General features: G+C 36.5%; 134 protein-coding genes and 6 tRNA genes (2 of these 140 running past the window's edge). 109 read left to right on the top strand and 31 right to left on the bottom strand.

What is annotated here, in order from left to right; translation table 11 throughout:
* The 72 genes from FIT61_RS06025 to rplQ form a co-directional block, all read left to right on the top strand.
* Positions 1 to 138, top strand: partial view of an MlaC/ttg2D family ABC transporter substrate-binding protein gene (locus tag FIT61_RS06025; protein ID WP_139873873.1) — the end only. 477 nt of this gene lie to the left of the window's left edge; the window shows 138 of its 615 coding nt (coding positions 478-615); its start codon lies beyond the left edge, outside the window; its stop codon occupies positions 136 to 138.
* Positions 135 to 419 (top strand): STAS domain-containing protein, encoded by a 285-nt coding sequence (locus FIT61_RS06020; protein ID WP_139883775.1) that lies wholly within the window; start codon positions 135 to 137, stop codon positions 417 to 419. Before FIT61_RS06025 ends, FIT61_RS06020 begins: the two co-directional genes overlap by 4 nt.
* Before the next feature lie 48 nt (positions 420 to 467).
* Positions 468 to 1,379, top strand: a complete 912-nt coding sequence (locus FIT61_RS06015) for an ABC transporter ATP-binding protein (protein WP_139873871.1) — start codon at positions 468 to 470, stop codon at positions 1,377 to 1,379.
* On the top strand, positions 1,376 to 2,152 hold the full coding sequence (locus FIT61_RS06010) for an ABC transporter permease (RefSeq protein ID WP_139873870.1): 777 nt from the start codon (positions 1,376 to 1,378) through the stop codon (positions 2,150 to 2,152). The genes FIT61_RS06015 and FIT61_RS06010 overlap by 4 nt, the downstream gene beginning before the upstream one ends.
* A 3-nt stretch (positions 2,153 to 2,155) precedes the next feature.
* Positions 2,156 to 2,398, top strand: a complete 243-nt coding sequence (locus FIT61_RS06005; protein ID WP_139873869.1) for a BolA family protein — start codon at positions 2,156 to 2,158, stop codon at positions 2,396 to 2,398.
* Between the two features lie 16 nt (positions 2,399 to 2,414).
* Complete coding sequence (grxD, locus tag FIT61_RS06000; RefSeq protein ID WP_139873868.1) at positions 2,415 to 2,726, top strand: Grx4 family monothiol glutaredoxin; 312 nt, start codon at positions 2,415 to 2,417, stop codon at positions 2,724 to 2,726.
* Between the two features lies 1 nt (position 2,727).
* Positions 2,728 to 3,993 (top strand): UDP-N-acetylglucosamine 1-carboxyvinyltransferase, encoded by a 1,266-nt coding sequence (murA, locus tag FIT61_RS05995; RefSeq protein ID WP_139883773.1) that lies wholly within the window; start codon positions 2,728 to 2,730, stop codon positions 3,991 to 3,993.
* A 1-nt stretch (position 3,994) separates the two neighbouring features.
* Positions 3,995 to 4,636, top strand: coding sequence for an ATP phosphoribosyltransferase (gene hisG, locus FIT61_RS05990; RefSeq protein ID WP_139883771.1), 642 nt, complete (start codon positions 3,995 to 3,997; stop codon positions 4,634 to 4,636).
* Positions 4,637 to 4,647: 11 nt separating this feature from the next.
* Positions 4,648 to 5,949 carry a histidinol dehydrogenase gene (gene hisD / locus FIT61_RS05985; protein WP_139883953.1) on the top strand — a complete coding sequence of 434 codons (1,302 nt, stop codon included), beginning with the start codon at positions 4,648 to 4,650 and terminating at the stop codon, positions 5,947 to 5,949.
* A complete protein-coding gene (gene hisC / locus FIT61_RS05980) occupies positions 5,942 to 7,006 on the top strand; it encodes a histidinol-phosphate transaminase (protein WP_139883769.1) in 1,065 nt (354 codons plus the stop codon). The genes hisD and hisC overlap by 8 nt, the downstream gene beginning before the upstream one ends.
* A 64-nt stretch (positions 7,007 to 7,070) precedes the next feature.
* A complete protein-coding gene (gene hisB / locus FIT61_RS05975) occupies positions 7,071 to 7,661 on the top strand; it encodes an imidazoleglycerol-phosphate dehydratase HisB (protein WP_139883767.1) in 591 nt (196 codons plus the stop codon).
* 21 nt (positions 7,662 to 7,682) lie between these two features.
* A complete protein-coding gene (hisH, locus tag FIT61_RS05970; protein WP_187351791.1) occupies positions 7,683 to 8,315 on the top strand; it encodes an imidazole glycerol phosphate synthase subunit HisH in 633 nt (210 codons plus the stop codon).
* 10 nt (positions 8,316 to 8,325) lie between these two features.
* Entirely contained in the window at positions 8,326 to 9,066 is a 741-nt protein-coding gene (gene hisA, locus FIT61_RS05965; RefSeq protein WP_139873862.1) for a 1-(5-phosphoribosyl)-5-[(5-phosphoribosylamino)methylideneamino]imidazole-4-carboxamide isomerase, read from the top strand.
* Positions 9,067 to 9,837 (top strand): imidazole glycerol phosphate synthase subunit HisF, encoded by a 771-nt coding sequence (hisF, locus tag FIT61_RS05960; RefSeq protein WP_139873861.1) that lies wholly within the window; start codon positions 9,067 to 9,069, stop codon positions 9,835 to 9,837.
* Positions 9,834 to 10,220 carry a phosphoribosyl-AMP cyclohydrolase gene (gene hisI / locus FIT61_RS05955; RefSeq protein WP_139873860.1) on the top strand — a complete coding sequence of 129 codons (387 nt, stop codon included), beginning with the start codon at positions 9,834 to 9,836 and terminating at the stop codon, positions 10,218 to 10,220. Before hisF ends, hisI begins: the two co-directional genes overlap by 4 nt.
* Positions 10,221 to 10,225: 5 nt before the next feature.
* Entirely contained in the window at positions 10,226 to 10,552 is a 327-nt protein-coding gene (locus FIT61_RS05950) for a phosphoribosyl-ATP diphosphatase (protein ID WP_139873859.1), read from the top strand.
* Between the two features lies 1 nt (position 10,553).
* The gene (locus FIT61_RS05945) at positions 10,554 to 10,886 is read left to right on the top strand and encodes a histidine triad nucleotide-binding protein (protein ID WP_187351790.1); all 333 of its coding nucleotides are present in this window, start codon (positions 10,554 to 10,556) and stop codon (positions 10,884 to 10,886) included.
* A gap of 12 nt (positions 10,887 to 10,898) precedes the next feature.
* Complete coding sequence (tatA, locus tag FIT61_RS05940; protein WP_139873857.1) at positions 10,899 to 11,096, top strand: Sec-independent protein translocase subunit TatA; 198 nt, start codon at positions 10,899 to 10,901, stop codon at positions 11,094 to 11,096.
* Positions 11,097 to 11,101: 5 nt separating this feature from the next.
* Positions 11,102 to 11,323, top strand: a complete 222-nt coding sequence (gene tatB / locus FIT61_RS05935; protein WP_139873856.1) for a Sec-independent protein translocase protein TatB — start codon at positions 11,102 to 11,104, stop codon at positions 11,321 to 11,323.
* On the top strand, positions 11,323 to 12,039 hold the full coding sequence (tatC, locus tag FIT61_RS05930; protein WP_139883765.1) for a twin-arginine translocase subunit TatC: 717 nt from the start codon (positions 11,323 to 11,325) through the stop codon (positions 12,037 to 12,039). The genes tatB and tatC overlap by 1 nt, the downstream gene beginning before the upstream one ends.
* A 124-nt stretch (positions 12,040 to 12,163) precedes the next feature.
* Positions 12,164 to 12,763 carry a ubiquinol-cytochrome c reductase iron-sulfur subunit gene (gene petA / locus FIT61_RS05925; protein ID WP_139873854.1) on the top strand — a complete coding sequence of 200 codons (600 nt, stop codon included), beginning with the start codon at positions 12,164 to 12,166 and terminating at the stop codon, positions 12,761 to 12,763.
* A gap of 15 nt (positions 12,764 to 12,778) precedes the next feature.
* On the top strand, positions 12,779 to 14,083 hold the full coding sequence (locus tag FIT61_RS05920; RefSeq protein ID WP_139883763.1) for a cytochrome b: 1,305 nt from the start codon (positions 12,779 to 12,781) through the stop codon (positions 14,081 to 14,083).
* A complete protein-coding gene (locus tag FIT61_RS05915) occupies positions 14,080 to 14,784 on the top strand; it encodes a cytochrome c1 (RefSeq protein ID WP_139883761.1) in 705 nt (234 codons plus the stop codon). Before FIT61_RS05920 ends, FIT61_RS05915 begins: the two co-directional genes overlap by 4 nt.
* Positions 14,785 to 14,786: 2 nt before the next feature.
* Positions 14,787 to 15,386: a glutathione S-transferase N-terminal domain-containing protein gene (locus FIT61_RS05910; RefSeq protein ID WP_139873851.1), complete on the top strand. Its 600-nt coding sequence runs from the start codon at positions 14,787 to 14,789 to the stop codon at positions 15,384 to 15,386.
* Between the two features lie 10 nt (positions 15,387 to 15,396).
* On the top strand, positions 15,397 to 15,783 hold the full coding sequence (locus FIT61_RS05905; RefSeq protein WP_139873850.1) for a ClpXP protease specificity-enhancing factor: 387 nt from the start codon (positions 15,397 to 15,399) through the stop codon (positions 15,781 to 15,783).
* A 50-nt stretch (positions 15,784 to 15,833) separates the two neighbouring features.
* Positions 15,834 to 15,909: transfer RNA gene (locus FIT61_RS05900), tRNA-Thr, on the top strand.
* A gap of 86 nt (positions 15,910 to 15,995) precedes the next feature.
* Positions 15,996 to 16,080 (top strand) — tRNA-Tyr (locus tag FIT61_RS05895).
* A gap of 49 nt (positions 16,081 to 16,129) precedes the next feature.
* Positions 16,130 to 16,205 (top strand) — tRNA-Gly (locus FIT61_RS05890).
* Between the two features lie 22 nt (positions 16,206 to 16,227).
* Positions 16,228 to 16,302, top strand: a tRNA-Thr gene (locus tag FIT61_RS05885).
* 43 nt (positions 16,303 to 16,345) lie between these two features.
* Positions 16,346 to 17,536 (top strand): elongation factor Tu, encoded by a 1,191-nt coding sequence (gene tuf / locus FIT61_RS05880; RefSeq protein WP_139873840.1) that lies wholly within the window; start codon positions 16,346 to 16,348, stop codon positions 17,534 to 17,536.
* Positions 17,537 to 17,559: 23 nt separating this feature from the next.
* Positions 17,560 to 17,635, top strand: a tRNA-Trp gene (locus tag FIT61_RS05875).
* 19 nt (positions 17,636 to 17,654) lie between these two features.
* Positions 17,655 to 17,999: a preprotein translocase subunit SecE gene (secE, locus tag FIT61_RS05870; protein WP_139873849.1), complete on the top strand. Its 345-nt coding sequence runs from the start codon at positions 17,655 to 17,657 to the stop codon at positions 17,997 to 17,999.
* Between the two features lie 2 nt (positions 18,000 to 18,001).
* A complete protein-coding gene (nusG, locus tag FIT61_RS05865; RefSeq protein ID WP_139873848.1) occupies positions 18,002 to 18,538 on the top strand; it encodes a transcription termination/antitermination protein NusG in 537 nt (178 codons plus the stop codon).
* A 70-nt stretch (positions 18,539 to 18,608) separates the two neighbouring features.
* The gene (gene rplK / locus FIT61_RS05860; RefSeq protein WP_139873847.1) at positions 18,609 to 19,040 is read left to right on the top strand and encodes a 50S ribosomal protein L11; all 432 of its coding nucleotides are present in this window, start codon (positions 18,609 to 18,611) and stop codon (positions 19,038 to 19,040) included.
* 1 nt (position 19,041) lies between these two features.
* The gene (gene rplA / locus FIT61_RS05855) at positions 19,042 to 19,731 is read left to right on the top strand and encodes a 50S ribosomal protein L1 (protein ID WP_139873846.1); all 690 of its coding nucleotides are present in this window, start codon (positions 19,042 to 19,044) and stop codon (positions 19,729 to 19,731) included.
* A gap of 230 nt (positions 19,732 to 19,961) precedes the next feature.
* Complete coding sequence (gene rplJ, locus FIT61_RS05850; RefSeq protein WP_139873845.1) at positions 19,962 to 20,483, top strand: 50S ribosomal protein L10; 522 nt, start codon at positions 19,962 to 19,964, stop codon at positions 20,481 to 20,483.
* Between the two features lie 41 nt (positions 20,484 to 20,524).
* Positions 20,525 to 20,905, top strand: a complete 381-nt coding sequence (rplL, locus tag FIT61_RS05845) for a 50S ribosomal protein L7/L12 (RefSeq protein ID WP_139873844.1) — start codon at positions 20,525 to 20,527, stop codon at positions 20,903 to 20,905.
* A 149-nt stretch (positions 20,906 to 21,054) separates the two neighbouring features.
* Entirely contained in the window at positions 21,055 to 25,224 is a 4,170-nt protein-coding gene (gene rpoB / locus FIT61_RS05840) for a DNA-directed RNA polymerase subunit beta (protein WP_139883952.1), read from the top strand.
* Positions 25,225 to 25,235: 11 nt separating this feature from the next.
* On the top strand, positions 25,236 to 29,480 hold the full coding sequence (gene rpoC / locus FIT61_RS05835; protein ID WP_139873843.1) for a DNA-directed RNA polymerase subunit beta': 4,245 nt from the start codon (positions 25,236 to 25,238) through the stop codon (positions 29,478 to 29,480).
* Between the two features lie 119 nt (positions 29,481 to 29,599).
* The gene (gene rpsL, locus FIT61_RS05830; RefSeq protein WP_139873842.1) at positions 29,600 to 29,977 is read left to right on the top strand and encodes a 30S ribosomal protein S12; all 378 of its coding nucleotides are present in this window, start codon (positions 29,600 to 29,602) and stop codon (positions 29,975 to 29,977) included.
* A gap of 33 nt (positions 29,978 to 30,010) precedes the next feature.
* Positions 30,011 to 30,481: a 30S ribosomal protein S7 gene (rpsG, locus tag FIT61_RS05825; RefSeq protein ID WP_139866865.1), complete on the top strand. Its 471-nt coding sequence runs from the start codon at positions 30,011 to 30,013 to the stop codon at positions 30,479 to 30,481.
* A gap of 26 nt (positions 30,482 to 30,507) precedes the next feature.
* On the top strand, positions 30,508 to 32,598 hold the full coding sequence (gene fusA / locus FIT61_RS05820) for an elongation factor G (protein ID WP_139883759.1): 2,091 nt from the start codon (positions 30,508 to 30,510) through the stop codon (positions 32,596 to 32,598).
* Positions 32,599 to 32,621: 23 nt separating this feature from the next.
* The gene (tuf, locus tag FIT61_RS05815) at positions 32,622 to 33,812 is read left to right on the top strand and encodes an elongation factor Tu (RefSeq protein ID WP_139873840.1); all 1,191 of its coding nucleotides are present in this window, start codon (positions 32,622 to 32,624) and stop codon (positions 33,810 to 33,812) included.
* Positions 33,813 to 33,865: 53 nt separating this feature from the next.
* Positions 33,866 to 34,174, top strand: coding sequence for a 30S ribosomal protein S10 (rpsJ, locus tag FIT61_RS05810; RefSeq protein ID WP_139873839.1), 309 nt, complete (start codon positions 33,866 to 33,868; stop codon positions 34,172 to 34,174).
* 94 nt (positions 34,175 to 34,268) lie between these two features.
* On the top strand, positions 34,269 to 34,913 hold the full coding sequence (rplC, locus tag FIT61_RS05805; RefSeq protein ID WP_139873838.1) for a 50S ribosomal protein L3: 645 nt from the start codon (positions 34,269 to 34,271) through the stop codon (positions 34,911 to 34,913).
* Positions 34,913 to 35,539, top strand: a complete 627-nt coding sequence (rplD, locus tag FIT61_RS05800; RefSeq protein WP_139873837.1) for a 50S ribosomal protein L4 — start codon at positions 34,913 to 34,915, stop codon at positions 35,537 to 35,539. Before rplC ends, rplD begins: the two co-directional genes overlap by 1 nt.
* The gene (gene rplW / locus FIT61_RS05795) at positions 35,536 to 35,847 is read left to right on the top strand and encodes a 50S ribosomal protein L23 (protein ID WP_139883758.1); all 312 of its coding nucleotides are present in this window, start codon (positions 35,536 to 35,538) and stop codon (positions 35,845 to 35,847) included. The genes rplD and rplW overlap by 4 nt, the downstream gene beginning before the upstream one ends.
* 9 nt (positions 35,848 to 35,856) lie before the next feature.
* Positions 35,857 to 36,690: a 50S ribosomal protein L2 gene (rplB, locus tag FIT61_RS05790; RefSeq protein ID WP_139873835.1), complete on the top strand. Its 834-nt coding sequence runs from the start codon at positions 35,857 to 35,859 to the stop codon at positions 36,688 to 36,690.
* 5 nt (positions 36,691 to 36,695) lie between these two features.
* Positions 36,696 to 36,971 (top strand): 30S ribosomal protein S19, encoded by a 276-nt coding sequence (rpsS, locus tag FIT61_RS05785; protein WP_139873834.1) that lies wholly within the window; start codon positions 36,696 to 36,698, stop codon positions 36,969 to 36,971.
* A gap of 2 nt (positions 36,972 to 36,973) precedes the next feature.
* Complete coding sequence (gene rplV, locus FIT61_RS05780; protein WP_139866880.1) at positions 36,974 to 37,309, top strand: 50S ribosomal protein L22; 336 nt, start codon at positions 36,974 to 36,976, stop codon at positions 37,307 to 37,309.
* 12 nt (positions 37,310 to 37,321) lie between these two features.
* Entirely contained in the window at positions 37,322 to 38,119 is a 798-nt protein-coding gene (gene rpsC, locus FIT61_RS05775; RefSeq protein WP_139873833.1) for a 30S ribosomal protein S3, read from the top strand.
* Positions 38,103 to 38,519 carry a 50S ribosomal protein L16 gene (gene rplP / locus FIT61_RS05770; protein WP_046486979.1) on the top strand — a complete coding sequence of 139 codons (417 nt, stop codon included), beginning with the start codon at positions 38,103 to 38,105 and terminating at the stop codon, positions 38,517 to 38,519. Before rpsC ends, rplP begins: the two co-directional genes overlap by 17 nt.
* A 1-nt stretch (position 38,520) precedes the next feature.
* The gene (rpmC, locus tag FIT61_RS05765) at positions 38,521 to 38,715 is read left to right on the top strand and encodes a 50S ribosomal protein L29 (protein ID WP_139873832.1); all 195 of its coding nucleotides are present in this window, start codon (positions 38,521 to 38,523) and stop codon (positions 38,713 to 38,715) included.
* A 2-nt stretch (positions 38,716 to 38,717) separates the two neighbouring features.
* Complete coding sequence (gene rpsQ / locus FIT61_RS05760; protein ID WP_139873831.1) at positions 38,718 to 38,984, top strand: 30S ribosomal protein S17; 267 nt, start codon at positions 38,718 to 38,720, stop codon at positions 38,982 to 38,984.
* Positions 38,985 to 39,146: 162 nt separating this feature from the next.
* Positions 39,147 to 39,515 (top strand): 50S ribosomal protein L14, encoded by a 369-nt coding sequence (rplN, locus tag FIT61_RS05755; protein ID WP_139873830.1) that lies wholly within the window; start codon positions 39,147 to 39,149, stop codon positions 39,513 to 39,515.
* Positions 39,516 to 39,525: 10 nt separating this feature from the next.
* Complete coding sequence (rplX, locus tag FIT61_RS05750) at positions 39,526 to 39,843, top strand: 50S ribosomal protein L24 (protein WP_139873829.1); 318 nt, start codon at positions 39,526 to 39,528, stop codon at positions 39,841 to 39,843.
* 8 nt (positions 39,844 to 39,851) lie between these two features.
* The gene (gene rplE / locus FIT61_RS05745; RefSeq protein ID WP_139873828.1) at positions 39,852 to 40,391 is read left to right on the top strand and encodes a 50S ribosomal protein L5; all 540 of its coding nucleotides are present in this window, start codon (positions 39,852 to 39,854) and stop codon (positions 40,389 to 40,391) included.
* Positions 40,392 to 40,400: 9 nt separating this feature from the next.
* Positions 40,401 to 40,706, top strand: coding sequence for a 30S ribosomal protein S14 (gene rpsN / locus FIT61_RS05740; RefSeq protein ID WP_139873827.1), 306 nt, complete (start codon positions 40,401 to 40,403; stop codon positions 40,704 to 40,706).
* A 15-nt stretch (positions 40,707 to 40,721) separates the two neighbouring features.
* Positions 40,722 to 41,117, top strand: a complete 396-nt coding sequence (gene rpsH / locus FIT61_RS05735; RefSeq protein WP_139873826.1) for a 30S ribosomal protein S8 — start codon at positions 40,722 to 40,724, stop codon at positions 41,115 to 41,117.
* Positions 41,118 to 41,128: 11 nt separating this feature from the next.
* A complete protein-coding gene (rplF, locus tag FIT61_RS05730; protein WP_139883756.1) occupies positions 41,129 to 41,662 on the top strand; it encodes a 50S ribosomal protein L6 in 534 nt (177 codons plus the stop codon).
* A gap of 10 nt (positions 41,663 to 41,672) precedes the next feature.
* Positions 41,673 to 42,026 carry a 50S ribosomal protein L18 gene (gene rplR / locus FIT61_RS05725; RefSeq protein ID WP_139873824.1) on the top strand — a complete coding sequence of 118 codons (354 nt, stop codon included), beginning with the start codon at positions 41,673 to 41,675 and terminating at the stop codon, positions 42,024 to 42,026.
* A gap of 25 nt (positions 42,027 to 42,051) precedes the next feature.
* Positions 42,052 to 42,564, top strand: coding sequence for a 30S ribosomal protein S5 (rpsE, locus tag FIT61_RS05720; protein WP_139866900.1), 513 nt, complete (start codon positions 42,052 to 42,054; stop codon positions 42,562 to 42,564).
* A 4-nt stretch (positions 42,565 to 42,568) separates the two neighbouring features.
* Positions 42,569 to 42,772 (top strand): 50S ribosomal protein L30, encoded by a 204-nt coding sequence (rpmD, locus tag FIT61_RS05715; protein WP_139873823.1) that lies wholly within the window; start codon positions 42,569 to 42,571, stop codon positions 42,770 to 42,772.
* 9 nt (positions 42,773 to 42,781) lie between these two features.
* Positions 42,782 to 43,219 carry a 50S ribosomal protein L15 gene (gene rplO, locus FIT61_RS05710; RefSeq protein ID WP_139873822.1) on the top strand — a complete coding sequence of 146 codons (438 nt, stop codon included), beginning with the start codon at positions 42,782 to 42,784 and terminating at the stop codon, positions 43,217 to 43,219.
* Between the two features lie 10 nt (positions 43,220 to 43,229).
* The gene (gene secY, locus FIT61_RS05705) at positions 43,230 to 44,552 is read left to right on the top strand and encodes a preprotein translocase subunit SecY (protein WP_139873821.1); all 1,323 of its coding nucleotides are present in this window, start codon (positions 43,230 to 43,232) and stop codon (positions 44,550 to 44,552) included.
* A 10-nt stretch (positions 44,553 to 44,562) separates the two neighbouring features.
* Positions 44,563 to 44,781, top strand: a complete 219-nt coding sequence (gene infA / locus FIT61_RS05700; protein ID WP_139866908.1) for a translation initiation factor IF-1 — start codon at positions 44,563 to 44,565, stop codon at positions 44,779 to 44,781.
* A gap of 32 nt (positions 44,782 to 44,813) precedes the next feature.
* Positions 44,814 to 44,927, top strand: a complete 114-nt coding sequence (rpmJ, locus tag FIT61_RS05695; protein WP_082092808.1) for a 50S ribosomal protein L36 — start codon at positions 44,814 to 44,816, stop codon at positions 44,925 to 44,927.
* 86 nt (positions 44,928 to 45,013) lie between these two features.
* Positions 45,014 to 45,376 (top strand): 30S ribosomal protein S13, encoded by a 363-nt coding sequence (rpsM, locus tag FIT61_RS05690; protein ID WP_139873820.1) that lies wholly within the window; start codon positions 45,014 to 45,016, stop codon positions 45,374 to 45,376.
* Between the two features lie 20 nt (positions 45,377 to 45,396).
* Positions 45,397 to 45,789, top strand: a complete 393-nt coding sequence (gene rpsK, locus FIT61_RS05685; RefSeq protein WP_139873819.1) for a 30S ribosomal protein S11 — start codon at positions 45,397 to 45,399, stop codon at positions 45,787 to 45,789.
* A 42-nt stretch (positions 45,790 to 45,831) separates the two neighbouring features.
* Entirely contained in the window at positions 45,832 to 46,461 is a 630-nt protein-coding gene (gene rpsD / locus FIT61_RS05680; protein ID WP_139873818.1) for a 30S ribosomal protein S4, read from the top strand.
* A gap of 30 nt (positions 46,462 to 46,491) precedes the next feature.
* A complete protein-coding gene (locus FIT61_RS05675; protein ID WP_139873817.1) occupies positions 46,492 to 47,478 on the top strand; it encodes a DNA-directed RNA polymerase subunit alpha in 987 nt (328 codons plus the stop codon).
* 32 nt (positions 47,479 to 47,510) lie between these two features.
* The gene (rplQ, locus tag FIT61_RS05670; protein WP_139873816.1) at positions 47,511 to 47,918 is read left to right on the top strand and encodes a 50S ribosomal protein L17; all 408 of its coding nucleotides are present in this window, start codon (positions 47,511 to 47,513) and stop codon (positions 47,916 to 47,918) included.
* Between the two features lie 72 nt (positions 47,919 to 47,990).
* Here rplQ and rpmG read toward each other — a convergent pair whose 3' ends face one another.
* The 4 genes from rpmG to coaBC all read right to left on the bottom strand — a co-directional run bounded on the left by rpmG (position 47,991) and on the right by coaBC (position 50,112).
* Positions 47,991 to 48,146, bottom strand: a complete 156-nt coding sequence (rpmG, locus tag FIT61_RS05665; RefSeq protein WP_139866914.1) for a 50S ribosomal protein L33 — start codon at positions 48,144 to 48,146, stop codon at positions 47,991 to 47,993.
* A 9-nt stretch (positions 48,147 to 48,155) separates the two neighbouring features.
* Positions 48,156 to 48,392 (bottom strand): 50S ribosomal protein L28, encoded by a 237-nt coding sequence (gene rpmB, locus FIT61_RS05660; protein WP_139873815.1) that lies wholly within the window; start codon positions 48,390 to 48,392, stop codon positions 48,156 to 48,158.
* A gap of 84 nt (positions 48,393 to 48,476) precedes the next feature.
* Positions 48,477 to 48,929, bottom strand: a complete 453-nt coding sequence (gene dut, locus FIT61_RS05655) for a dUTP diphosphatase (protein ID WP_139883754.1) — start codon at positions 48,927 to 48,929, stop codon at positions 48,477 to 48,479.
* Between the two features lies 1 nt (position 48,930).
* Positions 48,931 to 50,112, bottom strand: coding sequence for a bifunctional phosphopantothenoylcysteine decarboxylase/phosphopantothenate--cysteine ligase CoaBC (gene coaBC / locus FIT61_RS05650; protein ID WP_223259456.1), 1,182 nt, complete (start codon positions 50,110 to 50,112; stop codon positions 48,931 to 48,933).
* Positions 50,113 to 50,251: 139 nt separating this feature from the next.
* Here coaBC and FIT61_RS05645 point away from each other — a divergent pair, with 139 nt between their 5' ends.
* Together FIT61_RS05645 and FIT61_RS06850 are read left to right on the top strand one after the other, a co-directional pair.
* Entirely contained in the window at positions 50,252 to 52,252 is a 2,001-nt protein-coding gene (locus FIT61_RS05645) for a carbon starvation CstA family protein (RefSeq protein ID WP_420886426.1), read from the top strand.
* A 6-nt stretch (positions 52,253 to 52,258) separates the two neighbouring features.
* Entirely contained in the window at positions 52,259 to 52,438 is a 180-nt protein-coding gene (locus tag FIT61_RS06850; RefSeq protein ID WP_139873812.1) for a CstA-like transporter-associated (seleno)protein, read from the top strand.
* Here the strand turns inward: FIT61_RS06850 and lgt are convergent.
* On the bottom strand, positions 52,435 to 53,202 hold the full coding sequence (lgt, locus tag FIT61_RS05635; RefSeq protein WP_139873811.1) for a prolipoprotein diacylglyceryl transferase: 768 nt from the start codon (positions 53,200 to 53,202) through the stop codon (positions 52,435 to 52,437). The genes FIT61_RS06850 and lgt overlap by 4 nt on opposite strands.
* 63 nt (positions 53,203 to 53,265) lie before the next feature.
* Here lgt and ilvD point away from each other — a divergent pair, with 63 nt between their 5' ends.
* From ilvD to FIT61_RS05620, 3 genes are all read left to right on the top strand, one after another.
* Positions 53,266 to 55,170 (top strand): dihydroxy-acid dehydratase, encoded by a 1,905-nt coding sequence (gene ilvD, locus FIT61_RS05630; protein WP_139873810.1) that lies wholly within the window; start codon positions 53,266 to 53,268, stop codon positions 55,168 to 55,170.
* Positions 55,171 to 55,178: 8 nt separating this feature from the next.
* Entirely contained in the window at positions 55,179 to 56,078 is a 900-nt protein-coding gene (locus FIT61_RS05625) for a D-hexose-6-phosphate mutarotase (protein WP_139883750.1), read from the top strand.
* 88 nt (positions 56,079 to 56,166) lie between these two features.
* Positions 56,167 to 56,487, top strand: a complete 321-nt coding sequence (locus FIT61_RS05620; protein ID WP_139873808.1) for a c-type cytochrome — start codon at positions 56,167 to 56,169, stop codon at positions 56,485 to 56,487.
* A 28-nt stretch (positions 56,488 to 56,515) separates the two neighbouring features.
* Here FIT61_RS05620 and FIT61_RS05615 read toward each other — a convergent pair whose 3' ends face one another.
* The 8 genes from FIT61_RS05615 to polA form a co-directional block, all read right to left on the bottom strand.
* Positions 56,516 to 57,931: an amino acid permease gene (locus tag FIT61_RS05615; protein ID WP_139873807.1), complete on the bottom strand. Its 1,416-nt coding sequence runs from the start codon at positions 57,929 to 57,931 to the stop codon at positions 56,516 to 56,518.
* Entirely contained in the window at positions 57,924 to 58,832 is a 909-nt protein-coding gene (gene hemF, locus FIT61_RS05610; protein ID WP_139873806.1) for an oxygen-dependent coproporphyrinogen oxidase, read from the bottom strand. The genes FIT61_RS05615 and hemF overlap by 8 nt, the downstream gene beginning before the upstream one ends.
* Positions 58,833 to 58,917: 85 nt before the next feature.
* Positions 58,918 to 60,189 carry a phosphoribosylamine--glycine ligase gene (gene purD, locus FIT61_RS05605; RefSeq protein ID WP_139873805.1) on the bottom strand — a complete coding sequence of 424 codons (1,272 nt, stop codon included), beginning with the start codon at positions 60,187 to 60,189 and terminating at the stop codon, positions 58,918 to 58,920.
* A gap of 3 nt (positions 60,190 to 60,192) precedes the next feature.
* Positions 60,193 to 61,752 carry a bifunctional phosphoribosylaminoimidazolecarboxamide formyltransferase/IMP cyclohydrolase gene (gene purH / locus FIT61_RS05600; protein WP_139883748.1) on the bottom strand — a complete coding sequence of 520 codons (1,560 nt, stop codon included), beginning with the start codon at positions 61,750 to 61,752 and terminating at the stop codon, positions 60,193 to 60,195.
* Between the two features lie 2 nt (positions 61,753 to 61,754).
* On the bottom strand, positions 61,755 to 61,994 hold the full coding sequence (locus FIT61_RS05595) for a helix-turn-helix domain-containing protein (RefSeq protein ID WP_139866940.1): 240 nt from the start codon (positions 61,992 to 61,994) through the stop codon (positions 61,755 to 61,757).
* On the bottom strand, positions 61,994 to 63,004 hold the full coding sequence (gene dusB / locus FIT61_RS05590; RefSeq protein WP_139873803.1) for a tRNA dihydrouridine synthase DusB: 1,011 nt from the start codon (positions 63,002 to 63,004) through the stop codon (positions 61,994 to 61,996). The genes FIT61_RS05595 and dusB overlap by 1 nt, the downstream gene beginning before the upstream one ends.
* Positions 63,005 to 63,078: 74 nt before the next feature.
* Positions 63,079 to 63,813 (bottom strand): competence/damage-inducible protein A, encoded by a 735-nt coding sequence (locus FIT61_RS05585; RefSeq protein WP_139883746.1) that lies wholly within the window; start codon positions 63,811 to 63,813, stop codon positions 63,079 to 63,081.
* A gap of 1 nt (position 63,814) precedes the next feature.
* On the bottom strand, positions 63,815 to 66,544 hold the full coding sequence (gene polA / locus FIT61_RS05580; protein WP_139883744.1) for a DNA polymerase I: 2,730 nt from the start codon (positions 66,542 to 66,544) through the stop codon (positions 63,815 to 63,817).
* Positions 66,545 to 66,565: 21 nt separating this feature from the next.
* Between polA and FIT61_RS05575 the strand changes: the two genes are divergently transcribed.
* From FIT61_RS05575 to FIT61_RS05560, 4 genes are read left to right on the top strand one after another with little or no spacing between them, the layout of a single operon-like run.
* Positions 66,566 to 67,294, top strand: a complete 729-nt coding sequence (locus tag FIT61_RS05575; protein WP_139883742.1) for an LOG family protein — start codon at positions 66,566 to 66,568, stop codon at positions 67,292 to 67,294.
* A 50-nt stretch (positions 67,295 to 67,344) separates the two neighbouring features.
* Entirely contained in the window at positions 67,345 to 67,689 is a 345-nt protein-coding gene (locus FIT61_RS05570; protein ID WP_139873799.1) for a DUF2782 domain-containing protein, read from the top strand.
* Between the two features lie 34 nt (positions 67,690 to 67,723).
* The gene (locus FIT61_RS05565) at positions 67,724 to 68,644 is read left to right on the top strand and encodes a homoserine kinase (protein ID WP_139883740.1); all 921 of its coding nucleotides are present in this window, start codon (positions 67,724 to 67,726) and stop codon (positions 68,642 to 68,644) included.
* A gap of 18 nt (positions 68,645 to 68,662) precedes the next feature.
* On the top strand, positions 68,663 to 69,433 hold the full coding sequence (locus FIT61_RS05560) for a BPSS1780 family membrane protein (protein ID WP_139883738.1): 771 nt from the start codon (positions 68,663 to 68,665) through the stop codon (positions 69,431 to 69,433).
* Here the strand turns inward: FIT61_RS05560 and FIT61_RS05555 are convergent.
* The 3 genes from FIT61_RS05555 to FIT61_RS05545 form a co-directional block, all read right to left on the bottom strand.
* On the bottom strand, positions 69,430 to 71,586 hold the full coding sequence (locus tag FIT61_RS05555) for a UvrD-helicase domain-containing protein (protein WP_139883736.1): 2,157 nt from the start codon (positions 71,584 to 71,586) through the stop codon (positions 69,430 to 69,432). The two genes, FIT61_RS05560 and FIT61_RS05555, sit on opposite strands and share 4 nt — an antisense overlap.
* A 91-nt stretch (positions 71,587 to 71,677) precedes the next feature.
* Positions 71,678 to 73,330: a chaperonin GroEL gene (groL, locus tag FIT61_RS05550; protein ID WP_139873795.1), complete on the bottom strand. Its 1,653-nt coding sequence runs from the start codon at positions 73,328 to 73,330 to the stop codon at positions 71,678 to 71,680.
* A 41-nt stretch (positions 73,331 to 73,371) separates the two neighbouring features.
* Positions 73,372 to 73,659, bottom strand: coding sequence for a co-chaperone GroES (locus FIT61_RS05545; RefSeq protein WP_139873794.1), 288 nt, complete (start codon positions 73,657 to 73,659; stop codon positions 73,372 to 73,374).
* Between the two features lie 156 nt (positions 73,660 to 73,815).
* Between FIT61_RS05545 and FIT61_RS05540 the strand changes: the two genes are divergently transcribed.
* From FIT61_RS05540 to FIT61_RS05520, 5 genes are all read left to right on the top strand, one after another.
* Positions 73,816 to 74,892, top strand: a complete 1,077-nt coding sequence (locus FIT61_RS05540) for an aldo/keto reductase (protein WP_139883734.1) — start codon at positions 73,816 to 73,818, stop codon at positions 74,890 to 74,892.
* A gap of 63 nt (positions 74,893 to 74,955) precedes the next feature.
* Positions 74,956 to 76,200 (top strand): adenosylmethionine--8-amino-7-oxononanoate transaminase, encoded by a 1,245-nt coding sequence (gene bioA / locus FIT61_RS05535; RefSeq protein ID WP_478210056.1) that lies wholly within the window; start codon positions 74,956 to 74,958, stop codon positions 76,198 to 76,200.
* A gap of 2 nt (positions 76,201 to 76,202) precedes the next feature.
* Positions 76,203 to 77,600 carry a D-alanyl-D-alanine carboxypeptidase/D-alanyl-D-alanine endopeptidase gene (gene dacB, locus FIT61_RS05530; protein ID WP_139883731.1) on the top strand — a complete coding sequence of 466 codons (1,398 nt, stop codon included), beginning with the start codon at positions 76,203 to 76,205 and terminating at the stop codon, positions 77,598 to 77,600.
* Between the two features lie 18 nt (positions 77,601 to 77,618).
* Entirely contained in the window at positions 77,619 to 78,083 is a 465-nt protein-coding gene (locus tag FIT61_RS05525; RefSeq protein ID WP_187351789.1) for an FKBP-type peptidyl-prolyl cis-trans isomerase, read from the top strand.
* Complete coding sequence (locus tag FIT61_RS05520; protein ID WP_139873790.1) at positions 78,083 to 78,502, top strand: OsmC family protein; 420 nt, start codon at positions 78,083 to 78,085, stop codon at positions 78,500 to 78,502. Before FIT61_RS05525 ends, FIT61_RS05520 begins: the two co-directional genes overlap by 1 nt.
* A gap of 8 nt (positions 78,503 to 78,510) precedes the next feature.
* Here the strand turns inward: FIT61_RS05520 and FIT61_RS05515 are convergent, their stop codons facing one another.
* Genes FIT61_RS05515 through FIT61_RS05505 form a run of 3 tightly spaced genes read right to left on the bottom strand, consistent with a single transcriptional unit; the run spans position 78,511 to position 80,855 of the window.
* Positions 78,511 to 78,825 (bottom strand): DUF2322 family protein, encoded by a 315-nt coding sequence (locus FIT61_RS05515; protein WP_139883730.1) that lies wholly within the window; start codon positions 78,823 to 78,825, stop codon positions 78,511 to 78,513.
* A gap of 3 nt (positions 78,826 to 78,828) precedes the next feature.
* A complete protein-coding gene (coq7, locus tag FIT61_RS05510; RefSeq protein WP_139883729.1) occupies positions 78,829 to 79,449 on the bottom strand; it encodes a 2-polyprenyl-3-methyl-6-methoxy-1,4-benzoquinone monooxygenase in 621 nt (206 codons plus the stop codon).
* Entirely contained in the window at positions 79,446 to 80,855 is a 1,410-nt protein-coding gene (locus FIT61_RS05505) for a S41 family peptidase (RefSeq protein WP_139883728.1), read from the bottom strand. Before FIT61_RS05505 ends, coq7 begins: the two co-directional genes overlap by 4 nt.
* 118 nt (positions 80,856 to 80,973) lie before the next feature.
* Here FIT61_RS05505 and FIT61_RS05500 point away from each other — a divergent pair, with 118 nt between their 5' ends.
* Positions 80,974 to 81,261 carry an Rdx family protein gene (locus FIT61_RS05500; RefSeq protein WP_139883727.1) on the top strand — a complete coding sequence of 96 codons (288 nt, stop codon included), beginning with the start codon at positions 80,974 to 80,976 and terminating at the stop codon, positions 81,259 to 81,261.
* On the opposite strand, the gene FIT61_RS05495 is transcribed toward FIT61_RS05500, so the two are convergent.
* A complete protein-coding gene (locus FIT61_RS05495) occupies positions 81,258 to 81,788 on the bottom strand; it encodes a C40 family peptidase (RefSeq protein ID WP_139883726.1) in 531 nt (176 codons plus the stop codon). The two genes, FIT61_RS05500 and FIT61_RS05495, sit on opposite strands and share 4 nt — an antisense overlap.
* A gap of 90 nt (positions 81,789 to 81,878) precedes the next feature.
* Here FIT61_RS05495 and FIT61_RS05490 point away from each other — a divergent pair, with 90 nt between their 5' ends.
* The 6 genes from FIT61_RS05490 to FIT61_RS05465 all read left to right on the top strand — a co-directional run bounded on the left by FIT61_RS05490 (position 81,879) and on the right by FIT61_RS05465 (position 87,903).
* Positions 81,879 to 83,810 carry a DNA repair helicase YoaA gene (locus tag FIT61_RS05490; RefSeq protein WP_187351788.1) on the top strand — a complete coding sequence of 644 codons (1,932 nt, stop codon included), beginning with the start codon at positions 81,879 to 81,881 and terminating at the stop codon, positions 83,808 to 83,810.
* 3 nt (positions 83,811 to 83,813) lie between these two features.
* Positions 83,814 to 84,503 carry a tRNA (adenosine(37)-N6)-threonylcarbamoyltransferase complex dimerization subunit type 1 TsaB gene (tsaB, locus tag FIT61_RS05485; RefSeq protein WP_139873783.1) on the top strand — a complete coding sequence of 230 codons (690 nt, stop codon included), beginning with the start codon at positions 83,814 to 83,816 and terminating at the stop codon, positions 84,501 to 84,503.
* Complete coding sequence (rimI, locus tag FIT61_RS05480) at positions 84,490 to 84,927, top strand: ribosomal protein S18-alanine N-acetyltransferase (RefSeq protein ID WP_139883722.1); 438 nt, start codon at positions 84,490 to 84,492, stop codon at positions 84,925 to 84,927. The genes tsaB and rimI overlap by 14 nt, the downstream gene beginning before the upstream one ends.
* On the top strand, positions 84,924 to 85,442 hold the full coding sequence (locus FIT61_RS05475; protein ID WP_139883720.1) for a hypothetical protein: 519 nt from the start codon (positions 84,924 to 84,926) through the stop codon (positions 85,440 to 85,442). Before rimI ends, FIT61_RS05475 begins: the two co-directional genes overlap by 4 nt.
* A gap of 17 nt (positions 85,443 to 85,459) precedes the next feature.
* On the top strand, positions 85,460 to 87,184 hold the full coding sequence (locus FIT61_RS05470) for a proline--tRNA ligase (protein WP_139883719.1): 1,725 nt from the start codon (positions 85,460 to 85,462) through the stop codon (positions 87,182 to 87,184).
* Positions 87,185 to 87,411: 227 nt separating this feature from the next.
* The gene (locus tag FIT61_RS05465; protein ID WP_139873779.1) at positions 87,412 to 87,903 is read left to right on the top strand and encodes a DUF1097 family protein; all 492 of its coding nucleotides are present in this window, start codon (positions 87,412 to 87,414) and stop codon (positions 87,901 to 87,903) included.
* A 59-nt stretch (positions 87,904 to 87,962) separates the two neighbouring features.
* On the opposite strand, the gene FIT61_RS05460 is transcribed toward FIT61_RS05465, so the two are convergent.
* From FIT61_RS05460 to FIT61_RS05450, 3 genes are read right to left on the bottom strand one after another with little or no spacing between them, the layout of a single operon-like run.
* Positions 87,963 to 88,916: a hypothetical protein gene (locus tag FIT61_RS05460; RefSeq protein ID WP_320410139.1), complete on the bottom strand. Its 954-nt coding sequence runs from the start codon at positions 88,914 to 88,916 to the stop codon at positions 87,963 to 87,965.
* Positions 88,864 to 89,889 carry a tRNA preQ1(34) S-adenosylmethionine ribosyltransferase-isomerase QueA gene (gene queA / locus FIT61_RS05455; protein ID WP_139873778.1) on the bottom strand — a complete coding sequence of 342 codons (1,026 nt, stop codon included), beginning with the start codon at positions 89,887 to 89,889 and terminating at the stop codon, positions 88,864 to 88,866. The genes FIT61_RS05460 and queA overlap by 53 nt, the downstream gene beginning before the upstream one ends.
* Positions 89,890 to 89,946: 57 nt before the next feature.
* A complete protein-coding gene (locus FIT61_RS05450) occupies positions 89,947 to 90,138 on the bottom strand; it encodes a DUF2970 domain-containing protein (protein WP_139873777.1) in 192 nt (63 codons plus the stop codon).
* 96 nt (positions 90,139 to 90,234) lie between these two features.
* On the opposite strand from FIT61_RS05450, the gene FIT61_RS05445 reads away from it, so the two are divergent.
* The 6 genes from FIT61_RS05445 to FIT61_RS05420 all read left to right on the top strand — a co-directional run bounded on the left by FIT61_RS05445 (position 90,235) and on the right by FIT61_RS05420 (position 95,338).
* Positions 90,235 to 90,321: transfer RNA gene (locus FIT61_RS05445), tRNA-Leu, on the top strand.
* 51 nt (positions 90,322 to 90,372) lie between these two features.
* The gene (locus FIT61_RS05440; protein ID WP_139873776.1) at positions 90,373 to 90,831 is read left to right on the top strand and encodes a DUF2244 domain-containing protein; all 459 of its coding nucleotides are present in this window, start codon (positions 90,373 to 90,375) and stop codon (positions 90,829 to 90,831) included.
* Between the two features lie 155 nt (positions 90,832 to 90,986).
* Positions 90,987 to 92,129: a cytochrome c oxidase subunit II gene (coxB, locus tag FIT61_RS05435; protein ID WP_139874072.1), complete on the top strand. Its 1,143-nt coding sequence runs from the start codon at positions 90,987 to 90,989 to the stop codon at positions 92,127 to 92,129.
* Positions 92,130 to 92,162: 33 nt separating this feature from the next.
* On the top strand, positions 92,163 to 93,758 hold the full coding sequence (ctaD, locus tag FIT61_RS05430; RefSeq protein WP_139873775.1) for a cytochrome c oxidase subunit I: 1,596 nt from the start codon (positions 92,163 to 92,165) through the stop codon (positions 93,756 to 93,758).
* Positions 93,759 to 93,879: 121 nt separating this feature from the next.
* Positions 93,880 to 94,425, top strand: coding sequence for a cytochrome c oxidase assembly protein (locus FIT61_RS05425; protein ID WP_139873774.1), 546 nt, complete (start codon positions 93,880 to 93,882; stop codon positions 94,423 to 94,425).
* 40 nt (positions 94,426 to 94,465) lie between these two features.
* Entirely contained in the window at positions 94,466 to 95,338 is an 873-nt protein-coding gene (locus FIT61_RS05420; protein ID WP_139873773.1) for a cytochrome c oxidase subunit 3, read from the top strand.
* Positions 95,339 to 95,382: 44 nt separating this feature from the next.
* Here FIT61_RS05420 and FIT61_RS05415 read toward each other — a convergent pair whose 3' ends face one another.
* Positions 95,383 to 95,601 carry a twin transmembrane helix small protein gene (locus FIT61_RS05415; protein WP_139873772.1) on the bottom strand — a complete coding sequence of 73 codons (219 nt, stop codon included), beginning with the start codon at positions 95,599 to 95,601 and terminating at the stop codon, positions 95,383 to 95,385.
* 133 nt (positions 95,602 to 95,734) lie between these two features.
* On the opposite strand from FIT61_RS05415, the gene FIT61_RS05410 reads away from it, so the two are divergent.
* Both FIT61_RS05410 and FIT61_RS05405 read left to right on the top strand, forming a co-directional pair.
* Complete coding sequence (locus FIT61_RS05410) at positions 95,735 to 96,379, top strand: SURF1 family protein (RefSeq protein ID WP_139873771.1); 645 nt, start codon at positions 95,735 to 95,737, stop codon at positions 96,377 to 96,379.
* Positions 96,366 to 96,950 carry an SCO family protein gene (locus FIT61_RS05405; RefSeq protein WP_139883717.1) on the top strand — a complete coding sequence of 195 codons (585 nt, stop codon included), beginning with the start codon at positions 96,366 to 96,368 and terminating at the stop codon, positions 96,948 to 96,950. The genes FIT61_RS05410 and FIT61_RS05405 overlap by 14 nt, the downstream gene beginning before the upstream one ends.
* On the opposite strand, the gene FIT61_RS05400 is transcribed toward FIT61_RS05405, so the two are convergent.
* Entirely contained in the window at positions 96,951 to 97,445 is a 495-nt protein-coding gene (locus FIT61_RS05400) for a peroxiredoxin family protein (RefSeq protein ID WP_139873769.1), read from the bottom strand.
* A 90-nt stretch (positions 97,446 to 97,535) separates the two neighbouring features.
* Here FIT61_RS05400 and FIT61_RS05395 point away from each other — a divergent pair, with 90 nt between their 5' ends.
* Genes FIT61_RS05395 through FIT61_RS05380 form a run of 4 tightly spaced genes read left to right on the top strand, consistent with a single transcriptional unit; the run spans position 97,536 to position 100,739 of the window.
* Positions 97,536 to 98,522 (top strand): COX15/CtaA family protein, encoded by a 987-nt coding sequence (locus FIT61_RS05395; protein WP_139883715.1) that lies wholly within the window; start codon positions 97,536 to 97,538, stop codon positions 98,520 to 98,522.
* Complete coding sequence (gene cyoE / locus FIT61_RS05390; protein WP_139873767.1) at positions 98,515 to 99,426, top strand: heme o synthase; 912 nt, start codon at positions 98,515 to 98,517, stop codon at positions 99,424 to 99,426. Before FIT61_RS05395 ends, cyoE begins: the two co-directional genes overlap by 8 nt.
* Positions 99,427 to 99,446: 20 nt before the next feature.
* Positions 99,447 to 99,920: a c-type cytochrome gene (locus FIT61_RS05385; protein ID WP_139883713.1), complete on the top strand. Its 474-nt coding sequence runs from the start codon at positions 99,447 to 99,449 to the stop codon at positions 99,918 to 99,920.
* A 6-nt stretch (positions 99,921 to 99,926) separates the two neighbouring features.
* Positions 99,927 to 100,739, top strand: coding sequence for a symmetrical bis(5'-nucleosyl)-tetraphosphatase (locus tag FIT61_RS05380; protein ID WP_139873765.1), 813 nt, complete (start codon positions 99,927 to 99,929; stop codon positions 100,737 to 100,739).
* Here FIT61_RS05380 and FIT61_RS05375 read toward each other — a convergent pair whose 3' ends face one another.
* Together FIT61_RS05375 and FIT61_RS05370 are read right to left on the bottom strand one after the other, a co-directional pair.
* Positions 100,740 to 101,675 (bottom strand): carbohydrate kinase family protein, encoded by a 936-nt coding sequence (locus FIT61_RS05375; protein ID WP_139883711.1) that lies wholly within the window; start codon positions 101,673 to 101,675, stop codon positions 100,740 to 100,742.
* Complete coding sequence (locus tag FIT61_RS05370) at positions 101,672 to 102,085, bottom strand: CopD family protein (protein ID WP_139883709.1); 414 nt, start codon at positions 102,083 to 102,085, stop codon at positions 101,672 to 101,674. Before FIT61_RS05370 ends, FIT61_RS05375 begins: the two co-directional genes overlap by 4 nt.
* A 203-nt stretch (positions 102,086 to 102,288) precedes the next feature.
* Here FIT61_RS05370 and FIT61_RS05365 point away from each other — a divergent pair, with 203 nt between their 5' ends.
* Positions 102,289 to 106,152, top strand: a complete 3,864-nt coding sequence (locus FIT61_RS05365) for a DUF3683 domain-containing protein (protein ID WP_139883707.1) — start codon at positions 102,289 to 102,291, stop codon at positions 106,150 to 106,152.
* A 3-nt stretch (positions 106,153 to 106,155) separates the two neighbouring features.
* On the opposite strand, the gene FIT61_RS05360 is transcribed toward FIT61_RS05365, so the two are convergent.
* The 3 genes from FIT61_RS05360 to phoB form a co-directional block, all read right to left on the bottom strand.
* A complete protein-coding gene (locus tag FIT61_RS05360; protein WP_244925189.1) occupies positions 106,156 to 106,782 on the bottom strand; it encodes a hypothetical protein in 627 nt (208 codons plus the stop codon).
* Between the two features lie 87 nt (positions 106,783 to 106,869).
* Entirely contained in the window at positions 106,870 to 108,171 is a 1,302-nt protein-coding gene (gene phoR / locus FIT61_RS05355; protein WP_139883705.1) for a phosphate regulon sensor histidine kinase PhoR, read from the bottom strand.
* 67 nt (positions 108,172 to 108,238) lie between these two features.
* On the bottom strand, positions 108,239 to 108,925 hold the full coding sequence (gene phoB, locus FIT61_RS05350; RefSeq protein WP_139873760.1) for a phosphate regulon transcriptional regulator PhoB: 687 nt from the start codon (positions 108,923 to 108,925) through the stop codon (positions 108,239 to 108,241).
* A gap of 141 nt (positions 108,926 to 109,066) precedes the next feature.
* Between phoB and FIT61_RS05345 the strand changes: the two genes are divergently transcribed.
* The 3 genes from FIT61_RS05345 (at position 109,067) to nusB (ending at position 111,730) form a co-directional block, all read left to right on the top strand.
* Positions 109,067 to 110,737, top strand: a complete 1,671-nt coding sequence (locus FIT61_RS05345) for an OFA family MFS transporter (protein ID WP_139883703.1) — start codon at positions 109,067 to 109,069, stop codon at positions 110,735 to 110,737.
* A gap of 82 nt (positions 110,738 to 110,819) precedes the next feature.
* On the top strand, positions 110,820 to 111,269 hold the full coding sequence (gene ribH / locus FIT61_RS05340; RefSeq protein ID WP_139873758.1) for a 6,7-dimethyl-8-ribityllumazine synthase: 450 nt from the start codon (positions 110,820 to 110,822) through the stop codon (positions 111,267 to 111,269).
* Entirely contained in the window at positions 111,269 to 111,730 is a 462-nt protein-coding gene (nusB, locus tag FIT61_RS05335; protein ID WP_139873757.1) for a transcription antitermination factor NusB, read from the top strand. The genes ribH and nusB overlap by 1 nt, the downstream gene beginning before the upstream one ends.
* Here the strand turns inward: nusB and FIT61_RS05330 are convergent.
* On the bottom strand, positions 111,727 to 112,101 hold the 3' portion of the coding sequence (locus FIT61_RS05330) for a UDP-2,3-diacylglucosamine diphosphatase (RefSeq protein WP_139873756.1). The gene runs 345 nt beyond the window's last position; 375 of the gene's 720 nt are visible here — the last part of the coding sequence; the start codon falls outside the window, past its right edge — the gene reads right to left on this strand; it ends in the stop codon at positions 111,727 to 111,729. The two genes, nusB and FIT61_RS05330, sit on opposite strands and share 4 nt — an antisense overlap.

The following is a 112,101-nucleotide window of genomic DNA, read 5'->3' as shown; positions in this document are numbered from 1 at the left end:
ATTATTGAAGGTGTCAGTCTAGTTACAAACTTTCGCGGGCAATTTGGTAATGAAATAAAGCAAAATGGTATAGCTTCTCTTATTTCAAAACTTGCAGAGAAGAATGCTGATTCTGATAAAGCAAAATCTAATAAATGATTATTTTTGATAAAAATCAATGGCAGTTAAGTGGCGATCTTACAATTGAAAAGATACCAGCCATTATTGATTTAATTAATAAACAAAAATTAGACAAAAAAACGACGATTGCTTTCTCAAAAGTAACTTCTGTAGATACGTCGACATTAAGTCTGATTTTTGAATTACAAAGACAAGCTAAAAAAACAAAATCACATTTTGTTTTTAAAAATTTACCAAAAAATTTAAATAGCCTCGCAAAATTATATGGAGTGGAAGATTTAGTATCTTCCCTTCATTAGGTTTTGTATTCTTAAGTTTCATTTAAGAAACTTGTTGCATTTATTCCAATGAAAAAAGCTATCGTATTTAAGAATGTTAAAAAGAACTTCGGTAAATTAGAAGCACTTAAAGGTATTGATCTCACAATAGAAGAGGGCGAATTTTTTGGGCTCTTAGGCCCTAATGGTGCTGGCAAATCAACTCTTATTAATATTCTGGCAGGACTTGCAAAACCTTCTTCAGGTTCAATTAAGGTGATGGGCTATGATGTCATTCAAGATTATCAATATGCAAGAAGATCGCTTGGTATTGTGCCTCAAGAATTAGTATTTGACCCTTTTTTTAATGTACGTGAAATGCTTCAATTCCAAGCAGGCTACTTTGGCAAAGGTCGCGAAAATGATGATTGGATTGATGAAGTCATAGAAGGACTTGATCTAAAAGATAAAGCCAATACAAATATGAGAATGCTTTCTGGTGGTATGAAAAGAAGAGCATTAATAGCGCAAGCTCTTGTGCATAAACCTCCAGTGATTGTTTTAGACGAGCCAACAGCAGGCGTGGATGTAGAACTTAGAAAAAGATTATGGCAGTTCATCAAAAAACTCAATCAAAAAGGCCATACGATTGTTTTGACTACACATTACCTAGAGGAAGCCGAAACTCTTTGCAGTCGAATTGCTATGATGGACCAAGGCAAAGTTGTTGCTTTAGATAAAACAAAAAACCTATTAAAACGATTCTCAGCAAAAAATTTAAATCTACGCTTAGACTTAAAAGGAAAAAAAATTCCTGCAAGTATTCAGAATCTTATGCAAAATTTAGATCATCACTCGATCAGTTTTTTAATTGAAGAAATAGCAGAAGTCGAATTTATTATAGGTGAATTAAAAAAATCAAAAATTAAAATATTGGATATGGATCTGACTAATTCCGACTTAGAAAATGTTTTTTTAAAGCTCACTGGAAGTAAAAAATGATAAATTTTAAAACTGAGTTTATAGGGACATGGACACTTCTTAAGAAAGAATTATTAAGATTTTGGCGTGTCGTTTTTCAGACGGTAGCCGCACCCGTGATCACTGCAGTCCTTTACTTGCTCATCTTTTCTCATGTCTTAGCAAATCATGTAAAAGTCTATGATAATGTTGAATACACCGCGTTTCTTATTCCAGGTCTAATCATGATGTCTTTATTGCAAAATGCTTTTGCAAATAGTTCATCAAGCCTTATTCAATCTAAAGTCATGGGAAATATTGTGTTTATATTATTAACACCTATTACTTACCTTCAATTTTTCTTAGCTTTCTTAATCGCTTCAATTGTGAGAGGTATTTTTGTCGGTGCTTGCATTTATTTATTCGCACTTTTGTATGTAGATTTGCCTATGTTGCACCCATGGATTATTTTTGGATTTGCGATGATTGGCGGTGCATTACTTGGCACATTTGGAATTATTGCAGGTATATGGGCACATCGATTTGATCAGATGGCAGCATTCCAAAACTTTGTGATTATGCCTCTATCTTTCCTATCAGGCGTGTTTTATTCAATTCATTCCTTGCCGCCTTTTTGGCAAAAGGTGTCTCAGCTCAACCCTTTCTTTTATATGATTGATGGTTTCCGGTACGGTTTTTTTGGGCAATCTGATGTAGCTCCATTATTAAGCCTTTCAATCGTAACCTTCTTTTTCATTGTGTTGGCTTCCATCACCTTAGGAATGCTAAAATCCGGCTATAAATTAAGAAGCTAAAAGATGACAGCTGACGATATTAGGCAATCGATTCTCGAAAAACTTGAATGTGAGTTTATAGAAATTTTAGGTGAGGATGGCACCCATTTTGAGGGCACGATTGTAAGTAGTTTATTTGAAGGATTAAATCGGGTTAAACAACATCAAATGGTATTTAATGCTTTAGGCGATAAGATGAAAAGTGAAATTCATGCTCTATCTATGAAGACTTATACACCACATGAATGGAATCAATTAAAAACGTAATATTGAGGAGTAAGGCATGAGTGCGCAAGAGAAGATTCAAAAAACGATTAATGAACACAATGTAGTTTTATACATGAAGGGAAGTCCTAAATTTCCTCAGTGCGGTTTTTCAAGTTTAGCAACTAAAATTTTAGATGCATGTGATACTGATTTTCATGCAATCGATGTACTTCAAGATCCAGAAATAAGAGAAGGCATCAAAGTGTTTGCAAATTGGCCAACCATTCCTCAGCTTTATATTCATGGAGAATTTATCGGTGGCGCCGACATCATGAAAGAGATGTATGAGACTGGAGAACTAGTAAAGTTATTAAAGGCTAATTCATAACTTGGATAAATTAGTTATTCAAGGACAATCGCCTCTTCACGGTGAACTTGAAATATCAGGCGCTAAAAATGCAGCCTTACCTATACTTATTGCCTCACTTCTTACTGAAGACACACTGTCATTAACTCATGTGCCTCAACTTCAAGACGTAAATACAACCAAATCTTTATTAAAGTATATGGGTGTAGATATTGAGTTCAAAAATGATTCGACTGAATTAACTGCAAAAGAAATTATCAATAAAAATGCACCTTATGAACGCGTAAAAACAATGCGCGCTTCTATTCTTGTATTAGGACCCTTACTTGCAAGATTTGGAGAGGCTCGAGTTTCATTACCGGGAGGCTGTGCTATTGGATCAAGACCTGTCGATATTCATATCAAAGGCCTACAAACGATGGGAGCAAAAATAGATATTCATAATGGTTATATTGAAGCTTCAACGAAACACTTACCGAAATCCAAGTTACAAGGTTGTAAATTTTATATGGATATTGTTACCGTCACAGGGACTGAGAATTTAATGATGGCGGCTTCATTGGCTAATGGAATTACCGTTTTGGAAAATGCTGCCAAAGAACCTGAAGTTTTAGATCTTGGGGAATGTTTAAATAAAATGGGCGCCAAAATACAAGGCTTAGGGACTGATGTGATTACAATTGAAGGAGTGGATTCACTGCATAAAGCAAGTCATGACGTGATCTTTGATAGAATTGAAGCAGGAACATATTTGGCTGCTGTTGCGATGACAGGTGGTGATGTACTTTTAAAAAATGTACAGCTCAAATGTTTAGATGCAATTACACAAAAATTAATTGAAACTGGCGTTAAAATTGAATCGCATGAAAATTCAATTCATATTAAAAGTGATGGAAAATTGAAAGCGGTAAATATAAGAACTGCACCTTATCCTGCTTTCCCAACAGATATGCAGGCACAAATGATGGCGTTAAATACCATTGCAGAAGGGGTATCAGAAGTTACCGAAACGATCTTTGAAAATCGTTTTATGCATGTGCAAGAGCTCATTCGTATGGGAGCACAAATAGACGTTAGAGGAAATACAGCAATTATTAGAGGCAAAGAATATTTGGAAGGGGCTTCTGTAATGGCAACAGATCTTAGAGCTTCTGCAAGTCTGGTTATTGCAAGTTTAGCAGCTAGAGGACAAACTACGATTGAGCGTATTTATCATCTTGATCGCGGATACGAAAAATTAGAAGATAAACTCAATCAACTAGGTGCCAATATTAAACGGATTCATTAAGATGAAAATTACAATCGCATTATCTAAAGGAAGAATATTTGAACAAACCATCCCTCTTTTAGAGGGTGTAGGCATTACTTGTAACGAAGATCCTGAAACTTCAAGAAAACTTATTTTAGATACCAATCACAAAGATATAAAACTTATTATTGTAAGAGCTACAGATGTGCCAACTTATGTTGAATATGGCGCAGCTGATATTGGTATTACAGGTAAAGACATTCTCGATGAATATATAGGAGAAGGACTGTACCAGCCGATTGATCTTAATATTGGTCGATGCAAAATGATGGTAGCAGCCAAAGAAGACTTTGATTATTTAGGCGCTATTCAAAAAGGTGTTCGCTTAAAGGTAGCGACAAAATATGTAAAAGTAGCTAAAGAACACTTCGCAAAAAAAGGTATGCATATTGATTTAATTAAGCTCTATGGCTCTATGGAATTGGCGCCTCTTGTAGGTCTAGCAGATGTGATCGTCGATTTAGTGAGTACAGGTAAAACTTTAAAAGCTAATAATCTTGTTGCAGTTGAAGATATTTCCGATATCAGTTCGCGATTAATTATCAATCAGGCATCTTTAAAATTAAAGAGAGAACTCTTGCAACCTATTCTTAGTCAATTTGAAAAAGCACTTAAAGCATAATCATACTTATGATTCAAATTAAAAAATTAAATACCCAAGATTCAAATTTTAAAGATCAGTTAAGTCAGCTCATTTTCTTTGAAGCTGAAGAAAATACTCAGATTGAAAAAACAGTCGCAGAAATTTTGAGTGACGTCAAAAAAAGAGGCGATCAAGCCGTAATTGAATATACAAAAAAATTTGATCACGTAGATTTTTCTCGCATGGAAGAGTTTGAAATTTCCAAAGAAGAATTAAATTTGGCTTTGAAAAGCCTTCCTCAAAAGTCAAGAGAAGCACTCGAAGAAGCTGCTAAAAGAGTATTTGATTATCACAATAAACAGCTCATGAGTTCATGGAGCTATACCGAAGATGACCAAACTTTGCTTGGTCAAAAAGTAACTTCATTAGATCGAGTTGGTTTATATGTTCCTGGAGGAAAAGCAGCATACCCATCTTCAGTACTAATGAATGCAATTCCAGCAAAAGTGGCAGGCGTTAAAGAAATTATTATGGTGGTCCCATCGCCTCATGGAGAGCGAAATCAATTGGTTTTGGCTGCCGCGGCGCTCGTTAAAGTGGACCGTGTATTTGCAATTGGAGGTGCTCAAGCAATCGGCGCACTTGCTTATGGCACACAAACCATACCTCAAGTGGACAAAATTGTAGGCCCTGGCAATGCTTATGTTGCAGAGGCTAAAAGAAGAGTATTCGGTGTGGTTGGTATTGATATGGTCGCAGGACCTTCAGAGATACTTATTATTGCAGATGAAAAATCGAATCCAGATTGGATTGCGATGGATTTATTTTCGCAGGCTGAGCATGATGAGCTAGCGCAGTCAATTTTAATCAGCCCAAGTGAATCGTTTTTAAATCAGGTTCAAGAGAGTATTGATAAATTAATTGAAACTATGCCGAGAAAAAAAATCATTGAGACTTCTTTGACAAATCGAGGTGCAATGATCAAAGTAAAAACATTAGAAGAAGCAGCCGAGATTTCAAATTTTATTTCACCTGAACATTTAGAGCTTTCAGTAGATGATCCAGATTCACTCGTTAACAATATTAAACATGCAGGCGCCATCTTTATGGGAAGAAATACATGTGAAGCTGTTGGCGATTATTGTGCTGGCCCGAATCACGTATTGCCAACATCAAGAACAGCAAGATTTTCTTCGCCGCTTGGTGTTTATGATTTTCAAAAGCGCTCAAGTCTAATTAAATTATCTAATCAAGGCGCTCACAAACTTGGAAAAATTGCCTCGGTCTTAGCTCATGGCGAAGGACTTCAAGCCCATGCTAAATCAGCGGAATATCGTATAGATAATGAGTAAATTCTGGAGCAAGGTTGTGCATGGCTTGACGCCGTACATTCCCGGCGAGCAACCTAAACTCAATAATCTTATTAAGTTAAATACCAATGAGAATCCTTATGGACCAAGCCCAAAGGTAATTGCAGCCATTCAAGAATTTGCAGATGACAATTTAAGGCTCTATCCAGATCCAAATTCAGAAGCGCTTAAGAAATCAATTGCAGATTATTTTAATGTTAAAGCTAACCAGGTTTTTGTGGGAAATGGTTCTGATGAAGTCTTAGCTATTGCATTTCAAGCACTTTTGAAACATCACGCGCCTATTTTATTCCCTGATATTACTTATAGCTTTTACCCAGTATATTGCAAACTCTACGAGATTGATTTTAAAACTATTCCCCTTAACGATTCATTTGAAATCGTATTAAATGACTATTTAATGCCTAATGGAGGCGTTATTTTTCCAAATCCAAATGCGCCAACGGGCATACCACTTACCTTAAAAAAGATTGAAGCATTTCTTGATAAAAATATTGATTCTGTAGTGATCGTAGATGAAGCGTATGTAGATTTTGGCACAGAGTCCGTTATTTCTCTTATAGAAAAATATAAAAATTTATTGGTCACACATTCATTTTCTAAATCGAGATCATTGGCAGGACTAAGACTTGGTTACGCTATAGGCCACCCAGATCTTATCGAAGCTTTAATTAGAGTAAAAGATAGCTTTAACTCTTATCCAATTGATCGATTAGGATTGATTGCCGGTATTGAATCCTTTAAAGATGATTCCTATTTTAAAAATACCTGCCATAAAGTTATTAAAACAAAATTAAATTTTATTGAAAAATTGAAAGCTCTTAATTTTTCAGTTCTTCCTTCAGGCGCCAATTTTGTTTTTGCTCAACACACCTCTCTTGATGGAAAAATCATCGTAAGCAAATTAAGAGATTACGGAATTGTAGTGAGGCGCTTTGATAATCCAATACGAATCTCTTCCTACATTCGATTCACAATTGGATCGGATGAAGAGATGCAAGTATTGCTTGAGACGTTAAAACTTATTCTAAGCACATGAAATAATTGATGTTAATTACATTTTTAATGAGTTAAAATATCTTATCTACTTTAAGTAAAAAAATATGACAAGATCAGCATCTGTTTCAAGAAATACAAATGAAACTAAAATTGAAGTAAGCATTAATCTTGATGGTCAGGGGAGTGCAAAACTCAATACTGGCATCGGCTTTTTAGATCATATGTTAGACCAGGTTGCTCGTCATGGAATGTTTGATCTAGAAGTTACAGCAAAAGGTGATCTTCATATTGATGCACATCATACTGTTGAAGATGTTGGTATTGTCCTTGGACAAGCCTTTAATAAAGCAATCGGAGATAAAAAAGGTATTACCAGGTATGGGTCAGCTATTATTCCTTTAGATGAGGCATTGTCTAGAGTTGTACTTGATATATCAGGTAGGCCTGGACTTGAATTTGATGTTGAATTTAAAAGGGCTGCTATAGGTGAATTTGATGTTGATTTAATACACGAATTTTTTCAAGGGTTCGTGAATCATGCAAATATTACGATGCACATCGATAATCTTAAAGGCGATAATGCTCATCATCAGGCAGAAACAATTTATAAAGCATTTGGAAGAGCCATTAAAATGGCTGTTTACATTGATCCAAAAATTTCTGGCGTAACCCCCTCAACCAAAGGCAGTCTATAAACCTTTTTCATCAAAATAATAATGATCGCTATCATTGATTATGGAATGGGAAATTTAAAGTCAGTATTTAATGCCTTTAAACAAGTCGCACCCGAAGCCGATATTAAAGTTACAAGTAATCCTACCGATATTAAACAAGCACATCATGTAGTTTTTCCTGGCCAAGGCGCTATGCCTGACTGCATAAGAGAGCTTGATGAAAGAAATTTAAGATCCTCTGTGATTGAGGCAGCAAAAACAAAACCTTTTTTAGGGATATGCATTGGTTTGCAAATGTTGTTTGATAAAAGCGAAGAAGGTAATGTTGATGGCTTAGGATTGCTGGGAGGCACTATTAAGCGATTTAATAATCAGAATACAGCAGATGAAAGTGGCCATAAGCTAAAAATTCCTCATATGGGATGGAATGAAGTGTCACAGACAAATCATCATCCTTTATGGAAAAACATTAATAATAACGATCGATTTTATTTTGTTCATAGTTATTATTTAGAATCTAATGATAAAAATATTGTGTCAGCTGAAACTTCATATGCGCAAAAATTTTGTTGTGCTATTGCTAAAGAAAATATTTTTGCAGTGCAATTTCATCCAGAAAAAAGTTCGATAGCTGGCTTACAACTTATCAAAAACTTTGTTCAATGGTCAGTATAGGTTTTAGTTTATGTTAATCATTCCAGCAATTGATTTGAAAGATGGTAAGTGCGTTAGGCTCAAACAAGGCTTAATGGAGGAATCAACAATCTTTTCAGAAAATCCTGGAGAAGTTGCGAAGCAATGGAAAGACCTTGGAGCTCGAAGATTGCATCTAGTTGACCTAAACGGCGCTTTTGCAGGCAAACCAGTGAATGAATCTGCAATTAAAGCTATTGTTAAAGAAGTGGATGGTGCGATTCCGATTCAATTAGGCGGCGGCATTCGCAATCTCGATACCGTTGAAAAATATCTTAATAACGGTGTGGACTACATCATCATAGGAACAGCCGCGGTTAAAAATCCTGGTTTTCTTCACGAAGCTTGTTATGCATTCCCTGGGCAAATCATTGTGGGACTTGATGCAAAAGAAGGGGAAGTAGCTATTGATGGATGGGCCAAATTAACCGGACACAATGTGATTGAGCTCGCAAAGAAATTTGAAGGTTATGGTGTTGAAGCTATCATTTATACAGATATTGGACGTGATGGCATGTTAAATGGATTGAATATTGAAGCAACTGAAAAATTAGCTGAGGCACTCACTATCCCTGTGATTGCTAGTGGCGGAGTAACGAATCTAGATGATATTAAAAATTTATGTTCAATCGCATATTCGGGTGTCAGTGGAGCAATTACAGGTAGAGCTATATACGAGGGAACGCTTGATTTTAAAGCAGCACAAGCACTCGCAGATGAGCTTATCAAATAAATGTCACTCGCTAAAAGAATTATCCCTTGTCTAGATGTGACTGATGGCAGAGTTGTTAAAGGAATTAATTTTCTAGAATTAAAAGATGCAGGCGATCCTGTAGAAGTCGCAAAAAAATATAATGAGCAAGGTGCGGATGAGTTAGCTTTTTTAGATATCACTGCAAGTTCAGATAATCGAGGTTTAATACTTCACATCATTGAAAATGTTGCTAAAGAAGTTTTTATACCGCTCACTGTAGGCGGTGGCGTTCGAACTCCCGAGGACGTAAGAAATTTACTTAATGCAGGCGCTGACAAAGTCAGTATTAATACCTCTGCAATTGTTAATCCAGATATTGTTTATCAAACTTCATCTCGGTTTGGATCTCAGTGCATTGTGGTCGCAATTGATGCAAAGTTAACGGTAGACGAGAATAAGTCTTTTTGGCAAGTATTTACTCATGGGGGAAGAAATGCCACCGGATTAGATGCAGTTGAATGGGCAGCGAAAATGGCTTCATTGGGAGCAGGTGAATTACTCATTACAAGCATGGATCGAGACGGAACAAAAAAAGGCTTTGATCTCGAATTGATTAAGGCAATATCTGATAAAGTGGATGTGCCTATTATTGCTTCCGGAGGTGTTGGTGATCTTCAGCATCTTGTAGATGGTGTAAAAATAGGGGGAGCCGATGCGGTCTTAGCGGCCAGTATATTTCATTTTGGAGAGTATACGATTAATGAAGCTAAAGCGTTTATGAAATCTAATCACATCGAGATTCGTCAATGAGTTGGATACATTCCATTAAATGGGATAAAGATGGGCTTGTGCCAGTAATTGCCCAAGACTATAGAACAAATAAAGTTCTTATGTTTGCATGGATGAATCAAGAAGCATTAGAGCTCACACAAAAAAACAAAAAAGCTTTTTATTGGTCAAGATCTAGAAAAAAAATTTGGGAAAAAGGCGAGGAATCTGGACACCTGCAAAATGTTCATGAAATAAGACTTGATTGCGATGGTGATGTCATCTTGCTTAAAATTGAGCAAATTGAAAACATTGCTTGTCATACAGGCCGTGAAACTTGTTTTTATCAAAAGTTGGATGATAAAGGTATGTGGGTAACTGATTATCCCGTTATGAAAGAACCTAAAGATATATATAAGAAATAATCAATATGAATGCGATTTTAAAAAAACTCACCGAAACGCTTGAGGCTAGAAAAAAAGATGATCCTAGTAAATCATATACAGCCTCTTTATATCGTGATGGATTGGAAGCTATTTTAAAAAAAGTGAATGAAGAAGCTTTTGAAACAATCATTGCTGCGCGACAAGGAGACAACAAAGAGCTTGTCCATGAAGTTGCTGATTTATGGTTTCATACTTTAGTATTAATGGCGCATAAAAATTTAAGTGCAGAAGATATTTTGAATGAGCTTTCAAGGAGAGAAGGCACCTCAGGTATTGAAGAGAAAGAAAGTCGGGCCTGGAAAGCCAAATAATATGAACTGCATCTTTTGTAAAATTATTGAGGGTTCGATACCTAGCAAAAAAATATTTGAGAATGATGAATTAATTGCCTTTCATGATATACACCCGATCGACAAAGTTCATTTTCTAATCACACCTAAAAAACATATTGAAAATTTAATATCTTGTAACGAAGCTGACAAAGAAATCATATCGAATATGCTTCTCTTGGCGCCCAAATTAGCAAAAGAACAGGGATTGCAAGGCTTTCGCACAATGATTAATTCTGGCGCCGAAGGTGGCCAAGAAGTTTTTCATATGCATTTCCATGTCTATGGCGGAAGTTCAAAACTAGCAAAAATTTAAGAGGGAGTTAATATGGGATTTTCAAGCATCACACATTGGTTAATAGTTTTATTGATAGTTTTTTTAATATTTGGTACAAGCAAATTGAGAAATATTGGAAGTGATTTAGGAGCGGCTGTTAAAAATTTTAAAGATGCAGTCAAAAATGAAAATACATCTAAAGTTAAAACAGCGCGTCGTGGAGTATCAAAAACTCGCGTTAAAAAATAAGTTTTATGTTTGATGTTTCTTTTTCGGAGTTAGTTGTTATCTTTTTTGTAGCACTTATGGTGATTGGGCCAGAAAAGCTGCCTAAAGTAGCTAAGGTTTTAGGTAAGCTGACTGGAAAAGCACAAAATTATATTAGTAAACTCAAAGAAGAAATTGAACGAGAAGAAAAGTTTAAAGAGCTTCAAAAAATTCAGCGTGAAATTAAAAAAAAGTCGATTAAATCTTAGTGACCCATTTTAAGCCTTTTATTCAGCAACTCATTGAATTAAGAAACACTCTTTTTAGAAGTGCGATCGGTTTTATTGTCATTTTTGTATGTTTAAGTTTTTACGCAAATGATATTTATAGTTTTTTTTCAGCGCCACTCATAGAGAAATTAACAGATGGCAATAAGTTAGTGAGCACGGGCCTCACTTCAACTTTTTTAGTGCCAATTAAAATTACAGCTTTTATTTCTTTTTTACTCTCACTTCCTTTTGTTTTTTATCAATTTTGGTGTTTTATTTCTCCAGGCCTTTATAAAAAAGAAAAGAAATTAATTTTATTTTCATTCGTAAGCGGCTTCATATTATTTTTTGTAGGAATGTCCTTCGCTTATTATCTAATTTTCCCAATTGTATTTAATTTCTTTATTTTGATGACACCTTTAAATGTGAGCTTGATGATTGATATTTCAAACTATCTAGATCTCATTTTATCTTTGCTTATTTCGTTTGGATTGGCATTCGAGGTGCCTGTGATTATTCTGATATTGGTGACCTTAGGATGGGTAAAAGTAAAAACATTAGAAGAGGTAAGGCCTTATATGATCGTTATTGCATTTGTTATTGGCGCTATTTTAACTCCGCCTGATGTGATCTCACAATTTTGCCTAGCTATTCCATTATGGCTTTTATATGAATTAGGGCTATTTGTATCCAAACGAATTAACTTAAAGGCTTGATAAGCGGTAATTTAGCACTGCTCCTATTTAGATTTCGAATGAAATTTTGTATAATGAAGCAACTTTCGCAAAGTTAAATTCTCTCAATTATATTAATTTCATAAAAGCATACTTACACAAGATCATGGCAAATCATCAAGACGATAAAATAGATAAAAAGAAAAGAAGTTTTTTAATTGCAGCTACCACTGTAACTGGCGCGATTGGTGCCGGAGCGATAACTGTTCCTTTTTTATCAAGTATGACACCAAGTGAGCGCGCTAAAGCAGCTGGAGCGCCTGTTGAAGTTGATGTAAGCAAAATTGAAGCGGGAGCTATGATTACAACTGAATGGAGAGGTCAGCCAGTTTGGATTATTAATCGCTCTAAAGCAATGTTAGATAGTTTGAAAAAAAACGACTCTAATCTCTCTGATCCCAATCTTGATGTAATTTCTCAGCAGCCAAGTTATTGCAAGAATGCGACAAGATCTCTAAAGCCTAATTTACTTGTCTTAGTTGGTATTTGTACTCACTTAGGTTGTTCACCGACTGCTAAATTACAAACCCAAGGTGACATGGGTGAAAATTGGAATGGTGGATTTTTCTGTCCATGCCATGGTTCTAAATTTGATTTGGCAGGTCGAGTATATAAAGGCTCTCCAGCCCCAATTAATCTTGTAGTCCCCCCACATAAATATATTAATGAAAACACTCTCTTGATTGGCGAAGACAATAAAGGATAAGGCTGACTTAAAAGTATGAAAACAGAAATCAAAACAAAAAAAACTAAAGGTGGATTAATGGCATGGATAGACGAAAGATTTCCATTGTCATCTTTAATTACTAATCATCTAACAGAATATTACGCACCTAAAAACTTTAATTTTTGGTATTTCTTTGGAGCACTTGCTCTATTAACTCTAGTACTTCAATTGATTACAGGCCTTCTGTTGACTATGCATTATAAGCCAGATGCAGAATTGGCATTTGGATCAGTTGAGTACATCATGAGAGATGTTTCATTCGGATGGCTAATAAGATATATGCACTCTACGGGTGCGTCTTTATTCTTTGTTGTTATTTATCTTCATATGTTTAAAGCTTTAATTTATGGATCCTATAAAAATCCTAGAGAGCTACTATGGCTTTTTGGTGTCGCTATTTTTCTATGTTTGATGGGCGAAGCTTTTTTTGGATATCTATTGCCTTGGGGGCAAATGTCATACTGGGGTGCTCAAGTTATCGTGAATCTTTTTTCAGCAATTCCATTTGTAGGCCCAGATTTATCTGAATGGTTAAGAGGAGATTATTTAGTATCGGATGCAACATTAAATCGTTTCTTTGCATTTCATGTGATTGCTCTTCCTTTGGCGCTTTGTGGATTGGTATTTTTACATCTTGTGGCTCTCCATGAGGTTGGTTCAAACAATCCGGATGGCATCGAAATTAAAAAGAGTCTTGATAAAAAAACAAATATTCCACTGGATGGCATTCCATTTCACCCTTATTACACAGTTAAGGATTTAATCGGTGTTTCAGTATTTCTGATTGTCTTTGCACTTATTGTTTTTTACTTGCCAGAAATGGGAGGCTACTTTTTAGAAGCAAATAATTTTATTCCTGCTGATCCACTAAAAACGCCTGCTCATATTGCACCTGTTTGGTATTTCACGCCATATTATTCAATTCTTCGAGCTGTTCCACCTGTATTGAATTCTCAATTTCCAGGCGTTGCTGCTATGGGATTATCTGTGCTCGCATTTGCATTTTTACCTTGGCTAGATAGAAGCAAAGTTAAATCGATTCGTTACAAAGGCAATTTGTTTAAACGATGGATTGCATTATTTGTTGTGAGCTTCTTTGTCCTTGGATACTTAGGTACGGTGCCATCTAACGTTTGGGGCCAATTCTCCAATGCAATTCCACTGATTGGCGGTGTTGATAAAGCCACAGTAGTTGCTCGAATTTTTACAATGACTTATTTCTTATTTTTTGCACTGATGCCTTATTACAGTAAAAAAGATAAAACAAAACCAGTTCCTTCAAGGGTCAGTTACAAATGAAAATTTTAACTAAATTATTTTTAATAATTATTTTTGTTTATTCAAGCGTTGGATTTGCGAATGAGCATCTCATATTAGATAAAGCACCTATCGATTTAAATGATCAAGCTTCTCTTCAAAGAGGAGCAAAAACATTTATCAATTATTGTTTGAATTGCCATAGTGCAAATTACATGAGATACAACCGTTTAAAAGATATCGGCTTATCTGATAACTTGATTAAAGAGAATTTACTTTTCACAGCAGAAAAAGTTGGCGAGCCTATGAAAATTGCAATGACTAAAAAAGATGCAAAGGATTGGTTTGGTGCAAACCCACCTGACCTTTCTGTTGAAGTAAGAGCAAGAGGTGCGGACTGGATATATAGTTACTTAAGAGGATATTATCGTGACTCATCTAGACCGACTGGATGGAATAATACTGTTTTTGATAAAACAGCAATGCCTCATATTTTATGGAAATTACAGGGTGATCAAAAGTTAAATGAAGAGCATCATACTTTGGAGCTCGTTAAACCAGGCACGCTTTCAGTAAAAGAATATGATGCGCTTGTAGGGGATCTTGTAAATTACCTTACATTCATGTCAGAGCCATCAAAGCTAAAAAGACTCCATATGGGGTATTATGTTTTGTTATTCCTCGGATTGTTATTAGTTTTAACAATCAATCTCAAGAAAGAATTTTGGAAAGATATTAAATAATTATGATGAAATTATATTCAGGTTCGATTGATCCTTTTAGCCATCGCTGCAGAATTGTTTTATTTGAAAAGGGTATGGATTTCGAGGTTGTTGATGTTGATTTAGCAAATAAACCGGAAGATTTAGCTATATTAAGTCCGCACAACTCCGTTCCAGTATTAGTGGAAAGAGATCTCGTATTAACTGACGCTAATATTATTAATGAATATATTGACGAACGCTTCCCTCATCCTCAGCTTATGCCAGCCGATCCAGTTATGAGAGCGCGTGCACGTTTATTTTTAAGTGATTTTGAAAAACAATTATTTGTCCATATCCCAGCTTTAGAATCAACGGATGAATCAGCTAAAGAGATTGCAAGAAAACATGTGCGCGATAATTTACTTTTGATTGTCCCTATTTTTTCTAAACAACAACATTTATTGAGCGATGAATTTTCAATGTTAGATGTTGCAATTGCTCCTTTATTATGGCGTTTAGGTCATTACGGTATTGAGCTTCCAAATCAAGCAGCGCCATTACTTAAGTATGCAGAGAAATTATTTTCAAGACCGCTTTATGCTGACGCAATGACTCCTTCAGAAAAAGCGATGAGAAAATAATTTAGTATCAATGGCAAAATCAGCTTCGACCAAACCTTATCTTGTAAGGGCGATATATGAATGGTGTGTTGCTGAGCAATACACGCCTTACTTGCTTGTAAAAATAGATCAAAATACCCTAGCACCCAGAGCTTTTATTAAAGATGGAAAAATTCTTCTTAACTTAAGCCCTGAATCTATTAAAGACTTGTTAATGGGAGATGAGGCAATTACCTTTACAGCAAGGTTTAATGGTGCGCCTGAAAATTTATATTTGCCGATTTCGGCTGTTGAGGGCATTTATGCCAAAGAAAACGGCGAAGGATTGTTCTTTGAAGTGAAAGAAGATCAAGAAATAGACTCAAAAGAGACAAAAAAATCACCCAATAAACCTAAATTAACCCTAGTTAAGAGCTAAAAAACTAGTTCAAATTTAAATAAATTGGTATAGTAGCGCCTCCTGATAACGCCGGATTAGCTCAGTTGGTAGAGCAGCGCACTTGTAATGCGAAGGTCGTCAGTTCGATTCCGACATCCGGCACCATCTTATTTTGTATTTATTCCCTTTCTATAAGTCCCTCATTAGTTTGACAAAAGTCTAAAAAACCAACATAATTTAGGGTTCGGTTTGGAGGGGTGGCCGAGTGGTTAAAGGCGACGGACTGTAAATCCGTTCTCTCTGAGTACGAAGGTTCGAATCCTTCCCCCTCCACCATGAGTAAAAGCCTCTTTAGAGGCGACGTGGAGATTAGATCCATGGGTGTGCGGGTGTAGCTCAGCTGGTAGAGCATTAGTTTTCCAAACTAAATGTCGCGAGTTCGAACCTCGTCGCCCGCTCCAGATATTTTGAGAATTTGGACACGCCCATGTGGCTCAGTGGTAGAGCACTCCCTTGGTAAGGGAGAGGTCGCGGGTCCGATTCCCGCCATGGGCACCAGTAGATTATTTTGAAGAATGTAATTAATTAAGGATATAACATTATGGCAAAAGGCAAATTTGAACGTACCAAACCCCATGTGAACGTCGGCACAATTGGTCACGTTGACCATGGTAAGACAACACTGACAGCGGCAATCACAACGATTCTTGCTAAGAAATTTGGTGGAGAAGCTAAAGCTTACGATCAAATTGATGCGGCGCCAGAAGAAAAAGCACGCGGTATTACAATTAATACAGCACACGTAGAATACGAAACAGCGAATCGCCACTATGCGCACGTTGACTGCCCAGGCCATGCTGACTATGTTAAAAATATGATTACAGGTGCAGCGCAGATGGACGGCGCAATCCTAGTATGTTCAGCAGCTGACGGCCCAATGCCTCAAACACGTGAACATATCCTTTTAGCTCGCCAAGTGGGCGTGCCTTACATTGTGGTCTTCTTAAACAAAGCAGACATGGTGGATGACAAAGAATTATTAGAACTCGTTGAAATGGAAGTGCGTGACCTTTTAACGAAGTATGACTTCCCAGGCGACAAAACACCGATCGTGATGGGTTCTGCAAAATTAGCACTCGAAGGTGACCAATCTGAAATTGGTGAACCATCAATCTTTAAATTAGCTGAAGCACTTGATAGCTACATCCCAACACCAGAGCGTGCAATCGACGGTGCATTCTTAATGCCAGTTGAAGACGTATTCTCAATCTCAGGTCGCGGTACTGTTGTGACAGGTCGTATTGAGCGCGGTATTGTTAAAGTGGGTGATGAAATTGAAATCGTAGGTATCAAACCTACACTTAAAACAACATGTACAGGCGTTGAAATGTTCCGTAAGTTACTTGACCAAGGTCAAGCAGGTGACAACGTAGGTGTGTTGTTACGTGGTACAAAACGTGAAGAAGTTGAACGTGGTCAAGTATTAGCTAAATCAGGTTCAATCACACCACATACAAAATTCACTGCAGAGATCTATGTGCTTGGTAAAGATGAAGGTGGTCGTCATACACCATTCTTCAATGGTTACCGTCCACAGTTCTACTTCAGAACAACAGACGTCACAGGCGCTGTTGATTTACCAGCAGGCACAGAAATGGTGATGCCAGGTGACAACGTGTCAATTACAGTAACACTCATTGCACCAATCGCGATGGAAGAAGGCTTACGCTTTGCGATTCGTGAAGGTGGCCGCACAGTAGGTGCTGGTGTTGTTGCTAAGGTGATTGAATAGTTTTAGAGATAAATTTTATATTTAGGCCAGTAGCTCAATTGGTAGAGTATCGGTCTCCAAAACCGAGGGTTGGGGGTTCGAGACCCTCCTGGCCTGCCATTAAAAGAAAGAAGTATTAATGACGGATAAGTTAAAAATTGTTTTTTCATTCTTACTTTTTGTAGCAGGAATAGTTGGGTTTTATCTATTAAGTGATCAAGCCTTAGTATTAAGAATACTAACAATTCTTGTTGGACTTGCATTAGCAAGTCTAGTTTTTTGGAAAACGGCTCTTGGTCAAAAGACATTTGGATTTATTAATGAATCCATTGTTGAAGCTAAAAGGGTTGTATGGCCAACAAGAAAAGAAACAATACAAATGACAATTACTGTATTTATTCTTGTTGCTGTGATGGCAGTTTTCCTGGCATTAGTAGATATAAGTTTTTCATACATGATTAATTGGTTATTGGGACGGGGTTAGTAATGACGATGCGTTGGTATGCTGTCCAAGCTTTTTCTGGATATGAAAAGTTAGTTCAAAAAGGACTTTCTGAAAGAATTGAGCGATCAAATCTTCAGAATCTTTTTGGCGATATTTTGGTACCTGTAGAAGAGGTTATTGAAATGAAGGCTGGCCAAAAAACATTAAGCGAAAGAAAACTATACCCAGGTTATGTTCTCGTTCAAATGGAAATGAATGACGAGAGTTGGCATCTAGTTAAAAGCACGCCGAAGGTAACAGCATTTATTGGTGGAAGTGCACTAAAACCAACACCAATTAAAGATAAAGAAGTAGAAATTATTTTACAGCGCATGGACGAAAGCAAAACTAATCCAACGCAAAAACTTACATTCGAAAAAGGTGAATCGATTCGCGTTATTGACGGACCATTTAAAGAGTTCTCAGGAACGATTGAAGATATCAATTACGAAAAAAGCAAACTTAAAGTATCAGTGGTTATTTTTGGTAGAGCAACGCCAGTTGAGCTTGAGTTTGGCCAAGTAGAAAAAGAAGTTTAGTAGTACAGCAGTAAAAATTAACTAGGGAGCTTTTTTAAAAAAGCGCTTGTACCTAATTTAGGAGAATGAAATGGCAAAGAAAATCGTTGGCTATATAAAGCTACAAATCCCAGCCGGCAAAGCTAACCCGAGTCCACCAGTGGGACCTGCGTTAGGTCAAAGAGGCTTAAACATTATGGAGTTTTGTAAAGCATTTAATGCTGCTACACAAACTTTTGAACCCGGATTACCTATCCCTGTGGTGATTACCGCTTTCGCAGACAAGAGCTTTACTTTTGTTATGAAAACGCCACCTGCATCAATTCTAATTAAGAAAGCAGCGAAATTAGAAAAAGGTTCACCAAGACCGCATACAGATAAAGTTGGAAAAATTACTAGAGCGCAAGCTGAAGAAATTGCTAAAACAAAAATGGCAGATCTTACAGCGGCTGATATGGATGCTGCAGTGCGAACAATCGCAGGTAGCGCACGAAGCATGGGTATAGAAGTGGAGGGTGTATAAGATGCCATTAAATAAAAGAATTACAACATTAAGATCTAAAGTTGACCGTGATAAATCTTATCCCGCGCAAGAAGGTCTTCAACTTGTTAAAGAAACAGCAACAGCAAAATTTGATGAATCAGTAGATGCAGTTATCAATCTAGGTATTGATGCTAAAAAATCTGATCAACTTATTCGTGGTGCATTGGTACTTCCAAACGGTACAGGCAAAACAACACGTGTTGCAGTATTTGCTCAAGGCGCTGCAGCCGAAGCTGCAAAAGCAGCAGGTGCAGATATTGTTGGATTTGATGATCTCGCTGAAAAAATTAAAGGCGGCATGATGGATTTTGACGTAGTAATTGCAACGCCAGATGCTATGAAAGTTGTAGGAGCATTAGGACAAGTATTAGGCCCAAGAGGTTTAATGCCAAATCCAAAAGTGGGCACGGTAACCCCGGATACAGCTGCAGCAGTTAAAAATGCAAAAGGTGGGCAAGTTCAATATAGAACTGACAAGGGCGGTATCGTGCATTGCACTATTGGCCGAGCATCATTTTCTGTTGATCAATTAAAAGGTAATTTAGCAGCATTAATTGATGCAATTAATAAAGCTAAACCACCAACAACAAAAGGTATTTTTGTAAAAAAATTATCGGTTTCTAGCACGATGGGTGCTGGTGTAAGAATCGATTCAGCAAGTTTAGTGTAAAGAATTAAAAGAAAGCGAAAGCTTTTTTTAAAAAGAACTTTGGGTTCACTGATATAAAAATATCAGTGAAGCTTTCAAAGACCGTAGGTGCTAACAAGTCTAATTCTAGTGATCTTTTGCTAGAGCCTACGCAGATGGCGGTACCCCCTGAAGGATAGCATCCTGATAGAGGTCGCCGTAATGTTGGTATTAAGTTTACTTAATACTTAATTTAACGGAAGGAGAAGACCTTGAGTCTTAATCTTGAACAAAAAAAGGCAGTGGTTGCTGAAGTTAATAAGCAAATCGCGGGCGCTCAAGCGGTTGTTTTAGCTGAAAACCGAGGTATCGGTGTAAGCGAAATGACAGCATTACGAGTTCAAGCCAGAAAATCAGGAGTTTATCTTCGCGTCTTAAAGAACACATTAGTTCGAAGAGCCGTAGATGGAACTGCATTCTCTGACTTAGCCAATGAAATGGTAGGTCCAATAGTTTATGGCATCTCAACTGATCCGGTTGCTGTTGCTAAAGTACTAAATGAATTTGCCAAATCAAACGATAAGTTTGTTATTAAATCAGGAGCAATGCCTAACAAGGTAATGAGCGCTTCAAATATTGAAGCATTAGCATCATTACCAAGTCGTGAAGAATTACTCGCAAAATTATTGGGAACAATGCAAGCACCGATTGCGAAATTTGTTCGTACGCTTAATGAGGTACCAACAAAATTTGTGCGTGGTTTAGCAGCAGTTCGCGATCAAAAACCCGCGTAATTTTTAAACGATTAATTTAAATTTTTTATTAGGAGTATTAAATGGCTATCTCTAAAGCTGAAATTTTAGATGCAGTAAGTGCAATGTCAGTTCTCGACTTGTCAGAACTTATTAAAGATATGGAAGAAAAATTTGGTGTTTCAGCTGCTGCAGCTGCTGTTGCTGTTGCTGCTGCGCCTGCTGCTGCTGGCGGCGCTGCTGCTGCAGAAAAAACTGAGTTTACAGTAATGTTGAATGCTTCAGGCGACAACAAAGTAAACGTAATTAAAGCTGTTCGCGAAATTACAGGTCTTGGCTTAAAAGAAGCTAAAGATTTAGTAGATGGCGCACCTAAGCCAATTAAAGAAGGTGTTGCAAAAGCTGCAGCTGATGAAGCACTAGCTAAATTAAAAGAAGCTGGCGCTACAGCAGAACTTAAGTAATGCTAATTAGCATGGCTGACAGCTTGCTGTCAGCCTTTGCTATTTTTTGTTTTAGTTAATTAATAGGTTAAAACTTATAAAAATTTATAAAACAATATTCTTCAATATTAAAAGTTTATTGTTTTATGAAAATTACACCAGGAGACGCAATGAGCTATTCCTTTACTGAAAAAAAACGTATTAGAAAAAGTTTCGCTAAAAGAGAGCGTGTGCAAGATATTCCATATTTGCTCACCATGCAGCTTGAATCTTACGCAGCTTTTTTACAAAAAAATACGCATCCTGAACAGAGACTAAGTGAAGGTTTACAGTCTACATTCAATTCAGTATTTCCTATCGTAAGTCATTCTGGTAACGCCCGGCTTGATTTCGTCACTTACAATTTAGGTGAAGAAGCATTTGATGTTAAAGAATGTCAACAACGCGGATTAACATACGGTGTGCCATTAAGAGTCAAAGTTCGTTTAACTCTTATGGATAAAGAAGCATCAAAACCAACAGTTAAAGAAATTAAAGAGCAAGAAGTTTATATGGGTGAGATTCCGCTTATGACAGATAACGGCTCATTTGTTATTAACGGTACTGAGCGAGTTATCGTATCTCAACTTCATAGAAGCCCCGGTGTATTCTTTGAGCATGATCGAGGTAAAACGCATAGCTCTGGCAAATTATTATTCTCTGCAAGAATCATCCCTTATCGTGGTTCTTGGTTAGATTTCGAATTTGACCCTAAAGATTATTTATATTTCCGCGTGGATCGTCGCAGAAAAATGCCGGTCACAATATTGTTAAAAGCTTTAGGTTATTCACCAGAACAAATCCTAGAAACATATTATGATTTTGATTCATTCCATGTGACTGCAAAATCAATTGAGTTTGAATTAGTTCCTGATCGCTTAAGAGGTGAAATTGCTAAATTTGATATTGCTGATAAAAGAGGAAATGTAATTGTTCAAAAAGACAAACGCATTACTGTTAAACACATTCGCGACATGGAAAAAGCAGGCGTAAATAAAATTATAGTAGATAAAGATTTTATTTTAGGCCGTAAGCTTTCAAAAGCAATCGTAGATAAAAATACAGGCGAAGTTATAGCTAATGCAAATGATGAAATCACAGAATCAGTATTAGATAAATTCATTGAAGTAGGTGTAGGACAAATTCATACACTATATTCAAATGATTTAGATCATGGTGATTATATTTCTCAAACACTTACCTCAGATGAAGTGCCTGATCAATATAGCGCTAAAGTTGCTATTTATCGAATGATGCGACCTGGTGAGCCACCAACTGAAGATGCAGTTGAGGCTTTATTTAAAGGGCTGTTCTTTAATGAAGATCGATATGACCTATCTAATGTAGGTCGAATGAAATTTAATCGAAGAGCGCATCCAAAAGTTTATGAGCAACATGCAAATTGGTTACAAAGATTCTATAAGCGTGTTGGCCCTCAAGGTGAAACTGGTGCAAACATTTTATCAAACGATGATATCTTGGCTGTGATTGGTGTGCTGATCGAGTTGCGCAATGGTCGCGGTGAGATAGATGATATCGATCATTTAGGTAATCGAAGAATTCGTTCAGTGGGTGAGCTTGTAGAGAATCAATTTAGAACAGGACTTGTTCGTGTTGAACGAGCTGTTAAAGAAAGATTAAGCCAAGCTGAGGCAGATAATCTAATGCCGCACGATTTAATTAATTCAAAACCTATCTCAAGTGCTATTAGAGAATTTTTTGGTTCGTCACAATTATCTCAATTCATGGATCAAACTAATCCATTATCTGAGATTACACATAAACGTAGAGTATCAGCATTAGGCCCTGGTGGTTTAACAAGAGAGCGTGCTGGCTTTGAAGTGCGTGACGTTCACTCAACGCATTATGGCCGTGTTTGCCCTATTGAAACACCGGAAGGTCCAAATATTGGATTGATTAATTCGCTCGCACTTTATGCAAGAACAAATCAATACGGATTCTTAGAAACGCCTTATAGACGCGTTGAAAATGGCAAGGTCACTGCGAAGATAGATTACCTTTCTGCAATCGAAGAAAGTGAATTTGTAATCGCTCAAGCTAATACTGAACTTGATAATAAAGGACACTTTCAAGACGATTTAATTTCATGTCGTCACCGTAATGAATTTACGATGTCGTCAGTAGATCCTATTCAATATATGGATGTGGCGCCTGGACAAATTGTTTCTGTAGCAGCTGCACTTATTCCGTTCCTAGAACATGACGATGCAAACCGTGCGCTTATGGGTGCAAACATGCAACGTCAAGCAGTGCCTTGTTTAAGAGCAGAGAAAGCTGTGGTAGGTACAGGTATTGAAAGAACAGTAGCCACTGACTCTGGCACAACAGTTCAAGCCAAACGAGGCGGTGTTGTTGATTATGTTGATTCAAGACGTATTGTGATTCGCGTAAACGACGATGAAGCTGCAGATGGAGAAGTTGGCGTTGATATTTACAATCTAACTAAATACACAAGATCAAATCAAAATACCAATATCAATCAAAGGCCCCTCGTAAGAATTGGCAACAAAATTGCAAGAGGTGATGTGATAGCTGACGGCGCATCAACTGATGTAGGTGAATTAGCGCTTGGTCAAAATATGCTTGTTGGATTTATGCCATGGAATGGTTATAACTTCGAGGATTCGATTCTAATTTCAGAACGCGTAGTAGCCGAAGATCGATATACATCAATTCATATTGAAGAGTTATCTGTTGTATCTAGAGATACAAAATTAGGCCCTGAAGAAATTACACGAGATATTTCAAACCTTTCAGAAAGAATGCTTGGAAGACTTGATGAGTCCGGCATTATTTATATTGGTGCTGAAGTTGAATCAGGTGATGTACTGGTAGGTAAGGTGACACCAAAAGGTGAAACACAACTTACACCTGAAGAAAAACTCTTACGAGCAATCTTTGGTGAAAAAGCTTCTGATGTAAAAGATACAAGTTTGAGAGTGCCATCAGGTATGTCTGGAACAATTATTGACGTTCAAGTATTTACTAGAGAAGGTATTGATAGAGATTCAAGAGCGCAACAAATCATTGATGATCAATTAAAACACTTCAAACAAGATTTGGCTGATCAATTAAGAATTGTAGAAGATGATACTTTTGGAAGAATCGAAAGATTACTTATAAACAAAGTAGCAACCGGCGGCCCAAAAGGTTTGAAAAAAGGTGAAAAAATCTCTAAAGATTTTCTAGCTTCAATTAATAGATATGATTGGTTCGATATTCGTTTAGGTAATGACGATGCTTCAAAACAATTAGAAACATTGAAAGATAATTTAGCGGTTGCTAAAGAGCAATTCGATAAACGCTTTGAAGAGAAAAAACGCAAATTAACACAAGGCGACGAACTTCCACCAGGTGTTCAAAAAATGGTTAAGGTTTACTTAGCTGTGAAACGTAGAATCCAACCTGGCGACAAAATGGCCGGACGTCACGGTAATAAAGGGGTAGTTTCAAAAATCGCTCCTGTAGAAGATATGCCACATATGGCTGATGGCACACCTTTGGATATTGTTTTAAATCCATTAGGCGTTCCTTCCCGAATGAACATCGGTCAAATCTTAGAAACTCATCTTGGATGGGCAGCTAAAGGATTAGGCGTTCGTATTGGCGAAATGTTAAAAGAAGAAGCGAAGGTAACTGAGGTTCGTAAATTCTTAGATCAAATTTACAACGATGCTTCTGGTAAAAAAGAAGATATTAAGTCATTGAACGATGATGAAGTTGTAGAGCTTGCTCAACACTTAAAAAATGGTGTTCCATTCGCTACTTCTGTATTCGATGGCGCATCTGAGTCTGACATTAAATATATGTTAGATCTTGCTTACCCAGATAACGATCCAAAAACAGAACTCTTGCAATTCTCAGCAAATAAAACGCAAGTAAAATTGTTTGATGGTCGCACAGGTGAGGCATTTGAAAGGCCTGTCACAGTAGGTTATATGCATGTACTTAAATTACATCATCTAGTTGATGACAAAATGCATGCTCGTTCAACAGGACCATACTCTCTTGTAACGCAACAACCTCTTGGCGGTAAAGCCCAATTTGGTGGACAACGTTTTGGTGAGATGGAAGTTTGGGCACTCGAAGCATATGGTGCCGCTTACACCCTACAAGAAATGTTGACTGTTAAATCAGACGACGTTGCTGGTAGAACTAAAGTATACGAAAACATAGTGAAGGGTGAGCATAAGATTGATGCGGGCATGCCTGAATCATTCAACGTGTTGGTTAAAGAAATTCGTTCACTAGCTATTGATATTGACCTCGATAGAAACTAAGGAGATCACAAATGAAAGCTTTATTAGACCTATTTAAACAGGTTACACAAGAAGAAGAGTTTGATGCAATTAAGATTGCATTAGCATCTCCAGAAAAAATTCGTTCATGGTCTTATGGTGAAGTTAAGAAGCCAGAAACGATTAATTACAGAACATTTAAACCTGAAAGAGATGGTTTGTTTTGTGCAAAAATATTTGGACCTATTAAAGACTATGAATGTCTTTGCGGTAAATATAAACGACTTAAACATCGTGGTGTAATTTGTGAAAAATGCGGTGTTGAAGTTACCTTGTCTAAGGTGCGTCGTGAGCGCATGGGTCACATTGACTTAGCAAGTCCAGTTGCACATATTTGGTTTTTAAAGAGTCTACCAAGTCGTTTAGGTATGGTACTCGATATTGCTTTAAGAGATATTGAACGTGTTCTTTATTTTGAAGCATTTATTGTTGTTGATCCTGGCATGACTCCTTTAACAAGAGGACAGCTTCTTACGGAAGATGATTACCTTGCAAAAGTAGAAGAGTTTGGTGACGAATTCTCAGCAGTGATGGGTGCAGAAGCAATTAAAGAATTACTTAAATCACTTGATATCAATAGTGAAATTGAAAAATTAAGAACTGAATTAGCTGAAACAGGTTCAGAAGCAAAAATTAAAAAAATTGCTAAGCGCTTAAAAGTGCTTGAAGCGTTCCAAAAATCAGGTATCAAACCTGAATGGATGATTTTAGAAATTCTTCCTGTACTGCCTCCTGAATTAAGACCTTTGGTTCCTCTCGATGGCGGAAGATTTGCTACATCAGACCTTAACGATTTGTATCGTCGAGTGATTAACAGAAATAATCGTTTAAGAAGACTATTAGATCTTAAAGCACCAGAAATTATTGTTAGAAATGAAAAACGTATGTTGCAAGAAGCAGTTGACTCACTTCTTGATAATGGTAGACGTGGCAAAGTGATGACGGGCGCTAATAAACGACCATTAAAATCTCTTGCCGACATGATTAAAGGTAAGGGCGGTCGTTTTAGACAAAACCTTCTGGGTAAGCGCGTTGATTACTCTGGTCGTTCAGTGATTGTTGTTGGACCACAATTAAAACTTCATCAATGTGGTTTACCAAAGAAAATGGCGCTTGAATTATTCAAGCCATTTATTTTCCATAAATTAGAAGTCTTAGGCCTTTCTACAACCATTAAAGCAGCAAAGAAAAAAGTAGAAGAAGAAGGACCAGAAGTTTGGGATATCTTAGAGGACGTCATTAGAGAGCACCCTGTTTTATTAAACAGAGCACCAACATTACATCGTTTAGGTATTCAAGCTTTTGAACCTATTCTGATTGAAGGTAAAGCTATTCAATTACATCCCCTAGTTTGTGCTGCATTTAACGCCGACTTTGACGGTGACCAAATGGCAGTTCACGTACCTTTATCTCTAGAGGCTCAGATGGAAGCAAGAACCTTAATGCTTGCATCTAATAACGTTTTATCTCCTGCGAATGGCGAACCAATTATTGTTCCATCACAAGATATTGTGCTTGGTCTTTATTATATGACACGAGATAAAATTGCTGCACGTGGCGAAGGTATGAAATTTACTGATGTGGCAGAAGTTCATCGTGCTTTTGATAGTGGTTTAGTTGATATTCATGCACGCGTCACAGTTCGCATTAAGGAAACTGAATTAGGTTTAGATGGCACAACTACTGACAAAGTAAATCGATATGAAACTACAGTTGGTAGAGCAATACTTTCTGAAATTCTTCCAGCAGGACTTTCTTTTGATTTAATTAATAAAGCATTAAAGAAAAAAGAAATTTCAAAATTAATTAATGCAGGATTTAGACGTGTTGGTATTAGAGAGACAGTAATTCTTGCTGATAAATTAATGTACATGGGTTACACCTATGCTACAAAAGCAGGTATCTCAATCAGTATTCATGACATGCTTGTTCCACCAGAAAAAGAACAGCTTATTGAAGCTGCTGAATCTGAAGTTAAAGAAATTGAAGATCAATATATTTCAGGTCTGGTCACACAAGGCGAAAGATATAACAAGGTTGTTGATATCTGGGGTCGTGCAGGTGACAAGGTTGCTGATGCAATGATGAAACAACTTAAAGAAGAGCCTGTTAAAAATGATGCCGGTGAAAATGTGAAGGGTAAAGATGGTAAAGATCTTTATCAAGAATCATTTAATGCAATTTATATGATGGCTGATTCTGGTGCGCGAGGATCTGCAGCTCAAGTAAGACAGCTTGCAGGTATGCGAGGCTTGATGGCGAGACCTGATGGATCAATTATTGAAACACCAATTACAGCTAACTTCCGTGATGGTTTAAATGTTCTTCAATACTTTATTTCTACGCACGGTGCGCGAAAAGGTCTTGCAGATACTGCATTAAAAACAGCTAACTCAGGTTATTTAACACGACGTTTAGTTGATGTGACTCAGGATCTTGTGGTGACTGAGCATGATTGCGGCACAGAAGATGGTTTAGTTACTAAAGCACTTGTTAAGGGCGGTGAAGTTGTAGAGCCATTGCGAGATCGTATTTTAGGCCGTGTAAACGCACTTGATATTATGAATCCAGAAAATCAAGAAGTGGTTTATCCAAAAGGTACATTACTTGAAGAAGATCACGTTGAAAAAATTGATGCACTTGGTATTGATGAAGTCAAAGTAAGAACTGCACTGACTTGCGAGACAAGACATGGTATTTGTTCTCAATGTTATGGTCGTGATTTAGGTCGTGGTAAATTAATTAGCCAAGGCGAGTCTATTGGTGTGATTGCGGCTCAGTCTATCGGTGAGCCTGGTACACAATTGACGATGAGAACCTTCCATATTGGTGGCGCAGTTTCTAGAGCAGCATCAGTAAGTCAAGTTGAGAGTAAATCAAACGGCGTTATTCAATTTACTTCTACAATGCGATATGTAACTAACGCTCGAAATGAGCAGGTAGTTATTTCGCGTAATGGTGAATTAATTATTCAAGATGAAAGTGGTCGCGAAAGAGAACGTCATAAAGTTCCTTATGGTGCAAATCTTGTTGTTCAAGATGGCAAACCAATTAAGGCTGGCGGTGTTCTTGCAACTTGGGATCCACATACACGTCCAATTATTTCTGAATATGCTGGACAAGTTAAATTTGAAAACGTTGAAGAAGGTATTACGGTTGCAAAACAAATTGATGATGTCACAGGCTTATCATCTTTAGTTGTAATCGATCCTAAGCAGCGTGCAGGCCAATCAAAAGGCTTGAGACCTCAAATTAAAATTTTAGACACTTCAGGTAATGAAGTTAAATTAGCAGGAAGTGATATATCTGTTAACGTAACTTTCCAGCTTGGTTACATCATTACAGTTAAAGATTCTCAAGAAGTTAAAGTGGGCGATGTGATTGCGCGTATTCCACAAGAATCTTCTAAGACAAGAGATATTACCGGCGGTCTTCCAAGAGTTGCTGAGTTATTTGAAGCGAGATCTCCAAAAGATGCAGGTATGTTAGCTGAAAGCACAGGTACAGTTTCATTTGGTAAAGACACCAAGGGCAAACAAAGACTTGTGATTACAGATCTTGAAGGTGTTTCAAAAGAATTTTTAATTCCTAAAGACAAACATGTGACAGCTCATGATGGTCAAGTGGTAACAAAAGGTGAAGTCATTGTTGACGGACCTGCAGATCCACAAGATATTCTTCGCCTTCAAGGTAGAGAAGCTTTAGCAAGATATATTATTGATGAAGTTCAAGATGTTTATAGATTGCAAGGCGTCAAGATTAACGATAAACACATCGAAGTCATTGTAAGACAAATGTTAAGACGTGTTCGTATTACTGATGCAGGTGATACTTCATTTATTCAAGGCGAACAAGTCGAAAGAGCTGAAGTATTAACTGAAAATGAATTGGTATTGTCACAAGACAAAAAACCAGCAGAATATGAGTATGTGCTTTTAGGTATTACTAAAGCATCATTATCGACAGATTCATTCATTTCAGCTGCTTCGTTCCAAGAAACAACCCGCGTTCTCACTGAAGCTGCAATTTTAGGTAAGCGTGATGACCTAAGAGGACTAAAAGAGAATGTGATTGTTGGTCGATTAATTCCTGCAGGTACAGGCTTGGCTTACCATGAAACAAGAAAAGCTGCGGCTGCTGGGGAAGATATCAATTCTGTTGAAGCCCCACTCGATCAGATTGAAGCTCCAATTGAAGAGGCTCAAGTTAGCCCTGAAATTGAAGCGCCAACTGAATGATAGGTTGACATTATGCAGGAACCAAAATACAATTTGCGGCTTTTTGGAATCTTCGCGTTCGTCGCGAGATTTCAGAGAGTCATCATCAATAGTAAGTTAGAAATTTAAGGATTTAGGCGATGCCAACAATTAATCAGTTAATTCGTAAACCACGAAAAAAAGTTGAAAGTAAGAGCAAAGTTCCAGCTCTAGAAGCTTCACCTCAAAAAAGAGGTGTGTGTACGCGTGTTTACACAACAACTCCAAAAAAACCAAACTCTGCTTTGCGTAAAGTGGCTAAAGTTCGTCTGACGAACGGTTACGAAGTGATTAGTTATATCGGCGGTGAAGGCCATAACTTACAGGAGCACTCTGTAGTTTTATTAAGAGGTGGTCGTGTAAAGGACTTACCAGGTGTTCGATACCATATGGTTCGAGGTAGTTTGGATACTGCTGGTGTTAAAGATCGTAAACAATCCCGATCTAAATACGGCGCTAAACGCCCTAAAGAAGCTTAAGTTTTTAGAATACTAAATTAAGGTAAACAAAATATGCCAAGACGTAGAGAAGTTCCCAAAAGAATTATCCTTCAGGATCCAAAATTCGGAAGCCAAGAGGTTTCTAAATTTGTGAATGTATTAATGACGAGCGGAAAAAAATCTGTTGCCGAAAGATTAATTTACGGCGCATTCGATCAAATTAAAACGAAAAGTGGTAAAGATCCTATTGAAGTATTTTCTCTCGCATTAACGAATTTAAGACCAGTTGTTGAAGTAAAAAGTCGACGAGTAGGCGGTGCTAATTACCAAGTGCCTGTCGAAGTTAGACCTTCAAGACGTGTTGCTTTAGCTATGAGATGGCTAAGAGATGCAGCTCGTAAAAGAGGTGAAAAATCAATGGATTTACGTTTAGCAGCAGAAATTGTAGAAGCTTCAGAAAATAAAGGCGCTGCAATGAAAAAACGTGAAGAAGTTCATAGAATGGCAGAAGCTAATAAAGCGTTCTCACATTTCCGTTTCTAAACATAATAATTAAAAGGTAATTCAAAGTGGCTCGTACAACCCCCATTAATAGATACAGAAATATAGGAATTAGCGCGCATATTGATGCAGGTAAAACTACAACAACTGAGCGTATTCTTTTTTATACAGGGGTAAACCATAAAATTGGTGAAGTGCATGATGGCGCTGCAACCATGGACTGGATGGAACAAGAGCAAGAGCGAGGTATTACTATTACTTCAGCGGCAACAACTTGTTTCTGGAAAGGCATGGCCGGACAATTTGATCAACATCGTATTAATATTATTGATACCCCAGGACACGTTGACTTTACAATTGAAGTAGAGCGATCAATGCGCGTTCTTGATGGTGCATGCATGGTTTACTGTGCGGTAGGTGGTGTTCAACCGCAGTCAGAAACTGTTTGGCGTCAAGCAAATAAATACAAAGTCCCACGCCTTGCATTTGTAAATAAAATGGATAGAGCTGGCGCAAACTTTTTTAAAGTTTACGATCAAATGCGTTTACGTTTAAAAGCAAATCCAATCGCACTTCAAGTGCCTATTGGCGCTGAAGAAAAATTTGAAGGGGTTGTTGACCTCGTTAAGATGAAAGCGATTTATTGGGATGATTCATCTCAAGGCATGAAATTTGATTATCGCGATATTCCAGCTGATTTAATGGATACATGTAAAGAATGGCGCGAAAAAATGGTTGAAGCAGCAGCTGAAGCCAATGAAGAATTAATGAATAAGTACTTAGAAAATGGCGATCTAAGTGAAGATGAAATAAAAAAAGGCTTACGTCTCAGAACAATTAGTTTTGAAATTGTGCCGATGTTATGCGGCTCAGCTTTTAAGAACAAAGGCGTACAAGCCATGTTGGATGCGGTGATTGAGTATTTACCTGCACCCACGGATGTCCCTCCAGTACCTTGTGAAGATGCTAAAGGTCAACCTACAACTCGCAAAGCTTCTGATGAAGAGCCTTTTGCAGCGTTAGCATTTAAAATTATGACTGACCCTTTTGTGGGCCAATTAATTTTCTTCCGTGTTTATTCTGGTGTAATCAATTCAGGCGATACAATTTACAATCCAATCAAAGGCCGTAAAGAACGTATTGGTCGTATTCTTCAAATGCATGCAAATCAGCGTGAAGAGCTTAAAGAAGTTCGTGCTGGCGATATTGCAGCAGCTGTAGGACTTAAGGAAGCAACGACTGGTGACACATTATGCGATGTCAATAATGAAGTTGTTCTTGAAAGAATGATTTTCCCTGAGCCTGTAATTCACGTTGCAGTTGAACCTAAAACAAAAGCTGACCAAGAGAAAATGGGTATAGCTTTGAATAGACTTGCTCAAGAAGATCCTTCATTTAGAGTTAAAACAGATGAAGAAACAAATCAAACCATTATTTCAGGTATGGGCGAACTTCACTTAGAAATTCTTGTAGACCGAATGAAAAGAGAATTTGGTGTTGAAGCTAATGTAGGCGCACCACAAGTGGCATACAGAGAAGCAATCAAGAAACCAGTTGAAATTGAAGGTAAATTTGTTAAGCAATCTGGCGGTAAAGGTCAATATGGCCATGTATGGCTCAAAATGGAGCCAAACGAAGCCGGCAAAGGTTTTGAATTTATTGATGCAATTAAAGGCGGAACAGTACCACGCGAATTCATTCCTGCCGTTGAAAAAGGATTGCGTGAAACACTTCCTGCAGGTGTAGTTGCTGGTTATCCAGTGGTAGATGTCAAAGTGACTTTGTTTGATGGCTCTTACCATGATGTTGACTCAAACGAAAATGCATTTAAAATGGCAGCTTCGATGGCATTTAAAGACGGAATGCGTAAAGCGGACCCTATCCTTCTTGAGCCTATGATGGCAGTTGAAGTAGAAACTCCAGAAGATTATATGGGCGATGTGATGGGTGACCTTTCATCTAGACGCGGCATGATTCAAGGTATGGAAGATAATGCAACTGGCAAGGTGATTCGCGCCGAAGTTCCATTAGCAGAGATGTTTGGATATTCAACAACGATGCGTTCTTTATCTCAAGGTAGAGCAACATACTCAATGGAATTTAAGCATTACACAGAAGCACCAAGAAATGTAGCAGAAGCAATTGTTAATAAAAAATAAGTTAAAAATCTAAGGATAACATTATGGCAAAAGGCAAATTTGAACGTACCAAACCCCATGTGAACGTCGGCACAATTGGTCACGTTGACCATGGTAAGACAACACTGACAGCGGCAATCACAACGATTCTTGCTAAGAAATTTGGTGGAGAAGCTAAAGCTTACGATCAAATTGATGCGGCGCCAGAAGAAAAAGCACGCGGTATTACAATTAATACAGCACACGTAGAATACGAAACAGCGAATCGCCACTATGCGCACGTTGACTGCCCAGGCCATGCTGACTATGTTAAAAATATGATTACAGGTGCAGCGCAGATGGACGGCGCAATCCTAGTATGTTCAGCAGCTGACGGCCCAATGCCTCAAACACGTGAACATATCCTTTTAGCTCGCCAAGTGGGCGTGCCTTACATTGTGGTCTTCTTAAACAAAGCAGACATGGTGGATGACAAAGAATTATTAGAACTCGTTGAAATGGAAGTGCGTGACCTTTTAACGAAGTATGACTTCCCAGGCGACAAAACACCGATCGTGATGGGTTCTGCAAAATTAGCACTCGAAGGTGACCAATCTGAAATTGGTGAACCATCAATCTTTAAATTAGCTGAAGCACTTGATAGCTACATCCCAACACCAGAGCGTGCAATCGACGGTGCATTCTTAATGCCAGTTGAAGACGTATTCTCAATCTCAGGTCGCGGTACTGTTGTGACAGGTCGTATTGAGCGCGGTATTGTTAAAGTGGGTGATGAAATTGAAATCGTAGGTATCAAACCTACACTTAAAACAACATGTACAGGCGTTGAAATGTTCCGTAAGTTACTTGACCAAGGTCAAGCAGGTGACAACGTAGGTGTGTTGTTACGTGGTACAAAACGTGAAGAAGTTGAACGTGGTCAAGTATTAGCTAAATCAGGTTCAATCACACCACATACAAAATTCACTGCAGAGATCTATGTGCTTGGTAAAGATGAAGGTGGTCGTCATACACCATTCTTCAATGGTTACCGTCCACAGTTCTACTTCAGAACAACAGACGTCACAGGCGCTGTTGATTTACCAGCAGGCACAGAAATGGTGATGCCAGGTGACAACGTGTCAATTACAGTAACACTCATTGCACCAATCGCGATGGAAGAAGGCTTACGCTTTGCGATTCGTGAAGGTGGCCGCACAGTAGGTGCTGGTGTTGTTGCTAAGGTGATTGAATAGTTTTTTAAAAATTAATACCGCAAGGTATTCGCTCTTTGGAAAGGTAGTAAAAAATGCAAAGTCAGAAAATTCGCATACGTTTGAAAGCGTTTGATTATCGTTTAATCGATCAATCAGCTCAAGAAATCGTTGAAACCGCAAAAAGAACAGGTGCTGTTGTTAAAGGACCTGTCCCACTACCTACTCGAATTGAAAGATTCGATATTTTAAGATCGCCACATGTGAATAAGACATCACGCGATCAATTTGAAATAAGAACTCATCAAAGATTGATGGATATCTTAGATCCTACAGATAAAACAGTGGATGCTTTAATGAAGCTGGATTTAGCTGCTGGGGTTGATGTAGAAATTAAGTTGTAAAAGTTTAAAGCGTTAGGTATAATTCCGCGCTCTTTGTAGAAATCGGTCAATTGTAATCGGTTTCGTTTAATAATAATAATTTAAGGATACGATCATGAGCTTAGCGCTTATTGGTCGCAAAGTTGGTATGACAAGGGTGTTTACAGAGGATGGCACTAGCATTCCTGTAACGGTACTTGAAGTTTTACCTAACCGCGTGACACAGATCAAAACAATCGCTTCGGATGGCTATACTAGCCTTCAATTAGCCTATGGTGCGACAAAAGCTACCAAGCTTGATAAAGCACTCACAGGACATTACGCTAAAGCAGGTGTAACAGCAGGTACTGGATTACACGAAACTGCAATCAAAGAAGAAGATGTAGCGAATTTCCCTTTAGGCACGAATATCACAGTAGAAAACTTCAAAGAAGGCCAGCTTGTTGATGTCACAGGTACATCAATTGGTAAAGGTTATGCTGGTGTTATTAAAAGATATCACTTCAGCTCAAATCGTGCATCACACGGTAACTCAAGATCACACAATGTTCCAGGTTCAATCGGTATGGCTCAAGATCCAGGCCGAGTTTTCCCAGGTAAACGCATGTCTGGTCATTTGGGTGCTGTGAAAGTAACAACACAGAATTTAGAAATCGTTCGTGTAGACGCTACAAAAAATTTAATCCTCATTAAAGGAGCAGTTCCAGGCTCTAAAGGCGGCGATGTTTTAGTTCGTGCAGCTGTGAAAGTGAGCAAATAATGGAATTAAAATTACTCGATAAAAACGGAAAAGCTGCTAAGAAAAGCGTTACAGTTTCTGACGCATTATTTGGCCGTGAATTCAATGAGGCTCTTGTTCATCAGTTAGTTGTGGCATACATGGCTAATGCGCGCGTTGCAACACGCTCACAAAAAACAAGAGGCACTGTAAAACATAGTACTCGCAAACCTTACGCACAAAAAGGTACAGGTAATGCACGTTCTGGTATGACTTCAAGCCCTATATGGCGCGGAGGCGGTAGAACATTCCCAAATTCACCTGATGAAAATTTCTCTCACAAAATGAATCGAAAAGCATACCGCGTAGGTATGAGATCTATTTTGTCTGAATTAGTAAGACAAGAGAGATTAAGTATCGTTGAGGAATTTAAAGTAGAGACACCAAAAACAAAACAACTCGTCGATAAAATTAAAGATATGGGATACACACAAGGTGTTTTAGTTTTAACGGATGCGTTTGATGAAAATTTATATTTATCATCAAGAAATTTAACTAACGTAATGGTTGTAGAAGCGCAATATGCTGACCCAGTAAGTTTAGTTCAGTTTCCAAATGTAGTAGCTACAGCTGGTGCACTTAAAAAACTTGAGGAGATGCTAGCGTGAGTCAAATAGTCCATACACAAGATCGTATTATTCAAGTTATTTTAGCGCCACAAATTACTGAGAAAGCAACATTTGTTGCTGACAAACATAATCAAGTGGCATTCAAAGTAAGAACTGATGCGACTAAGTCAGAAATTAAAGCTGCTGTTGAATTAATGTTTAAAGTTGAAGTGAAAGCTGTGACATTACTCAACGTAGGTGGCAAGGTAAAAAGAGCAGGCCGTTCATTTGGTAAAAGAAATGATTGGAAAAAGGCTTATGTAAGTCTTAAGCCAGGCCAAGAGATTAATTTTGCGAGCGGTGAATAAGGATAAAAAATGGCTTTAGTTAAAGTAAAACCAACCTCCCCAGGAAGACGCGCAGTTGTTAAGGTCGTTAACCCTGACCTACATAAAGGCAAACCTTTCGCACCTTTACTCGAAAAAAAGAATAAACATGCCGGAAGAAATAGCCGTGGCGTTATTACTATTCGTCATCATGGCGGCGGTCATAAACAACATTATCGAATGATTGATTTCAAGCGAAATAAAGATGGCATTCCTGCAAAAGTAGAACATCTTGAATACGATCCAAATAGAACTGCAAATATCGCACTTCTTTTGTATGCAGATGGTGAAAGAAGATACATCATTGCTCCTAAAGGTGTAGCTGTCGGTGCTGAATTAATTAGCGGCTCTGAAGCACCTGTTAAAAATGGTAATGCAATGCCATTAAGAAATATTCCTGTAGGTAGCACAATTCATTGTATCGAATTACAGCCTGGCAAAGGCGCACAAATGGCCCGTTCTGCTGGAACTTCTGTGCAGCTTTTAGCAAGAGAAGGTACATATGCTCAGTTAAGACTTCGTTCAGGTGAAGTAAGAAAAGTACATGTAGATTGCAAAGCAACTTTAGGTGAAGTCGGTAACGAAGAACATTCTCTTAGATCTATCGGTAAAGCAGGTGCTATGAGATGGAGAGGCGTTAGACCAACAGTGCGCGGTGTGGTTATGAACCCCGTCGATCACCCTCATGGTGGTGGTGAAGGTAAAACTGCGGCTGGTATGCATCCAGTAAGCCCTTGGGGAACTCCAACTAAAGGCTATCGAACAAGAACAAATAAACGTACTGACAATATGCGCGTCAGTCGTCGTCCAGCGAATAAGAGGTAATAGATATGGCACGTTCAGTTAAAAAAGGACCATTCATTGATGCACACTTGGCTAAGAAAGTTGAAGTTGCTTCAGGTAATCGTGATCGCAAACCAATTAAAACTTGGTCAAGAAGATCAACAATCTTACCTAACTTCATTGGCCTTACCATTGCAATTCATAATGGCAAACAACATGTACCTGTGTTAATTACAGAAAATATGATTGGACATAAATTAGGCGAATTCGCATTAACAAGAACCTTTAAAGGTCACGCCGCTGACAGAAAGGCTAAGGTATAAAAATGGCTACTGAAGTTTCAGCTGTTCTTAAAGGCGTTCGTTTATCACCTCAAAAAGCAAGATTAGTTGCTGATTTAGTAAGAGGAAAAAAAGTAGATTACGCACTCAATATACTTAATTTCAGCCCAAAAAAAGGTGCTGAAATTATTAAGCGAGTTGTGGAGTCTGCAATTGCAAATGCTGAACATAATAATGGGGCTGATATAGATGAATTGTTTATCAAAACAATTTATGTAGATAAAGGCATTATTTTAAAACGTATCCGTGCTCGTGCTAAAGGTCGTGCAGGGAAAATCACAAAACCAACTTGTCACATTAAAGTGACAGTCGGTAACTAAAGAGAAAAAAATATGGGTCAAAAAATTCATCCAATTGGTTTCCGCTTAAGTGTTCAAAAAAATTGGACATCACGTTGGTATGCTAACAGTAAAAATTTTCCTGCGATGTTAAACAATGACATCAAGGTTAGAGAATTTTTAAATAAGAAGTTAGCGAATGCTGCGGTAAGTAAAATTCTTATTGAGCGTCCTGCGAAAAATGCAAAGATTACAATTTATTCAGCAAGACCTGGCATTGTAATTGGAAAAAAAGGTGAAGATATTGAAACATTAAGATCAAGTTTACAAGCGCTTATGGGTGTTCCAGTTCATTTGAACATTGAAGAGGTGCGTAAACCAGAAATCGACGCTACGCTTATTGCACAAAGTATCGCGCAACAATTAGAAAAACGTGTGATGTTTAGACGTGCAATGAAAAGAGCAATGCAGAATGCAATGAGACTTGGTGCTCAAGGTATTAAGATTATGAGTTCTGGCCGTTTAAATGGTATCGAAATTGCAAGAACAGAATGGTATAGAGAAGGCAGAGTACCTCTTCATACACTTAGAGCTGACATAGATTACGGTGTTGCCGAAGCAAAAACAACTTACGGAATTATTGGCATTAAAGTATGGGTCTTTAAAGGCGAGTTATTTGAAGACAATACAAAAGACACTTCACAGTCATTAGATGCTGCAAATCCAGCGATTGAAAAAACAGCTGAAGAAAAAAAACCAAGAAAACCAAGAGTTAAAAAAGAAGAAACAACGGCACAAGAGCCAGAAAAAAAAGTGAGAAAGTCGAGGGCTAAAGATGTTACAACCGGCTAGACAAAAATTTCGTAAGATGCAAAAAGGCCGAAATAAAGGCATTGCAACGACAGGAAATAAAGTAAGTTTTGGTGATTTCGGTTTGAAGGCTATTGGACGTGGTCGTCTAACAGCACGTCAAATTGAAGCTGCACGTCGAGTGATGACACGTCACATTAAACGTGGCGGCCGTGTATGGATTCGTATTTTCCCAGATCAACCAATTTCAAAAAAACCTGCTGAAGTTCGTATGGGTAATGGTAAAGGTAGTACAGAGTACTACGTAGCTCAAATCCAGCCTGGAAAAATGTTATATGAAATGGACGGAGTAACTGAGGCATTAGCTAGAGAAGCATTTAAATTAGCAGCAGCTAAGCTTCCAATCGAAACAACCTTTATTACTCGTCATATCGGAGGCTAATATGAAAACAGCTGATTTAAGAAAAAAGACAACCGAAGAATTGGGTACCGAGTTATTGGAGCTAAGAAGAGCCCAGTTCTCATTGAAAATGCAATTGGCAACTCAACAATTAAACAAGGTTGATCAGATTGCTAAAATTAAACGTGATATCGCAAGAGTTAAAACAGTTCTTGGCGAGAAAGTTAAACAGGCTTAAATATGACTGATACAAAAAAAGTTGTTAGAACCTTTACGGGCAGAGTTGTAAGCGACAAGATGGATAAGACAGTAACTGTATTAGTTGAAAGAAAAGTAAAGCATCCTTTGATTGGCAAAGTGATTGTTAAGTCGAATAAATTTCATGCTCATGATGAAAAAAATGAAAGCAAGGAAGGTGATTTGGTTGTTATTACAGAAAATCGTCCTATTTCAAAAACTAAAACATGGGTCGTTAGTAAAATAGTTACAAAGGCAGTTCAGGTTTAGTTTTAAGAAGTTGAGATTAAGAAGTAAATAGCATATAATGCGAGACTTTTTTGGGGTTCATAAACTATAAGTTTATAAGCTAACCCCCCAATACTGACCGTAGTATATCGGCTAATTTAAAAGCTGGCTTTAGTAATAACGGATTAAGTTGGAGATAAATTCATGATTCAAATGCAGTCAAGATTAGAAGTTGCTGACAATACTGGCGCACGTTCAGTAATGTGCATTAAGGTATTGGGCGGCTCAAAACGACGTTATGCAAGTATTGGCGACATTATCAAAGTAAGTATTAAAGACGCAGCTCCTAGAGGAAGAGTAAAAAAAGGAGAGGTTTATAGTGCAGTTGTTGTGAGAACAGCAAAAGGCGTTAGAAGGCCTGATGGATCTTTAATTAAATTTGATGCAAATGCAGCCGTTCTTTTAAACAGTAAGTTTGAACCTATTGGAACACGTATATTTGGACCTGTGACTCGTGAATTGAGAACAGAACGGTTCATGAAGATTGTTTCATTAGCGCCAGAAGTTTTATAGGAGTATACGGATGAATAAGATTCGTAAAGGTGACAAAGTTGTTTTAAATACAGGTAAAGACAAAGGTAAGCAAGGCGTTGTTTTAAGCGTGCTTAAAACAGGCCATGTTGTGGTTGAAGGTTTAAATATGGTGAAAAAACATACCAGACCTAATCCAGCAAAAAATATTCAAGGTGGAATCGTAAGTAAAGAAATGCCACTTAATATTTCTAACGTTGCTCTCCTTAATAACTTGACTCAAAAAGCTGACAAAGTCGGAATTAAAAAATTGGACGATGGTAAGAAAATCCGTGTTTTCAAATCAAACAACGAAGCAGTTGACGCATAGGAAAAGAAATGGCTCGATTAAAAGAATTTTATAAAACAGAGGTCATTAAAAAAATGACTGAACAATTTGGTTATACATCACCAATGCAAGTGCCCAGAATTGAAAAAATTACTTTGAATATGGGTGTAGGTGAAGCAGTAGCCGACAAGAAAATCATGGAGCACGCTGTAGGCGACATGGAAAAAATTGCTGGTCAAAAAGCTATTGTTACAAAAGCTAAAAAATCAGTGGCAGCATTTAAGATTCGTGATGATTATCCAGTAGGTTGCAAGGTGACTCTTCGAAGAGATCGCATGTATGAATTCTTAGACCGACTCGTCACAATCGCTATTCCTCGAATTAGAGACTTTAGAGGTATTTCTGCCAGATCATTTGATGGTCGCGGAAATTACAACATGGGTGTTAAAGAGCAGATTATTTTTCCTGAAATTGAATACGACAAAATCGATGCATTAAGAGGGATGAATATCACAATTACAACGACAGCAAAAACTGACGAAGAAGCAAAAGCATTGTTATCTGCGTTCAGTTTTCCATTTAGAAACTAGGTTTAGACTATGGCTAAAATGTGCATGACAGAACGCGAATTAAAACGACGCAATATGGTTGAGAAATTTAAAGCCAAGCGCGCTGCTTTAAATGAAATTATTTCTGATATCAACGCATCTTCAGAACAAAAACAAGAAGCGAGACAGAAATTACAAAGTTTACCCCGCAATTCAAGTCCAGTTAGATTAAGAAATCGTTGTTCTCTAACAGGTCGTCCAAGAGGCGTCTACAGCAAGTTCGGGATTGGTCGAAGTAAATTAAGAGATTTAATGATGCGAGGCGAAGTGCCTGGCGTGATTAAAGCAAGTTGGTAATAGGAGAAAAATAATATGAGTATGAGCGATCCAGTTGCCGATATGCTAACCAGAATTAGGAATGGTCAAGGCACTAATAAAGTATCTATCACCATGCCTGCATCTAAACTAAAAAAAGCTATCGCAAATGTTTTAAAAGATGAAGGCTATATTGAGAATTATGCTGAACACGAAGTTGAAGGCAAGCCAGTATTAAATATTGAATTGAAATATTATGCCGGCAGACCTGTTATTGAAAAAATTGAAAGAGTAAGTAAACCAGGTTTACGTGTTTACAAGGCAAGTGAGAGTATTCCAGAAGTAATGAATGGTCTTGGTGTTGCAATCGTGTCGACATCTAAGGGAGTTATGACAGATAGAAAAGCAAAAGCTGCGGGTATTGGCGGCGAAGTGCTTTGCTATGTGGCTTAAGGAGATAATGTATGTCACGTATAGCTAACGCACCCGTAACGATCCCTCCTAAAGTAGAGGTTTCAATTAGCGATTTGAATATTTCAATTAGCGGACCGATGGGAAAATTAAATCAGTTCATCACACCTAATGTTAAATTAAATAACGATGGCCAAGCAATTACATTTGTAGCAGCTGACGAGTCTCAGCAAGCAAATGCAATGGCTGGAACTATGCGAGCTCTCGTTGCAAACATGATGAAAGGTGTTTCCGAAGGATTCGTAAGAAAATTAACTTTAATTGGTGTTGGATATAAAGCTCAAGCGCAAGGTGCAAACCTTAATCTTGATTTAGGTTTTTCACATCCAGTGAATTACAAAATGCCTGAAGGCATTAAAGTTGAAACACCAAGTCAAACTGAAATTATTTTAAAAGGTTCTGATAAGCAATTAATAGGTCAGGTTGCTGCTCAAATTAGAGCATATCGACCACCAGAGCCATACAAAGGTAAAGGCGTTCGCTATTCAGATGAGAACGTTATTATCAAAGAAACTAAGAAAAAATAAAGGTTAAGATATGTATAATACGAACCCCCGTTTACGTCGCGCCAAAAAGACAAGAGCAAAAATTGCTGAGCTTCAAGTGACAAGATTAAGTGTTCATAGAACGAACACAAACATCTATGCACAAATCATAAGTGCTGGCGAGAATAAAGTTTTAGCAAGCGCTTCATCTCTTGAATCTGACGTTAAAAAAACTTTAAAGAATGGCGGCAATATTGAGGCAGCAGCTCAAATTGGCAAACGCATTGCTGAGAAAGCAAAAAAAATCGGTATTACAAATGTGGCATTTGATAGATCAGGTTATCGCTATCACGGCAGAGTTAAAGCTTTAGCAGATGCTGCTAGAGAAAACGGCTTGTCTTTCTAACCCAACAATTTATATAGGTCAAAACATGGCAAAAGATTTAGAAAATCAACAAACGCAAACAGACGGTTTAAGAGAAAAAATGATTGCTGTAAACCGCGTTACTAAAGTAGTTAAAGGCGGTCGAATCATGAGCTTTGCTGCGTTAACTGTTGTAGGTGATGGAGACGGTTCAGTTGGTATGGGTAAAGGTAAAGCAAGAGAAGTGCCTGTAGCTGTTCAAAAAGCAATGGATGAAGCTAGAAGAGGCATGCTTAAAGTAAAACTAAACAATGGTACTTTACAACATGCAGTGATGGGTGAGCATGGCGCTGCAAAAGTATTCATTCAACCGGCTTCAGAAGGCACTGGCATTATTGCTGGTGGAGCAATGAGAGCGATTTTCGAAGTGATGGGTATTACAAACGTTTTGGCAAAATGTATAGGCTCAACTAATCCATACAACGTTGTAAGAGCAACATTAAATGGACTTGAGTCAATGAATACACCTGCTGAAATTGCTGCCAAACGTGGTAAATCAGTAGAAGAAATTAGAGGCTAATCAAATGGCAAAGACAAAAAAAGAAATCACAGCTGGTTTAAAAGTTACATTAATTAAAAGTTTAATTGGTAGAACTGAACCTCACCGCGCAACGGTCAAAGGGTTAGGCCTTAGAAGATTACATCATTCTGTTGAATTGCAAGACACTCCTGCGATTCGAGGCATGATCAATGCAGTGAATTATTTACTTAAAGTCGAAAAGATATAAAGAGAAATTATGAAACTAAATACATTAAAACCAGCAGTTGGTTCTAAAAAAGTAGCAAGACGCGTTGGCCGAGGTATTGGTTCTGGTCTTGGAAAAACAGCTGGACGTGGCCACAAAGGTCAAAAATCTAGAGCTGGTGGATTCCATAAGGTTGGTTTTGAAGGTGGTCAAATGCCTATTCAGAGACGCCTTCCAAAACGCGGATTTAAATCACTCACGCAAAAACTAACTGCACGCGTTAGAACAAATGAACTCAATTTAGTTGAGTCAGATAATATCGATTTATTAGTTTTAAAGTCGGCTAAATTAATTTCTGATAATGCAAAAACAGCAAAAGTTTATTTGTCTGGTGAAGTAAAAAGAAAATTAACAATCCAAGGTTTATTGCTAACTAAGGGCGCTCGTGCAGCAATTGAAGCGGCAGGCGGAAAAGTAGTAGAAGTTTGAGAATTTAATTTTGGCTCAAGATAATCTATTAGGTGCTTTTAGTAAGACAAGCGAATTAAAAGGTCGCATATTGTTTGTTTTGGGTGCCATTGTTGTCTACAGGCTTGGTGCTCATATTCCAGTGCCTGGAATTGATCCACTTGTGCTTAAAAAATTATTTGACTCACAAAGTGGCGGCATCTTGGGAATGTTTAACATGTTCTCTGGAGGCGCATTAAAAAGATTTACGTTATTTGCATTAGGGATCATGCCTTATATTTCAGCATCGATCATCATGCAGTTATTAAGTGTAGTATCGCCTCAGCTTGAGCAATTAAAAAAAGAGGGCGAAGCAGGTAGAAGGCTGATAACAAAATATACGAGATACGGCACGGTTATTTTGGCCGCATTTCAGGCGCTTGGTATCTCAATTGCGCTAGAGTCTCAACCAGGATTAGTACTTGATCCTGGGTTAGCTTTTAGACTCACAACAGTTGTAACTTTAGTAAGTGGAACAATGTTCCTTATGTGGTTGGGTGAGCAAATTACTGAAAGAGGTATTGGTAATGGAATCTCAATCATTATTTTTTCAGGCATTGTGGCTGGATTGCCAAGTGCTTTGGGAAGCACGCTTGAGTTAGCTAGAACGGGAGCATTTTCAATTCCCTTAGTTTTCTTTTTGTTTGCTGCAACTATTTTAGTAACAGCGTTGGTTGTTTTTGTTGAAAGAGGCCAGAGAAAAATTACTGTTAACTATGCAAAAAGACAAGTTGGCAATAAGTTATATGGAGGTCAAACCTCTCATTTGCCTTTGAAATTGAATATGGCGGGTGTAATACCGCCTATCTTTGCATCAAGTATTATTTTGTTTCCAGCGACTTTGGCTGGATGGTTTGGGTCTAGTGAAAAAATGTTGTGGCTTAAGGACATTGGAGCTGCGATTTCACCAGGACAACCTATTTATATTTTTCTATTCGCGGTAGCGATAGTGTTTTTCTGCTTCTTTTATACAGCTTTGGTTTTTAATCCAAAGGAAACGGCAGATAACTTGAAAAAAGGTGGTGCGTTTGTTCCTGGGATTAGACCGGGAGAACAAACCGCAAAGTATATCGACCAAATAATGGGTAGATTAACTTTAGTAGGCGCTGTGTACATAACGCTCGTGTGTTTATTGCCAGAGTTTTTAATACTTAAGTTTAATGTTCCTTTTTATTTTGGAGGTACATCGTTATTAATTATTGTGGTTGTAACGATGGATTTTATGACCCAGGTTCAATCTCATCTGATGTCATATCAGTATGAGGGATTGCTTAAAAAAGCTAACTTTAAAGGGGGCGCAAATGCGCTTAGATAACCTTTAATCAATGGCCAAAGAAGACACAATTGAGATGCAAGGGGAGATTATAGAAAATCTTCCAAATGCAACTTTTAGAGTTAAGTTAGAAAATGACCATGTTGTATTAGGTTATATTTCAGGAAAAATGCGTATGAATTATATTCGTATTCTTCCGGGAGATAAGGTGACTGTTGAAATGACGCCTTATGATTTAACCAGAGCAAGAATTACGTTCAGGGTTAAATAAGTAATATTAATTAAAATTTAAGAGGTATAAAAATGAGAGTTCGTGCATCCGTAAAAACATTATGCCGAAACTGTAAAGTTGTCAGACGAAGAGGTGTTGTGAGAGTAATTTGCTCAGATCCTCGACATAAGCAACGACAAGGATAAGGGTAGGTTGTGAATTGTTAAAAGTTCAACAACCTGTTAAAATATAAGGCTTTTTATTTAATTTGCCATTTTTTTTGGAGTAAGTTATGGCTCGTATTGCTGGGGTAAATGTACCCGATCATCAACATGCAGAAATTGCTTTAACAGCAATTTATGGCATTGGAAGAAATACCGCAAAGAAAATCTGTGTTGCGGCGGGAATCATTGCGACTGCTAAATTAAAAGATTTGAACGATGCTGATGTAGAAAAGCTTCGTGATCAAGTAGCGAAAATTAAAGTTGAAGGTGACTTGCGAAGAGAAGTCACAATGAACATAAAACGATTAATGGATCTTGGTTGTTATCGAGGTGTAAGACACAGAAGAGGTCTTCCAGTGAGAGGTCAAAGAACTAAAACGAATGCAAGAACAAGAAAAGGCCCTGTTAAAGCAATTAAACAGGCTAAATAAAAAAGGTTTAAGGATTATTTATGGCAACAAAAGCTAATGTTCGTGTAAAAAAGAAAGTTAAGAAAAACGTAGCGGAAGGTATTGCTCACGTTCACGCATCTTTCAATAACACAATCATCACAATTACAGACAGACAAGGTAACGCATTATCTTGGGCAACATCTGGCGGCGCTGGATTTAAAGGCTCAAGAAAAAGTACGCCTTTTGCAGCACAGGTAGCAGCTGAAGCAGCAGGTAAAGCAGCTCAAGAGTGTGGTGTAAAAAATCTTGAAGTAAAAATTAAAGGACCAGGTCCTGGAAGAGAATCTGCAGTGCGAGCTCTTAATGCTGCAGGATTTAAAATCACAAGCATTCAAGATGTGACGCCAGTGCCACATAATGGTTGCCGTCCACCTAAGAAAAGAAGAATTTAATAAGTTGAGCATTGAATTGCTCATTGAAACAGGAGAGTTATTTTGGCAAGAAATCTAGATCCTAAATGTCGTCAATGTAGAAGAGAAGGCGAAAAACTTTTTCTTAAAGGCGAAAAATGTTTTACTGACAAATGCGCTATTGAAAAGCGTAATTTTCCTCCTGGCCAACACGGACAAAGAAGAGCAAGTCGTTTATCAGATTACGGCGTTCAATTAAGAGAAAAACAAAAGCTCAGAAGAATTTATGGAATCCTAGAGGCGCAGTTCAGAAGTTACTATGCTGAAGCGGAGAGAAAAAAAGGTATTACCGGCGAAAATCTTTTACAGCTTTTAGAGTGCAGATTAGATAACGTTGCTTATCGGATGGGCATTGGTGCTTCGCGCACAGAGGCTAGACAAATCGTAAGACATAACAGTCTTTTGGTAAATGGCCAAAGAGTGAATATCCCTTCTTATCAAGTGAAGCCAGGGGACGTGCTCTCAGTTGCAGAAGCATCTAAGCAACAATTAAGAATTAAAGGTTCGATTGAAGCTGCAGAACAAAGAGGCTTTCCAGAATGGATTGAGGTTGACGTAAAAGGCCTTAAAGGTACATTCAAAAATAAACCACTACGTGATGATTTGCCTGCAACAATCAATGAATCACTTGTTGTTGAGCTCTACTCAAAATAATTAAATAAGAATTATTGATAAGGATACATAATGCAAAATAGTCCTACAGAATATTTAAAACCAAGAATTGTAAATGTTGAAGTTATAAACCCAGTAAGAGCTCGCGTTACTCTAGAGCCTATGGAAAGGGGTTTTGGCTTTACTTTAGGTAATGCATTAAGACGTGTTTTATTGTCCTCAATTCCCGGCTATGCAATTACTGAAGTGAAAATTGATGGCGTAGTTCATGAATATTCAACTTTAGACGGTGTGCAAGAAGACGTAGTTGATATTCTCTTGAATTTAAAAGGTGTTGCATTAAAGCTTCATAATAAATCTGAGACAATCCTTACACTAAACAAAACTACCGAAGGCCCTGTAACGGCTGCTGATTTTGAAACAAATCATGATGCTGAAATTATTAATCCAAATCATTTAATTGCGCATCTTACAAAAGGCGGAAAATTAAATCTAGAAGTTAAGGTTGAAATGGGTAGAGGTTATCAACCTGTTCCAGCAAGAAGAAAATCAAATCAAGAAGATAAAACCTTAGGTTTTATCATGGTAGATGCTTCTTTCAGCCCAATCAATAAAGTAAGTTATTTTGTTGAAAGCGCTCGCGTAGAACAAAGAACAGACTTAGACAAATTAATCATGGACGTTGAAACTAATGGTGTTATTGATGCTGAACAAGCGATTAGAGACGCTGCTAGAATTTTAATGGGACAACTTTCTGTATTTGCAAACTTAGAAAGTGCTTTAACTGAAGTTGAAGTAAAGCAAGCGCCTCAAGTTGATCCCGTCTTATTAAGACCCGTTGACGATCTAGAGCTCACTGTAAGATCTGCAAACTGTTTAAAAGCAGAAAATATTTATTACATTGGTGATCTAATTCAACGAAGTGAAAATGAGCTTTTAAAAGCTCCAAATCTTGGAAGAAAATCACTTAATGAGATTAAGGATGTTCTTGCTTCTAAAGGTTTAACTTTGGGTATGAAGCTAGAAAATTGGCCTCCAGCAGGTTTAGAAAAAGCGTAATTATTAAATAAGAAAAATTTGAGGGTAAGAGTATGCGTCACGCAAATGGTCATAGAAAACTAAACAGAACGAGCAGTCATCGACAAGCAATGTTGAGAAATATGGCTACCTCCTTGTTAAAAAATGAGATTATTAAAACTACATTACCTAAAGCTAAAGAGCTTAGGAAGGTGGCTGAACCTCTTATTACATTAGCAAAAAATGCAACTTTATCTAATAGACGTTTAGCTTTTAGTCGCTTAAGAGATAGAGATATTGTGACTAAATTATTTGCTGAATTAGGCCCGCGATATAACACAAGAAAAGGTGGCTATTTAAGAATATTAAAGTGTGGCTTTCGAGACGGAGATAATGCGCCTATGGCCTTTGTTGAGCTTGTAGATAGACCTATTGTAGAAGTTGCAGCGCCAGCTCCTAAAGAAGAAACTGTAGCAGAATAATAAATTATTCTCGTATGAATAAAAAAGCCAGCTAATGCTGGCTTTTTTATTTTATAGATTTAAATCTATAAATTATTTAATTTTAGCTTCTTTATAAACGACATGTTTTCTGACAACGGGATCAAATTTTTTGATTTCCATTTTGTCAGGCATCGTTCTTTTGTTTTTTGTTGTTGTGTAGAAATGCCCAGTACCCGCACTTGATTCTAATTTGATTTTTTCACGCATATATATTCCTTAAATTTTCTGGCCAGCTGCACGCATTTTTTTAACAATAGCATCAATGCCTAGCTTGTCGATTGTTCTTAGCGCAGCATTAGTAATTCTCATTGAAATCCAACGATTCTCTGTTTCAACCCAGAATTTACGGTTTTGTAAATTAGGTAAAAAGCGTCTTTTGGTCTTGTTATTGGCGTGAGATACGTTGTTTCCTGACATTGGTTTTTTGCCGGTTAATTGACATACGCGAGCCATAATTTAAATCCTTTATTTGTTACAATAATTTCGAAAAAGAGTGCTATTAAACCACATAACCCACTGTCTTTTCAAGTGAATTCGTTAGTTTTTACCTGTACTTCCAAAGCCGCCTTCACCTCGTTCAGTCCGAGGGAATTCGTCTACCAGGCTAAATTTGGCCTGGATAACGGGAACAATGACAAGCTGGGCTATACGCTCCATAGGGTTGAGCAGGAAAGCGTTTTCGCTTCGATTCCAGCAAGAAACGAGCAATTGACCTTGATAATCCGAATCAATTAGGCCTACTAAATTACCTAAAACAATCCCGTGTTTATGGCCTAAACCCGATCTGGGAAGAATAAGGGCTGCATAAGTAGGGTCTTTAATAAAGATAGAAATGCCAGTGGGTATAAGAAATGTTTCGCCAGGATTGATAGTTTGTACGTGTTCAGTACATGCTCGAAGATCGAGACCTGCTGAACCTGGTGAAGCATAATTAGGTAACATTTCCTCGATACGTTTATCCAAAATTTTAAAATCAATAGTTAGACTCATATTATTTATCCGAATGTATGCGATGAGCTATTTCTTTCAAAATAGCTTTTGCTGCAACTATTTTATTTGATTTTGCTATCTCAACAACATTGTTTTGATCGATTATTGAAATCTTAGTGTCTTCAAGGCCCATGGATTCATGAATTAAGTTTGCCACAATTAAATCTAAATTTTTTTCTTTCAATTTTTTTTGTGCATTCTCAATCAGATTTTCGCTTTCTGCTGCAAAGCCTACTTTAAATATTTTATTTTTAGATAATCCTATTTCTTTGAGAATATCGATTGTAGGAGTGAGTTGAAGTGTAATATCTGAATTATCTTTTTTTAATTTACCTTTAAATATTTCTTTTGGCTTGTAATCAGAAACAGCCGCTACACTAATGAAAATATCTTGATTGTTTATATGTTTTAGCACGGCTTGGTGCATAGAATGCGCATTGCTTGCATGAATGACATTTATATTTTCTGAAAAAACTTGTTGCGTTGATGAAATTAAAGTGACCGATGCGCCCATAGACTCAGCAGTATTAGCGATAGCAGCACCCATATTACCTGAGCTAAGATTTGTAATACCTCTTACATCATCTATCATTTCAATTGTGCCACCAGAAGTTATTAACAACCTTTTATTTTTAAGTAATTTCGGCGTGAGATGATTTTGAATTGATCTAAATAATTCTTCAGCATCCATCATTCTTCCGAATCCTACATCACCACAAGCTTGGTCGCCTGAGTCTGGACCAAAAAATAAGACACCATCATTTTTTAATTGATAAACATTGCGCTGAGTGGCTGTATTTGTCCACATATGGACATTCATGGCTGGTGCTAAAGCAATTGGACAAGACCTTGCTAAACATAAAGAAGATAAAAGATCATCAGCAAAACCATGGGTTAATTTGGCAAGGAAATTAGCACTGGCTGGAGCAATTACAATAAGGTCATAATTTCTTGATAGCTCTATATGCGACATCCCATTGCTAGCGTTACTTTTCCATAAACTTGTTAATACTTCTTTGCCCGATAATGCCTGGAAAGTAAGTGGTGTTATGAAATGGCTAGCAGACTCAGTCATGACAACTTGAACGTCAAAATCGTTTTTAATAAGAAGGCGAGTTAATTCAGCAGCTTTGTATGCAGCTATGCCTCCAGTAACGCCAAGAATAATTTTATGAGATGCCAAGATTAAGATTTATGTACTTACAATGAAATTAGTTTTTTTAATTTTTATTAATTGCATATAATTAAAAGAATAAATGGGAAACAAGTATATCAAAGATATATAGCAATAAATTAATTTAAACGCCAAGTTTGGATACATCATGATTAAAAAATATTTAAAAAATATAGTTTGGTTTCTAATAGCTATATTGGGAGCTATTGCTTTTTCTACGATTGCACTGAGTCGAAATGAAAGTATCAATGCTGTTTGGTTTATTACAGCAGCTATATGTGTATTCATGATTGCTTATAGATTTTATGCAAGTTGGATTGCGGCAACAGTTTTAGTTATTGACGAACACAAAAAAACGCCAGCCTTAAGACTAAGAAATGATAAAGATTTTATTCCTACAAATAAATGGATTGTATTTGGTCACCATTTCGCTGCTATAGCTGGACCGGGACCTCTAGTAGGCCCTACATTAGCCGCACAGTTTGGTTATCTTCCAGGAATGTTATGGATACTCATAGGTGCTGTATTGGGGGGCGCTGTTCAAGATATGACTACACTATTTTTTTCAATGAGACGTAATGGAAAAAGTCTTGGGCAAATGGCAAGAGATGAGATTGGTGTGATTGGCGGAACTGCTTCATTGATTGGTACTTTTTTAATCATGGTTATTTTGATTGCCGTTTTAGGATTGGTAGTTGTAAATGCTATGAAACATAGCCCTTGGGCAACATCAACAGTTGCTGCAACTATACCCATAGCAATTTTTATTGGCATTTACTTAAGATCCATCAGATCAGGAAGAGTGCTTGAAGCATCTTTAATTGGATTTGGATTATTGCTTCTAGCTGTTTTTGCTGGAGGTTTAATTGATCATTCGCAAACCTTAAGAGCTTATTTTGATCATGACAGCTTGACATTGGCGTGGGCCGTTATTTTTTATGGCTTTGCAGCAGCAGTTCTTCCGGTTTGGCTTCTATTAGCCCCGAGAGATTATCTATCGACTTTTGTAAAATTGGGCACAGTGATTGTTTTAGCTGTTGCAATTATGACATTGCAACCGGAGATTAAAATGCCTGCATTAACTCAATTTACTGACGGCACTGGCCCTATTTTTGGGGGAAGTGTATTCCCTTTTGTTTTTATTACCATAGCGTGTGGCGCTATTTCCGGATTTCATTCTTTAATAGCATCAGGTACAACCCCTAAATTATTAGATAATGAAAAATATATTCCTATGATTGGCTATGGAGCGATGCTTCTAGAATCTTTCGTAGCCATTATGGCCTTGATAGCTGCAACAGTATTAGAACCAGGTATATTTTTTGCAATTAATAGCCCTGTGGGTGTGGTTGGAGCAGAAGCTGCGGGTGCCATTCAAAAAATCAATTCATGGGGATTTAAAGTGACAGTTGAAGAAATGGAATTACTTGCAAAAAATATGGGTGAAACATCGCTTTTTGCAAGAACAGGTGGCGCCCCTTCATTGGCAGTAGGCATGGCAAATATATTTGGCAAAGCTTTTGGTACAAATTTATTAGCGATGTGGTATCACTTTGCTATTATGTTTGAAGCAATATTTATTCTAACCACGCTAGATGCAGGAACTCGTGTGGGAAGATTTATGTTACAAGATATGATTGGTAATATTTATCCGAGGTTTGGTCGAACATCATGGATGCCATCTATTATTTTAAGTAGCGCAATTGTTGTAAGTTGCTGGGGATATTTTTTATATATTGGTGTGATAGATCCCAATGGTGGTGTAAATATTTTATGGCCCCTGTTTGGTATTGCAAATCAAATGCTTGCAGCTATTGCATTGTCTGTAGGTACTGGCATTCTTATCAAATCAAATAAATTAAAATATGCTTGGGTAACAGGTTTGCCTCTAATTTGGCTGATTATTGTGACGACGACAGCTGCTTATCAAAAAATATTTAGTCAAGATATTAGGGTTGGATTTATCGCAGCAGCAAGAGATCTGACAGATAAAATAAATATAGGACTCATTGAGGATAGTAAAATATCCATTACTCACCAATTAATTTTTAATCAAAAATTAGATGCCTTTATTACTTTATTTTTACTTATTATTTTATGGACAGTTGTTGTTGATATGTTAAGAATTTCTTTTTTCAAAAAGAATTAATAATCTATGTTAAAAGTAATTAAATCAGTATATGAATTCATACGAAGACTATCAGGGGACGATCTCTACGATCTATATTTGAAGAGTCATAAAAAATGTTCAAAAAAACATAAATTGATGAGTAAAAAAAATTTTTATCAGGCTACAATTGAGAAAAAATGGAGTGGTTTAAAACGCTGTTGTTAGTTTTTCTTAAAAAGATAAATGCCAGCCAAGAGCATTGGAATAGATAGCCATTGACCCATTGAAAGATTTAAAAAGAGCAAGCCTAAGAATGAATCAGGCTCTCTTGTAAATTCAATTAAAAATCTAAACGTTCCGTATAGTATTAAGAATAAAGCAGCTATTTGGCCTGTCTTCCTTTTTTGATTGGAATATAACCAAAGCAATACAAACATAACGAAACCTTCAAAAAAGCTTTCGTAAAGCTGAGATGGGTGTCTTGGGATGTCGTCTACATTTGGAAAAATCATACCTAAGAAAAATTGTGTTGGCCTGCCCCATAGCTCCGCATTAATAAAATTTCCAATACGACCAAAAGCAAGCCCTAGAGGAACCAACGGGGCAATGAAATCTAAAACTGAAAGTAAAGTTATTTTATATTTTTTAGCTGTGAGAATCATAGCAATAACTACACCTAAAAATCCTCCATGAAATGACATGCCGCCTTTCCATAACGCAATGATCTCAATCGGTTCTCGAAGATAATATTGCAGTTGATAGAATAAGATGTAACCTAATCGACCCCCGGCAATGACACCTATAGCCCCATAAAAGAAAGCGTCATCTAGCATCTTTTCATTCCAGAATAGCCACGGACGTGTTTTGATTTGAACTTTACCTAATTGAAGAAACCCTAAAAAAGCGAAAAGATACATGATTCCGTACCAATGAATTTGAAACGGCCCAAGACTAAGAGCTACAGGGTTTATTTGGGGGTGAATAAACATAAATTTGTTGTCATTATAAGTTAAAATAATTGTTTAAATTGATTGTAATTGTAAGAGGTCATTATGCCCGTATATCGCTCTAAAACGACAACTCACGGTAGAAATCAAGCTGGTGCTCGCGCACTTTGGCGAGCTACGGGAATGAAGGATGAAGATTTTACAAAGCCAATTATTGCTGTTTGCAATTCATTCACTCAATTCGTTCCGGGGCATGTTCACTTAAAAGATATAGGACAGCTTGTAGCAAGAGAAATTGAAAAGCATGGTGGCGTCGCGAAAGAATTTAATACCATTGCAGTGGATGATGGTATAGCTATGGGTCATGACGGCATGCTATACAGCTTACCAAGCCGAGACCTTATTGCAGATAGCGTCGAATATATGGTAAATGCTCACTGTGCAGATGCCATTGTTTGTATATCAAATTGCGACAAGATAACACCTGGCATGCTCATGGCGGCTCTCAGAATTAATATTCCTGTAGTCTTTGTTTCAGGCGGCCCTATGGAAGCTGGAAAGGTTAATTGGAATAATCAAGTAAAGAAATTAGATTTAGTGGACGCAATTGTTGCCGGTGCTGATCCAAAAGTATCCGATAAAAATTCTGATGAAATTGAACGATCAGCCTGTCCAACATGTGGCTCTTGCTCTGGTATGTTTACAGCAAACTCAATGAATTGTTTAACGGAAGCCTTGGGATTAAGTCTACCTGGGAATGGGAGTACTTTAGCGACGCATGCGGCACGAAAAAAATTATTCCAAGAAGCTGGAAGACTTATTGTTGATCTGGCGAAACAATATTACGAAAATGATAATGAGAGTGTGCTACCTAGAAATATTGCAAATTTTAAAGCTTTTGAAAATGCCATGAGCCTAGATGTTTCTATGGGAGGCTCTACAAATACTGTTCTCCATTTACTAGCAGCAGCTCATGAAGCTAAAGTAAATTTTACAATGAAAGATATAGATCGCATTTCAAGAAAAGTACCTTGTTTAGCAAAAGTAGCGCCTGCTACGGATAAGTTTCACATGGAAGATGTTCATAGAGCGGGCGGTGTGATGGGGATATTAGGAGAGCTTGATCGTGCATCATTAATACATAGGGACGTTTCCACAGTTCACTCTAAAACTCTAGGGGAAGCAATAGATCAGTGGGATATTATGAGAACCAAAAATGAGGAAGTAAAAAATTTTTATCGTTCTGCGCCGGGAGGCATACCCACGACAATTGCATTTAGTCAAAGCATGCTCTATCCAACTTTAGATGATGACAGAATTTCTGGCTGCATTCGAAATAAAGAGCACGCATACAGCCAAGATGGAGGTTTAGCAGTCTTGTTTGGAAATATTGCACGAAATGGCTGTATTGTAAAAACAGCCGGCGTTGATATGAGTATGTTTGAAGCAGAAGAGTTGCGTTATACGACTAGTATTCCAACTTCTGTATTGCGTATTTTTTCTGGGCCTGCGCGAGTATTTGAAAGCCAAGATGCTGCTGTAGAGGCAATTTTAGCTGATCAAATTAAACCAGGTGATGTTGTTGTGATTCGCTACGAAGGACCACGTGGCGGTCCTGGCATGCAAGAAATGTTGTATCCGACTTCTTACCTCAAATCGAAAGGTCTCGGTAAGGTTTGTGCGCTTTTAACTGACGGAAGATTTTCTGGGGGGACGTCAGGGTTAAGTATTGGGCATGTATCTCCTGAGGCTGCTGAGCAAGGAGAGATTGGTCTGATTGAAGAAAATGATCGGATTGAAATTGATATTCCAAATAGAACAATTAATTTAATAATCGATGATACTTTGCTTGCTCAAAGAAAAATTAAAATGAATGCTAAAGGTAAAAATGCATGGAAACCTAAACCAAGAATACGAAAAGTATCTCAAGCATTAAAAGCTTATGCATTAATGACGACAAGTGCAGATAAAGGGGCTATTCGAGATATTTCAAAGTTAGAGGAACTATAATTTTTAAGATGATAAGTGAAAAAAATATATCTTCTGCCCAAAGCTATAAGATTAGCCAAAATGAAATTGGACTAAAATTTATTACAATTAATAATGAGTTAGCTTCTGCAAAAATTGCTCTGCAGGGGGCTCATGTCATGCAGTGGAAGCCTCACAATATTAAAAACGAAGTGTTGTGGCTTTCAAGTAATGCGAGATACATGCATGGAAGGTCTATTCGGGGCGGTGTGCCCATTTGCTGGCCTTGGTTTGGCGCACATCCTACCGATGGAAGTTTTTGTCCGCACGGATTTGCAAGAGTCATACCATGGCGCATTAATGAAATTATTGATATAGAAAATGGAGCTACTAAAGTTACTTTGGTAATGCTGCCAACCCCTGAGGTTAATAGACAACTTTCATATCAATTTAATTTAGAGCTTTCTATCATAATCGGCAACTCAATTCATTTAGACCTTAAAACAACCAATCTATCCGAACAACCTTTTTTAATTGGCGAGGGCTACCATACTTATTTTGGAATAAGCGACATAGAAAATATTAAGGTGACGGGATTGGAAAATAAAATCTATTCAGATAAAGTCAGAGGGTATAAAAAATTTACTCAAGAAGATCAAATTAAATTTGATGCTGAATTTGATAGGGTTTATTTAAATACAAGAGATACATGTGTAATTCATGATGAAGGGTTTAATCGAAAAATTACTATACAAAAACAAAATAGTGAATCAACAGTTATCTGGACACCTTGGGATAAAAAAGTTAAAACTATGGTTGATATGGGCACTGAACATGAATGGAAAAAAATGATTTGTGTGGAAAGTGTTAATGCCCTTGAGAATAGTGTAATGGTTTATCCGATTCAATCCCATAGCCTAATAGCTGAGTATTTAGTTCAGGAATATTAATGGGTTAATTTTATTTAAATTACTTTTAATTTAAATAAGTTTAGGAGTATCATAACAAGCGCAAAATCAATTTAAGGGTGGAAATAATATGAAATCAGTAATTTTAAGTATTGCAATGGTTGGTGCGTTCGTCGCAAATCAAGCTCAAGCCGCAGATGCTAAAGCTGCTGAAGCACTTGCTCAAAAAAGCGGATGTTTAGCATGTCATGGCGTTGAAAAAAAAGTGGTTGGACCATCTTACAAGGATGTTGCAACTAAGTATAAAGGGGACAAAGGTGCTGAAGCGAAATTAGTAGCTAAAGTAAAAGCGGGTGGTAGCGGCGTTTGGGGCCCAGTTCCAATGCCACCTCACCCACAAGTTAAAGACGAAGACATTAAAACAATCGTTCAATGGGTTCTTTCTCTTTAATCAAGTAATAACGTAATAAAAAACCGGCTTAGGCCGGTTTTTTATTTAGATGACTATGTTTAATTGAGTAAACAAAGTAGAAAACAATACCAATCAATATCCAAATTAAAAATCTTCTCCAAGTTTCAAGCGGTAAGAAAAACATTAAGGCGCCGCATGAAAAAATTCCCAGAACAGGGATAAGTGGATGCCATTTATTCTTAAAAGTCGCCTTATTATTTTTATGAAGTTTTCTTATAAAAATCACTCCTAATGAAACAATCACAAAAGCAGCTAACGTTCCAATATTAACAATTTCAGCTAAAGTGCCAAGTGGTATAAAACCCGCAATTAAAGAAATGATAAGGCCACAAAAAACAATAACTCTCACAGGTGTGTTAGTGGTTTTATTGACTTCACTTAAAGTATGAGGCAATAACCCATCCCTACTCATTGCAAAAATAATTCTTGTTAAGGCGTAATAAAGCACAAGCATTACAGTTGTAAGTCCTGTAATAACACCGGTAGCTACAACTGCAGAGGCCCCTTGAAAACCTATTTTTTGGAGCGCATAAGCTACAGGGGAAGACACATTAAGTTCTTGGTATGGAACAACCCCAGTAAGTAATAAGGATACGATGATGTATATCACTGTGCAAAAAGCAAGTGAACCAATAATGCCTCTAGGCAGATCTCTTTGCGGATTGATAGCCTCTTCAGCAGCAGTTGAGACTGCATCGAAACCAACATAGGCAAAAAATACTAATGAAGCACCTGCGAGAACGCCAACAGTTTTCCCATCAGGTAATGTAGAAAACCATCCATAAGGCATAAATGGATGCCAATTGGATGGATTCACATTAAAAATAGCGACCGAAATAAATAGTGTGATGGTTAAAAGTTTAATAAAAACCATTGCTGCATTAAATTTGGCACTTTGCTTTGCTCCTGTAATTAGCAAAGACATGATAATTAAAATAATGACCATTGCTGGAAGATTAACCATACCTCCTAATGAAGGTGCTTTTGATAATGATTCTGGAAGGCCGATACCCATAGCGGTAAGTGCATTATTAAAATATCCAGACCATCCATTTGCAACTGCAGCAATAGACATTCCGTACTCCATCAAAAGAATCCAACCAATAACCCATGCAAAAAATTCACCAAATGCAACATAACTATAACCATATGCACTTCCACAACCGCCAATCGATGATGATAATTCTGCGTAAGCTAATGCCGCAAAAGCACATGCAAAACCTGAAACTATGAAAGACAAAATAACCGCCGGACCAGCTTGATTTGCAGCTGCAATACCGGTTAAGACAAATATACCTGTACCAATAATACAGCCAATGCCAAGCAGTGTTAAATCTAGTGCACTTAAACATTTTTTTAGATGAGCCGGATGTTTATGGTTTATATGTTTTTTTCTCAAAATTTTTGCAAATAGATTATTCATGACCCAACCAATCTTTATTTGTTAAAAAATATGTGTATAACTTTTCTTCTTTACTGCCTGATTCTGGTTTCCAATCATATTTCCATTGAACCATCGGTGGCATAGACATTAAAATTGATTCAGTTCGGCCATTAGATTGCAAACCAAATAAAGTGCCACGATCAAATATTAAATTAAATTCTACATAACGACCACGTCGATAAAGTTGAAAGTCTCTTTCTTTTTCTGTGTAATAAGTGTTTTTTCTTCTCTGAAGAATAGGTAGGTATGCATTTAAAAAAATATCACCTACAGATTTATTTAAATTAAAAGATTTATCAAAACCTAATTGATTAAAATCATCGTAAAAAATACCTCCAATACCTCTAGGCTCGTTACGGTGTTTTAAGTAAAAGTATTCATCACAATTTTTTTTAAATTCCGAGTAAAGCTTTTTATCGTAAAGATCAAGCATAGTTTTAAGTGTTTGGTGAAAATGAATGGCATCTTCGTCAAAGCCATAATAAGGAGTTAAATCCATACCACCACCAAACCACCAAATATCTTCAAGACCTTCTTTTTTTGCAATAAAAAATCTTACATTCATATGCACTGTAGGGGCATATGGATTTTTAGGGTGTAAGACAAGTGAAAGACCCATAGCCTCCCACTTTCTATCTGCTGCTTCTGGATGAGCAACACTTGCTGAGCGTGGCAGCTTATCACCTAAAACATGAGAAAATCCAACACCTGCCCTCTCGAATACATTGCCATTTTCTAAAATGCAAGAAGTGCCGCCTCCACCTTCTTTTCGTTGCCATGAATCATTAATAAAGTTTTTCCCATCAACAAGCTGAAGCGTTTCAACAATATTTATTTGAAGGTTGTTAAAGTACTCATAAACTATATTTGAATTAATCATTTTATTTTCCTTGATATAGGATTTATTGGGCTAGTCTATAACTACAACATTTTTTAAATACTGGCTTAAGCTTTGATTAGCCAATTTAGTTATTATTTAGCGCTCTGAAACCTATATCTTTTCGATATTGGGCGCCATTGAATTTGACAGTATTGATAGTCTCATAAGCTTTTGATTGAGCTTCTTTGACAGAATCACCAAGTGCTGTGACAGCCAAAACTCTACCTCCCGAAGTGAGAAGTTTATTATCTCTAAAGATTGTGCCTGCATGGAAAATATAAGAATCAGAAATGACACGATCTTCAATATGAATTTCGTCATTTAATTTTGGAGCTTCAGGGTAGCCTTCTGAAGCTAAAACGACAGCTAGCGCTGTTCTTTTATCCCATTCAATTTCTGTTGAGTCAAGATGTCCAGTTGATGATTTGTAAAGCATTTCAAAAAAATCACTTTTAAGTCTCATAAGAATGGGTTGAGTTTCAGGATCCCCCATTCGACAATTGTATTCCAATGTTTTTACTTCACCTTTTTTGGTAATCATTAATCCTGCGTAGAGAAATCCAGTAAAAGGAATGCCATCATTAGCCATGCCATGGATGGTTGGATAGATAATTTCTTTCATAACTTTAGAATAAATTTCATCAGTAACTATAGGTGCAGGTGAATATGCTCCCATGCCGCCGGTGTTAGGCCCCATGTCATGATCTAAAAGCCTTTTATGATCTTGGCTCGTGGCAAGTGGCAAAATTGTTTTACCATCACAGATCACCATAAAGCTAGCTTCTTCACCTTCAAGAAATTCTTCAATAACTACCTTGGCTCCAGCATCACCAAATCTATTGTCTACAAGCATAAAGTCGATTGCATCATGAGCTTCTTTTAACGTCATAGCAACGATGACACCTTTTCCTGAAGCTAATCCATCCGCTTTAATTACAATAGGCGCGCCTTCCTCATCAATATAGCGATGAGCTTCATCAGGTATTTTAAATGTTTTATATTTTGCAGTAGGAATTTTGTGTCTATACATGAAATCTTTAGCAAAATCTTTAGAGCTTTCAAGTTGAGCAGCTTTTTGAGTGGGCCCAAAAATATTTAAATGCTTAGATCGAAATAAATCAACAATACCTTTAGAAAGAGGGAGTTCTGGGCCAATGACAGTCAGGTCAATTTTTTCTTCAATTGCGAAATCTGCAAGAAGATTAATATCAACCAGATCAATATTTTTGAATTTTGGATTGAGGTGAGTTCCACCATTACCTGGCGCAACAAAAACAGAATTTACTTTGTTACTTTGAGAAAGTTTCCATGCCATTGCATGCTCTCTGCCGCCACTTCCAATGACTAGAACTTTCATAAATTAATGCCTAAAGTGACGATATCCAGTAAATAACATGACGAGACCTAATTCGTCGGCAGCAGATATAACTTCTTCATCCCTAAGGCTTCCGCCAGGTTGAATAACGCATTTTGCTCCAGCCGCGGCCAGCACATCAATACCATCTCTAAAAGGAAAGAATGCGTCCGAAGCGACCACTGAATTTGTTAAATCAAGATTTGCATTTTGAGCTTTGATCGATGCAATCTTGGTGCTGTCTACTCTGCTCATTTGGCCTGCACCGATTCCTAATGTTCGATTATTTTTACAAAATACAATCGCATTTGATTTGACATATTTAGCGACGCGCCATGCAAAAAGCATGTCGTCCATTTGTTCTTGATTAGGTTTAAGTTTAGAAACTATTTTGCAATGATTTATATCGATATTGAAATTATCGGGCGACTGAACGAGTAAACCGCCACCAATTTTTTTTAATTCAAAAGCATTGAAGTTGTTATCCAATGTTACCTCTAGCAATCTAATGTTTGGCTTTGATTCAAATATTTTAAGTGACTCAGCTTCGTAAGATGGGGCGATTACAACTTCTACAAATTGCGTAATAATTTGAGATGCAGTATTTTTGTCTAGCGGTGTATTGCAAGCAATAATGCCTCCAAATGCAGAAGTTGGATCAGTTAGAAATGCTTTTTTATAAGCATCTAATAAGTCTTTAGAGGAGCCTACCCCGCATGGGTTGGCATGTTTTACGATTACGCAAGAAGGAAGCTTAAAGCTTTTAACACATTCCCATGCGGTATCTGCGTCATTTAAGTTGTTGTATGAAAGTTCTTTGCCCTGTAATTGCTTAAAGCTTGCCAATGATCCTTTGTTGGTTATTTCATCAACGTAAAACGATGCGCTTTGATGTGGGTTCTCGCCATAACGTAAGTCCATCTTTTTGTTAAATGCGAGGTTAAGTTTATTAGGGTAGGTTACATTTCTATTTGTATCTAGTCCATTAAGATAATTTGAAATGGCTGAATCATATTTCGCAGTATGTTCAAAAGCTTTTTTAGCCAAATTAAATCTACATTCCAGATTAAGCGCGCCATCATTTTGCTTTAATGCATCTTCAATCATTTTATAATCCGAAGCCTCAGTTACTACAGCTACACCATTATAATTTTTGGCTGAAGACCTAATCATTGCTGGACCGCCGATATCTATATTCTCAATAGCTTCAGATAGCTGACAGTTTTCTTTAGATATGGTTGTTTCGAATGGATATAAGTTCACCACCACCAAATCAATTAAAGGAATATTAAATTTATTCATTGTTTCTAGATGTTTTTCGTCATCTCTTTTTCCGAGAATTCCACCATGTATCTTTGGATGAAGTGTTTTTACTCTCCCATCTAACATTTCAGGGAAGCCCGTATAATAACTGACCTCGATGACAGGAATATTATTTTCAGCAAATAATTTTGCTGTGCCTCCAGTAGATAAAATTTCAACATTGAATTTAATTAGCATCTTAGCGAAATCGATAATGCCTTTTTTGTCTGATACGCTTATAAGGGCTCTTTTTATTTTAATCATAACTAGATATCAATTTTGTGTTGTTTTAATTTCTTTCTGAGTGTATTTCTATTGAGACCAAGAATTTCTGCAGCCTTACTTTGGTTGCCTTTTGAAATGCCCATAATATAAGTTAATAGTGGCTTCTCTACTATACCAATGACCATATCGTAAACATTCGTTGGATGCTCGCCATCCAAGTCTTTGAAGTATTGATCTAAAGATTCGTTTACACAATCCGGGATATCTGTTTTCTTTTCCATTAAGCTACCAACATTTCTTCTTCATACTTTATATATGGGGATTCGATTGAAAGAAAATTAAAATAATCTTCGATTGTTTTAATTTGGGCATCGATTGTTTCAATTGTATTCATATGATGTCTGAAATTTGCAGAATTTTTTAATCCTTTTGTGTACCAAGAGATATGTTTTCTTGCAATTTTTAATCCTGCGTTTTCACCATAAAAATCATAAAGCTCTTTTACATGAGCAATCGTTATATTTTTGATTTCATCAGTAGACGGGTTATCTAAATGCTTTCCTGTTTTGAGATAGTGATCAATTTCTCTAAAAATCCATGGCTTACCTTGAGCAGCTCTTCCGATCATTACCCCATCTACACCGGTGTAATCTAAAACAAATTTAGCTTTTTCTGGTGAAGTGATATCACCATTCGCAATAACGGGAATTTTGACTGATTGTTTTACTTTGGCGATGGTGTCATATTCAGCATCACCCATGTACAAACAAGCTCTTGTTCTGCCATGAATAGCTAATGCTTTAATGCCAATGTCTTCGGCAATTTTTGCAATTTCTATTGCATTACGATTTTTGGTGTCCCAACCAGTTCTTATTTTTAATGTGACAGGAACATCTACAGATTTAACCACGGAAGATAATATTTTTTGTACAAGCGGTTCATCTTTGAGAAGTGCTGATCCTGCCATGACATTACATATTTTTTTCGCAGGACAGCCCATATTGATATCGATAATTTGAGCGCCATGATCCACATTAAATTGAGCTGCTTCAGCCATCATTTTTGGGTCAGCGCCAGCAATTTGAACTGAGATTGGATCTACCTCACCTTCGTGATTGGCGCGACGAAGTGTTTTTTCGCTGCCGTACAGAAGAGAGTTTGATGTCACCATTTCACTTACCGCCATGCCAGCGCCAAACTTTTTACAAAGTTGACGGAAAGGACGGTCTGTGACGCCTGCCATGGGGGCGACTACGAGATTATTTTTAATGGAAATGGAGCCTATTTGCACTGTCTTTATATTTACTTAGGGAAAGTTGCCTATTTTATAGGCAAATGGCTTTTTATAAAAGTGAAGACTTCAAATTACTTATGCCATTCATAGCCCAAATTGGCTATTTTGTCTTGTATTTCCAATATAGCTTCATTAACTAATTTTGATGAACCTTTAACGCCAAGCTCGATAGTTTTTACCGGGTTTAATTTTGGCAGACTAAAAAGTTTAATTTCTGGATATTTTTTTACAATTTCATTCATCAAATCAATTAATTTACTTTCACTCACATCATTAATCCAAATCGAAGCTTCAGCGAAATCGTTTTGATTTAATAATCCTTGATAGTGTGTATTAAGAATCCATTCAACCATCGGCCATGCCATTTCTGGAAACCCTGGCAAAAAATGATGATGATTAATTTTAAAGCCAGGTATTTTATTAATTTCATTTGGAATTAATAATGCATCTTGGGGAATATCTGCCATTAAAACTCTTTTAGGATAAGCTCCGTCACCAAACTGTTCTTCAATAAGCTTCAAAGCTTCATCATTTCTCGTTAATTGAAGGCCAAAAGCTTCTGCTGCAGATTGTCTTGTGAAGTCATCCGGTGTTGCACCAATGCCACCAAAAGAGAAAATTAATGTATCTGGTTTTATGGATTCTTTAATAGACTGAATAATGTCTTTCGAATCATCTTGAATATATTTCACCCAAGACAATGAAAGCTCATATTTTTTTAATGTTTTTTGTAAAAATTCAAAATGTTTATCTTGTCTTTTACCAGATAAGATTTCATCGCCAATAATTAAAGCGCCGAATTTCATTTTAATGTGCCGCATCCCAGTTCAGTCCAACACCAATATCGACGATAAGAGGAATATCTAGTTTTGCAACACCCTCCATTAGTCGAGGCAATTCTTTTTGTAATATTTCAATTTCATTTTGGGGTACTTCAAACACAAGCTCATCGTGTACTTGCATAATCATTTTTGTTTTTAAGTGTGCATTTTGAGACAGCCATTGATCAACGGCAATCATTGCTAATTTAATGAGGTCGGCTGCAGTGCCTTGCATAGGAGCATTAATCGCTGCTCTTTCTGCCGCAGCTCTTCTAATACCATTCGAACCATTAATTTCTGGAATCCATAATCGCCTTCCAAAAAGTGTCTCTACATAACCTTTATCTTTAGCAAATAATTTTGCATTTTCCATGTATTTTTTAACACCAGGATATCGGGCAAAATAAGTTTCTATGTAATTTGCAGCAGCGCTGCGTTCAATGCCGAGTGATTTCGATAAACCAAAAACACTCATTCCATAGATCAAACCAAAATTAATGACTTTGGCATAACGTCTTTGTTCATTAGAAACACTATTCAGATCACACCCAAAGATTTCAGCTGCCGTAGATTTATGTATATCCTCATTATTCTTAAATGCATCAAGTAATCTTTTGTCTTGAGATAAGTGAGCCATAATTCTCAGTTCGATTTGTGAATAGTCTGCAGATAAAATTGATGATCCTTTGTTTGCAATAAATGCTTCTCTTATTTTTCTACCTTCTAATGTTCTGATAGGGATATTTTGCAAATTAGGATCTGAACTTGCAAGACGTCCTGTAATTGCCACTGCTTGGTTGTAGCTGGTATGAATGCGCCCAGTATTAGGATTAATCATTTTTGGTAATTTATCTGTGTAAGTTGATTTGAGTTTAGACAGACTGCGATGCTCAAGAAGAAGTTTAGGCAAAGGATAGTCAAGAGCTAATTCTTGCAAGACGTCTTCGTCAGTAGAGGGAGCTCCTGAAGGTGTTTTTTTTAAAGACTTAATACCTAATTTGATAAATAAAATATCTTGTAATTGTTTAGGTGATGCGAGGTTGAAAGGTTGTCCCGCTAATTGGTAAGCCTCCTCTTCAAGTAGCAGAATTTTTTTTCCAATTTCATGGCTTTGCTCATTTAATTTTTTGTCATCTATAAGCACACCATTTCTTTCAATCTTTAAAAGCACTTCTGCGGTGGGCATTTCAATGCTTTCATAAATGAATTTTAGTGGCGCATCATTTTCAATTACAGGATTAAAAAATTGATTTAATTGCAAAGTAATATCGGCATCTTCAGATGAATAATGAGATGCCACATCAATATCGACTTCATTAAATCTAAGTTGATTTACACCTTTGCCTGCAACTTCTTCGTAACTTACACAGGTATGTCCTAGATGCCTCAAGCTTAAATTATCCATGCCATGACTTTGATGACTTTCTGTCACATAGCTTTGTAGCATCGTATCGTGCTTAATACCTTTAAGACATATATCGTGGTTTAAAAAAACATGCGCATCGTACTTTAAGTTTTGCCCAATTTTCTTGATCTTTTCATCTTCTAAAATGGGCTTCAATAAATTTAATACAGCATTAAGTGATAACTGTTGAGGGGCTCCAGGATAATCATGTGCCAAAGGAATGTAGGCTGCTTCCCCTGGAGTCACTGCCATAGATATACCTACAATTTTTGCTTGCATTGGGTCAAGAGAGTTTGTTTCCGTGTCGACACAAACATATTTTTTTTCTTTAATTTTTTCTAGCCATGCATGTAATAAAGTTTCTTCAAATATTGTGTCATATTTAATTTTAGAAATAAAATGACTTGGTGATTTAATGGATACTTTTTCTTCATCACTTTTACTTGATGAGATTATCTGGGGGCTATCTTCTTTAATTTCATTAAGCCAATTCTTAAATTCAAACCTTTGGTATAAATTTTCTAACGCGGATAAGTCTTGTGTTTTAGCTTTTAAATTATCCCAATTTTTATCGATATCTAAATCACATCGAATCGTAATTAGATCTTTAGCCTTAGGAATCCAATCGAGTGCTTTTCTTAAATTTTCACCGACTACCCCTGAGAATTGAGAAGCATGCGTTACGATATTGTCGAGCGTTTGATATTCATTAAGCCATTTCAATGCAGTTTTAGGACCTACCTTTTCAACACCGGGCACGTTATCTGAGGTGTCTCCAATAAGTGTTAGATAATCAATAATTTGATTCGGCATCAACCCAAATTTATTTTTGACGCCTTCGATATCGAGTTTTTCGTTCGTCATCGTATTAATTAAAGTGACATGGTCATTTACAAGCTGAGCTAAGTCCTTATCACCTGTAGAAACGACAACATTAAATTGATGTTGGGTAGCTTCTTTGCATAATGTGCCAATTACATCATCAGCTTCAACACCTTCTTGAATAATAATAGGCCAGCCCATCGCTGTAATTGCTTCATGAAGCGGTTGGATTTGAGCTCTTAAATCGTCAGGCATCGCCGAGCGATTAGCTTTATACTCAGGGTACAGATCATTTCTGAAAGTTTTTCCTTTTGCATCAAAAACGCAAGCGCTATAATCTGAAGGAAACTCTTTATGAAGTTTTCGGAGCATATTTAAAACGCCGTAAATAGCCCCAGTAGGTTCTTGGCGACTGTTTCTAAGATCTGGCAATCCGTGAAATGCCCGATAGAGATAAGAAGAGCCATCGACCAATAATAGTGTTTTCATTATTTAATTTTGAAAGTTTTTATGTCAGCAGATAAAAAGATACCTAAATTTAATGGCCCAGAATTATTTGATGAAACTCATAACGAAAGCGAATCCTGGTACGCATTTGAAATTATGTCAGAATTTGTTGGCGCTACCGAGAAACTTAAAAAAATAACGCCTGCCGTGTCTATGTTTGGCAGTGCTAGGGTCAGTGAAGACAATCCCTACTACAAACTCACCGTTGATATATCAGAAGCGCTATCCAATGCCGGATTTAGCGTCATTTCTGGCGGCGGTCCTGGTCTCATGGAAGCAGTTAATAAAGGAGCTTCTTTAGGCAAGGGGCCTAGTATTGGCTTTAATATCAACTTACCTCACGAACAAAAGCCAAATGAATACCAAGACATTTCAATTAATTTTAAATATTTCTTTATGCGTAAAGTCATGTTTATTAAGTATGCTTCAGCATACGTGGTTTTACCTGGTGGATTTGGAACTTTGGATGAATTAATGGAAGTGATTACTCTTATTCAAACCGGTAAATCAAGAAAAATCCCTATTATTTTAGTCGGTAAGGAGTTCTGGTCTGGTTTGCTAGTTTGGTTAAAAGATAAAATTGTAAAAGAGGGGATGGCTCAAGAAAAAGACTTGGATTTGATTCAAATTCTTGAGCAGCCCAAAGAGATTGTGGATGCAATATTTAATCATTATGAATCTATTGGTTTTACGTTAACGCCAGCGGAACGAAAAGCTCAGCTTTACTTATAAATTATCAAATAAACCATACCATCTATAGGTTTTTTGCTAGAATCTTGTCTATGATGATACAAAATACAATTAAAGCTTTCTTGTTAGCAACTGCCCTCATAAGTTTAAATGCCATAGCTGAAAAAAAGCTCGAGCCATTAGAGGAAGTGAAGCCGCCACCAAAGAATTTTGAAAGTGATATTGTGGAAGAGCCTCAAATTACTATCACTAAAAAAGGTGAGGATACCGTTGAGGAATACCGCATTAATGGCGAGCTTTATATGATGAAAGTCACCCCCCCTGCTGGCGGACCTGCATATTATTTGTTGAAGGAAGATCAAAATGGTGGTTGGGCAAAATATGACGGCCCAAGTCAGCCTGTGACTGTGCCTAAATGGGTAATATTTAGATTCTAAATTTTTTTGAAAGGGCTTTTAGGCCCTTTTTTTTATGTCTGTCTATACATCAGTTAATATTGAAGAATTAAAAATTTGGCTTCAAGATTATGCTTTGGGTGATCTTACCGATTATCAAGGCATTAAATCTGGTATCACGAATACCAACTATTTTTTGATGACAGCGCATGATCGTTTTGTACTAACACTCTTCGAAAAAAATACGATAGAAGACCTACCTTATTTTGTAGATCTTATGGCTCATTTAGCAGGTTATTCGTTTTTATGTCCCAAGCCAATTTTCAAGAAAAATGGTACAGCTTTAAGTATTTTAAAAAATAAACCTGCATTAATTGTGACATGCTTAAAAGGGAAAGAACTCTCAAAACCCGAAGTCAATCATTGCGCAGCTGTAGGTAAAAGCTTGGCAGAACTCCATGTAAAATCAGCCAATTTTGAGTCCCAACATCAAAATACAAGAGATCTCAACTGGATCAAAAAAACTGCTGACTCTTTATTTAATCTGTTACCTCAAGATGAGAACCAATTACTAAAAGAAGAAATTCTTTACCAAGAAAAACAAAATTATAAACTCCCTAAATCCACAATTCATGGAGACTTATTTAGGGATAACGTGTTATTTTTAAATGATGAGGTAACAGGCTTTATAGACTTCTATTATGCATGTACAGATTTTATTATTTTAGATGTAGCAATTGCTGTGAATGATTGGTGTGTGAATGATGATGGTTCTTTTGATAAGGTTAGGTTGAATGCTTTCTTAGTTGCCTACAAAAAGATAAGATCATTTAATGATGATGAAAATCAAGCTTGGAATAATATTTTGAGATTAGCGTCTCTTAGATTTTGGGTTTCTAGGCTTAATGATTTCTATCATGCAGAAGAGGGTGAACTTACTTACACGAAGGACCCCAATCATTTTAAGAAAATTTTAAAGCAACGTATTAGTGAATAAATTTTAAGGTTAATTAATATGAAAAAAATTACATTCCGAGATTCTATTCGTTGGAATAAAGAAAGTTTTGTGCTCTTTAAAAAAACACCGAATCAATCATTGATGCTGAGCCTAGCATATCTCTTTATTTTTATGCTTTTGCCTTCAATGCCCATAGTTCAAGTTTTTTCAATTGCATCTATTTTAATTTGGCCAATATTTTTAGTTTTTGCAGTGAATTTCTATAAGATTCATGACAAGAATAAGGCTGAAAAATTTTTAGCAGTATATGAAAAAATTAAACCCAAGCTAGTTACATTGTTAACACTTGGTCTGATCTGCTTAACTTATGCTGGCCTAGTCACGATGGTTTTAAATTCTGAAATGCAAGAATTTATTAAATTATCAGAAAACAATAATGAGTTAGTTAGCGTGATTAATAATTTTGTACCGATGATAGGAAAATTAATTCTACTGTTGCTTCCATTGCTTATGGCGACCTGGTTTTCACCTATGCTAATCGTTTATAACCACTATTCACTCTTTAAGTCGATTAAATCAAGTATCGCGGGATGCTTAATGTATATTGCCCCATTAGGCCTTTCATGGCTTATTTTTTCAACAACAGCGATATTATTTATGTTGTCTTGTGGATTGTTGATTGGGTCTCTAGCTTCGTTCTTTCCTTCGATCGGACCTTCATTGATGGGCGCAATTATTTTCTTTGCACTACTTGTAATTACATCTGTGATGTTTGCATTTCAGTATATCAGTTACCGTGATATTTTTAAGTCAGCTAAAAGCTATTAGCGTTTAAAAAGTTTTGCGTATTCCATGGCAAGCCATTTTGTGCCTGCTTTATTAAATTTAATTTGAATTCTTAAGTCGTCCGAATTGCCTTCATAACCTAGAACCGTTCCTTGGCCAAATTTTTCATGCATGACAGATTCACCAATTCGCCAAGTATGCTTCTGCTGACTAGGTTGCGAGTAATTCTCCTCAATTTGATCCACATTATTTTTAAAACTAATAGTATTAATGTTTTTAACAAGACTCTCAGGAATCTCTTCTAAAAATCTTGAAGGCATTCCATATCTTGTTTGGCCATGAAGCATTCTTGATAGCGCATAACTTAAATATAATTTTGAACGAGCTCTTGTTACAGCAACATACATAAGCCTTCTTTCCTCTTCAAGACCTTTGGATTCGAACAAACTCTGCTCATGAGGACATAAGCCTTCTTCAAGACCAGAAATAAATACTACGTCAAATTCCAAGCCTTTAGATGAGTGAATCGTCATGAGCTGGATAGCATCTGCACCTTCACTGGCTTGCATATCACCACTTTCTAAAGAAGAATAATTTAAAAAATCTCCAAGTGGGTTTGAAGATTCATTATTGTCATTATTTAGAAAGGTTGCGGCAGCAGAAACTAATTCATTTAAGTTAGATACTCTGTCCAGACCATCTTTTTCATTGGTATAGTGATCTTTAAGTCCTGATTCATTGATAATAAGATCAATCATTTGAGGAAGAGTAAGCCCTTCAAAACCATTTTCAATATGTTTTATGAGATAGATAAAATAAGGCAGACCTTTTTTAATTGCAGACGCTTGATTTGATGTTTTCTGTGCGGCATGCCATAAACTACAACCATCACGCCTAGAAATATCTTGAAGGCTTTCTAATGATCGACTTCCAATGCCACGCGTTGGAAAATTTACAATTCTCAAAAATGCACTGTCATCATTTTTATTTGCAATAAGTCTTAGATAAGCGATGGCATGTTTAATTTCGGCACGTTCGAAGAAACGTAAACCACCATAGACGCGATAAGGTAGGTTAGATGAAAAAATATTATGCTCGAGAACACGAGACTGAGCATTGCTTCTATAAAGAATAGCAATATGATTAAGAGAGATGCCTTCTCTATGAAGCATTTTAATTTCATCTACTATAAATTTAGCTTCATCAATATCAGTATGGCCAGTATAGATTCTAATAGGGTCGCCTTCTCCGGCTGATGTCCATAAGTTCTTGCCTAATCGATTTTTATTGTGATCAATGATGGCATTTGCTGTATTGAGGATATTACTTTTGGACCTGTAGTTTTGTTCGAGCTTAATAATTTGTTTGACATGAAAATCTCTTTCCATATCTTTCATGTTTCCAACTCTTGCACCTCTAAAACTATAAATAGATTGATCATCATCTCCTACGGCAAATACAAAACTGCTATTGCCCGCAAGAAGTTTTAACCACTTATATTGAAGCTCGCTTGTGTCTTGAAATTCATCAATCAGAATATGTTTAAATCGATCTTGATAATGCTGACGTATCGCCACATTTTTTTCAAAAAGCTCATAGCATCTTAAAAGTAATTCACCAAAATCAACCAAGCCTTCTTTCTGACATTGCTTTTCATATTCAAGATATATTTCATTTAATTTTTTTGAATGCGTATCATAAGTATCTACATGAGCAGCTCTCAGTCCTTCATCTTTACATCCATTAATATAGTGTTGCACTTGTTTTGGCGCATAAGTTTCATCATCAACATTCATGGTTTTCATAGTTCTCTTGATGAGTGATAACTGGTCCTGGCTATCTAGAATCTGAAATGTATCAGGCAAATCTGCATCTCTTGCGTGTGTTTTAAGAAATCGATTGCATAAACCATGGAATGTACCTACCCACATACCTCGTGTATTAATGGGAAGCTGCATGGTGATTCTTTGTAGCATTTCTTTTGCAGCTTTATTGGTAAATGTCACAGCAATAAGTCCAAAGGGACTCACCACATTCGTTTGGATGAGCCATGAAATTCTGGAAGTTAGTACTTTGGTTTTGCCACTTCCCGCACCAGCTAAAATGAGTGCAGATTCATTTTGAAGCGTGACAGCTTCAATTTGTTTCTCATTTAGATCTATGAATTGATTTTGATTGGGTAGAGATGCATTCATGAGGTGTAATGCTATCCTAAATTATTGGAAGATAAAAAAAAGATTAAAAAAAAGACCTCCTACGAGGCCTTTTCTTATTGATGCTTATGAGTTACATCATGCCACCCATGCCACCCATGCCACCCATGCCACCCATATCGCCTCCGCCCATTGCTGGAGCGTCATCTTTAGGTAGTTCAGCTACCATACAGTCAGTTGTTAACATGAGACCTGCGATAGATGCTGCATGTTGTAATGCAGAGCGAGTAACTTTAGTTGGATCTAAAACACCCATCTCAACCATATCGCCATAAGTTTCATTTGCAGCGTTAAAACCATAGTTACCTTTACCAGCCACTACGTTGTTAACTACTACTGATGGTTCTACGCCAGCATTTGCAACGATTTGTCTTAAAGGCTCTTCAACAGCACGAAGTACGATTCGAATACCTGCTTCTTGGTCTGCATTTTCACCTTTGACTTTAGCAATCGCATCACGAGCTCTAATTAAAGCAACGCCACCACCAGCTACGATACCTTCTTCAACAGCTGCTCTTGTTGCATGAAGAGCATCTTCAACACGCGCTTTCTTTTCTTTCATTTCAATTTCAGTCGTTGCACCTACTTTAATTACAGCAACCCCACCTGCGAGTTTTGCAACACGTTCTTGAAGTTTTTCTTTGTCGTAATCACTTGTCGCTTCTTCGATTTGTGTTTTGATTTGGGCAATACGTGACTTAATATTTTTTTCGTCACCCGTGCCATCGATGATGATGGTATTTTCTTTGCCCACTTCAATTCTTTTTGCTTGACCTAAATCTTCAATCTTAATTGTTTCTAATTTCAGACCTACTTCATCCGAAATTACTGTGCCACCGGTAAGAATTGCAATATCTTCAAGCATTGCTTTTCTTCTATCACCAAAACCAGGGGCTTTAACTGCAACAGTTTTTAAGATGCCGCGAATGTTATTGACCACTAAAGTTGCAAGCGCTTCTCCTTCGATATCTTCAGCGATAATAAGGAGAGGGCGGCTTGATTTAGCTACTTGCTCAAGAGCTGGAAGAAGATCTCTAATGTTAGAGATTTTTTTGTCATGCAATAAAACATATGGATTTTCTAATAATGCAATTTGACGATCTGCATTATTAATAAAGTAAGGTGAAAGATATCCACGATCGAATTGCATACCTTCTACAACGTCAAGCTCATTTGTTAAGCCTGATCCATCTTCTACAGTGATCACACCTTCTTTGCCTACCTTGTCCATTGCGTCTGCAATGATTTGTCCAATCGAGTGATCAGAGTTGGCAGAGATGGAGCCTACTTGAGCAATTTCCTTGCTTGTTGTACATGGTTTACTTAATTTTTTAAGTTCAGCAACGCCGCCTTCAACAGCTTTGTCGATACCTCTTTTAAGATCCATAGGGTTCATACCCGCTGCGACTGATTTCATACCTTCGCGAATAATAGCTTGGGCTAATACAGTTGCAGTGGTTGTTCCGTCACCTGCAATATCAGAGGTTTTAGATGCAACTTCTTTAACCATTTGCGCGCCCATATTTTCAAACTTATCTTTAAGTTCGATTTCTTTTGCGACTGATACACCATCTTTAGTAATTGTAGGTGCGCCGAATGAACGCTCTAAAACAACATTTCTTCCTTTAGGGCCAAGTGTAACTTTCACTGCGTTCGCTAAAATATTTACACCGGTAATCATCTTTTGGCGAACGTCGTCACCAAATCTTACGTCTTTTGCTGCCATTTTTATTTCTCCAAAATATTTATGAATGAATGTTTAAGGCTTTATTCAACAATGCCCATGATGTCTTCTTCACGCATCACAAGTAACTCTTCACCGTCAACTTTAACGGCTTGGCCAGCGTATTTTCCAAATAAAACTTTGTCGCCTACTTTGACGTCTAGTTTTTTAACACTGCCATCTTCGAGAATTTTTCCATTACCTACGGCTTGAACTGTGCCTTGGTCTGGTTTTTCTGTTGCGCTGTCAGGGATAACAATGCCTGATGCTGTTGTACGTTCTTCTTCAAGACGCTTTACAATTACGCGGTCATGTAAAGGGCGAATTTTCATTTCATATTCTCCTAATAGTGTATTCTTTGAAAATTAATCAAAATCGAAAACATGAGTGATTAGCACTCAATGTCATAGAGTGCTAATAATAGGGACGAAAGTCTAAAATTTCAAGTGTTATTTCGTTAAATATCTGAATTTAAACATTATTTTTATATGAGCTATTACATAGAAAAGAAAAATTATCGAAAGCTAGGACAGTCGGATTTGCTTATTTCACCGATTACCTTGGGCACCATGACCTTTGGCGAACAAAACACGGAGTCCGAGGCATTTTTACAACTTGATTGGGCGGTATCACATGGTATTAATTTTATTGATACGGCTGAAATGTATCCCGTTCCTCCTAAAGAAAATACTTTTACGGCAACCGAAACAATCGTAGGTCATTGGTTAAAAAAACAAAAAAGGGAAGATATTGTTTTAGCAACTAAAGCTGCAGGTCCAAGAAGAGCGCTCAATTGGATTCGCAACGGACCTAAAGCTTTCGATGAAAAAAATTTACGTGAGGCAGTGGAGGGCTCTTTAAAAAGACTTCAAACAGATTATATCGATTTATATCAACTCCATTGGCCTGAAAGAAATGTGCCAATGTTTGGTCAGTATAAATTTGATCCTAGTGCCGAAATGGAAGGCTCAAAATTAAAAGAGTGGGTGCCCATTCATGAACAACTAGAAGCATTAAATAGACTTGTGCAAGAAGGTAAGATTAAATATATCGGCATATCTAATGAGCAATCTTGGGGTGCGATGGAATTTATTCGTATTGCAAAAGAAAAGAAATTACCTCTCATAGCTTCCATTCAGAATTGTTACAACCTCATCAATAGAGGGTTGGAGTTTGGTATGACAGAAATTTTATATCGAGAAAAGATTGGCTTCCTAACCTATTCACCCTTGGCGTTCGGACATCTCACCGGAAAGTATTTAAACGATATTGATGCAAGAGGTCGCGTGACTCTATTTAAAGGGTTTGCTCAAAGATATGATAAGCCTAACGTATTTCCTGCTGTTAAAGCATATGAAGCATTAGCACTGAAACATGGCATGACCTTAACTGAGATGGCCTTAGCTTTTGCTTATCATCAGTGGTTTGTTACATCAACCATCATAGGCGCCACATCGCTTGATCAACTGAAAGAAAACATTGAAGCGTATAACATAAGTCTCTCTAAAGAGTTGTTAGGTGAAATTGAAATCATTCATCTCACCCACATGAACCCAGCGCCTTGACATATGAGGAATCAAAATTTCATCGATAGAAGCTTAAAAAGTTTGTGGAACCCATGTACACAAATGAAAATTCAACAGAGTCAATCTATTATCCCTATTAAGCGCGGAGAAGGTGTTTGGCTATTTGACTATGATGATAAAAAATATTTAGATGCAACTAGCTCTTGGTGGGTCAATTTATTCGGCCACAATCAAAGCGAAATTAAAAAATATATTACAGACCAACTCGACCTTGTTGAGCACGTCATGCTCGCAGGTTTAACTCATGAACCAGCCATAAAACTTTCTGAAAAATTAAGTCATCTCACAAATCTAGGCCATGCTTTTTACGGTAGCGACGGGTCTAATGCGATTGAAATTGCTATTAAGATGAGTGTGCATTATTGGAAGAATAAAGGTCAACCAAAGAAGAATAAAATAATTTATTTACAGAATAGCTACCATGGTGAAACGCTCGGCGCCTTGTCTGTGACAGATATTAAACTTTTTCGTAAAAACTATGCTTCATTAATAAAAAAAAATAATCCTATCAAAACGCCGGATTGGCGATATGCAGATAAAGGAGAAACAGCAGAATCCTTCGCATTAAGATGTATTCAAGACTTGGAAAGATATTTTCAAGATAATCATCAATATATAGCCGCTTTTATATTGGAGCCCCTTGTGCAATGTGCAACTGGGATGGGAATGTACCACTCCATTTATTTAGCAAAAGCTAGAGATCTTTGTACGCAATATCATATTCATCTGATTGATGATGAGATTGCAGTGGGGTTCGGAAGAACGGGAAAGATGTTTGCATTTGAACATGCTAATATAAAGCCTGATTTTATTTGTCTTTCAAAAGGATTAACCGGCGGCTTCCTTCCCTTGTCAGCCGTGCTAACCACCGATAACGTTTATATGGCTTTTTACGAGGATAAGATAGAAAAAGGCTTTCTACACTCGCATAGCTACACTGGAAATCCACTCGCATGCAGTGCTGCGTTAGGCACAATAAATTATTTTGAAAATCATGATGTGATTAATCAAAATAGTAAAACCTCAGCTTATATTTCAGAGCGCATGAAGTCTCTATCAATATTGCCAATTTCTAATTTAAGAAATATAGGAATGATATGGGCATTTGATCTTGATGGAGCTACAAAAAAGATAATTAAAAAAATAAGTTCAAAAGCCATTAATCGTGGTCTTTTAATAAGGCCGATAGGCCATACTATTTATTTCATGCCACCTTATGTTATCAATCATGATGAAATAAATTTTATGATTGATACTACTCTTGAAGTTATTCAGTCATCCATATAAATATGCGAATACTATTTCTTATATTTCTCTTATGGATAAATCCGGTATTTGCAGATTCGGATATTGATGCAATCAATAAAATATTGAATCGCTCAGAACTTTCAAAAGGTAATTACTCGCTTTACATTAAAAATATCTCTAAACGAGAAAAAATTTTTAGTTATAACGAACAAAAGGCATTCAATCCAGCCTCGGTGATGAAGTTAGTTTCGACATACGCCGGGCTTCAGCTTTTAGGCCCTCAGTATCAATGGAAGACGGAAGTGCTTTATAAAGGCAATATAAAAAATAAACATCTATACGGCGATCTCATTATTAAAGGTTATGGCGATCCTACTCTTACTTATGCAGATTTTTATGAAATTATTGAAAAAGTTCAACAAAAAGACATTAAGTATATTCACGGTAATATTATTTTTGATGAAAGCTTTTTTGGCGAACTAAAAAATCAAGAACTTATTGACGATAAAAAATATCGTGCTTATAACGTAAATCCAAAATCTTTTGTAGTTAACGAAAATACAATCAATTTTAATTTTTCGATAAGTAATGAAAAAATTAATATACAAACCTTTCCTGAAATTCCAACATTAAAAGTCATTAACCATTTAAAACTTACAGACCAGGACTGCAAAGAATGGAAGGATACTCTTGGTTACGAGGTAGAAACAAAATCTAATTTATCAGAAATTAGATTTAATGGTAGCTTCGATAAAGCATGCGAAAGTAAGGATATCAATTTATCAATATTAAGCGGTAATCGATTATCTAAAGATCTATTTGAAAAAATTTGGAAGATACATGGAGGAGTTATTGAGGGCGAGTTTAAAAATACATATCAAAATTTTACTGACACACATAAGATCTATGAGCATCAATCAAAGCCTTTAAGTCTTGTTGTGAGAGATATAAATAAATATAGCCAAAATCTGAGTGCCAGAAATTTATTGCTCACCATACTCGCAGAAAATAATGGTAATCCAATCACTGAAAATGAGGCCGGAAGGTTTACGAAAGAGTCTTTAATGAAAGAAAAATTGAAACTGGACTCTCTTGAAATGGATAATGGCGCAGGGCTTTCAAGAAATGCAAAAATAAATGCAGGAGATTTAGGTTTCTTATTAGAAAAAGCATACAGTAACGTTTATATGCCTGAATTTATATCATCGCTTCCAAATATAGGTATTGATGGTACTTTGAAAAATAGAGGAAAAAAATTATCAGTCGCAAAGCGTGCTTATTTAAAAACCGGTAGCATCCAAAGTGTTAGTGCTATCGCAGGATATATTTTTGATAAAAATAACGATGTAAAAGTTTTTGTATTTATGGCGAATGATCCTAAAGCAAATGAATCATCTAAAATACAAGATGATCTCATTGAATGGACCTATCTTAACTAAACTTAAGGGAATGTTAATATGCGACATACGAACGTGTTTAAATTTATTTTAGTTTTTAGTGTTATTTTATTTAATATTGACTTAGCGTCTGCTGAGTCACAAATCTCACAAAAGGAAATTAAATTGGAAAAAAATATTACTACATTAGTTATTAAAGATACTGTTTTAGGCAATGGGCGACAAGCCGAAAAAGGCCTTGCTGTGACAGTGCATTACTCAGGTTGGTTATATGACCCAAATCAGAAAGATGGCAAGGGAAAAAAATTTGATAGCTCACTAGATCGCAATGACCCTTTCGTATTTAATTTAGGGGGTGGTCAAGTGATTCGAGGTTGGGATGATGGTGTGGATGGCATGAAAATTCATGGCAAAAGAACGCTCATCATTCCTCCAGATATGGGCTATGGCTCGCGCGGCGCTGGTGGTGTTATTCCCCCGAATGCTACTTTAATTTTTGATGTTGAGTTACTCGGAGTTAAGTAATGAAAGCTAGAGTCAAATGGATTGAAAATGTATGTTTCATAGGCGAGTCTGAGTCTAATCATTCAGTGATTCTTGATGGTCCCGAAGAATTGGGCGGTAGAAAACTGGGGATGCGCCCTATGGAGATGTTGCTTATCGGCATGGGTGGATGCACATCATTTGATGTGGTCACGATCCTTAAGAAATCAAGACAAGCTATTAGTGATTGTTATGCTGAAATTGAAGCTGAAAGGGCTGAGACAATACCTAAAGTTTTTACTAAGATTCACATTCATTTTGTTCTAAAAGGTAAGGGCTTGGATAAAGATCAAGTTGAGCGCGCAATTAAATTATCAGCTGAAAAATATTGTTCAGCATCCATTATGCTGTCTAAGTCGGTGCAAATTACACACGATTTCGAAATTAAAGAAGACATCTAACTGCTCAATTAATTTTTAATGATTTTTAAATCAAGTGGCTCTTCATTTTCCATAACGGTAAGAAGACGATCAATATTTGGATGTTTGCCAGGATTTTTTTGAGCATCTACAGTATGTTCTGAATATAAATCAAGACCTTCAATTGCTGCATCAAGGGTAATAGCGCCAAAAATTTTCCAGAGATGTTGATAGACTTTTACGGAGCCTTGGCTTCCTGGTTTATTTTCGATAGCACCTATCAAAACATTATTTTTATAAATTTCGATACGATCAATGTGATCTGATTTGTCGAGCGTTAATAAAATGTCATTAAATTTCTGCATCGATTAAATTTTTGCCGAAAGTGTTGTCATCATTTTTGATGTTAATGACATAGCTTTTTTGACCTGACGGGGCAATTCAGCGCCACCTAGTTCTTTTGCCTTGATTGCATGTTGTTCTTCGTCATCCGCCATAACTTCTAGTATTTTATTCGTCTTAAGATCTTTTTTAGAAATTTTCTTTAAATGACCTGTTAAATGTTGAGCTACTTGTCGTTCTGTTTCAGCTAAGAATCCTAAGTTATATTTTTCACCTAAGGCGCTTGCTAAAGAGCCTATTAAAAAAGAGCCTGTATACCATAAAGGATTGAGAAGGCTTGTTTTGCCTCCTAATTCGTGGATTCTAGAATTACACCAATCAAGGTGATCGATTTCTTCTTTGGATGCTTTCTTTAAAGACTCGGCACCTTCACCATGTGAATTGAAAAGAAGTTGTCCGCTATATAAAGCTTGAGCGCAAACTTCACCTGCATGATTAACGCGCATCAATTCGATCGTACGTTTTTTTTCGTCCGGGGTTAATTCAGTTTCTTTAATGTGAAGGTCAGGTCTCGGTCTTGAGCCTTTAGGTTTAGTAAATAAAACCTTCAGGCCCTTATCAAACTCAACGATAAGATCATCAATCATTTATTTTGAATAATCTGAAGGCCTTTGAGAATATTCATTGCTTCTTGGAATTGCTTATCCGCTTTACTTCCTGGCTCAATAGGGCCTGAGGGAGCATCAGAGGTCTTCTTTTTATCCTCTTCAGATTTTTTGACTGGAGAAGTTATAGGCTTACTATCTTTATCTTTGGGAGCGACGTTTGCATCAGCATCTTTTGGATTTGAAAGATGATTTGTGAGATCCGCTTCTTTAGTCATAAATGAAGGATCACTTCCATCATCAACGATGATGTCAGGCACAATACCTTTAGCCTGAATTGATCTTCCTTTAGGGGTGAAGTATCTTGCTGTTGTCATCTTAATTGCAGTGCCGTTATTCATAGGCAGAATACTTTGTACAGACCCTTTACCAAAACTTTGCATGCCGACAATCAAGGCTCTCTTGTGATCTTGGAGAGCGCCTGCCACAATTTCAGATGCAGATGCAGATCCGTTATTCACTAAAACTGCCATAGGCGTTGATCTAATATCTTCCGGAAAGTCTTTAAGGTAATCATCTTTGCCGCTACCTTTAAGATAATTCTCAGGGGTTGCAGTAAGATGCATTTTTGAATCTTGCGCACGACCTTCTGTATAAACAACCAAATCACCCTTAGGCAAGAAAGCAGCAGAGACGCCAACCGCAGCATTTAATAAACCACCTGGATTATTTCTAAGATCAAGCAATATACCTTTTAAAGGAACTTTATTTTGTTGACGAAGATTTTTTAGGAGCTTCGCTAAATCTTCACCTGTATGCTCTTGGAATTGAGCGACGCGAACGTATGCATAATTCGGTTCAGCAAGCTTTCCCTTAACGCTTTGTGACTTGATGACGGCGCGCACTAAATTAAAAATTAAGGGTTTGGTTTCACCTTTTCTTAATACGGTAAGAACAATACTACTACCTGGTTTGCCACGCATTTTTTTAACCGAGTCATTCAGTGTTAAACCTTTTGTAGACGTTTCATCTAATTTCATAATGAGGTCACCACTCTTTAATCCTGCTTTGTAAGCTGGACTATCTTCGATAGGCGAGATAACTTTTACAAAACCATCTTCCATACCAACTTCAATTCCAAGACCACCAAACTCACCTTGGGTTGCTTGATTTAAATCTTTAAAGTCTTCGGTATTTAAAAAAGAAGAATGAGGATCAAGGCCGGTAAGCATGCCATTAAGTGCTTCGTTGATAAGCTTTTTGTCTTCTACTGGCTCTACGTAATCAGATTTAATCTTGCCAAAAACTTCGGCAAAAGTTCTAAGTTCATCAATGGGGAGATTGTTTTTTTCAGCTTTATCCGCAAAGACGGGTAAATTCAAACTGATCAGAACACCGATCATAGCGCCACAGGCTATGAGGGTAAATTTTTCGAATTTTGAGCGCATGAATGACTTTCGTAATAAGCTATTAAGCATTAATTAATTAATAATAAAGCATTCTGTCTTTTTGTTTGGCTTATATCAATAGCCTTTAATAAATATATTTTAAGAATAACTTTGAACTATGGGAACTAAATCTAAAACACATCAAATCGAAATTCAATTTTGTACGCAATGTGGCTGGCTTCCCCGAGCTTCATGGATGATGCAGGAAATACTGACGACTTTTCAGGATGAAATTTTATCTGTTACCTTAACCCCTAAATCGGGCGGTATTTTTGACATTTTCTTAGATAAAGAAAAGATCTATTCCAGATCAGATTTTGGAGGATTTCTTGATATCAAGGATATTAAAAAGTTGATAAGGGACAACATTAACCCAAAGAAAAATCTCGGACATAGCGAGCTTTAAAGCGTTTCTTCTGGGTCAACTCTTGTTGCGCCATTAAATCTTTTAAGCCAGTAGTTTTTTGTAAGGCTTTCAACACGAATAGTTTTGCCTGTTCGTGGCGCATGAATAAATTCATTATTTCCTACATAGATACCGACATGAGAGAACCTAGATTTTCGTGTATTAAAGAATACAAGATCACCTGGTTGCAAGTCTTCAAATTTAATTGTTTCACCCATCTTACTGAGGGATCTGGCGCTTGGAGGAAGGCTAAGATTTAAAGCCTGCTCAAAGACATATTTTACAAATTGACTGCAATCAAAACCGGTTTCTGGCCTTGAGCCCCCTAATTTATATTTAATACCAGTGAGCTCATAAGCTTTATCAATAATGAGGGCAATATCGCTTTTCCATTGCTGATCAGCTGACGGCGATACTTCCAATTGTGAAGCTGTGTCTGAAGCATCTAAATTCAATGAATCAGTTTCCGCCCAAGACGGGCTAGAAAATGCGATCGCTACAAAGATGAGTAAAGCTTTGAAATTCATAGTTTGAAAATGAGTAAATTTCTGAGATTTTATCATTTATAGAGGGTTTGTGAAATCGGAGTTTCATCTGCATGAGATAATCATATGATTATGAATGAAATATTTATCAAAGAATTTTTTAGCGAAAAAGGCGATCTTTCTCATAACATTGATGGCTATCGAGTGAGACAAGAGCAGATCGATATCTCGATCTTAATTGACAAAGCGATTACACATAAAAAAAAATTAATTGTCGAAGCGGGAACAGGCATTGGTAAAACTTTTGCGTATCTTGTCCCGGCATTTCTTTCTGGCGGCAAAATTATTATTTCTACAGCAACTAAAAATTTACAGGATCAATTATTTACTAAAGATATTCCTATGATTAGGGACGCATTAAAGGTCCCAGTGAGTTTAGCTATGCTCAAAGGTAGATCAAATTATTTATGCCATTTGCGATTAGAAAACGCCATGATTGAAGGTGCTTTTATGACCAAAGAAGATGTCACCCATTTACATCTCGTAAACCAACATGCAAAGCATAGTATTGATGGTGACAGAGCTGAATTAGATACTATTCCAGAAAGCTCATCTATATGGCCGCAAGTAACCTCTACTAAAGAAAATTGTTTGGGTCAGGAGTGTAGTTTTTATAAAGAGTGTTTTGTCATGAGCGCTCGAAAAAAAGCATTGGCTGCGGATGTTACCATTGTCAATCACCATTTATTCTTTGCCGATCTTAATATGAAGGAGGAAGGTATATCTGAACTTCTTCCAAAAGCCACAACAGTTATTTTTGATGAAGCACATCAGATACCTGATATTGCTTCTATTTTTTTTGGGAAAAATATTTCAACAAGTAAGATTAGCGAGATAGTTCAAGATGGTTTTCAGATTTATTTAAAACATATGAAAGATGTTTCAGATTTTGAACCTATTTTAAATGACTTAGAAAAAGCAAATAAAAATTTTAGACTTGTATTTCCAAGAGAATCTAATCGATATCCCTATCAAAAGATTTCCTCTTTTAGTCAATTCGAATCCAGCTATCTAAATCTGGTTGAAAAACTCAAAAAAATAATTGAATTATTAACTCTTCATAAAGACCGGGATTCGGAGATTGAAAAGTATTTTGATAGCGCGAATGAAATACTTAAGAGTTTTGATGATTGGCTTGAGGATAAAGATAACAATTCAATTAAATGGATCGAAATTTATTCGCAGTCCCTGCAGTTGAACAATACGCCGTTATCTATTGCTGATATGTTTGCAAGACATATTAATAATGAATCAACTTCATGGGTCTTTACATCAGCAACACTCGCTGTAAAAAATAATTTTGATCATTTCAAAAACCAACTCGGCCTGATAGATGCAGATTCGGTTTCTAAAGAGAGCCCATTTAATTACGCTGAAAAAGCTTTACTCTTCGTTCCCAAAACAATGCCGGATGCCAATCATGAGAATTTCAACTTTGCGGTTGTGAATCAGATCTATCCTTTTATTAAAGCAAGCAAAGGCAGAGCATTTATTTTATGTACGACATTAAAATCTATGCGAGAAATATTTACACTCCTTCAAGATAAGATTGAAACAGATCAATTAGATTATCCAATCTATCTTCAAGGCGATGGTTCAAGAAATCATCTTTTAAATAAATTTAGAGAACACGGTCACGCTATTCTTATCGGCTCGTTAAGTTTTTGGGAGGGTGTAGATGTGAAGGGTGACGCTTTGTCATTGGTGGTAATAGATAAATTACCATTTTTTTCCCCAGAGGACCCTGTCTTGGCTGCAAGAATTGATAAAATTAATCAAAGTGGCAAGAATGCTTTTATGGAATATCAATTACCTAATGCAGTCATTACTTTAAAACAGGGCGCTGGTCGATTAATACGTGACGAGTGTGATAAAGGAGCTCTTGTGATATGCGATACAAGAATTATTGATAAAGCTTATGGAAAAAAAATGTGGCAGAGTTTGCCCCCTTTCGCTCGAACGCGAGATGATCTAGAAGTCATCCAATTTCTAGAAAAAATTTAATTTATGAAAATTTTGTCCTTAGATACCTCTTCTGAATATATGTCTTTAGGTTTAAAGATTGATGAAGACTTCTATTCGATCAATATCAATGCTGGACAGACTCATTCAGAAATAGTCTTACCTGAAATAAAAAAATTATTAGAAGGACATCAATTAACGACAAAAGACCTTGATGCTATTGCATTTGGTAGAGGGCCAGGATCATTTACAGGCATAAGAATCGCGTGTGGTATCGCATACGGACTAGGTTATGGCGCTTCAATTCCAGTTATTGGCGTGAACAATCTTTTAGCGCTCGCCGAGAGTTCGGGTAAAAATAAAGTAATAAGTGCCATTGATGCCAGAATGGGTGAAATATATTTAAGTGCTTATACAAAGGAGAGCAAAATATTTTCAAAGCCAATCATTGAAGGGGTTTATAAGCCAGATGAATTACCTCAACTTAAAGAATCCGGCTGGACTTTGATTGGTAATGCAATCGAAACATACAAGAAAGAAATGAAAGATCATTTTGACCAACAAATAAATGATCTCGTAGACGGGCCCTATGAGGTGGTCGAATCTATTTCAAGATTGGCAATACCTTTTATTAAAAATAAAGTATTTGAGTTGATTCATGCTGAGCCTGTTTACTTAAGAAATAAAGTGGCGTTTACTACCGAAGAGCGAAAAGCATTGAATGCAATTTATTGAATTTAAAGAGAATGATTTAAGCGCGATCGGATTGATTGAAAATGAAGTTCACGCTTATCCTTGGACACAAGGTAACTTTTTAGATTCGATAAAATCAAATCACACATGTTTAATGATGAAGCTTAATGAAGAAATTATCGGTTACACCGTCATGATGTTTGTGTTAGATGAATGCCATCTTCTTAATATAAGTATAAAAAAAAGTATGCAAAAAAAAGGCTATGGATCCCATTTGCTTAAGGAAGTCATACATCAGGCAAATTTAGCTCACGCAAAAACAATTTATCTTGAAGTTAGAGCCTCTAATCAAACCGCTATTCATTTGTATGACAAACATGGATTTAATGAAATGAGTATTAGAAAAGATTATTATCGTGCTAAAGAGGGGCGGGAAGACGCTCTATTAATGGGGCTTGTGATTTGATGGACGCTGATTACAAAAAAAGAATCTTAAAAGAGCTTGAATTATTTCCTCTTTGGAAATTAAAAGACAGGCCTAACAATGAGCTTTTTCCAAAGCAAGATACAAATTCTATAGAGGTTGATTTATTTTTTGGATTCAAAATAGATTATGCAGAAGGATCTTTATTACTTTTGAGCCGAAAATTTTTGCTAGGAACTGAAGAGGCTGCCCAAGAATTATTTTTAAACATTGCAAAATTTATTTCAACGTCGATAGGCGAACATACATTCCAGAAAAATCATTTATTAAAGCTTACCAAAGATCAGATTGGTGGCTTATTTTTAAATACTACCCCAATGCATGTATTAGCTTTTGGATTCGATAATCAGTTTTTTGAGGAATACAAAACAATTGATTTGATGAATAATGTCTCTATGAACATTAAGCATATGCTTAATATAAATCATTTGCTTAAAAACCCAAAAGATAAGAAATTAGTTTGGGAAAACATTTTAGATTTAATGAAAGCTTTTTAAATTAAGAAAGAATATAAATGCTCGCATCAAAATTTTACATCTCAACCTTGAAGGAGGCGCCTTCAGAAGCAGAGCTTATTAGTCATAAGCTTATGATTCGCGCAGGCTTTATTAAGCGCCTAGGTTCAGGCCTTTATTCTTGGATGCCGCTTGGCTTAAAAGTTTTAAGAAAAATTGAAGCGATTGTGAGAAATGAAATGAATCAAGCTGGCGCGGTAGAGTTATTAATGCCAGCTATACAACCAGCTGAGCTATGGGAAGAGACCGGTCGATGGGCTCTCTTCGGACCACAGATGTTAAAGATCAAAGATCGCCATGATCGAAATTTCTGTTTTGGTCCGACGCACGAAGAAGTCATCACGGATATTGCAAGGAAAGAAATTAATAGTTACAAGCAGTTACCCATTAACTTTTATCAGATACAGATGAAATTTAGGGATGAGATTAGACCTCGTTTTGGTGTGATGCGTGCTCGCGAGTTCTTAATGAAGGATGCTTATTCTTTCCATGCATCAAGAGCTTCATTACAAGAAACATATGAAAAAATGTATCAGGCCTATACCAATATTTTTAATAAGATAGGTCTTCAGTTTAGGGCAGTGAAAGCAGATACCGGGGCTATCGGAGGGGATGGGTCGCATGAGTTTCATGTTTTAGCTGATTCTGGCGAGGATGCGATTGCATATAGCTCAGTGTCTGACTACGCTGCTAATATTGAATTAGCAGAAGCGATTCTTCAGGATGACAAAAGACTAGATCCAAAAGAGCTGATGGTTAAATTTGACACACCAAAACAGACGACTTGTGAAGATGTGGCTAATTTGATTGGCGCCCGCATTCAAAAGACAGTTAAAACTATAGCCCTTATCAATCAAACCAATGAAGCAAATGAATTTTTCTTAGTCCTTCTTCGAGGGGACCATGAGCTTAACGAAGTGAAATTATCCAAGTTACAAGGCTTTGAGAATTTCCGTTTTGCAACGGACGAAGAAGTAAAAGAGCATCTAAAATGCCCCCCAGGATTTATTGGGCCCGTCGGAGTTAAATCTTCCATAAAAATTCTTGCAGATAAGCCCGTCAGCATTCTGTCTGATTTTATTTGTGGTGCAAATGAACCCAAACTTCACTTAAAAGGTGTGAATTTTGTGCGTGACCTCCCAGAACCGATACTTTTTGCAGATTTAAGAAAAGTGGTCGAGGGTGACATGAGTCCAGACAAGCAAGGCATTCTTCAGATATGTAGGGGCATTGAAGTGGGTCATATTTTCCAATTGGGCAATAAGTACTCTAAGGCAATGAAAGCAGAATACTTAGATGAAAATGGTCAGAGTCAAATTCTAGAAATGGGATGTTATGGCATCGGTGTGTCGCGCATTGTAGCAGCCGCTATTGAGCAGTCGCACGATGATAAAGGTATTATTTTTCCGATTAACATTGCGCCTTTTGAAGTGGCGATTGCACCCATAGGTTATGACAAAAGTGCTGAGGTTAAAGCTGCGGCACATAAAATTTATGATGCGCTTAAAGCAATGGGTGTCGATGTCTTGCTTGATGATCGGGGTGAGCGTCCAGGTATTATGTTTGCTGAGATGGAGTTAATAGGTATTCCTTATAGAATCGTCATTGGAGATCGCAATTTAAAAGAGGGTAAAGTTGAGTTCCAAGGTCGATTGGATCAAGAATCTAAGTTAATTGATGAAAATCAAATAGCTACAGAAATTAAATCTTTATTATTTTCCTGATTATCATATTAATTTTTTTTAAGTACATGATTTAATTGAGTTATTTTTGTTAGGTATTTATTACAAAATAATTACAATTAAGGGGTGTATTTATTAAAAAAAAGGGTTAATATTCGGCAAGTAGTTAGCGATCGATGACCTGGAAGACTAGGGCCAATTGATAACTAAGTGCTCAAGTACTATAGCTCTTTGATGTATATATAAAGTCAACTAACTTAGGAGATATTATGTCGAAATCATTAGCAGTAGCAATTAGTGTTGGTATTTTAGCAGCCGTATGGAATGCTCTCAGTGGCGACTATCTTGGTAGTATTGTTGCAACTAGCATTCCAGTGGGATTTATAGCATGGGCTTGTTCAGGCCTTGCTGGTAAGTCAGATGCAATGCAAAAAACAGTTATCGGTATGACTTTTGGTGCAATCATTGCTTCCGTAGCAGTAGTTATTGGAGGATTTGATTTGCCAGTGATTGGTGCAAGTGATGAAGTAGGTGTTGGTTTAGCTGCTGCTATTCTTGTATTAGTCTCAGGAAGAGCAAGTCAAGTCTCAAATGTCGGAATAAATGTTTTAGGTTTTGCGTCAGCTTTTACGCTATCACCAAATGCAGCTAGCATCGCTGCAATGGATTTATCTAATCCAGTAGCTATTGTTTTAGTTTCAAGTATCTTGGGCGTAGTTGCAGGTAATTTAGCAGGAAGACTTGCAGCTGCAATTAAATAATTGCTTTACATGACTCTTAAAAAACGCACCTCAAGGGGTGCGTTTTTTATTTGGGTTTTTTATTTGGACTTACTAGAAATTTTAAATCCGTAATAGGTTCCGAATTCACCTTCAGATTCGTTAAATATAAAGAATAAATTATTTGTATAGCCAAGGCCGTTGTAATGATTTTGCGCTCTTAATTTTATATCTTTTGGTAAAGCAGATTTGCCAACATAACCCCCCTTGGCATTAAAGATTAATATCGCTTTATGGTCGACATCAAGAATGGCCAATTCTTCTCCATCAATACCTGTTGAAGCAATAAAATTATCACTCAAATCATCAAATGCGACGCTCGCTGACTTTAGGTCTAAATGAATTTCTCCTAACTTGTTGCCTTCACTCGCGTCAATAATGATGACCTTGTCACTTCTTTTTTGTTTAGCAAAGTAACGATTCGTTTTAGAATCAAATGAAGGCATTGTAGCTGAGTCGCCAAAGGCGGGATTGAAGTTAGAAACTTCTTTTGATGTGCCCTTTAAATTGCCTTGAGGATCAAGGTCTAAAGAAAATATGCCGGTATTAGGGGCAAAACCAGCTTCACTGGAAATGTTGTAAGTGATGGTTGTTAGTTGATAAGTTAATTCATTGTAAAAAATAGAGCGATTATCGAATCCTGCCTGTGTTGAGGACAAGTATTTTCCAGATTGGTCATAGGTATGAATAAGTGATTTGGAGATAGGTGCCTCAGTTTCTGAGCCCAAGGGCGCTAAACCGCCATCGGCGATGTAATATTTTTTTTGTCCCGGAATGAAAGCTACTGTCATGGGACGTGTCGTAGGTTTTTTAGCAAGTGTAATTTTAATTTCGGATTGTGCTTCAGGAATGACTTCCGCATAAATACAATAATTAAAAATTAAAAAAAATAGCGTAATAATAATTTTCATAGATTTATCTTCAATAAGGCTGGTTGTTAATTTAAGATCGCTCAATAAACGAAGCGTCGCCATAGCTATAGAAGCGATATTCATTTTTAATAGCGTGCTGATATAGTTTCTTCATAGTATCAGTTCCGCTAAAAGCTGAGACTAAAATAAATAGGGTACTTTTGGGTAAATGGAAGTTGGTGAGTAATGCATCTACAATCTTAAATTTATAGCCCGGTTTAATAAAGATAGAAGTTTCTTTAAATCCGGATTGAATCGTTTCCTCGGAAAATTTACTTTCAAGCGCTCTTAAAACGGTGGTGCCGATTGCAATAATCCTACCATTTTTTGACTTAGCTTCATGAATCATTTGAATAGTTTTATCGGGCACGTTAAAAGATTCACTATGCATTTGATGGTGATCAATATCATTATCTCTGACAGGTTGAAAAGTGCCAGCGCCAACATGCAGAGTTAGAAAAGTATATCTAATTTTTTTATCATTTAAGTTTTTAAAGATTTTATCCGTAAAGTGGAGCCCAGCTGTTGGCGCTGCAACGGCGCCCGACTCCTTTGCATAGATGGTTTGGTATCTGTTTTCATCTGATTTATCCGCATTTCTTTCAATGTAGGACGGCAAGGGTATGTGCCCATATTTTTCTAATATGTCGTAAATGGATTCATCTGAAATAAATTCAATATAAAAAAGATCCTTTTCTTTTCTTAAGACTTTAACTGAGACGTCTTTATTAATCTCAAAGATAGTGGCATCAAATATTTTTTTTGATGTTTTTAAGTGTGCAAGTGCATGATGCTCATCCAAGATGCGTTCAATCATGATTTCAACTTTTCCACCTGTTATTTTTTTTCCAAATAACCTAGCCTTAATCACACGTGTATCGTTGAAAATTAGCAGATCATTGATATTTAATAGATCAACAAATTCTGTAAAATTTTTATCACTGAATGACTTCGTATTTTTATTTAAAACAAGTAGTCGACTTGCATCCCTTTTTTGAAGTGGTGCTTGGGCAATAAGATGCTGGGGCAGATCAAAATCAAATTCTTCAAGTAGCATATCTATTTATGAGACTAACATTTTAAATAAAATCTTTAATTGATCTGAACATTGCAATTATTTAATATGATTTAAAATAACATTAACTAAAATTGCAAGCGTTAACAGCAAAAGAATAGCCACTACAAAACCAATAATTAGAAAATATTTTATTCCATGTTTTTCAACAAAAGCATCATCTTGAGAAAATTTTCTATTATTTTGTATGCCGAAAAAAGCAGATATGATACTTTTAATGATATTAAACATAGTCTTTGTATTAAGTTTTAAATTCCAATAATTTTAATATACTTATTAGTTATAAGCCGATATTAACTATAATGTTAAGTTTATAGTCTTTAATAGGCCGGGATGGCGGAATTGGTAGACGCACGGGACTCAAAATCCCGCGCTAGTAATAGCGTGCGAGTTCGATTCTCGCTCCCGGCACCATAAATTAGAAAATTATTGGAATTTTTTTCTTTTGAGTACGTCAAGTGCAATATGATTCAAATCAAAAAGTCTGATAAAGGCACTTCAAGCGAGTTTATTCTTCGCCCAAATCCCTCCATGCCATGGAGACTTATTAAAAAAATATACTTTTTTTTCTTTATTTTTATCCTCATAATTTCCTTAATACTTTGTTATCTTGGATTGTATCTAGCGATTCCTTTTTATGGCATTGAGGTTCTTTTGCTCGGATATGCTTTGTATTTCACTTGCCTCAAAAGTACTTTTTATCAAATTATAAGAATAAGTTCCCGCTTAATTGAAATTAAAACTGTTCAAGGAAAAAAAATTATCAAGGAAGAGTTTAATCGAGACTGGAGTAAATTTAGACTTGTTTCAACATATTTTAATCGGCCTAGTTATATTGTAATAAGTTCTCAGGGGAAAAATACTCGTGTTGGAGATTTTTTATGCGAAAGTGAACGTTTAGAATTATTTAAAAAACTTTCATAAATACAATTTTTCGTATTGATTTTAAAAAATCCTACTGATAACATGAATGCCATATAATTTCAGTAAATCTAATTTCAGTAAATTAATTTCAGTAAATAATATAGAACATTTGACTTTATACGTTAGAGGGATATTAAATGCATTTGAATAAAAGTATGGCTAGATTTTTATCTAACTTCTCAGTTATCTTCTCGGTACTATTTTTATTAAGCCCCAATTTATTGCATGCTGCATGGGGTTTAAATATGACTCAAGGAGTTACCCCCATAAGTCAGGATGTTTATAACATGCATATGACTTCTTTGTATGTAGTTACTATCATTGGTATTTTAGTTTTTAGTGTGATGTTTTGGTCTATATTTCATCATCGAAAGTCAAAAGGCGTCAAACCCGCAAAATTTTCGCACAGTACAACCGTTGAGATAATTTGGACTCTCATACCTTTTGCAATTATTGTTGCATTGGCAATACCAGCAACTAAACTTCTTGCAAGGATGGATGACACTTCAAAATCTGAAATCACTGTCAAAGCAACAGGTTATCAGTGGAAATGGAAATACGACTATATAGATGAGGACATAACTATATACAGCAACTTGGCCTCTGATAGTGTTGATGCTAGCCAGAGGAATTCAGGTATTGATCCAAAGACTGCTGATAATTATTTACGAAATACTGATACAGCGCTTGTCCTTCCTGTTGGTAAAAAAATTAGAATTATGACAACGGCGAGCGATGTGATTCATGCATGGTGGGTTCCAGATTTAGGTTGGAAAAGAGATGCTATTCCAGGATTTATTAATGATAACTGGACAGTAATTAATAAAGAAGGTATTTATCGCGGGCAATGCGCTGAAATTTGCGGTAAGGGACATGGATATATGCCGATTGTAGTGAAAGCCGTTCCTGAAAAAGAATACTTAGCTTGGGTTCAAGAAACAAAACTTGCATTAAAATCTAAAAAAGATAGTGGTGACAAAGAACTTTCGATGGATGAGTTAAAGTCTAAAGGCGAGGCAGTTTATAAGGCCAATTGCTTGGCATGTCATCAAGCAAATGGTCAAGGTATTAAAGGGGTGTTCCCGGCGCTCGATGGAAGTCCAATTGCAACAGTTAAAACTCGCATTACTGAGCATATTCGTCAGGTTATTTATGGTAAAAATAATATGCCTGCTTTTGGAGAGCAATTGTCGGATACAGATATTGCTGCAGTCGTAACTTATGAAAGAAATGTTTGGGGTAATAAAACAGGCGATATTATTCAGCCTAAAGATGTTGCAGCTAGTAGAAAGAAATAATTTTAAATTTTTTAATTTAGGAAGATTTTAAGAATGAGCACAATAGCACACGCCAGTCACGATCATCACGATCATAAGCCCACAGGTATTAAACGTTGGTTGTTTTCAACGAACCATAAAGATATAGGTACGATGTACTTAGTATTTTCATTGATCATGTTCTTTATTGGTGGCTCAATGGCGATGATTATTCGTGCAGAGTTATTTCAACCAGGACTTCAGTTTGTAGACCCACAATTTTATAATTCAATGGTGACTGTGCATGCACTAGTAATGATTTTTGGAGCTGTCATGCCGGCTGGTGTTGGACTTGCTAACTGGATGATACCTATTATGATAGGTGCTCCAGACATGGCTCTTCCTCGTATGAATAATATGAGTTTTTGGATTATGCCCTTTGCTTTTGCACTTCTTTTAGGCACTTTGTTTATAGAAGGCGGAGGCCCTGCAGGCGGCTGGACCATGTACCCACCACTTGTGTTACAAACAGGAAAAGCATTCCCATTTTTAATATTTGCGGTTCATTTCCTCGGTATCTCATCTATTATGGGAGCAATTAATATCATTGCAACAGTCTTTAATATGAGAGCTCCAGGCATGACATTAATGAGATTACCTTTGTTTGTCTGGACTTGGGTGATTACAGCGTTTTTACTTATTGCCTCTATGCCAGTTTTAGCTGGTGCCGTGACAATGCTCTTAACAGATAAATATTTTGGTACAAGCTTTTTTAATGCTGCCGGCGGCGGTGACCCGGTATTATTCCAGCATATTTTCTGGTTCTTCGGTCATCCAGAAGTGTATATTTTAGCTCTTCCAGCTTTCGGAATCGTATCTCAAATTATTCCGACTTTTGCTCGTAAGCCACTTTTTGGCTATGCATCCATGGTTTACGCAACAGCCTCAATTGCAATTCTTTCTTTCTTTGTTTGGGCTCATCACATGTTTACAGTTGGCCTTCCTATTAATGGCGAATTATTTTTCATGTATGCAACGATGTTAATTGCGGTTCCGACAGGAGTTAAAGTATTTAATTGGGTAGCCACAATGTGGAAAGGCGCTATGACCTTTGAGGCCCCGATGCTATTTGCATTGGCATTTGTAATTTTATTTACAATCGGGGGGTTCTCTGGCCTTATGTTAGGTATCACGCCAGTTGACTTTCAATACCATGACACTTACTTTGTTGTGGCTCACTTCCATTACGTCTTATTAACTGGCGCAGTTTTTGCTCTTATGGCCTCAGTGTATTACTGGCTTCCTAAATGGACTGGTAATATGTATGACGAAAAATTAGCTAAGATACATTTCTGGCTTTCGACTATTTTTGCAAATGTGCTTTTCTTTCCGCAACATTTTTTAGGTTTAGCCGGTATGCCAAGAAGAATTCCAGATTACAGTGTTCAATTTGCAGATTTTAATATGGTTTCGAGTCTTGGTGGTTTTGCATACGGCATTTCTCAATTGTTATTCATTTATATAGTTATCAAATGTGTCTTAGGTGGCAAAAAAGCTACAGGTCAAGTTTGGGAAGGCGCTCGTGGTTTGGAGTGGACATTAAGTTCACCTCCCCCATACCATTCATTTACTAAGCCACCAAAAGTTACAAAAGCTCTAATGGACTATTGATGGTTAAAAAAGCATTTCGAACTAATAATGAATTAGTTGAAAAAAGAAATAAACGATTAGCATTGATTCTAGGGTTAATTGCTCTTTCTTTTTACCTAGGGTTTCTTATAAGTAATATGAAATGATTAAAATAAGCGGCATTAAGCGAACAACTGTTTATTTAACGCTGCTCACAGTGCTAATGTTTGGTTTTGGATATGCACTAGTGCCGCTGTATGATGTTTTCTGTGAAGTCACAGGATTAAATGGAAAGACTGGTCGTATTTACAATGCAGAAGCTTCAAAATTAGTTGTAGACACTGAGCGATTTGTTACTATTCACTTTGATTCAAACATAAATGGTAATTTAGCTTGGAAATTAAAAGCTGATCAAAAGTTTTTAAAGGTTAATCCAGGTAAATTTTATGAAGTAACTTATACAGTTGAAAATATGATTAATGAGGAGATTGTTGGGCAGGCAATACCAAGTGTTACTCCGCAAATCGCATCACTTTATTTAAAAAAGTCTGAATGCTTTTGTTTTAGGAGCCAAGTATTAAAGCCTGGTGAGAAAAAAAATCTTACGGTGCGTTTTGAAGTTGATAAAGATATTCCAAAAAACGTAGAATCTCTCACACTTTCATACACATTCTTTAGAGCTTTAAAAGAAGATAAAAAAGTAAGTTAAATACAATTTATAAATTATTAACTGATAATTAAGGAAATATATGGCAAGCAAAGATATCTATTTTGTTCCTGAGTCAAGCAAGTGGCCGATTGTTGGAAGCCTCGCTTTATTTACTTCATTCGTAGGGGCAGCAATGTTATTTAATCAGTCGCCCAATGCAAAATATGTGTTTATTATTGGATTAGCAGCGGTAATTTACATGTTTGCCGGATGGTTTTCAAATGTAATAACTGAGAGTCTTGAAGGGAAATATAATAAACAAGTAGATACTAGCTTCAGAATGGGTATGGGTTGGTTTATTCTCTCAGAAGTTATGTTTTTTGCAGCCTTTTTTGGCGCGCTATTTTATGCCCGTGTTTTATCTGTGCCTTGGCTTAGCGGTGAAGGTCATGGAGTAGTAACGCATCAATTTTTATGGCCTGACTTTAAAGCTGCATGGCCAATGTCAGCAATGCCAAATCCAACTAACTTTACGACTTTTAAAGATACTATCCCAGCTTTTGGAGTTCCTGCAGTAAATACATTGATTCTTTTAACAAGCGGATTGACAGTTACATTTGCTCATTGGGCTTTAAAAAAAGGACAAAGAAAATATTTATGTGCCTGGCTTGCTGCCACAGTTGCGTTAGGGGCAATATTTGTTTATTTTCAAGCGGGTGAGTATCACCATGCCTATACTGAATTAAATTTAAAGCTTAGTTCTGGAATATATGGATCTACATTTTTCTTACTTACAGGATTCCATGGTTTCCATGTAACAATGGGGGCTGTTATGTTAGCGGTGATTTTATTGAGATCACTTAAGGGCCATTTTACAAAAAATGATCATTTTGCTTTTGAGGCTGTTGCATGGTACTGGCACTTTGTAGATGTGGTTTGGCTAGGTTTGTTTATTTTTGTATATTGGCTTTAATCTAGCACATTTAAAAAGCGCTATATTTATAGCGCTTTTTTATTTCACAAACTATGAGGGCGAATCAGACCAGAATAAAATCCATAAAAAAGCAAGAAGAACAAAAGAAGAGAAAGACCAACTCTAAAAGAAAGTGATGTAACCATTCTGTTTGAATTCTTTTTTTTATCTTTGATTAGAAAGAAAAGCCCGCCCGAAAGAGATAGAAGTATAAATAACAGAATTGCAATTACAAGAATCTTAAATAATAATTCACCACTCATAAAATAACCTTACCTTACCTTAAATTTAATTTTGAAATTTTCAATCTATAACATAAGTTTTAATTATAAGTTATTACCTACTCTGATATTTATTATATTTTTTACTCTTTTTATTAAATTAGGTTTTTGGCAGATGGATCGTGCCGATCAAAAAAAGATAATTAATATGGCATTTGTCGAAAGACAACATCAGCCACCAATAGAGTTAAATAAAGAAACTATCCAAATGCCAATAAAGGACATTATTTGGCATCATGTTACTTTGAGTGGAGAGTTTTTAAATGAAAAGAATATTATCCTAGATAATCAAATTCGTGAAGAAAAAGCAGGTTTTCTCATTTATACCCCTTTTAAAATTTTAGATTCTAATGGAGTTATCTTAATTAACAGAGGCTGGTATCCTCTAACTAATTCAAGGAAAGATATTCCTGATATACCTCCTATTAAAGAGATGCAAACAATTGAAGGTGAAGTGAGTCAAATGCCGTCTTCTGGTATTTCACTAGGAAAAGTTTTAACTGAAAAATTAAATGAGTCATCTTTTAGGATTCAGAAGATGGATTATGATATTTTAAAATCCTTAATAAGCAAAGATTTAATGAGTTATGAAGTTAAACTCAAAAAACCAATTTTTGATAAGACTTATATTTTAGATTCCGGTATTCCAGTTCCTGATAGCGATAAAAACTATGGCTATGCATTTCAGTGGTTTGCGATGGCATTTACTCTTTTCATTATTTTTATAAGATTAGGCGCACAAAAAAATGATGATAAGTAATATTCTTAAATCACGGTTAAAACTAATCAGTATTATCTTGTTGTTTTTTATGCCTGTAATTTATGCATGGTACTTAGTTTTTTTTACAGACTTTAAAATAGATTCAAAGGGAGTGGAGCATGGGCTTTTAATTCGCCCAATTATTCAGATTGGTAATTCTGAATTATTTGAGCCAATAAGTAGGGAAATTTATCAATTGACTGGAAAATGGACATTAGTTTCTTTTGTCGAAAATAAATGTGATAAGGCATGTGAATTCCAATTATATGAATTAAGACAAATCTGGCTTGCATTAGGTAAAGATGCTAACAAAATTCAAAGGCTGGCTATAGCCAAAGGTAATGACTTAATTTCATCTGAACAAATTAAATTGAGCCAAGGTCAGCTTTTATTAAAAAATGGTAGCGATTTGAACAGACTACATAACCTATTTAAATCCTACCCAGACTTTAATAATGAGTCTATCTATTTGATAGATCCTTATGGTAATTTGATGATGCAATATAAAAAAGGAACAAATCCATCTGGAATAATTAAAGATTTAGAGCGCTTAATAAGAATTTCGAAGTAATTAGGAATTTAGATGCTTTTTCAAAAGAACATTCAATTTATTAAAATCTAGCTCCCCAATAACTTTATCAATGATTTTTCCATTTTTATCAATAAGTATTGAAGTCGGAGTAAGGCGAATGTCCTCAAATGATCGTGCAATTTGACCATCAACATCCAATACAACAGGAAAAGGTATTTTATTCTTTTGAGTAAAATTTAAGACCTGATTGGGCGGGTCATAACTCATAGATACAGCAATAATTTGTAAGCCTTGCCCCTTGAATTGATTATATATATCAGTAAGACCTGGCATTTCTTTGATGCAGCCTGGACAGTCAGTTGCCCAAAAATTGATGATTGTGAAATTGTTTTTATTCTGATAAAGCTTTATTGCTTCACCAGTAATTGAAGTAACCGCAATTTCAGGAACTTTTTTATTTGTGGCCAATGACAAAAAAAATAAAACTAGAAGAGTTAATAAAACTAGTAATAGCCAGAGAGATTTTTTTGCCATATTAAAGTGAATGTTATAATTCTTTCATAGTAATTGAATTACTTCATATGAGTCTAATCGATATTAAAACAAATTTATAGAAATTTAATTATGCAGCTTTTTAAAAAAATTACTTTATTTACAACAATTATGGCTTTTTGTTTAATTGTTTTGGGCGCATATGTAAGGCTATCAGATGCTGGTTTAGGGTGCCCAGATTGGCCAGGATGTTTTGGAACGCTAACTGTTCCAGAGAGCCAAATGGCTATTGAAAAAGCTCAGCATACTTTTCCTGATCAAATTATAGAAAATGGCAAAGCTTGGAAGGAAATGGCTCATAGATATGTAGCGGGTATATTAGGGCTTCTCATTCTAATAATTGGGGTATTAGCCCATAAAAATAAAAAATCTTTAAAAGTAAATATCCTTGTCCCATATAGCCTACTGGCCCTTGTATTTTTTCAAGCCATGTTAGGAATGCTTACAGTTACACTTTTACTAAAACCTATTATTGTAAGCGCTCATTTAATAGGTGGCATGACAACCTTAGCTATACTCACTTATATAAGTTATGAACATTTCAACAAAAATTCAAAATTGACTTTAAAGAATGACATAATTTTTTATATGACAAGATTTAGTCTTATACTAATTTTTATACAAATCTTTTTAGGGGGTTGGACTAGCACTAATTATGCTGGTTTAGCTTGTACAGACTTTCCAACCTGCCATGGTGAATGGATCCCTAATATGGACTTTAAGAATGGATTTAATATATTTAGAAATTTAGGTCAAACTTTTGAAGGGGCGCCAATTAGTCTTGATGCACTTCAGGCAATCCAGTGGATACATAGAATAGGGGCTGTAACTGTGATTATTTATTTTAGCTATTTGTCATTTACATTAATGAAATACAAACAATTGAGATTTGAGTCAATGCTGCTATTAGCCTTACTAGCGGCTCAATTTATTATAGGGATTGCTAATTTGATGCTTCATCTCCCAATGGTCTTGGCTGTTAGTCATAATCTAATAGCAGCTTTATTAGTCATCATAATGACAGTAATAAATACAAAAATTAAAAAACAACATGCTTAGTGGCATCCCTAAAAAAAATATTTTTAATCTTAAAACTAACTTAAAGAATTTTTTAGTTCTCTGCAAGTTACGAGTTAATTCTCTTATTGTTTTTACTGCCGTGATTGGAATGTTTTTAGCTACTCCAGGAATGGTGCCATTTAATCTACTCTTAAGTTCTATTCTTGGTATTGGTTTTGTTTCCTGCGCAGCAGCAGCTTTTAATTGTTTAATTGAGCAAAAAATAGATGCCATAATGGCAAGGACAAAAGGGAGGCCTATAGGAACAGGACAATTGTCATCTAAACAAACTATAATCTATGCAACTATTTTGGGCGGTGTTGGGTTACTTATTCTCTATTATTATGTGAATGCATTAACGATGTGGCTTACTCTCGCAACTTTCTTTTCTTATTCTGTTATTTACACAATTTTTCTTAAGCCTGCTACGCCAATGAATATTGTGATTGGCGGAGCTTCTGGCGCTATGCCTCCAATTTTAGGATGGGCAGCTGTTAATAATACTGTTGGGCCGGAGGCGTTAGTATTGTTTTTAATTATTTTCTGCTGGACCCCTCCTCACTTTTGGGCGCTAGCGCTTTATCGCAGAAATGATTATGCAAAGGTTGGTATACCAATGTTGCCTGTCACACATGGTGAGTCTTTTACATTGCTTCAAATAGTTCTCTATACAATTATTTTGATTATCGTAACTATGTCGCCATTCAGCCTTGGTATGAGCGGACTTATTTATTTAATTTGCGCCACAATTCTTAATGCTTTCTTCTTGTACTATGTAATTATGCTATATAAAAATTACTCAGATAGGTTGTCTATGAAAACATTTAGGTACTCTATAATTTATTTAAGCCTAATTTTTTCTGCGATGTTAATTGATCATTATTTTAAATTTACTCTTTATTAAGATTACAAAAGGATAATTAAATGAATTTAGAAAAAGAACAAAATGTGTTATATGAATTAATGGCAATTATTGTTGGAGCAATTGTAGGCGGCATTTTATTCATTTTATTCTTAACCTATGATTTTAAGAGCGATACTAGCTCTAATGTTATGGTAGAAAGTAAAGTTAAAGAAAATATTCAGCCAGTGGCGCAGGTAGAGTTAGCTAAGCCTATTCAAGAAGGATCAGCTTCGGGGGGGAAATCAGGAGAAGAAGTCTACAAAGCTGTTTGTTTAATGTGCCATCAAGCTGGTATGTTAAATGCCCCAAAACTTGGTGATGTGCAAGCTTGGGCTCCAAGAATAGCTCAAGGCTATGAAGTGCTTGTTCAGCATGCCATTAAAGGAATTCGCTCTATGCCAGCAAAAGGAGGCAATGCATCTTTGTCTGACAATGAAGTTGCTAGTGCGGTCTTATATATGTCGAATTCATCAGGCGCTAACTTTAAAAAATAATTATTCATGGCAATTTACGCAATTGGTGATATTCAAGGTTGCTATTATTCTTTTCTAGATCTACTAAAAAAAATTAAATTTAAACGCGGCAGAGATCAGCTTTGGCTCGTTGGTGATTTAATTAATCGTGGTAAGGGATCATTAGAAATTTTAAGATGGTGCTATAAAAATAAATCCTCAGTGACTGCCGTATTAGGCAATCATGATCTTCATGCATTAGCTATCAAATATAAAGTCATTGAGTCAGACGATGAAGATACTTTGTCTACCCTTCTTAAAGCAAAAGATTCAGATTTACTTTTTAAATGGTTAAGATCCCTACCTTTAGCACATTATGAAAAAAAACACTTAATGGTTCATGCAGGTGTAATGCCTCAATGGACTATTAAGAATACTCTCAAATTCTCAAAAGAAGTAAGCACGCAACTCCGTAGTAAAAAATATAAAGAATTTTTATCTTCCATGTATGGTAATAAGCCAGATAAATGGTCGAGCACTTTAAATAAAAATGATAAAGCTAGAATCGTTATTAATGCGACAACGAGACTAAGGGCTTTAAATTCAGACGGAGCTATTGATTTTACTTACAAGGGGGAGCTAAAAAACATGCCCAAAAAATTAAAAGCTTGGTTTGATTTTCCTAAACGAAAAACTAAGGACAATCCGATTATTTTCGGCCATTGGTCAGCTCTTGGTCTTGTGACAAGAGGAGATGTTTTTGCAATTGATACAGGATGTGTTTGGGGTAGAACTTTAACAGCCTTAAGACTTGATGACAAATCAGTATTCTCAGTAAAAACCAACTCAAAAGATATTTAGCTAGCCATTCTCTTCAACTAACTTTTTTGTATAAATTGTTTCGATATCATCTCTGGTTGGACGATGATTTTGTCCGCCTTTATTTTGAATTTTAATAGACCCCATCACGGATGCTAAACGACCTATTGATTGCCAATCCCATTTTTTAGAAATTCCATAAAGCAAGCCTGCGCGATAAGCATCGCCACATCCAGTAGGGTCAACAGGCGCTTCAACTTTAATAGGATCGATCTTATATGTTTTGTTGTTAGCATAAATGATTGAACCTTCAGCACCCATCGTGACAATTAATGCCTCTACTTTTTTAGAAATTTCTTCTATACAGAGAGAAGTTTTCTCAGACAAAAGAGTAGCTTCGTAATCATTCACTGCAATATAAGTAGCATCATCAATAAACTCTAAAAGCTCTTCGCGATTAAACATTGGCAAGCCTTGTCCAGGATCAAACATAAAGGGGATATTAAGCGCCTTACATTCTTTAGCATGATTCATCATGCCCTCTTTGCCATCTGGAGCAATAATTGCCAAGCATACACCATTAGTTTTTTTAATTTTATTTTGATGAGATTCCACCATAGCCCCTGGATGAAAGGCAGTGATTTGATTATCACTCAAGTCAGTTGTGATGAACGCCTGAGCTGTAAAGAGAGTTTTGATTTCCTTGATATGCTCAGTATTAATATCATTTTGATTAAGCCAGTCAAAATAAATTGAAAAATCATTACCTACTGTTGCCATGACAAGAGGATTTTCATCAAGAAGTTTAAGATTGTAGGCAATATTTCCTGCAGTACCCCCAAATTCTTTTCTAAGTTCTGGTACGTAAAAAGCCACACTTAACTTATGGATACTTTCAGGCAAGATATGATTCTTAAATTGATCTTTGAATACCATGATGGTATCAAAAGCCAATGAGCCACAGATTAATATGCTCATGCTGGTTTAAATTCGACTAGGTAAATTATGGCAATAAGAGCTAATACAGGCACTTCATTGAACCATCGAAAATATATATGAGTATGCTTATTTTTATTATTTTTAAAGTCAATAAGATATTTAAAACATAAATAATGATAAATGAGCAATAACATTACGAGACCCACTTTAATTTCAAGCCATTGCTCAGTAACACCGAAGAGATTCCAAAGCCATCCTCCAAAAAGTATGGTTAGGAAAGCCCCAGGCGTCATGATGCCAAAAAAAAGCTTTCTTTCCATAATTATGAATCTTTCGTGACTAATTTTATCTTTACTCATTGCGTGATAAACAAAGAGCCTTGGTAAATAAAAAAGGCCAGCAAACCAGGTCACCATAAATACGATATGTAAGGTTTTTATCCAGAGCATTTGGCTAATTCCGAGTAATTAATCTGAACTTTATTGAAGTCATTGGGTTCATAAAAGATAATAAAAAAGGTTATCTAAACTAAGTAAATCAAGCCCATATTTTAACTGAATTTTTTGCCCAAAAGTTCAATAACCCTATGGCTTATAACGTTGTTAGCAATTCTCCTACATGTTATGCTCATGCTTAAAGTAAATACATTTAAATGAACGCCCCAATACTCAAATCTATTTTTAAAACCCAACCATTTCCAATCAATCGATTGCGTGAAATACCATATAACTATACTTCGTTTTCAGACCGAGAAATCGTTATTCGATTTCTAGGTGAAAATATCTGGAACATCTTAAATGAACTAAGAGATGAAAGAAAAACAGGCCGATCCGCGCGAATGCTTTTCGAAGTGCTTGGCGATTTATGGGTGGTTAATAGAAATCCTTATCTTCAAGATGATCTCTTAGAGAATCCAAAGCGACTCAAAGCACTAGTAGATGCGATGTATCATCGAATTCATTCTATTGAAGAACGGAGTTCTGGAAATGCAAAAGTTATGGAGCTCGCTGATGCAGCTAATAAGGCAGTCAAGACTTTTGAAAGCGATTTTAAATTAGTTAAAAAACTTAGGAAAAAGATTTTTTCTAAATTAAAAAAATTTACCAAAAAAGATAATATTCAATTTGATGGTTTAGCAAGAGTATCTCATGTCACTGATGCAACAGATTGGAGAGTTGAATATCCATTTGTTGTGATAAATCCAGATCGCGAAGAAGAGATAGCATATATTGTAAAAGCATGTATTGATCTTGAATTAACCATTATCCCAAGAGGAGGTGGAACTGGTTATACCGGTGGCGCTATACCACTTACGCCATTTTCGGCAGTAATTAATACTGAAAAGCTCGATGATATAAGTAACGTTGAATACCAAAATTTACCTGGTGTCAGCGAACGAGTTCCTGTAGTCAAATGTGGCGCTGGTGTTGTCACAAGACGCGCTATGGAAATGGCATCAAATAACGGCCTTGAATTTGCTTGTGATCCAACATCGGCGGACGCATGTTGTATTGGCGGAAATATTGCGATGAATGCGGGTGGCAAGAAAGCGGTGCTTTGGGGAACGGCTCTAGATAATTTAGCCTCTTGGAAGATGGTTGATCCTGATGGTAATTGGATTGAGATTGAGAGACTAAATCACAATCTTGGTAAAATTCACGATGTTGATTTAGTTCATTTTAAAATTAGCCGTTATAAACCGAATGGCAATGACTTAATTAACGAGCCAGAGATTTTAGAAATTCCAGGAAGCAGTTTTAGAAAGATTGGATTGGGTAAAGATGTTACTGATAAATTTTTGAGTGGTCTTCCAGGCGTTCAAAAAGAAGGATGTGATGGACTTATCACATCTGGTACTTTTATTCTTCATAAAATGCCTAAATATATAAGGACTGTATGCTTAGAATTTTTTGGAAATGTATCTCATGCGGTTCCTGCAATTGTTGAAATCAAAGATTATTTAGATCAATCTGATAATACGCTCTTAGCTGGTCTAGAGCATATGGATGAACGTTATATTAAGGCGGTTGGTTATAGCACTAAAGCAGCGAGACAAGAACGTCCTCGTATGGTCTTGATTGCAGACATTGCAAGTGATGATGAAGATGCTGTAGGGTTGTCCGCTTCTCAAATCGTACAGATTGCTAATTCGAGAGATGGCGAAGGTTTTATAGCGGTATCACCAGATGCGAGAAAACGTTTCTGGCTTGATCGCGCAAGAACAGCAGCTATTGCAAAACATACCAATGCATTCAAGATTAATGAAGATGTCGTTATTCCGCTTCCAAAACTTGGAGAATATTCTGATGGTATTGAAAGAATTAATATTGAACTTTCAATTAGAAACAAATTAAAACTCTTAGATGACCTAGAAACTTTTATTGAGCACGATAAATTTCTTTATGAAGAAGAAGGCTTAAATTCAGACCCAGAGCTTAATCAAGTTAAGCAAAAAATGAGTATTGATTTGATTCATGGATTGAGAGAAAAATGGGGTCAAATGCTCGATAATTTGGATAGCCCACTTTCAACGCTTCTTGAAAGACATGATGATATTGAATATAAGTATGAAAATATATTTAGAGCGCTTCAATCTTATGATTTAAGAATTTCATGGAAAAAAGAGCTCAAAGAGCCACTCCATGAAATTTTTAGCGGAAGAGAGTATCAAAGCTTTTTGCTTAAGCTGGATCAAATACATAAAAATACTTTAAAGAGCAGAGTATTTATAGCGCTTCATATGCATGCCGGAGACGGTAATGTCCATACTAACATCCCAGTTAATTCAGACGACTACCAAATGATGCATGAGGCACATGAAGCAGTAGCAAGAGTAATGGCTTTAGCTAGAAGTCTTAATGGCGTCATTTCTGGTGAACATGGTATTGGTATTACCAAAATGGAATTTTTAGATGAGAGCACAATTGAAGCATTTGAGAAATATAAAAATAAAGTAGATCCTTTCGGGCATTTTAATAAAGGCAAACTACTTCCAGGATCTGGTTTAGAAAATGCTTATACACCAAGTTTTGGACTATTAGAACAAGAATCGATTATTATGGAACAGTCCGCTATCGGAGAAATAGCAGATTCAATTAGTGATTGTTTGCGCTGTGGAAAGTGTAAGCCCGTATGTACAACACATGTTCCGCGCTCTAATTTGCTTTATAGCCCAAGAAATAAAATTTTAGCAACCTCTCTTCTTATTGAGGCATTTCTATATGAAGAGCAAACAAGGCGTGGCATTTCTCTTAAACATTTTGATGAGTTCAATGATGTCGCTGATCATTGCACGGTCTGCCATAAATGCTTAAATCCATGCCCTGTAGATATTGATTTTGGTGATGTTTCAATTGCAATGAGAAACTTTTTAAGAGAGCAAGGCAAGCGTCATTTTAGTCCGGGTACTGCATTGGCTATGAGTTACTTAAATATGAAGGATCCTGTCACCATTAAAATCATGAGAACTTTGATGGTTGATTTTGGCTACAAAGCTCAGCGAGCTGGACACAATTTATTGAAAAAAATCGGTAGTATTAATTTCTTTAAAAAAAATCCACCTTCAACAATTGGCAAGGCTCCAATCAAGTCTCAGATTGTTCATTTCTTGAATAGGCCTATGCCAAAAAATATGCCCACTAAGACCTCAAGAGCTCTCCTTGGCATTGAAGATGACAAAGTGGTTCCTGTGATTCGAAATCTACAAAAAATTAATGAAGATTCTGAAGCAGTATTCTATTTCCCTGGATGTGGATCCGAAAGACTTTTCTCCCAGGTAGGATTAGCGACGCAGGCGATGTTATATGAAGTTGGAGCTATTACTGTTCTGCCGCCAGGATATTTATGCTGCGGCTACCCACAAACGTCATCTGGTAATCACGATAAAGGTCAAAAAATAACTTCAGATAATCGCGTCCAATTTCATAGAGTAGCAAACACACTTAACTATTTAGATATTAAAACAGTGATTGTGTCTTGTGGCACTTGCATGGACCAATTACAAAAATATGAATTTGAAAAAATATTTCCTGGCTGCAGATTATTAGATATCCATGAATACCTTATGGAAAAAGGGATAAAAATGGAAGGTGTGTCTGGTACAAGATATATGTACCATGATCCTTGTCATAGTCCGATGAAAACATATGCGCCTACTAAAGTTACTAATGCCTTGATGAATACAGATGTACCATTAAATGATCGTTGCTGCGGTGAATCCGGAACCTTTGCTGTCGGCAGGCCAGATATTGCAACGCAAGTAAAAAAGAGAAAACAAGAAGAAATTGAAAAAGGCATTCAAAAAATGGGTATTGATCAACCAGAGTCATTAGGAGAAGTTAAAATTCTTACTTCTTGCCCCTCTTGCTTGCAGGGATTAGCTCGTTATGGCGAAGATACAAATACAACAGCTGATTATATAGTTGTTGAATTAGCGAAGAACCTACTAGGCGCTAATTGGATGCAAAATTATGTAGAAAGCTCAACCAAAGGCGGAATTGAAAAAATACTTTTATAGCTTCTAAATTGGTATTAAAAGACCGGTAGCTAAATTTTGAATAATTTTTGCAATACTTCGCTCCATTTTTTCTGAAAGCGTAAAAGCAAGAAAATCCGTTCTGCCAATAATTTTTCCAAACTCTCGCTCAAAGGATAAGTTATTTTCTTTTTCAGTTAATTCATTCGTAAGTAAGAAAGGTTTTCCAGAGCTATTTTTAGAATTAGAAAGTTTCCAGACTGCCATTTCAATATTGCGAGATGTGTTATATAAAAGCTGAGGATCAATTGAATCAAATAAATAGAATTCTTTTTTACCTCCATGAGCTTTTATAAGCATTGTGTAAATACCTACAATAAAAGGAAGGACACGATCGCCTTTATATTCTTCGTTAAAAGCGAGGTAGATCGCATCAGTGCTTTGAGCATTATTTATGGCATCAAAATTCCAGTTGTGATTGCCATTGAAAACCCAATTAACCATCTTTTCCACATCATCTGAGGTGCTCTTCTTTAACTCCGAAGGATTTCTTTTATAAAGCTTAATCATGAGCGTTTGTAAGCTTTGGATATTCTCTCTAATTTCATGGTCAGCCATGCGATCAAAATCAGTTTTACCAAATTGATTTCCAGATTGTCTATCTGGTTCCACTATTTCTTTAGCGCTTGAATTTTGAATTACGCAGAAGATGGATAATAACAAATAAAAAAATATGCAATAAAATTTATTCTTATTCATTTATTTTTTTAAGGACAATCTCTCTTGCGGGAAGATTATTTTAAATTGGCTGCCTTTGCCTATTTGACTATAAATTTCTATTTGGGCTTGATGTCGAATACATATGTGCTTAACAATAGACAGTCCTAATCCAGTGCCACCTGAATTTCGACTTCGATCAGCATCTATTCTGAAGAAGCGTTCTGTAAGCCTTGGAATTAATTTTTCATCAATACCTATACCTGAATCTTGTACTTCAAAGAAAGGTTTTTGATCTTTAATATCCCATATTGCGTTGATATTGCCGCCCTTTTTGGTATAACGTATAGCATTGCTAATAAGGTTTAGAAAGGCGCTATAAATTTCTTTTTCATGCCCTAATAAAGCGATATTTTTATTGATGGACATATTAATTTTATGTGATTTTCTTGATAAAAATTCAGAATCTTTTTTTAGCTTTTTGAAGAGTTCAGTCATGTCTATTTCTTTTTTTTCTGCAGGTGCTGCGTTAGATTCTATGGATGAAAGCTGAAGCAGATCTTCAACTAATTTTTTCATTCGATCCGACTGCTCAAGCATCATTTGGAGATAAGGGAGCGTTTTTACATTGAATTCATTTTTCATCTCAGAAAGTGTTTCTAAAAATCCAACAATGACAGTCAATGGTGTTTTTAACTCATGTGAAACATTTGCAATAAAATCGCGTTTAATAGAATCATTTTTTTCAATTTGTGTAATATCTCTGCAGATAAGCAGTTTTTGACTTACACCAAAGGGAACTAGAAGTATCTCGAATGATCTGCCTGAATTTCGCCAGGAAATTAACTTAAGCGTACCGTCGTATTTGTTATCATTGAGATATTCAGTAAACCTCGTTTCACGTAATAAATAATTAATAGGTTGATTGATATCCTTAGTTAGCTGAATATCAAGCATTTTTTCAGAAGGTTTGTTGCACCATTCAATTTCATTATTTTGATTTAATGCAATAATTCCATCAGGAATAGCTTCGGCAGCAGTCATAAATCTACCTAGCGTAGTCGTAAGCTCAGATTTACTCTTTTTTTGTTTTCTATATTCTCGATAAAGTATTGCAAAAATTTCTTCCCATATACCGGATCCATTAGGAATGGTCGATAAATTTGGATTTTTAAGCCATTTGTTTAGACGATAAATCCAATAGACATGAGAAAGTAAATAAACAAATATGCATGAAATGAAAAAAAATAAAGCAACTTCTAAGCTTTTAAACCCCCAAAATATTAGAGATAAAAAAGATACAAGTAATAAAACCCAAAAAGTATTCCAACGGATATCTTGCAATGTTTTTTCTCGTTAAAAACGTACGAGTATTATAGCGAGTAATAGTTGAAAGTGATCCAGGTAAATTCTATTTTGTAGAAAATCTATAACCAGAGCCACGAATGGTTTGGATTAGATTTTCATGCTGAGATTGAGCAAGAATATTTCTTAGTCTTCTAATATGAACATCTACCGTTCGATCCTCAATAAAAATTTGACTTCCCCAAACTTTATCTAATAGCTGACTTCTTGAGTAAACTCTTTCCGGGTTGCTCATAAAAAAATGGAGGAGTCTAAATTCTGTTGGACCCATTTCCAATGGTTTATTATTTCCAGTCACCCGGTGGGATACTGGATCCAATTCTAAACCATTAATTTTTAAAAGATCTTCAGTAAGCTCAGGAGCTTTTCTTCTGAGAACAGCTTTGATTCGAGCATTGAGTTCACGAGGACTAAAAGGTTTTGTAATATAGTCATCAGCACCAACTTCCAAGCCTTTGACTTTATCTAACTCATCACTTCGAGCTGTTAACATGATAATAGGAATTGTCTTTGTTAAAGCATTACTGCGTAATTTTTTTGCAAAGTCTATACCTGACATGCCGGGCAACATCCAATCAAGCAAAATAATATCGGGAAGTGCCTCACTAATCAGTTTTTCTGCATGCTCAGCACTTATTGCTCTTAAAGGGTTGTAGCCCGCTTGAGAAATATTGAGGGCTAAAAGCTCAAGAATGGGGCTTTCGTCTTCAACGATCAATATATTTGCTTTCATAGTTTCTTAATATTAATAGATTGGTTATGATCGTATGACATTAATATGACATTTTAATGACATTATCTAATCCATAAAGAATTAGATAATATTTTTTTATGATTAATTTAATATTGAATGATTGATTTTCGGAGAATGTGTATGCCCAACTTTTTTTCAAAAGAATATATCACCGCTAAAGCTTCCTATAATCGTTGGTTGGTTCCACCCGCTGCATTAGCCATTCACCTTTCAATTGGTATGGCATATGGATTCAGTGTTTTTTGGAAGCCTCTGGGAAATATATTAACAGGCGGCGATGGAAAACCTTTGGCCGCTTGCTCTGCTGGGGCAACAACTTTTGCAGATAAGCTTCATGGAACACTTCGAGCTTTAACTGCTACCGACTGTAACTGGACTCAATTTGATTTAGGATGGATGTACACCTTATTTTTTGTTCTTTTAGGGTGTTCCGCAGCACTCTGGGGAAGCTGGTTAGAACGAGCCGGCCCTAGGAAAGCAGGCCTTGTATCTACTTTATGCTGGTGTGGGGGATTATTACTTTCTGCATTTGGTATCTATACGCATCAACTTTGGATGATGTGGCTTGGAAGCGGCGTCATTGGAGGTATAGGTTTAGGCTTAGGATATATTTCCCCTGTCTCTACGCTCATTAAATGGTTCCCAGATAAAAGAGGTATGGCAACTGGCATGGCGATTATGGGTTTTGGAGGGGGTGCTATGATTGGCTCCCCGCTTGCCACTTCGTTGATGACAAAATTTTCTTCAGAAATTAACGGTATTACTCAGCCTGGAATTTGGCAAACATTTGTTGTTTTAGCCATTATTTATAGCTTTTTTATGATTTCAGGTTCTTTAGGTTATCGCGTACCACCGTCAGGATGGAAGCCAGCAGGATGGCATCCACCTATGAACAAAAGTAACAATATGATCGCGGTTAATCATGTACATTTAAATAAGGCACATAAAACCCCACAGTTTTGGTTTTTATGGATAGTGCTTTGTATGAATGTATCAGCAGGCATTGGCATTATTGGGGCAGCAGCGCCTATGCTTCAAGAGACGTTCGGTGGCGCTTTAATTGGCCATGAAGATCTGGGTTTCGCAGATCTTAAAAAAGATGAATCTTTATTAGCGCTTGCAGCGGCTGTAGGCGCTGGATTTGTGGGATTAATTTCCTTATTTAATATTTTTGGCCGTTTTTTCTGGGCTAGCATTTCTGATCAGTTAGGAAGAAAACTGACTTATATCGTATTTTTTACCCTTGGTATTTTGATGTATGTCACTGCTTCCTATATGGCAGGATCAAAATCTTTAGCGCTCTTTGCCGCATGTTTTTGTATTATTGCTTCCATGTATGGCGGAGGATTTGCAACGATACCAGCTTACTTAGCCGATATGTTTGGCACTCAATTTGTAGGTGCAATCCATGGAAGAATCTTAACTGCTTGGTCAACAGCTGGCATCCTAGGCCCAGTAATTGTTAATTATATGCATGATATGAGAGTTGAAGCACAAGTTCCTTTTTCAGAAATATATGCACCTATCTTCTATATATTGGCATTGATGCTTGCTGTTGGATTTATCGCGAATCTTATGGTGAGACCTGTCGCTAAAAAATTCTTTATGACTGACAAAGAGTTATTAATTGAAAAAAAATTAGCACATGAGAAATTCATGTCAGCAAAAGAGGTGATTGGAAAAGCCGAAAACACACCCTTGATCACTTTGCTTGCCTGGTCAGCTGTTGGTATACCTATCTCTTATGGGGTTTGGAGCACCATACAAAAGGCATGGATATTATTTCATTAATTAATATAAAAACTAAAGATGGCTCTCATATAAGTTAAAATTACTTTTTTGTTTAAAAAGAAATTTAGAAGGACTTTGTGAATTGAGAGAGATTGTAAAAAATTCAAATGGAGAGTCATTTTCCATTGGTATAGTGATGTCAGAATTTAACCCTCATGTTGGCGAAGCTTTGCTTAAAGCCTGTCATCATGAGCTTCTTAAGCTTGGTGTAAAAGATGATCGCATCGTATTGGCAAAAGTCCCTGGTGCCTTAGAAAGTCCTTTGGCTCTTAAAAAGATGGCGCAATCAAAAAAATTTGATGCGCTAATTGCATTGGGCGCTGTAATAAGGGGAGAAACTTTTCATTTTGAAGTGGTAGCAAATCACTCAGCAAAATCAATTATGGATGTTCAATTGGAATTTAGTATGCCAATTGTTAATGCAATACTAACTACCGAGAACGATGAGCAAGCTATGGAGCGGACTTCGGTTAAAGGTGCTGAGGCTGCCCAAGTTGCCATACAAATGATTCATTTATTAAAGTCAGTCTAATGTTAGAAACACAGCCAAATAAAAAGAAAAAAAAGCTTGTAAATAATAGGCGTAAATCTAGAGAGCTTGTGATGAAAAGTATTTATCGTGGCATCTTAAATCAGTTTGATGTTAATCAAATTAAAAAAGATATTAAAGATGACCCAGACTACCTAAAGGCCGATGAAGTTTTTTATCAGAATCTTTTTGATGGGGTCATGAGTAATATGGATCAATTAAATAGTGAAATTTCAAACTTCATTGATCGGCCTATTGAAAAACTAAGTCCTATAGAGCATTCAATCTTATGTATTTCAATTTATGAGCTTATTTATGACACGACTATTCCATATAAAGTAGCTATTAATGAAGGCGTTGAGTTAGCTAAAACCTTTGGTGGAATCGAAGGCTATAAATATATTAATGGCGTATTGGATAAAGTAGCAGAAAAAAGAAGGCACTTAGAATTTTCTAAAAATTAAACTCGGTGTGTTTCGATGCCTTGAGCACTTAGAATCAAATAACTCCCTTGTTCATACCAATCACCTAAAACAATACGTTGTATTTGATGGCCGTCAAGATTAATTGAATGTTGATTTGGCCTATGTGTATGCCCATGAATTAAAAAATCCGGATAGTTAAATTGGATGAGAGTTCGATTTACTTCATCAAGATTTACATCCATTATTTCTACAGATTTCTTTTTTTTATTTAATTCACTTTCTTTTCTAAATTCATTTGCAATAGAGACTCGTTCAGAAAGAGATTTTTTTAGAAATTTATTTTTCCATGATTCACTTCTAATTTTATCTCTAAAGGATTGATATTCAATATCATCTGTGCAGAGAGTATC

Source organism: Candidatus Methylopumilus rimovensis (assembly GCF_006364615.1).
GTDB lineage: Bacteria > Pseudomonadota > Gammaproteobacteria > Burkholderiales > Methylophilaceae > Methylopumilus > Methylopumilus rimovensis.
This window is presented reverse-complemented; position numbering and strand designations above follow the sequence as displayed.

Bases quoted from the DNA above. Each gene is read 5' to 3' on its own strand.
- rpmJ (WP_082092808.1), top strand. From the start codon at position 44,814: ATGAGAGTTCGTGCATCCGTAAAAACATTATGCCGAAACTGTAAAGTT.
- hisI (WP_139873860.1), top strand. From the start codon at position 9,834: ATGAGTTGGATACATTCCATTAAATGGGATAAAGATGGGCTTGTGCCA.
- rplK (WP_139873847.1), top strand. From the start codon at position 18,609: ATGGCAAAGAAAATCGTTGGCTATATAAAGCTACAAATCCCAGCCGGC.
- hisF (WP_139873861.1), top strand. From the start codon at position 9,067: ATGTCACTCGCTAAAAGAATTATCCCTTGTCTAGATGTGACTGATGGC.
- rplL (WP_139873844.1), top strand. From the start codon at position 20,525: ATGGCTATCTCTAAAGCTGAAATTTTAGATGCAGTAAGTGCAATGTCA.
- FIT61_RS05395 (WP_139883715.1), top strand. From the start codon at position 97,536: ATGCAGCTTTTTAAAAAAATTACTTTATTTACAACAATTATGGCTTTT.
- FIT61_RS05565 (WP_139883740.1), top strand. From the start codon at position 67,724: ATGTCTGTCTATACATCAGTTAATATTGAAGAATTAAAAATTTGGCTT.
- ctaD (WP_139873775.1), top strand. From the start codon at position 92,163: ATGAGCACAATAGCACACGCCAGTCACGATCATCACGATCATAAGCCC.
- FIT61_RS05555 (WP_139883736.1), bottom strand. From the start codon at position 71,586: ATGAATGCATCTCTACCCAATCAAAATCAATTCATAGATCTAAATGAG.
- ilvD (WP_139873810.1), top strand. From the start codon at position 53,266: ATGCCCGTATATCGCTCTAAAACGACAACTCACGGTAGAAATCAAGCT.
- FIT61_RS05620 (WP_139873808.1), top strand. From the start codon at position 56,167: ATGAAATCAGTAATTTTAAGTATTGCAATGGTTGGTGCGTTCGTCGCA.
- rplN (WP_139873830.1), top strand. From the start codon at position 39,147: ATGATTCAAATGCAGTCAAGATTAGAAGTTGCTGACAATACTGGCGCA.
- FIT61_RS06015 (WP_139873871.1), top strand. From the start codon at position 468: ATGAAAAAAGCTATCGTATTTAAGAATGTTAAAAAGAACTTCGGTAAA.
- tatB (WP_139873856.1), top strand. From the start codon at position 11,102: ATGTTTGATGTTTCTTTTTCGGAGTTAGTTGTTATCTTTTTTGTAGCA.
- FIT61_RS05415 (WP_139873772.1), bottom strand. From the start codon at position 95,601: ATGAGTGGTGAATTATTATTTAAGATTCTTGTAATTGCAATTCTGTTA.
- FIT61_RS05910 (WP_139873851.1), top strand. From the start codon at position 14,787: ATGATGAAATTATATTCAGGTTCGATTGATCCTTTTAGCCATCGCTGC.
- FIT61_RS05575 (WP_139883742.1), top strand. From the start codon at position 66,566: ATGTCAGCAGATAAAAAGATACCTAAATTTAATGGCCCAGAATTATTT.
- rplE (WP_139873828.1), top strand. From the start codon at position 39,852: ATGGCTCGATTAAAAGAATTTTATAAAACAGAGGTCATTAAAAAAATG.
- rpsJ (WP_139873839.1), top strand. From the start codon at position 33,866: ATGCAAAGTCAGAAAATTCGCATACGTTTGAAAGCGTTTGATTATCGT.
- FIT61_RS05675 (WP_139873817.1), top strand. From the start codon at position 46,492: ATGCAAAATAGTCCTACAGAATATTTAAAACCAAGAATTGTAAATGTT.
- rpoB (WP_139883952.1), top strand. From the start codon at position 21,055: ATGAGCTATTCCTTTACTGAAAAAAAACGTATTAGAAAAAGTTTCGCT.
- FIT61_RS05370 (WP_139883709.1), bottom strand. From the start codon at position 102,085: ATGCTCTGGATAAAAACCTTACATATCGTATTTATGGTGACCTGGTTT.
- tuf (WP_139873840.1), top strand. From the start codon at position 16,346: ATGGCAAAAGGCAAATTTGAACGTACCAAACCCCATGTGAACGTCGGC.
- FIT61_RS05540 (WP_139883734.1), top strand. From the start codon at position 73,816: ATGAGCTATTACATAGAAAAGAAAAATTATCGAAAGCTAGGACAGTCG.
- FIT61_RS05500 (WP_139883727.1), top strand. From the start codon at position 80,974: ATGGGAACTAAATCTAAAACACATCAAATCGAAATTCAATTTTGTACG.
- petA (WP_139873854.1), top strand. From the start codon at position 12,164: ATGGCAAATCATCAAGACGATAAAATAGATAAAAAGAAAAGAAGTTTT.
- rimI (WP_139883722.1), top strand. From the start codon at position 84,490: ATGCAATTTATTGAATTTAAAGAGAATGATTTAAGCGCGATCGGATTG.
- FIT61_RS05425 (WP_139873774.1), top strand. From the start codon at position 93,880: ATGATTAAAATAAGCGGCATTAAGCGAACAACTGTTTATTTAACGCTG.
- FIT61_RS06010 (WP_139873870.1), top strand. From the start codon at position 1,376: ATGATAAATTTTAAAACTGAGTTTATAGGGACATGGACACTTCTTAAG.
- polA (WP_139883744.1), bottom strand. From the start codon at position 66,544: ATGAAAACACTATTATTGGTCGATGGCTCTTCTTATCTCTATCGGGCA.
- cyoE (WP_139873767.1), top strand. From the start codon at position 98,515: ATGCTTAGTGGCATCCCTAAAAAAAATATTTTTAATCTTAAAACTAAC.
- rpsS (WP_139873834.1), top strand. From the start codon at position 36,696: ATGGCACGTTCAGTTAAAAAAGGACCATTCATTGATGCACACTTGGCT.
- FIT61_RS05595 (WP_139866940.1), bottom strand. From the start codon at position 61,994: ATGGAAAAGAAAACAGATATCCCGGATTGTGTAAACGAATCTTTAGAT.
- rplP (WP_046486979.1), top strand. From the start codon at position 38,103: ATGTTACAACCGGCTAGACAAAAATTTCGTAAGATGCAAAAAGGCCGA.
- rpmG (WP_139866914.1), bottom strand. From the start codon at position 48,146: ATGCGTGAAAAAATCAAATTAGAATCAAGTGCGGGTACTGGGCATTTC.
- nusG (WP_139873848.1), top strand. From the start codon at position 18,002: ATGACGATGCGTTGGTATGCTGTCCAAGCTTTTTCTGGATATGAAAAG.
- FIT61_RS05645 (WP_420886426.1), top strand. From the start codon at position 50,252: ATGATTAAAAAATATTTAAAAAATATAGTTTGGTTTCTAATAGCTATA.
- hemF (WP_139873806.1), bottom strand. From the start codon at position 58,832: ATGATTAATTCAAATATAGTTTATGAGTACTTTAACAACCTTCAAATA.
- rplB (WP_139873835.1), top strand. From the start codon at position 35,857: ATGGCTTTAGTTAAAGTAAAACCAACCTCCCCAGGAAGACGCGCAGTT.
- rpsK (WP_139873819.1), top strand. From the start codon at position 45,397: ATGGCAACAAAAGCTAATGTTCGTGTAAAAAAGAAAGTTAAGAAAAAC.
- FIT61_RS05460 (WP_320410139.1), bottom strand. From the start codon at position 88,916: ATGAATATCGCTTCTATAGCTATGGCGACGCTTCGTTTATTGAGCGAT.
- rplR (WP_139873824.1), top strand. From the start codon at position 41,673: ATGTATAATACGAACCCCCGTTTACGTCGCGCCAAAAAGACAAGAGCA.
- FIT61_RS06020 (WP_139883775.1), top strand. From the start codon at position 135: ATGATTATTTTTGATAAAAATCAATGGCAGTTAAGTGGCGATCTTACA.
- FIT61_RS05410 (WP_139873771.1), top strand. From the start codon at position 95,735: ATGGATCGTGCCGATCAAAAAAAGATAATTAATATGGCATTTGTCGAA.
- rpmD (WP_139873823.1), top strand. From the start codon at position 42,569: ATGGCAAAGACAAAAAAAGAAATCACAGCTGGTTTAAAAGTTACATTA.
- rplO (WP_139873822.1), top strand. From the start codon at position 42,782: ATGAAACTAAATACATTAAAACCAGCAGTTGGTTCTAAAAAAGTAGCA.
- hisA (WP_139873862.1), top strand. From the start codon at position 8,326: ATGTTAATCATTCCAGCAATTGATTTGAAAGATGGTAAGTGCGTTAGG.
- rplA (WP_139873846.1), top strand. From the start codon at position 19,042: ATGCCATTAAATAAAAGAATTACAACATTAAGATCTAAAGTTGACCGT.
- rpsQ (WP_139873831.1), top strand. From the start codon at position 38,718: ATGACTGATACAAAAAAAGTTGTTAGAACCTTTACGGGCAGAGTTGTA.
- FIT61_RS05505 (WP_139883728.1), bottom strand. From the start codon at position 80,855: ATGCGCTCAAAATTCGAAAAATTTACCCTCATAGCCTGTGGCGCTATG.
- FIT61_RS05920 (WP_139883763.1), top strand. From the start codon at position 12,779: ATGAAAACAGAAATCAAAACAAAAAAAACTAAAGGTGGATTAATGGCA.
- groL (WP_139873795.1), bottom strand. From the start codon at position 73,330: ATGGCAGCAAAAGACGTAAGATTTGGTGACGACGTTCGCCAAAAGATG.
- rpsL (WP_139873842.1), top strand. From the start codon at position 29,600: ATGCCAACAATTAATCAGTTAATTCGTAAACCACGAAAAAAAGTTGAA.
- FIT61_RS05915 (WP_139883761.1), top strand. From the start codon at position 14,080: ATGAAAATTTTAACTAAATTATTTTTAATAATTATTTTTGTTTATTCA.
- rplD (WP_139873837.1), top strand. From the start codon at position 34,913: ATGGAATTAAAATTACTCGATAAAAACGGAAAAGCTGCTAAGAAAAGC.
- infA (WP_139866908.1), top strand. From the start codon at position 44,563: ATGGCCAAAGAAGACACAATTGAGATGCAAGGGGAGATTATAGAAAAT.
- dacB (WP_139883731.1), top strand. From the start codon at position 76,203: ATGCGAATACTATTTCTTATATTTCTCTTATGGATAAATCCGGTATTT.
- rpsM (WP_139873820.1), top strand. From the start codon at position 45,014: ATGGCTCGTATTGCTGGGGTAAATGTACCCGATCATCAACATGCAGAA.
- tsaB (WP_139873783.1), top strand. From the start codon at position 83,814: ATGAAAATTTTGTCCTTAGATACCTCTTCTGAATATATGTCTTTAGGT.
- FIT61_RS05490 (WP_187351788.1), top strand. From the start codon at position 81,879: ATGAATGAAATATTTATCAAAGAATTTTTTAGCGAAAAAGGCGATCTT.
- FIT61_RS05520 (WP_139873790.1), top strand. From the start codon at position 78,083: ATGAAAGCTAGAGTCAAATGGATTGAAAATGTATGTTTCATAGGCGAG.
- FIT61_RS05405 (WP_139883717.1), top strand. From the start codon at position 96,366: ATGATGATAAGTAATATTCTTAAATCACGGTTAAAACTAATCAGTATT.
- rpmC (WP_139873832.1), top strand. From the start codon at position 38,521: ATGAAAACAGCTGATTTAAGAAAAAAGACAACCGAAGAATTGGGTACC.
- grxD (WP_139873868.1), top strand. From the start codon at position 2,415: ATGAGTGCGCAAGAGAAGATTCAAAAAACGATTAATGAACACAATGTA.
- FIT61_RS05465 (WP_139873779.1), top strand. From the start codon at position 87,412: ATGTCGAAATCATTAGCAGTAGCAATTAGTGTTGGTATTTTAGCAGCC.
- FIT61_RS05525 (WP_187351789.1), top strand. From the start codon at position 77,619: ATGCGACATACGAACGTGTTTAAATTTATTTTAGTTTTTAGTGTTATT.
- rpsH (WP_139873826.1), top strand. From the start codon at position 40,722: ATGAGTATGAGCGATCCAGTTGCCGATATGCTAACCAGAATTAGGAAT.
- FIT61_RS05905 (WP_139873850.1), top strand. From the start codon at position 15,397: ATGGCAAAATCAGCTTCGACCAAACCTTATCTTGTAAGGGCGATATAT.
- FIT61_RS05450 (WP_139873777.1), bottom strand. From the start codon at position 90,138: ATGTTTAATATCATTAAAAGTATCATATCTGCTTTTTTCGGCATACAA.
- lgt (WP_139873811.1), bottom strand. From the start codon at position 53,202: ATGTTTATTCACCCCCAAATAAACCCTGTAGCTCTTAGTCTTGGGCCG.
- rpsC (WP_139873833.1), top strand. From the start codon at position 37,322: ATGGGTCAAAAAATTCATCCAATTGGTTTCCGCTTAAGTGTTCAAAAA.
- FIT61_RS05495 (WP_139883726.1), bottom strand. From the start codon at position 81,788: ATGAATTTCAAAGCTTTACTCATCTTTGTAGCGATCGCATTTTCTAGC.
- rplC (WP_139873838.1), top strand. From the start codon at position 34,269: ATGAGCTTAGCGCTTATTGGTCGCAAAGTTGGTATGACAAGGGTGTTT.
- bioA (WP_478210056.1), top strand. From the start codon at position 74,956: ATGAAAATTCAACAGAGTCAATCTATTATCCCTATTAAGCGCGGAGAA.
- hisG (WP_139883771.1), top strand. From the start codon at position 3,995: ATGAAAATTACAATCGCATTATCTAAAGGAAGAATATTTGAACAAACC.
- FIT61_RS05615 (WP_139873807.1), bottom strand. From the start codon at position 57,931: ATGAATAATCTATTTGCAAAAATTTTGAGAAAAAAACATATAAACCAT.
- FIT61_RS05345 (WP_139883703.1), top strand. From the start codon at position 109,067: ATGCCCAACTTTTTTTCAAAAGAATATATCACCGCTAAAGCTTCCTAT.
- phoB (WP_139873760.1), bottom strand. From the start codon at position 108,925: ATGAAAGCAAATATATTGATCGTTGAAGACGAAAGCCCCATTCTTGAG.
- tatA (WP_139873857.1), top strand. From the start codon at position 10,899: ATGGGATTTTCAAGCATCACACATTGGTTAATAGTTTTATTGATAGTT.
- FIT61_RS05385 (WP_139883713.1), top strand. From the start codon at position 99,447: ATGAATTTAGAAAAAGAACAAAATGTGTTATATGAATTAATGGCAATT.
- hisH (WP_187351791.1), top strand. From the start codon at position 7,683: ATGATCGCTATCATTGATTATGGAATGGGAAATTTAAAGTCAGTATTT.
- rplF (WP_139883756.1), top strand. From the start codon at position 41,129: ATGTCACGTATAGCTAACGCACCCGTAACGATCCCTCCTAAAGTAGAG.
- coxB (WP_139874072.1), top strand. From the start codon at position 90,987: ATGGCTAGATTTTTATCTAACTTCTCAGTTATCTTCTCGGTACTATTT.
- purH (WP_139883748.1), bottom strand. From the start codon at position 61,752: ATGATTAAAATAAAAAGAGCCCTTATAAGCGTATCAGACAAAAAAGGC.
- FIT61_RS05545 (WP_139873794.1), bottom strand. From the start codon at position 73,659: ATGAAAATTCGCCCTTTACATGACCGCGTAATTGTAAAGCGTCTTGAA.
- FIT61_RS05470 (WP_139883719.1), top strand. From the start codon at position 85,460: ATGCTCGCATCAAAATTTTACATCTCAACCTTGAAGGAGGCGCCTTCA.
- FIT61_RS05515 (WP_139883730.1), bottom strand. From the start codon at position 78,825: ATGCAGAAATTTAATGACATTTTATTAACGCTCGACAAATCAGATCAC.
- rplX (WP_139873829.1), top strand. From the start codon at position 39,526: ATGAATAAGATTCGTAAAGGTGACAAAGTTGTTTTAAATACAGGTAAA.
- FIT61_RS05560 (WP_139883738.1), top strand. From the start codon at position 68,663: ATGAAAAAAATTACATTCCGAGATTCTATTCGTTGGAATAAAGAAAGT.
- tuf (WP_139873840.1), top strand. From the start codon at position 32,622: ATGGCAAAAGGCAAATTTGAACGTACCAAACCCCATGTGAACGTCGGC.
- rplV (WP_139866880.1), top strand. From the start codon at position 36,974: ATGGCTACTGAAGTTTCAGCTGTTCTTAAAGGCGTTCGTTTATCACCT.
- hisB (WP_139883767.1), top strand. From the start codon at position 7,071: ATGACAAGATCAGCATCTGTTTCAAGAAATACAAATGAAACTAAAATT.
- FIT61_RS05400 (WP_139873769.1), bottom strand. From the start codon at position 97,445: ATGGCAAAAAAATCTCTCTGGCTATTACTAGTTTTATTAACTCTTCTA.
- FIT61_RS05380 (WP_139873765.1), top strand. From the start codon at position 99,927: ATGGCAATTTACGCAATTGGTGATATTCAAGGTTGCTATTATTCTTTT.
- FIT61_RS05625 (WP_139883750.1), top strand. From the start codon at position 55,179: ATGATAAGTGAAAAAAATATATCTTCTGCCCAAAGCTATAAGATTAGC.
- purD (WP_139873805.1), bottom strand. From the start codon at position 60,189: ATGAAAGTTCTAGTCATTGGAAGTGGCGGCAGAGAGCATGCAATGGCA.
- FIT61_RS05570 (WP_139873799.1), top strand. From the start codon at position 67,345: ATGATGATACAAAATACAATTAAAGCTTTCTTGTTAGCAACTGCCCTC.
- dut (WP_139883754.1), bottom strand. From the start codon at position 48,929: ATGAGTCTAACTATTGATTTTAAAATTTTGGATAAACGTATCGAGGAA.
- secE (WP_139873849.1), top strand. From the start codon at position 17,655: ATGACGGATAAGTTAAAAATTGTTTTTTCATTCTTACTTTTTGTAGCA.
- rplQ (WP_139873816.1), top strand. From the start codon at position 47,511: ATGCGTCACGCAAATGGTCATAGAAAACTAAACAGAACGAGCAGTCAT.
- FIT61_RS05945 (WP_187351790.1), top strand. From the start codon at position 10,554: ATGAACTGCATCTTTTGTAAAATTATTGAGGGTTCGATACCTAGCAAA.
- FIT61_RS06005 (WP_139873869.1), top strand. From the start codon at position 2,156: ATGACAGCTGACGATATTAGGCAATCGATTCTCGAAAAACTTGAATGT.
- FIT61_RS05440 (WP_139873776.1), top strand. From the start codon at position 90,373: ATGATTCAAATCAAAAAGTCTGATAAAGGCACTTCAAGCGAGTTTATT.
- FIT61_RS05375 (WP_139883711.1), bottom strand. From the start codon at position 101,675: ATGAGCATATTAATCTGTGGCTCATTGGCTTTTGATACCATCATGGTA.
- nusB (WP_139873757.1), top strand. From the start codon at position 111,269: ATGTTAGAAACACAGCCAAATAAAAAGAAAAAAAAGCTTGTAAATAAT.
- FIT61_RS06850 (WP_139873812.1), top strand. From the start codon at position 52,259: ATGTTAAAAGTAATTAAATCAGTATATGAATTCATACGAAGACTATCA.
- FIT61_RS05420 (WP_139873773.1), top strand. From the start codon at position 94,466: ATGGCAAGCAAAGATATCTATTTTGTTCCTGAGTCAAGCAAGTGGCCG.
- rpsG (WP_139866865.1), top strand. From the start codon at position 30,011: ATGCCAAGACGTAGAGAAGTTCCCAAAAGAATTATCCTTCAGGATCCA.
- FIT61_RS05365 (WP_139883707.1), top strand. From the start codon at position 102,289: ATGAACGCCCCAATACTCAAATCTATTTTTAAAACCCAACCATTTCCA.
- rpsN (WP_139873827.1), top strand. From the start codon at position 40,401: ATGGCTAAAATGTGCATGACAGAACGCGAATTAAAACGACGCAATATG.
- rpmB (WP_139873815.1), bottom strand. From the start codon at position 48,392: ATGGCTCGCGTATGTCAATTAACCGGCAAAAAACCAATGTCAGGAAAC.
- queA (WP_139873778.1), bottom strand. From the start codon at position 89,889: ATGCTACTTGAAGAATTTGATTTTGATCTGCCCCAGCATCTTATTGCC.
- rpsE (WP_139866900.1), top strand. From the start codon at position 42,052: ATGGCAAAAGATTTAGAAAATCAACAAACGCAAACAGACGGTTTAAGA.
- FIT61_RS05585 (WP_139883746.1), bottom strand. From the start codon at position 63,813: ATGAAATTCGGCGCTTTAATTATTGGCGATGAAATCTTATCTGGTAAA.
- FIT61_RS05950 (WP_139873859.1), top strand. From the start codon at position 10,226: ATGAATGCGATTTTAAAAAAACTCACCGAAACGCTTGAGGCTAGAAAA.
- coq7 (WP_139883729.1), bottom strand. From the start codon at position 79,449: ATGATTGATGATCTTATCGTTGAGTTTGATAAGGGCCTGAAGGTTTTA.
- rpoC (WP_139873843.1), top strand. From the start codon at position 25,236: ATGAAAGCTTTATTAGACCTATTTAAACAGGTTACACAAGAAGAAGAG.
- hisC (WP_139883769.1), top strand. From the start codon at position 5,942: ATGAGTAAATTCTGGAGCAAGGTTGTGCATGGCTTGACGCCGTACATT.